Genomic DNA, 115,343 nt, shown 5'->3' on the forward strand with positions numbered 1-115,343 from the left:
CTCTTTACGTGATTTTTCAACCATTTCTTCAATACGTGCTGGATGGATACGTCCATCTTGGATCAGTTTTTCTAGTGTCATTCGAGCAATTTCTCTTCGAATTGGGTCAAAACCTGACAATACTACTGCTTCCGGTGTATCGTCAATGATCAAGTCGATTCCGGTCAATGTTTCCAATGTTCGGATGTTTCGTCCTTCTCTACCGATGATCCGGCCTTTCATTTCGTCATTTGGCAAAGTGACCACAGATACAGTTGTCTCAGAAACCTGATCTGCTGCGCAGCGTTGGATAGCCAATGATAACAAGTTCTTCGCCTTGCGATCTGCTTCTTCTTTCGCGCGTTGTTCAGATTCTTTGACCATGATCGTTAATTCATGGTTCAACTCTTCTTCGGTCGACTTCATGATGACGCCCTTAGCTTCTTCTTTCGTTAAGCCAGCAATTCTTTCTAACTCTGTTTGTTGATCTTCAATCAGTTTTTCAACGTCTTTTTCCCGCTCTTCAATTAATTGCTGTTTTGAGCTAAGTATTTCTTCTTTGCTTTCCAGCGAATGTTCACGTTTTTCCAATGAGTCATCTTTACGATCCAACGTTTGTTCACGCTGGATTAAACGATTTTCTTGAGATTTTAATTCTAATCTGCTTTCTCTCAGCTCACTTTCAACTTCAGAACGATATTTCTGGTTTTCTTCCTTAGCTTCCAACAATGCTTCTTTTTTTAGAGTCTCTGCTTCTTTTCTTGCACTGTCAAGAATGCCTGCCGCCGATGATTGCGCGCCAGCGATTTCTTTTTCGTGACGTGATTTCTCAAAAACATACCCTAAACCAAGACCGACAATTAAACCGATGATAGCGAGGAGAATGCTGAATCCCATAAAATCCACCTCCATACTATCTTTTTCATTTTTATCACATAGCTTTCAACAAACTATTTTAATATTACCTATATGCGCATTCGCACCTGTATATGTAATAACACATATACAACTTTATTCTAATGTTTGTGTCCCAGAGTGTCAACTTTAATTAAGCTTTGCTTGGGTGCTGGATTGTCCTATTTCATACAAAAGTAACCGCTTAATGGCATAAACAGCTCCATTGCAAAAAAACAGAACTATTTTGTTGATCACAAAACAGTCCTGCTTTCGCAAATTATTCTTCTTCTAGAGGTAATTCTTCTTGTTTTTCGTCCTCTACTTCAAGAGGTGCGTCACCGATTCCATAAGCTGCACGGACAAGCTCAGCGATTTCAGCCATCATTTCAGGATGACTTGCCATATAAGCTTTGGCATTTTCTCTCCCTTGGCCGATACGGTCTTCTTTATAGCCGTACCAAGCACCGCTTTTGTCCACGATGTCTTTTTCTACTGCCATATCCAGCAATTCGCCTTCTTGAGAGATTCCTTGTCCATACATAACGTCGACTTCTGCCACTTTGAATGGAGGAGCAACTTTATTTTTCACGACTTTGATTTTTGTACGGTTCCCTACGATATCTGTCCCTTGTTTCAATTGTTCTGCTCTGCGGACTTCTAAACGGATCGTAGAGTAGAATTTCAACGCACGTCCGCCAGGTGTTGTTTCAGGGTTACCGAACATCACGCCGACTTTTTCACGGATTTGGTTGATAAATAATGCGATCGTTTTTGTTTTATTGATCGAACCTGATAGTTTACGAAGTGCTTGAGACATCAAACGAGCTTGCAAACCTACGTGAGTGTCTCCCATTTCTCCGTCGATTTCTGCACGAGGTACTAAAGCTGCGACCGAGTCGATGACTACGATATCGATTGCGCCACTAGACACCAATGCATCAGCGATTTCTAACCCTTGTTCACCAGTATCTGGCTGAGATAAAAGCAGTTCATCAATGTTAACACCTAATTTTTGGGCGTATTGAGGATCCAATGCATGCTCCGCATCGATAAATGCAGCTGTTCCGCCGTTCTTTTGAACTTCTGCGATTGCGTGAAGAGCAACTGTTGTCTTACCTGAACTTTCTGGACCATATACTTCGATAATACGTCCGCGTGGATAGCCACCCACACCTAAAGCAACATCTAACGCTAAAGATCCGCTTGGGATAGTAGAGATTTGTTGATCGATCTTCTCCCCTAATTTCATGATTGAACCTTTACCGTAATTCTTTTCGATTTTCTTTAATGCAGCATCTAAGGCTGCTCTGCGATCATCTGCCAATCGATAATCCTCCTTATATTTCAACTTACAAAGCGTCGTTTCATTACTAATATCATATCGGTTTTGAAGACAAAAATCAAGAAAAACCGAACAAATATTCGCATTTTTTATTTCTTTCTTAATATTGTTCGACGAAGGATGTCAAACCCTTTCATCACAGCACTTTGACGCACCGCTTCCCTGTTTCTTGGGAAGTAAAATTGCTCCGAATCAACATTTCCTTGTTCGTCTGCCAATGCAATCCACACAGTGCCCGCCGGCTGGCCTTCTAAGGTATCTGGCCCAGCCACCCCTGTAAATGATACCCCATAGTCTGTCCCAGCGATCTCACGCGCTTTTAAAGCCATTTGTTCAGCACATTCTCTGCTGACTGTCCCATATTTTTCAAGAAGTTCTCGATCGATCGCTAAAAAGTTGACTTTTGTCTGTTCAGAATAGGTCACGAATCCGCCTGGAAAAACAGAGGAAGCCCCAGGAATCGAACCAATCGCCGCTTGAAAAGCACCAGCTGTCAGACTTTCAGCCGCAGTAACGGTCAATCCTTGTTCTTTCAGCAATTCGACTGTTACTTTTGCCAGCGAATTGTCATCACCATATCCATAGAAGAAGTCGCCAACTTCTTCAAGGATTTTTTCTTCTAAGGCTAATAATGCTTGCTGTCCTGCCTGGCTGTCTTTTGTTTTCACTGTCAATCGCAGCGTCACTTCATTGGGCTTTGCGTACGGAGCAATCGTTGGGTTGATTTGATGATCGATCAGCTCTTTCAATTCAGTTACTAATTGCGATTCGCCGATGCCGTAAAAACGCAAAACTCTAGAAAGCAGTTGTTCTTCTGAAGGAAAGGTTTGCTGCAGCAGCGGACGGGCTTGTTCAATGAACATTGGTTTGAGTTCATTTGGCGGTCCAGGAAGCAGCAGATAAGCGCAGGCATCTGTTTGATAAAAAGTTCCTAAAGCTAAACCCGTGCGATTCGGTAATGGCGTGCCGCCTTCAATGATCTGTGATTGCTGAAGATTGTTTTCTGTCATTTTACGTTTCGTCGTTTCAAAAAATTCCAGAAGTTTTTTATAGCCTTCCGTATTTTGGATTAGTGATTTCCCTAAATGTGCTGCGACTGCTTCTTTCGTCAAATCATCTTCGGTTGGTCCTAATCCGCCGCACAACACGATCAATTCACTGCGGCTCTCTGCCAAGGTCAGCAATTCCTCTAAACGCTGGCGGTTGTCGCCAACAACTGTATGATAATAAACTTCGATTCCTAAATCTGCCAGCTGTTCGGATAAAAAAGTTGCATTTGTATTCGTTACTTGGCCTAGAAGCAGTTCCGTTCCTACTGCTATGATCTCTGCTTTCATTTCTTTCCCTCTTCTCTTTTAGATACGCTTATTTCCATAAAATATTTTATAAAATCAATTTTTTCTGAATCGATGGGTTCAGAAAAAGGAGCTGGACATTTTTCGGCCTGCTCCTTTCTGTCTATATTCTTTATTCAGCTTTCAAGCGGTTTGGCAAGTGTTTTTTTTATTTCTAATTACATTGAACCTTTGAACACTGCACTGTTTTTGGCAAAATAATCGATCCCAGAGTAAATCGTGAAGATCAGACAAGCATAAAGCATGATTTGATCTAATGGAAGTCCCATCAAGTTAAATGGGATATTATTGATCAATAACAAGATGATTGCTAACATCTGAGTTGCTGTTTTGACTTTTCCTGGCCACGCTGCAGCCATTACTTCACCATGTTCTACCAACAGCAGACGCAAACCTGTTACGGCTAACTCGCGGCAGACGATGATCGCTATGACCCAACCTGGTGCTTTTCCTTGGTCCACCAACATAATAAAGGCTGTCATAACAAGCATTTTATCTGCTAAAGGATCGGCAAATTTACCGAAGTTCGTTACTAATCCACGTGAACGGGCAATTTTTCCATCCAGCCAATCAGTAATACTAGCGACTGCAAAAATCACAGCCCCTACTAATTGTGTAACAGCTAAGTCTGTATTTCCCACTGTTACCGTTCCCCAATCTAATGGCAAAACGATCACTAAAATAAAAATAGGGATCATCAATATTCTCAAAACAGTTAATTTATTTGGTAAATTCACATTCTCGCGCCCCTTTCTCGTTTATTTTACGTGACTCTTGCCAAACTTTCCACCAGAAACTCTCTATTTTTGTGAAAAACGAACCATTTTTGCTGTAAAACAGTTTTATGAAGGATAAATAAAAACGAGGCTGCGACATTCGTCAAACAGCCTCATATAAAACGAGCTAAACATTATTGATCATTTTCTGCCGGAGCATATTCAAGCGTCAAGTTGACATTTTTTGTACTAGGATTGTTTTCTCCATTGACTGGAACATCTTCACCATTTGCCTTGATTGCTATATTGTTTGCTGCCCCAATCACGATGGTTGCATTTGGTGTATTCGCAGGCAATTCAGTTGCTTGGCTTTCACCAGCTGCCAAAGTCACTTGATAGACATAAGCATTATTGATCATTACGCCGACCCATACACGATTTGTAGCGGTAAATTCTAGTTTCACTGGATTTTCTGCTTGTTTCACATTCACAGCGATGGCACTTCCAGTATCTTCACCGGCCTCGATCGTCATTTTTGGTTCTTCGCTTGTACTTGTTTCTTCTGTTGTTTCTGATTCTTTTGTTTCTTCGGAAGTTTCACTGGTTTTCTCAGTCGTTTCAGAAGTTACTGAACCATCCACTTGTAAAGAAGAAGCTGTATCGGCAATGATTGGTTCTGAACGTCTGTCTTGCCAAGTCATATATCCAACTACTGTAATGATTGCTAAAGCAACAAAAATCAATAAAATAACAGGTAAACTTGTCCAGAATTTACTTGGTACCGTGTCTTCTTTACGCAGTTCTTTTCTAGAGCCCTGCACTGATTCTGGTTGAGGACGCTTAGGGACAGCTCCTTCTGATAATTCAGTTTTTCCGTCAAAGACATCTACTAGTTTATCACCGTCTTCTCCCACAGCTTGCGCATATTGACGAATAAAGGCGCGAACATAGAACTTACCAGGAAGCTGGTCAAACGCATCTTCTTCGATTGCTTCAAGATAACGTTTTTGGATTTTTGTAATCTGTTGTAATTCATCTAAAGATATTTTTTTGTTTAGACGGGCTTGCCGTAATCTTTCTCCGATGGTTTCAAAAGCCACTCGCACATCTTCTCCAGTCTTTTCTATTCTGACCAACTGCTCTGTGCAGTCAGTATTGTTATTTCCAGTGTAGCATGTTTCCTGAAAATCAGGCTAAAAAATACTTTCCTAAAAATAAATTCAAAAATGTTGAACAACTGTGTCCAACCTCTCTTAGAATACCATAAAAAAATCACGATGAGGATAACATTTTCGCAAGACTAAAACGAAATTTAATACTTTTGAAAAAGAGGTTGTGAAAAAGCTGTCCAGCTCCAAGCATTAAAGAAGAATACACGAAAATAGCTTCTCCTATTTTTGTGGATTTTAAATTAATGCCGCAGGAGCTAGCTTTTGAACACCGTTTACCTAGAGGTTGTTTTCTCAGTGTTCTGATTCGAGCATTAAGACTCTTTGTCCATGGAAAACAGCTTTTCATGTTTTTCATGGACAAAGCTTAATGCCGAGGATCAACTGAGAAAACACCGTTTATAGAGGTTGTGAAAACGATGGGCTGCTTCAAGAAATAAGAACAGCAAAATGGAAATGGCTTCTCACATTTTTGTTTTGTTGGACTTATTTCCGCAGAAGCAATTGTTTGAACACCGTGTATAGAGGTTGTTTTCTCGGTGTTCTGATTTGAGCATTAAGACTCTTTGTCCATGGAAAACAGCTTTTCATGTTTTTCATGAACAAAGCTTAATGCCGAGGATCAACTGAGAAAACACCGTTTATAGAGGTTGTGAAAAAGCTGTCCAGCTCCAAGCATTAAAGAAGAATCCATGAAAATAGCTTCTCCTATTTTTGTGGATTTTGAATTAATGCCGCGAAACTAATGCTCCGAACGTAGTCTTTTATCCTGAGATGAAAAAAGAAAACACAAAAAGAAGCGTCCTTCTCTTTACATTTTCTTTATCAGAAATCATTTTTCAGCATCGGAAATGTTTGCTTGATTCCGATGCTGAAAAACTTATTGTTTGAATTATTTTATCTCTAAATCATTGTTATTTCAAAGTCTGTTAAACTGCCAATTTTATTTGGCTTTTGGTCTCATATAAAATTCGCTGAACGCTTTTCCGTCAATAAATGCTTCGCCAACTTTCACTACATCTTCCAATTTGATAGACTCGATTACTTCTGGAAAATCAAACAATGTTTTTTCACCAAAAAGACTTTGTGTAAACTGGTTTGCGATATACTCGATGGAATTCAATGATTGGAAATATTTACCCAACATTTTTTTCTTCATCAATGAAAAGTTTTCTTCGTTAACTTCTGGATCTTCCGCAAAACCTAACAAGATCTCTTTGACTTTTTGCGCTGCACGTTCCGGCTCTTTCGTATCGCCGCTGAAATCAGCAAAATGGAATTCACGATCAAGGTTAAATTCAAAGCCGAAGCTGTCATCGATGACCCCTTCATTATAAAGAGATAGATAGTTTTTTGAAGTATTGCCTAAAAGCATTTGGAATAACAGGTTCAGTGCTGTTTTATAACGGTATAATTTAAAGCCGTCTGTTGGTAACTCATCTTGTCCTTTGATACCAAGAACAAATTTTGGACGGGAAACAGCCATTTCCACTTCACTTTTCGCAACAATTTGATCATCTTCTGGAAAATATCGTTTGATTTCCTGTGCTGGCTCGAATTCACGGTTTTGATTGTTTCTAATCAATTCCATGATTTTTTCTGGGTCCATTTTTCCTACCACAAACAAAACCATGTTACTTGGCTGATAAAAAGTCCGATAGCATGTATAAAGATCTTCGGCAGTGATTTTATCGATACTTTCCACTGTCCCAGCTATATCGATGTGCAGCGGATGGTTAGGATAAAGATTATTGAGAATGCCGAAAAACAGGCGCCAGTTAGGATCATCTTCATACATCTGGATTTCTTGACCAATGATGCCTTTCTCTTTATCTACTGTTTCTTTGGTAAAGTATGGCGATTGAACGAAATCAAGCAGTGTTTCTAGATTCTTCTCCACTTGGTCAGTCGTAGAAAAAAGATAACTTGTCTTCGTAAAACTTGTAAACGCATTGGCCGAAGCTCCTTGCTGCCCAAAAAGCTGGAAGACATCTCCTTCTTCTTTTTCAAAAAGTTTGTGTTCCAAAAAGTGCGCGATTCCGTCAGGTACTTTCACTTTTTCTGTTTCACCTAATGGGATGAATTCGTTATCGATAGAACCATAATTCGTACTAAATAAACCATATGTTTTATGGTATTCATCTTTTGGCAACAAGTAGACTCTTAGACCATTCGGCAAAATCTCTTGATACAGCGTTTCATTGATCTGCGTATATTCTGTCTTATTCATTTGTGTTTCCTCCATCTAAAAAGAAGATAGCTTGCAACTTGATTTTTTCAGCTACTCTTTGTACATCTTCCACTGTTACATTCTCGATTCGAGACAACCATTCTTCATCTGTCATTTTTGTATAAGGAAGCCAGTTTTCCAAATAAGCTGTTTCGATTGCTGCTTGTGGAGAGTCCAGAGATAAAAGATACTGATTTCTCAGCATAGATTTGGTTTGTGCCATTTCTAATTCAGTTATTTCTCCGTTACGCAAACTTTCCAATTGTTCGTGGACAAGACGTAATACTTTCTCTCTGTTTTTTCCATCGATCCCTGTTTGCACGCTCATATAGCCGCGGAATGTATCCACATTGCTTGAAGCATAATAAGCAAGACTTTCTTTTTCACGGACATTCATAAACAGCTTTGAATGCGGGAAGCCGCCAAACAAACCATTGAAGACTAATAAAGAAAAACGATCAATTTCATCGTAGTAGACATGTGTTTGATAGGCTAAATTCAATTTAGCTTGTATCACGTCGTCTTGTTTTTGGCGTTCTTTGATAATGTTCTCTTCTGGCTGCATGTAAAAGATCTCAGGATGTGCTTCTTTTCTATCGGTAAAAGGCAACCGTCTCAGCGCACGAAAAACTTCCTCTTCCTCGACATCGCCAATCACAAAAATGTCTACCTGATCTTCTGCAATCATTTTTTGATAGTACTCCGCAAGTGAAACTGCTGTGATTTCTTCCAATTCGGCAACTGTCCCAAAACTTGGGATTTTTTGTGCTTCATCTTTGTCAAAATAAAGTTCTTGGATTGCCAAAGAAGCAGCTGTTTGCTTATCTTCATCCAAACTTTCTAAATAAGCAATCATGTTTTCCTTTTCCAAGTCAAAGGTTTGCTGATCGAATTGCCCATCCTTGATGTGAGGATAAAACAAAATCTCTTTCAAAAAATCTGCAGCTTCACTCAACAATGTATCATCATTGATGTATTCGCCGTTAACAAAGCTCATGCCTGCATTCAGCCAGTGCAGACGGCCTTTTTTCCCAACATTGGTACCAAAACTAGCGCCGTAAAGATCGGCTAATTTTGCGCTTAATTGTGTTTGATCGGGGTAATTCAAGCTGTTTGTTTCAAGCAAACTGCTCAATAAAGCACGTTTTGTGATTGTTGAGCGGTCTAATGGTGTCGTAAATCGCAGAAATATACGGATCGTTTTGTATTTTTTTGTTGGCAAAACATGCAGATTTACTCCTTCTGCTAATAATTTAGTCATAGATAAAACTCCTTCTCATTGCTAGTTATATTAGTATATCATAGATAAATCTTATTTTTGTGTGTTAGGAATTCCTTCATGTTTTAAATATTTCAACTTTTTTATAATCTCCGTTATACTAATTTAAAGATAAGAAAAGAAAGGAGAATATTTTTATGATCAAAGAATTTAAAGAGTTTATCATGAAAGGCGATGTCCTTGATTTAGCTGTAGGTGTCGTTATTGGGAGTGCATTTACCGGAATCGTTAACCAAATCGTTCAAGGATTGATTACACCGTTAGTTGGATGGGTCGTTGCTGCGATTACAGGAACAAGTGATTTGGAAGGTGCTCTTTCTATTTTGGATTGGTCCCCTAGAAAAGGTGTGACTTTTGCATTTGGCGATGTGATTAGTGCCATTATTACATTTTTGATTACTGGTTTTGTTTTATTCCTAGTTGTGAAAGCAGCCAACCGCGCCAAAAACTTGCGTCCTTCCAAAGAAGAAGAAGTTGCAGAACCTACACCAACAGCCGAAGAATACTTGAGCGACATCCGTGATTTGCTTGCACAGCAAGTAGCAGAAGATAACGGACGACCAGCAGCACAAGAAGTTGTCGAACCAAAAAAATAACAACCTGAACGTTGTACACAAAAAGGCCGCAGTGAACATACTCTGCGGTCTTCTTATATTGGTTAGATATTTAATTTGCTTCTTTTTTCATATCGATATGCGGGATATCATCTTCTAAATAAACATCAGAAACGGCTTTGAATCCAAATGATCGATAGAATTCCTGCAAGTATTCTTGTGCCCCAATAACGATTGGCTTTCCTGGGTACGTTTCTTCAATAACTTTTATTGTATTTTCAACGATTTTTCGGCCTAAACCATTTTTACGTTGTGATTCTGCCACTAGTACACGACCAAAATGGACAGCATCTCCTTCTTCAAAAATACGTGTATATGCTAAAACATTCCCCGCATCATCTGCAAAATAAGTGTGCAGTGCTTGCGCGTCTACTTCATCGACTTCTTGATACGGACAATTTTGTTCAACGACAAAAACAGCGATCCGCTCAGTCACGATTCGATAAAATTCTGGTACCGTCAACTCTGTGAATTTCTTTACATGATATTCCAAAAATGATTCCCCCGCTTCGATCTTTTTAAAAACAACTATAAAAAAAGAGCTGCGACATCTGTCAGCCAGCCTTTTGATAGTAATGCCTTCATTCTTCCTGCAGCAGTAAACTTTCTAGAAACAAAATAAAACGATCGATTTTCCCTCTAGAAAGAATCTCACTGCCTGAACCATGACACTTTGTTCGTAAATTCCTTAAATTGCTTCCGTTAAAAACTCGATTTCTACTGTTCGAGTAAGAACATCTGAATAACTGTACGATACTCGCTCAAAAGAATTTTCTTCAGGATCCAAATCAACAACGAACACTGAAGGATAAGTTTCTGTCAAAACGCCGCGGCGTTCTGTTTGACGTTTTCTTCCAGTCTGAGCAACCAGCATGATTGGGCTGCCAATGCGACCTTCTAAATCTTTCTTGATTGTAGCTAAAGTTGTTGGCATACAGTTTCACCTCAATAACTATTGTAACACAGTTATTGAAAAATATCAAGTTTACCATAAGGAAAAATAAAATGCAATAAAAATATTTTCACAAACATAGTTGTAAGCTCTTTATTCTTCGTTATACGCTTTCAAATATTTTTTTATCTTCATTTTCGCTCTTCCATAGGCACTCATCACTTGGTTCAAATCCATCGACAGCATCTCTGCCATCGAGACGAAATCCTGTCCGTTTGCGTAGTAATAAAAAATCTGCGACTCTCTTTCAGAGAAATTGATTTTGCTGGATTCAATGGCTTCTTTCAGGAGAAGCTGCTGGACAGCCATTGGTTCCTGGATCGTAAACTCTGCCAAAAAGTCTGGACCTTCTGTTTCGATTTTGTGTTCGATCGACAATTCGTCCTTCTGATCTCGCCGTTTCAGTGCATTTTGTTTTCTCAAAAGTGAATAGATTTGATTGCTCAGCACACGTTTATAATAGCTGCCGAAACTGACTCCTTTGCTTGTTTCATAAGTTTTCAATGCCCGATAAAGAGCGATCCTGGCTTCTTGCTCCCAATCTTCGTGTACATAGTGGCGCACATAATAGATGCTTCTCAAACGCAATAAAAGAGGAAAATACTTTTTATACAAAATAGAGAACGCTTCTTCGTTCCCGTTACGTGCCGCATAAAATAACTTTTCAGACATGACAATTATCCCTCCATAAACTGGTTTATGGAGGAATCTTATCATCTCTTCTTTTATGAGCTAAAAACCTAACGATGTTATTTGTCTTTTTTCATTAAATTGTCCAATTTTTCGGACAGTTTTTGTAATTGTTCATCATTCCACGGAGAATTTCGTCTAAAATCGACAAAATGCATATTTTTAGTATCTTGAGCAATATTTTTTTCGGTTTTTTCGACTGTTTTATATAACTCATAGGCAGAAGTTCGTAAAGCACCTTGCGAAAAAACAACCCATTGTTCTGCTAAATCACTAGTTGCAACAGTTACTTGTGTCAGACGATCATTCAATTCGCCTGCGATTCGTTCGATATAGGTGTCTGCTGTTTCATTTTCTTTGGTAAAAACCACTTCCAGCTGGTATTTTTTATAATTTTGCTGGATACCTGGAACAAGCTGGGCGTCAAAAACAACAATGATTTCCAGTCCTTCATATTTGGCATAGTTCGAGAGACGCTGTAAAAGCGCCTCTCGTGCCTCTTCCAGTTTTTCTTTTTTCTTCAAAAGAACTAATTCCGGCCATGAGCCAATCATATTATAACCGTCGACGATCAATAACTGTTTCTTCATGCTTAATCCCCCTGACGCTGAGAGAAAGCTTGGTACATCAACAATCCGGCAGCAACACCGGCATTTAAGCTTTGTACATGACCAACCATTGGAATCGTCAGCAGTTCATCCATTTCTTTTTTCAATCCTGGACTCATGCCGCGGCCTTCATTACCGATCACAAGTGCAATTGCGCCTTGCGCGTTCCATTTTTGATAATTTGTCCCATTCATATCAGTCCCGAAAATCCAAAAACCGCTTGATTTCAACTGCTGTACAGCTTGAACTAAGTTGGTTACTCGAGCAACCGGCACGTATTCCACAGCGCCAGTAGACGTTTTTGCAACGATTGGTGTGATTCCTACAGCTCGATGTTTGGGAATAATGACGCCATCGACACCGCTTGCATCTGCCGTACGCAAGATCGAACCGAAATTATGCGGATCTTCTAAGCTGTCTAAAATCAAGAAAAAAGGCGTTTCTGTTTTTTTCTTCGCTTCCTCAAGCAGTGTATCTAGTGAAAGATATTCATGAGGCGTGATTGCTAAAACAACCCCTTGATGGACACCATGGTCGCTCATTGTGTCTAGTTTTTGTTTAGGGACCCATTTCACCGGAACAGATTGTTCTTTTGCTTCTTGTTTCAGCTGATCGATTTTTTCGCCGCGTGCATCTTCTTGCAAGAATAATTTATTCCCCCGGCCTTGCTGTAATGCTTCTGTTGCTGCGTGCATGCCAAAAACAAAGTTATTTTCTAGACTGTCTTCTGGTTCAGTCTTCTGTTTTGGACGCTCTTTTCGAGGAAAATCATTTTTCTTTTTATCTTGAAAATTGCGGTTTTTACGGTCATTTTTCTTACCATTTTTTTCTCTATACATTTTTTTCACCTGCTTCCTGGATACACCATTTGATCAATTCTTCCATACGTTCTTTTTTCCCAGTCAAATGCAGATAACCCATCAATGCTTCAAAACCGGTAGCTACGCGATATGTTGTGATATCGGCATTTTTTGCGCTTGTGTGGCTTTTTGAATTACGTCCGCGTCGATAATAAAGAAGCTCATCTTCATTTAAAAGGTCTTCATCTAACATTTTTTTCATCAATTCAGCTTGAGCTTTTGCTGAAACATAGTACGTGGCTGCTCGATGCAGTTTATTTGGTTTGGTTTGACCTTGGCTGACAAGATAGTCGCGAATATAGATCTCGTAGATCGCATCGCCTACATATGCCAATGCAAGGCCATTTAATTGCGTATAATCTCTCATGCTTCTCTTCTCCAACGTGTGCCTTGCGGTGTATCGTCCAACAATATTCCTTGTTCTTTTAATTGATCACGGATTTCGTCACTGCGGGCAAAATCACGATTTTTTCTTGCTTGATTTCGTTCTTCGATCAATTTTTCAATGTCTTCGTCTAATAAATCTTCAGAAACAAATAAAATGCCGAAAATCTCTAGCCAATCTGTGAATAAAGCGGCTCCTTCTTCCAGAACAGCAGCAGAAACTTCTGCTTGGTCCAAATAAAGGTTCAACCATTTTGCAAGTTCATATACCACAGTTATTCCATTAGCTGCATTAAAATCATCATCCATTTCTTGAATGAAGCGAGCTTTTAATTCAGCTAATTCTTGGATTTTTTCTTGGTCATCAGATAAAGAAGCTTGTGCATTCTCTTTTCTGAATTGCAGATTATCGAATGTGTTTCTTAATTTTTGCAAGTTTGCTGCAGCTTCTTTCAACGTTGTTTCGCTGTAACGAATTGGACGGCGATACTGTGTTGTTGCCATAAAGAAACGCAAAACTTGCGGGTCAACTTCTTGGATCATGTCATGGACTGTGACAAAGTTTCCTAGAGATTTACTCATTTTTACATCATCTTCGCCAATCGTCACATAGCCGTTATGCATCCAATAATTGGCGAATTTTTTCCCTGTTTTTGCTTCACTTTGCGCAATCTCATTTTCATGGTGAGGAAATTCCAAGTCTTGGCCGCCGCCATGAATGTCGATTGTTTCACCAAGGTGTTTTGTTGCCATAACAGAGCATTCGATGTGCCAGCCAGGTCGTCCTTGCCCCCAAGGTGATTCCCAAGAGATTTCATCTGGTTTCGCACTTTTCCATAACGCAAAATCTAACGGATCTTCTTTCAGCTGCTGTTCTTCACCTGTACGTTGGCTCGCTCCGACTTCTAGTTCATCAATCGATTGGTCGCTTAATTGACCATAATTTTTGAATTTTCTTGTACGGTAGTAAACATCGCCATTCTTTTCATAAGCATACCCATTTTCAATCAGTACTTGAATAAAAGAAAGGATGTCCGGCATGTGATCCATTACTCGTGGATGAAGAGTTGCTGGTTTGACATTCAGCGCTTTTGTATCTTCTTCAAATGCGTGGATAAAACGGTCGGCGACTTCAGGTGCTGTAACGCCTAATTCTTTTGCGGCACGGATGATTTTGTCGTCCACATCTGTAAAATTAGAAACAAAGTCGACTAGATATCCGCGATATTCAAAATAACGTCGGATAGTATCAAAAGAAATCGTGCTTCTTGCATTTCCGATATGGATGTAATTATAAACGGTTGGTCCGCAGACATACATCCCTACTTTTCCTGCTTCTAAAGGAACAAATTCTTCTTTTTCTCTGGTTAATGTGTTATAGATTTTGATCATTCTGTTCTCCTTACTTTCTCGCCTCTGATACGAACTACTTTTGCTGGGATACCTACTGCCGTTGCTTCATCTGGGATATCGTGCAATACGACGGCACCAGCGCCTATTTTGGCATTTTCGCCAATCACGACTGGACCTAAAATCTGCGCGTTTGCAGAGATCATGGCACCTTTTTTCACTGTCGGATGTCTTTTTCCAGCTTGCTTTCCTGTACCGCCAAGCGTTACACCATGAAATAAAACGACATCTTCCCCAATTTCTGCGGTCTCGCCAATCACGACACCCATACCGTGGTCGATAAAAACACCGCTTGCGATCTGTGCACCGGGATGGATCTCCACACCAGTGAGAAAACGCCAAATTTGTGCGTTGATTTTTGCCAGCAAATAAAACTTATGCTGGTATAGAAAATGTGAGGTCCGATGCCAAAATAACGCGTGTAATCCTGGATAAGTCAACAATACTTCAAGGGTGGATCGGGCTGCGGGATCATTTTCTTTGACTGCTCTGACTGCTCGTTTTAACCAGCTCATCTCCTCTTCCTCCTGATAAAATCATGACAACTTCTTTCTAAACAACTTGTCTTCTGCGCCTAATGCTTCATTTATCATTTCAAATAAAAAAGCGTCTTTAAATAAGTTTCCTTATCAAAAGACGCTTTTCGCGTGGTTCCACTTTTTTTCACAATCAATGATTGCCTCATAAGCAAAAGTAACGCCTGCTCTACGTTTCCAGCTACTTGATTCGCTAGAACCACTCCCAGAAGCACTTCGAAAAAGATCGTCAACGGACTCGCACCAAACGCCGCCTCTCTGTAAACATCTCTTTTTCTACTTTTTCTGATCTTAGTGTTTGTTTAATGCTTGTTCTAAATGCGCTAAAGATTTTTCGCGCCCAAGCAATTCGATTGTATCTGGTAATTCTGGACCGTGCATTTGTCCTGAAACAGCGACACGGATCGGCATAAACAAGTTTTTGCCTTTTATGCCTGTTTCTTTTTGGACTGCTTTGATCGATGCTTTGACTGTTGGTGCATCGACAACTTCCATTTGTTCAAGCTGTACTTTGAAAGCAGCTAAAACGGTTGGAACTGTTTCGCCTGCTAACACTTCTTTGGCTGCATCGTCTAATACAGGATGTTCGTTGAAGAATAATGTTGATAGATCAACGATTTCTGCAGCATAACTCATTTGAGGCTGGTATAGGCTGACGATTTTTTTCACCCATTCGATTGTTTCAGGTGTTGGATCTTTCTCCACACGTCCATCAGCGATCAAATAAGGCAAGCTCATTTCTGTCAATACATCAAGATCCATTTCTTTCATGTAATGATTGTTTACCCATTCCAATTTTTTCGCATCGAATGCTGCTGGTGATTTGCTCAAACGGTTAGGATCAAACATTTTGATGATTTCTTCTTGTGAGAAAATCTCGTCTTCCCCAACTGGAGACCAGCCTAGTAAAGCGATAAAGTTGAACATTGCTTCTGGCAAATAGCCTAATTCGCGGTATTGTTCAATAAATTGAAGAATCGATTCATCCCGTTTGCTTAGTTTTTTCCCAGTTTCAGTGTTGATGATCAATGTCATATGTCCAAATGTTGGAGCTTTCCAGCCAAATGCTTCATAGATCATCAATTGTTTTGGAGTATTCGCGATATGGTCGTCACCACGAAGAACATGAGTGATTTCCATCAAATGGTCGTCCACAGCTGCGGCAAAGTTGTATGTTGGCATGCCGTCGCGTTTTTGGATAACAAAATCGCCGCCGATATTATCTGATTCAAAAGCGATTTCGCCTTTTACCATATCATCAAATTTATATTCTGTATTTCTTGGTACACGGAAACGGATAACTGGTTCCATTCCTTGTGCTTCTTTTTCTGCTTGTTCTTCAGGTGTCAAGTTTGCGCATTTTCCAGCATAGTGAGGCATTTCTCCTCGTGCACGTTGCGCTTCTCTTTCTGCTTCTAATTCATCTTCTGTACAGTAGCATTTGTAAGCACGGTTGCTTGCCAAAAGCTGATCGATCAGCGGTTGGTAGATTTCTTTTCGTTCTGATTGACGGTAAGGTCCATACTTGCCAGGGTTTTCTGGTGATTCATCCCAGTCCATGCCTAACCAAGCTAAGTTCTCAAGCTGGCTTTTTTCTCCGTCTTCAATGTTTCTTTTTTGGTCAGTATCCTCGATTCGAATAATGAAGTCTCCATCATTATGGCGAGCAAATAAATAATTGAACAATGCTGTTCTCGCATTGCCGATATGAAGATGCCCTGTTGGACTTGGTGCATAGCGTACGCGTACTTTCGTCATTTTTTTCCTCTTCTTTCAAACTAGACTTGTGTGGCTAATAGCAAACTATTAGTTCTAAGCAGTAAAATTCATCAAAAATCTTAAAGCTACTCAGCTCAAATTTTACCTTCTCTGAGGGAAATAGTAAAGCCAACTGGCCGAATTTCCGGTCAATTGGCTGATTTCTTTTATTTAATTTGTCTTTTCTGGCTTGTTTGAATCTTTTTTGTTGTCGATTCCGCGTCCTGCATGTGCAGGTTTTGCAAAAATCATTCGTCCAGCGGCTGTCTGCAAGGCACTTGTGACAACGACTTCCAAACGTTCATTCATGTAATGCTGTCCGTCTTCTACAACGACCATTGTTCCATCATCCAGGTAAGCAACCCCTTGTTGACGCTCTGTTCCAGCTTTCACAACTAAAACATTCATGTTCTCGCCTGGGATAACAACTGGTTTGACTGCATTTGCTAATGCGTTGATATTCAAGACTGGTACATTTTGGAATTCTGATACTTTGTTCAAATTGTAATCATTTGTCACGACTACCCCATCAAGAAGTTTTGCTAATTTGATTAATTTGCTGTCTACTTCATTGATATCTTCAAAGTCGCCGTCATACATTTCGACAGAAATTCCTTCTTCTTTCTGCAAAGCATTCAAGATGTCCAGACCTCTGCGCCCGCGAACGCGTTTTAAGCTGTCGCCTGAATCTGCGATGTACTGTAATTCATATAATACAAAATTAGGGATCAGCAAAGTACCTTCTAAAAATCCTGTTTTTGCAATGTCATAAATCCGGCCATCGATAATGACGCTTGTATCTAAAATTTTATATTTATGGAAATTTTCTCCTGATTTCCGTTCTAATACTTGGCTTTCTATTTCTTCTTGCGTTTCTTGCTCGGTTTTTTTGTTCCGAGGTGCAAAGATTCTTTTCCATTCATCGATACGTGTTGTACCCATACGGAAACCTAGATAACCTAGAATAATCATCAAAACGATTGGCAATACGCTGTTCACAAAGGGGATCTCTAAGTTATACAAAGGTGTAGAGATGATTACCCCTAATGTCAGACCAATAATTGCTCCGATTGCTCCGAATAAAAGATACGTAAGACTAAGTTCGCTTAATTTTTGTTCGATTCGTTTGATGCCTGTTTCGATGTATTTTGCCAATAGCAATGATAATAAAAAGAAAATAAGTGCACCAAGCAAGCTATTGGTAAAATTATTGTTCAGCCAGCTGTTCGTATGTTGCCCAAGTGCATGCCAAGCTACTGGTAAAAAAGAAATACCCAAGCTCGCACCGGCAATGATCATCAATAATGTGATGACGCGTTTTTGCATAGGACTTTCCCCCATTCTATTTAGAAAATGTTTGTTCGTTATTTAAATACTTTATTCAAAGTTTCGGAAATCGTTGATACTCCTACGATCTCAATGCCATCTGGCTGTTTCCATCCGCCAAGATTGTTTTTTGGCAAATAGACTTTTGTAAAACCCAATTTTTGTACTTCTTTGACTCTTTGTTCAATATGGCTGACACGACGGATTTCTCCAGTCAGACCGATTTCGCCGATGAAACATTCTGTCGGCAGCGTTCCTTTTTCTTTATAGCTGGAAGCAATGCTGACAGCAATTGCAAGATCGATTGCTGGTTCATTTAATTTTACCCCACCAGCTGCTTTTAGATAAGCATCTTGATTTTGGAGCAGCAAACCCGCTCTTTTTTCTAGTACGGCCATAATCAATGACACTCGGTTAAAATCAAGCCCTGTTGTCGTTCGCTTCGCATTTCCGAACATCGTCGGTGTAACTAGCGCTTGGATCTCCACCAAAATCGGTCTTGTTCCTTCCATTGCCACCACGATGGCAGAACCTGTAGCACCCTCCAAACGTTCTTCTAAAAAAATCTGTGAAGGATTCGCTACTTCTTCCAGCCCATGCGCATGCATCTCAAAAATACCAATTTCATTGGTTGAGCCGAAACGGTTTTTGACAGCGCGTAAAATCCGGAAGCTGTGATGCTTCTCACCTTCAAAATACAACACCGTATCTACCATATGTTCCAGCATTCTTGGTCCCGCAATTGAACCTTCTTTGGTCACGTGTCCTACGATGAAAATGGCGATTCCGTTTGTCTTGGCGATTTTCAGCAGTTCCGCAGTCGTTTCTCTTACTTGACTTACGCTGCCGGCCACACTTGTGATATCTGGTTGTGTCATCGTTTGGATCGAGTCGATAATGACATAATCAGGATGGATCTGTTCGATAGCACGTGAGATTTCCGACATGTCTGTTTCGGCATATAAATAAAACTCGGTGTCGATTTTCCCTAAACGTTCGGCGCGCAATTTGATCTGCTCTGCACTTTCTTCTCCAGAAACATACAACACTTTACCGCCGATCGCGGCTAATTGCTGCGATACTTGTAAAAGAAGGGTCGATTTACCGATACCCGGATCGCCGCCGATCAAGACCATTGAGCCTGGAACGACGCCGCCGCCCAGCACTCGATTCAATTCTTCTAATTTGGTTTTGACCCGTGGTTCTTTCTTCGGCACGACTTCTGCGATTTTTGTTGGTCGTGCTTTTTCACCTGTCAAGCTAGTACGATTTCGACGGTCTGTGGTATCCTGTTCGATTTCTTCGACCATCGTATTCCATTTTCCGCAATTCGGGCAGCGTCCTAGAAATTTTGGAGATACATAACCGCAATTTTGACAGACAAACTGTACTTTTTGTTTTTTCGCCATTGCACTGCCCCTCCTTATGTTGATTTTTTACTTGGTTGTGTTATTGATCGGATGAGCCGAAACCGCCGATTCGTTCACTGGAAGTCTGGTCTTGATCTGCTTTTAAAAACGGTAAGAAGATTCCTTGACCGATCCGTTCACCTTTTTTGATCGTGACATCTTTCAAGCCGAAGTTCACAAATTGGAACATAATATGGCCTTCATTATCTGCATTGTTATAATAATCGCTGTCGATCACGCCGACACCATTTGCTAAGAGCAAGAAACGCTTTAACGGATTGCTTGAACGATTCGCTAATTGCAAGAATTCATCTTCGCCCATATATGATTTGATACCTGTTGGCACTAAAACAGGTTTTAAGATTTTTTCGTTTTCTTCGTTTCTGATCCAATCGATCATTGCCGATATGCCTTCTCTGACTCCTGATTTCCAGATGCTTGGAATCACACGGTCTTCAGCTGCTTCAAAGTCATAGCCCGCTGCGTGATGTGTTGCCCGCTGAGGCAGATTGATTTGCTGATCTTTGTATTTAGAAACAATTTCAAATCCTCGTTTTTTCACTGCTTCTCCTCCTTAATAGTCTACGTATTATTTTATCATACTCACGCAAACAAATTGACTTCTTTGCAAAATCTTCAAAAAATTCTGTTCTATTTATCAAATTATCTTAAAATCGTTGAGCAAACTGACGATTCGAGCATGACTTTTGGGAAGAAAACAAGTAAAATGAGGAAAATCGTTTGTAGAAACCGAATGTTTTTATACTATACACTAAGGAGTCTTTTATGAGAAAAGAAATAACTTCAGCTACCCGAATCATCGTCAAAGTAGGAACGAGTACGCTTGTTCATCCGAATGGAAAGGTCAACCTGACTGCAATCGATCAATTGGCCTTCGTTTTATCTGCTTTGCGCCATGAAGGGAAAGACGTGATCTTAGTTTCTTCAGGAGCGATTGGTGTCGGCATGAATCAAATGAATTTGAACGAACGGCCAGCGACTATTCCTGAACAACAAGCGATTGCGGCAATCGGGCAATCTGAATTAATGAATATCTATAATCATCGTTTTCACGCTTATAGTCAGCAAACAGCGCAAATCTTAATGACAAGAGATGTGATTTCGTTTCCTGAAAGCCGAAAAAACGTAGCAAATACTTTTGAACAATTACTGCTGAAAGGGGTCGTTCCGATCGTCAACGAAAATGATACTGTTTCAATTGAAGAATTAGATCATTTGACTACGTTCGGCGACAATGACCAGCTTTCCGCAATCGTTGCCCAGCTAGTCCAAGCAGACTTGCTCATCATGCTTTCTGATATCGACGGTTTTTACTCAGACAACCCTGTCAGTAACCCAGACGCAGAATTGTACCATACCGTTACTGCAATCGATGAACAAACAATGGCCAAAGCTGGAGGCAAAGGCAGTTCATTCGGTACTGGCGGCATGCAAAGCAAATTGAAAGCTGCGTCCAGAATACTTGATCTAAACAAAGCAATGGTCTTAGCAAATGGACAGCAGCCAGCAATCATTTTTGACATTTTAAAAGGAAAAGAAATCGGTACTTTATTTAAACGCAAGGAGGAAAAAGTATGATTGATTTGACACAACTTGGTAAAGACGCACAAAAAGCAGCGCGCGCTACAGCATTGATGGAAACCGCCGAAAAAAATCAGCTATTGCTGCAAATGGCAGATGCGATCGAAGCGCAGAAAGAAGCAATTTTAGAAGCAAATCAACTAGACATTGATCACGCAAAGCAAAACGAGATCAGCGATACGATGATCGATCGGCTTGCGCTTTCAGATGAACGTATTGCTGAAATGGCAAAAGGCATCCGGAAAGTAGCTCAGCTAGAAGATCCAATCGGAAAAGTCGATCGTATGTGGAAAAATGAAGACAATTTATTGATTGGTCAAAAAAGAGTTCCTTTAGGTGTCATCGGGATTATTTATGAATCGCGGCCAAACGTAACGACAGATGCCGCTGCTTTGGCATTCAAATCCGGAAATGCTGTGATTTTACGCGGCGGCAAAGAAGCATTCTTTTCTAACCAAGCAATTGTCAAAGTCCTTCAAGATACACTAGAAAAAGCAGAAGCTCCTGTTCAAGCTGTCCAATTTATCAATGACACTTCTCATGAAACAGCGGATAAATTGATGAAATTGACAGATTATCTTGATGTTTTGATTCCTAGAGGCGGGGCTTCGCTTATCCAGCGCGTAAAAACAAATGCAACAGTGCCTATTATTGAAACTGGTACAGGAAATAACCATATTTATATCGACAAAGGCGCGCAATTGGAAATGGCCCGATCTATTCTGGTAAATGCCAAAGCTTCCCGCCCCTCTGTCTGCAATGCAGCAGAAACATTGCTTATCCATTCCGAGATTGCGCCCTTCTTTCTGCCAGTATTAGAAAAAGCACTTGTGGACGCTGGCGTTTCTTTACGTGCAGATCTTAGAGCAGCCGAATACCTTGATACAGCATTTCCAGCAACCGAAGAAGAGTGGTCAACGGAATTTCTAGATTTTATTTTAGCTGTCAAAGTCGTTGATTCTATGGACGAAGCAATCGAACATATCAATCAATATGGCACCAAACATTCTGAAGCAATCATCACTGAAAGCTATGAAAACAGCCAACGATTCTTAAATGAAGTTGATGCGGCGGCTGTCTATGTCAATGCGTCCACCCGTTTTACAGACGGTTCAGTGTTTGGTTTTGGTTCAGAAATCGGAATCTCTACTCAAAAATTACATGCCCGCGGTCCAATGGGGTTAAATGAACTGACTTCAACGAAATACATCATTTACGGGGATGGACAGATCCGATCCTAATACGCGCTTTTTTTGAGAACCTGTTTGCTTGCAAAGAAGCAGAACCTTTTGACAAACGAACGATTTTCACTTATTCTATGTGTTCCCCGTGAAACATTTTCTTATATTTCTTCATTATTCAGCAGGATTTCTGCTAGAATAAGGAGAAAGCAAATAAGAAAGCATTCACTTAGTTCGCTTATGTTAGAAAGGTGTTTCCATGATTGAAATCATAACGATATTGATCGTGTATCTCATTTCCTTGAATCTTTCTGCTTTTTTTGGAGTAGGATTGCTGAGCCTCTTTTTTCAATTCAAAAAGAAAAAAGATCAGATGGGCAAAGACAGCTGGAATCGCTACTTTGAAAAAATCGGCCCTCAAGGATTATTGATCCGATTATATATCAGCTATATGTTTGCGTTAAGTATTCTTTCCGCAGCAAACTATTTCGTGTTTTTTGACCATTCTCTTCCTTATTCATTGATGCTATTAGCAGCTGGTATTTTCCATTTGGGTTATAAATACCATTTGAATAAAGATCAGATTAAACAAAAATTCCACTGAAAAAGTAAAAAAGACAAGGATTCTTTGAACCATTTTTATATGGTCCAAGTTCCTTGTCTTTTTGTTTCTTTACTCTTCTTGCTGGATAAAAAAACCATCAAACACTTCGCCATCATAATAACGGAGCAATTCATCAAGAGATAAGTTAGCAGTTTTTTCTTCTTCCGTTCTGTCTTCTGAAGCTTCAAGTAATTGCGAACGATATTCTTGGTACTGCTGGACTAACTGGCTATAAGCTTCTTGTCTGGAGTTGCCGGCTGAATTGAGCGTCGGCAGCTCTTTTAGCAGAAGGCGGTAAACCGGCTTGTTGTCTTCGATTTCGATTGGCAGTTCCACTACTGTCAATCCAACTTCTTCAAATTCTTCTGGGTACATTTTTAACACCTTCTGTCTTTGTATATAAAATATTGTTATACTAAACATATAAACAATTTGGAGGCGGATACATGCTGTTTTTTCTTATTTTATTGTTGATTGCTTGTTTTTTTATTTTAAAAGGGTCTTTGAAACAAAAAATCTTTCCACTGACAGCCATTTCCTTTTTTTACTTCTGTTTGACTTTTTATAGTTGGCAAAGCTTCAATCTGCCTTTAATGGACTGGCGTGTTTGGACAGTTCCATTTGTCTATTCGCCATTAAATAGCATTTTTTCTTTGCTTTACGCCTTAATCATAGCAGACGCGACTTGGTTATTCCAATCTTTAAAGACAAAAAAAAGAATCATACATACCCGAAAAATGAATTGGCTTGATTGGTTTGGTTTGGGAGCAACATTTCTTTTGACCTTTTCCGGCTTTTTATTTTTTGGCAGCAGTCGCTGGGCTATTCGTTATTTTGACAATCTCAAAATCGACCAGATCATTTATACACTTAGTCAGCCGCTGACTGGTACTGATCCTGCTCAAATCAAAGAATTCCTTGTAGATCCGCTGCTTTTCAGCATTCTTGGTACTCTGCTTATGATAACTCTTCTTTACTTTTTCAACACCCATTCTGTTCACTTTAAACAAACAGATTCTCTGAAGAAAAAGAAACATAAAAGATACAGTGCCTTGATTATAGGACTTTTCAGCTGTATTTTTGGTGCGATTCTAGGTGTGAGAGAAATTGGCTATACGGATGTTCGTGCTTTCTTTTTTGAACATACAGAACTCTATGATAATTATTATGTTGATCCTCGAACTGTAGAATTGAAGTTTCCTGAACAAAAAAGAAACCTGATTTATATTTTCTTAGAATCCATGGAAAGTAGTTATGCTTCAACAGAAATGGGCGGCATCAAAGAAAACAATCTGATTCCTAATCTGACACAGTTAGCACAAACAGAAGGTGTCCATTTTTCTAACAGTGACAAATTAGGCGGCATGCTGCCGATTCCTTCTGCTTCACATACTGCTAGTTCAATGGTCGCACAAACTTCTGGATTGCCGCTGCGGACTTCCAGCGGACTCCACGTCAATCACTACGGAGGCTCTGGAGACTATCTTCCTGGTGCCTATTCATTGGGAACGATCCTGAAAAACGCAGGGTATTCCCGCACACTTTTAATGGGTTCTGATGCTGATTTTGCCGCTCGAAGCAACTACTTTACACAACATGGCGAGTACGACATCCGAGATTATAAATGGGCGAAAGAAACTGGCAGAATCCCTGAAGATTATCGTGTTTGGTGGGGATATGAAGATGCAAAATTATTTGAATTTGCAAAAGAAACATTGACTGAACTCGGAGCAAAAGAACAACCTTTCAACTTTACGATGCTTACTGCAGATACGCATTTTGAGGATGGCTTGATGACGGACGAAACACCGATAATCTTTGATGACCAATACAGCAATGTCATTCACTTTTCTGATCAAGAAATTTATTCTCTGCTGCAATGGATCAAGGAACAACCTTTTTATGAAGACACGACGATCATCCTTGTTGGCGACCATTTAACAATGGATGGAGATTTTTTTGAGTCAATTGATCCGAATTATCAACGCACTGTATACAATGTGATTTTAAATAGCGGACTTCAGACCACTCGAACGCAGAATCGTTTATTTAGTGCAGTCGATATGTTTCCCACGACACTTGCCGCTTTAGGTGTTGAGATTCCCGGCGACCGTTTAGGGATTGGCACAAACTTATTTTCTGAACAACCAACAATCATGGAAGAATTTGGATACGAACAGTTTTATACTGAACTTTCTCGTCGTTCTCGTTTTTATGAAAGAAACATTATCCAAGGAACAGACCGAACTGCTGCAGAATAGTTTTCTCGAACAAAAAAGGCTAGGACATCTTGTCCCAGCCTTCTTTTTTATTCAAACTCTTCTTCTGTCATAAAGTAGTTTTGGTTGACTGCAATCAAAATCAAACTGACAGCAACAACGATTCCCGCAAAGTAAAACGGCCAATCCCCACCGAAATGTTCCCCCAGCTTTCCTGCAATATACGGCGCTAAGGCCCCTCCGAAGAAACGGACAAAACTATAACTTGAAGAGGCAACATTTCTTTCCAATCCGGGAATTTCCATAGCAACTGTCGTTAAGAGTGTATTGACAATCCCTTGGAAAAAACCTGCCAAAATAATCCCTATCGGAACAAGGACTGCTATATTGAATCCTATTCCAGTCACTAATAAACAAAGAACAAAACCAATCACTGCTGCTAAAATCGTCTTGTAAGTTGTAAATTTCTTCTCAATAATCGGCGCCACGAAAATCGATGAAATAGCTAACAAAATACCCCAGCCGAAAAAGACAAATCCGACACTCATTTCTGAATAACCCACCAATAAGAATGGGCCATAAGCCAATAGCGTAAAGAAGCCAAAGTTATAAAGCAGTGCGATGATCCCTACTGAACGTAATTTGTGATTGCTCAACGCTTTCGCACTTTCGAATAACCCAACCTTTTTCGCCGGACGTTCTGTTTCAGGTAAAAGAATAACCAACACCAAGAAAGCACACGTCATCAAAACTGCGACACCAAAAAATGGATAGCGCCAAGATTGACTGCCCAGCATACCCCCCACTAAAGGACCAACCGCCATCCCGCCGCCAATTGCTGCTTCGTACATAATAATTGCTTTTTCTGTATTTCCTACTAAGAAACTAACGATCGTGGCTAATGCTGTAGAAACAAAAAAAGCATTCCCGATGCCCCAGCCAGCTCGCCAGCCAATCAGCATACTGATGTTATTAGAAAGTCCGCCTAGAGCAGAAAATATCACAATAAGAACAAGTCCTGATAACAATGTTTTTTTCAAACCAATTCTGCTGGACAGTGCACCTGTAAACAACATTACCGCACCTGTCACTAACATATAACTTGTAAATAAAAGCGTTGTTTGTGCTGGTGTCGCATCAAGCTGTACAGCAATCGTATTTAAGATAGGGTCAACTAATCCGACACCCATAAATGCTACTAAACAAGTAGCTGCGACGATCAAAGCTGCACGCATCCCGCTTTTCAGTTCTTTTTCATTATATTTTATTTCATTTTCCATTTTTTCAACTCCTTTTTCATTACTAATCATACATGAATATTTTTACATGTCAATATTTACATATAAGTTTTGCTTAAAGATATGGTATACTGAAAAAAAGGAGTGAAGCGAATGAACACGTTATCTTATGTTCTTCTATCCGTACTACTAGCCAGTCCAAAATCTGGGTATGAATTAAAACAGCTAATTACTGTTTTTTGGGAAGCCCATCACAGTCAAATCTACACGACACTTGCGAATCTAAACGAAAAAGGATACGTCACTATCCAAGAAACATCCGACAGTACACAAAAAAAAGTGTACGAACTGACCTCAGAAGGACAAGAAATCGTCCATGAATGGATCAAAAAGGAAAGTCCGACCCCAACTCAACGTGACGAATTCTTAGCAAAAATCTATGCGTTTGCTACATTGGATCAAGCCACTGTTCACGGTTTGTTATTTACACGAGAACAGCAATTGACCAAAGTAATGGAAAAAAATCAAGCAAAATTAGCAGCATTAGACTACCGAAGCAAGGAGGATTTCGGCCGCTACGCAGTCATCCAACGAAGAATTTTATTATGCGAGCAAGAAATTAAATGGTGCCAACAAGTCAAAATGGAAATGAACCATTTTTTTGATAACGGACAACCAAAATAAAAAAGACAGGAAATGCTGATTTTTCAGCCATTCCTGTCTTTTATTATTCGCTTTCGCCTGCTGTTTGCGCTGGCTGCGCTTGAATCATCTGTAAAATTTTACGTGAGATTGGTCCTACGATCAACAATTGCAAAGGTAATGCTGCAATCAAGTTCATACGCCATGTTGTTGGATAATGTGCAAGAATATCACTTGTTCCCTGCTCGATAATGATGCCGAATAAAGACATGAATGTCACCATACCCAGAACCATCAAGCAAGAAATCGTCAAAATCATTTGCCATTTCTTTTCTTTATTCACTGGCAATTTGAACGCGATTTTTTTTGCGACCACTCCTACAACGAAAACATCTAAAATAAATGCAACGATAAATCCTGGGATCAGCCCAGTAAATAAAGCAGTTAGTTGTAATGAATCATGCAGCCACAAGTTGTAGACACTCATTCCTAAGACCATCAAGAAACACATCAGCGTTGTAAAAATAATTCCTTCTTTTTTGTTTGTTGGCAAAAAAATCACTCCTTCAATTTTGTCACGAAGATTATCCTAGCACATAAAAAATTTTCTCGTAAGCAAAACTTTTCATTTTCTGAAAATATTTTAGAAAGAAACAAAAAGCGGCTGGGACTTTCGCCTCCAGCCGCTTTGATCTTTTTTATTCCTTTGTTTGTGCAATCGTCAATTGGGGTGCTTTAGTGCTGTACATGCCAATTTCCTGTGCAAATTTTTTCAATAAAGGATTTTCATTGTGTTTTGCGATTGCTTCTTGATCTGCCCATTTTTCTACCATCAAGTAAGTATTTTTTTCTTCTGTTCCTTGATAAAGACCATAAGAGATATTGCCTTCTTCTTGTTTAGAAGAAGCAATCAATGGTGCGATATCTTCTAAGAATTGGGCTTCTTTTTCAGGATTGATATAAAATAATGCGTTTATGATTATCATCGTTTCTCCTATTTGAATGTTGTGATTTTTTCTGGTGCTAGACGGACAGATTCATACCCTGTTTCTACGGCTTTCCCAATTGATAGGATCATCACTGGCACGTATCTTTCTTTATCCATACCAAATGCTTCAGCTAATTGATCTGCTTCAAAACCGCCGATTGGGTTTGTTTCGTAGCCATGCGCACGGGCAACAAGCATGAATTGCATAGCGGCTAAACTTGAATCGATTTTTACAACATCATTCATTTGTTCTTTTGAAAGAGCTTTGTAATGAGGAATGATTGCTGCTAATTGCTGATCGCGAACTTCTTGCGGCATTTTTCCTTCTGCTACAGCTTGGTCATAGATTTCTTCGCCGTATTCATAGTTAAGCATATCGCCGAAAATCATGACCATTGCAGATGAAGTATCATTTTGTCTTGTATTAAAACGGATCAACGGACGTAAGATTTCTTTTGCTTCATCGCTTTCTGCGACAACAAAACGCCATGGCTGCATGTTTACAGAAGATGGAGCTGTTGTTGCTTCTTGGATCATTTCCAGCATTTCTTCGTGAGAGATTTTGTAGTTTTCATCGTATAAACGGACGGATTTTCTGCCAAAGACGATTTCTTCAAATTTTGTTTCTTTTGTCATAATAAAAACTTCTTTCTTTATTTATTCTATTGCTGCTAATTGTGCGTTTAATTTATCTAGAAGAACGAGCAGCTGCGCTAATTCTTCTCGGTTGAATGCTGGAGACAAAATAGTTTCGATGTCGCCATGTTCTCTTTCACAGACATTGATCTCTTGCTGTGCTTTCGGTGTCAATTCAACAAAGACTTCCCGATTGTTTGCAGGATTCCGCTCTCTTTTTACATAGCCTTTTGTTTCCAGCAATTTCAGGTGTCTGGTGATTGCCCCTTGGTCGATCTGCATTTTAGATAACAAAATATTTTGCAAACAAGGACTTTGTTCTTTCAAGATCATCAATATCTCGTATCTTGTCAAACTGAAACCAATCTTTTCTTCAAACAACTGAGCGATTCTTTGATCTGCCAGTTTGATTTGATAAAGAATATGACTTACTTCTTGCAAAGACATTTTTTCGCCTCCTTCAACAATTGACTCGTCAACGATTGACTTGTCAATAATAAACCCGCCATGCCAAAAAAGCAAGTATAAAATGCTATTTTTTTATCCGCCATAAACTTTAAGCCCAACCACGCCTAAGACAATCAAACAAATGAATAGTAAACGAAGCGGATTTTTCGATTCTCCCAAAAAGAAAATGCCGTAGCCAACACTCAATAATGCTCCAAGCCCGGTCCAAACGGCATAAGCTACGCCAAGCGGGATCACTAATGCAGCTTTCCCTAAAATAAAAATCGAGACCATGATGGCCGCTACAGAAAAAAACAGCCATCTTTTCTTTTTGGTCTGCTGGGCTTTTTCTAAAAACAAGACAAAAACCAATTCCATCACACCTGCTATTCCTAAAAAGAACCAAATCATTTTGTTTCCTCCTCTTTTACCGGCGTACTTAACTTCAACCCGACGATTCCTGTCAGCAAAATAACCAAACTAAGCAATTTCATCAAATTGTGGGTCTCATGAAAGACAAAAATCCCCAAAAGACACGTTCCGGCTGTTCCTATCCCCGTAAAAACAGCATAGGTCATCCCTACGCCAAAGTTATCAATGACCGTCTCTAAAAGATACAAACTGAGCAGCAAAAGCCCCACCGTTGCTCCTGTCCAAAAAATATTTGTAAATCCTTCACTTTTTTCTAAAGTAAAGGCCCAGCAGACTTCCAAAAGTCCCGCGATGATCAAACGTAAAAAAGTCATCTTTTTCCCTCCTAAATAAAAAAACGCGAAGAAATAACTTATCAGTGGCCTAAAGTTATTTTTTCGCGTTTTGCCCGGCGGCAATTCTATATTTTTCTTTAGTATAGCACATTCACAAAAAAACGTCCTAGTTTAATATCAAAAGTTATATAACTCAAATAATGAATAAGAATAGAAAACACGGAATTTTTCATTAAAAAACAAAAAATATTTTTTAATTTAAGGTATTATATATATAGGAAGAAAAAATTTGAGAGGATGAGGAGATGAAAAAATTTACATTTGCCACTGTCGTTTTGCTACTAGCTTCCGCTACGTTTCCAAGCACTGCTGCTCTAGCTGAAACAATTTCACAGGCTGAGATTGCTGAAGAAACCAAAGAAACAGACACTTTGGCTCCAATTGAAGATCCCCTGGCAGAAACCGTTCCTTCTGCAACATCAGAAATAACAGATACAGAAGAAACTGTCACAGATGAATCTGCGACCAAGGAATATAAGATTCCTTCAATCACTGGGGAACCCGAAATGAGCTATATCCCTTATAGAAACGGCTTTTCAGCCCCAGAGAAAATCATTGTTTCTTTGACAGATAAATCGCAAGAAGAAGCGCTGCAAGGAGAAGTTTCTTTCCATTCCTACATAGACGCTTCTGGTATCACAGAGCGTTATTCTGCAAATTTTCCAGTACCGTCTGCAGATGATCAAGCGATCCATTTAGCTGTTTATCAAGGAGATACTGAAGAAGAAAAACAGCAGATCCAAACAAATCTTGCCTATTATGCAGCGAAACAAATCAAAACGTACCAGTCAGGTCTTGAGCATCTGGATACTATACTTTCAGTTGACGATTCGTTTTTCCAAACAGGATCATCCAAAGAGGCATTTAGTGAACTAGCAACTTATTTTTACCCTGAGATTACACCAGATATCACTATTACTTCTGTTGAAGAAATCGAATCGTTTATTCAAACCGAGAACGAAATCGGACGTTTGGATTCTCCTTTGTCTCCTGAAAGCAATGCACTGTTTTCGGGAAATGGCGTAGTGACTAAAAAGGCTGAGACCTCAGCAGGCGAAACGTTCTTTTTTATTGAAACGTCAGATCAAACCGGCTGGATAAGCGCAATAGAAACCATTGAACCAGTAATCACAGAGATCGATCCAATACAAGGAAAAGCTCTTTCTGACGATATAAAAGTTTATGAACAGTTGACAGACTTTTGGAAAGGCCAATCTTCAGGACGCATGTTGTCACCAGACAGTGTGCTGCAAGCAGAGAAACAAATCGATTTTCCAAATGAAACACTTTATTTTGTCACGCTAGATGGTCAATCTTTAGGATATATTTCTAAAACAGAATTGCAGTTCGAAAATCAGCCAGTTGATGAAGAAGAAACAACCGAATCGGTACCAGAAACTTCAGAGTCACCTGCCGAAAAAACAGAAGAAACGCAGCCAGAAGCAGAAATCACTGCCAGAAGTGCGCAGACACCAGCTATTTCTTATTCTACACATGTGAAAAACCGCGGCTGGCTGCCATTTGTCTCAAACGGACTTTCTGGAACGACTGGGCAAAATCTGCAAGTAGAAGGATTCAGAATCAATTTACAACTTCCCTCTAATTTAACTGGTTCGATCCAATATACTTCTTTTGTTCAAGGAACTGGTTGGCAAAACTGGACTTCAAATGGCCAAATTTCAGGAACAACTGGGCAGAATCGCCGCATCGAAGGAATCAATTTGCGGCTGACAGGAGCGATTTCAAATCGGTATTCTATTTCTTATCGTGTCCATGTCCAAAACCTTGGCTGGCTTCCTTGGACAAGTAATGGGAATCAAGCAGGCAGCTTAGGGTTTGGTTACCAAATCGAAGCCATTGAAGTCCGTCTGTCTGACCGTAACAAAGAATCTCCTCCTTTTGGCAATGCCTATGTTGAAAAGGAGCCCTCTGTTTTAGCTACGCCCCACGTGACAAATCGCGGCTGGCTTAGTGAAACAGACGGCGTGAGACAAGTTGGAACAGTTGGACAGCGTTTAAGCTTGCAAGCTTTACGTTTAAGACTTACCGAAAATACCATCGGCGGTAATATCAGCTATCAATCACATCTATCAGGTACTGGCTGGGAATCACGCTGGGCAAATGAAGGTGAACAAACGGGTACGACTGGACAAAACCGACCAATCGAAGCAATCCGGATTCGTTTGACTGGCACTATCAGTACACGTTACGATGTTTATTACCGTGCGCATTCTCAAGAATTTGGCTGGCTAGGCTGGGCAAGAAATGGGCAAGAAGCAGGTACACAAGGATATGCGTATCGCATTGAAGCAATTCAAGTCGTTTTAGTTCCCCGAGGCGGTGCTGCACCTGGGTCTACGGCGAATGCATTCCGATTAGCACCACCAGCATTGACATTGGCAGGACATGTTTCCAATGTAGGATGGACTAGCAGACGCGGGATTGCACCAGTTATCAATTTTGCAAATCAAAATCGACAGTTTGAAGCGATCCAAGCACGTTTTGAAAACAATCGTCATGGTGGTTCCATTGTTTATGATTCGCATGTGACAAATACAGGTTGGACGAATGCTGTACGTGACGGGGCAACCTCTGGAACAACTGGGCAAAACCGTTCACTCCAAGCTTTTTCTTTCCAATTAACAGGTGGTATAGCAAACGATTATACGATTTATTATCGTGCATTCGTTCGTTCACGCGGCTGGTTAGGATGGGCTGAAAACGGGCAGCGTGCAGGCTCTGTCCAATTGAATTTGCCTGTGGAAGCAATCCAAGTTTCTATTTTGCCAAAAGATAGACGGCCTAGCGGATTCCAAGCCAACCAGTTGCCATTGATCGGTCAAGTGAATACCAGCACACCAGAAGGCCGTTTCGTCAACTCGATTGCGCCAGCTGCTCGTCGTGTTTCTTCTGCTCATGGTTTGTTTGCTTCTGTGATGATGGCTCAAGCAATCCTTGAAAGCGGCTATGGAACAAGCGTCTTAGCTAGCAGAGCCAATAATTTCTTTGGTGTCAAATTTACTCCAGGTGCAGATGATGGTCGTTTCGAGTATATCTGGCATGTCTCAAATGAAGTCATCAACGGCATCACTGTACCAGTCAATTCGCGGTTCCGCGTTTATCGAACCTTTGATGAGTCGATGCTGGATAATGCAGTCAAATTACGTTATGGTCCGAATTGGGATCCATTATTTTACTCGGGTGCTTGGCGTGTCAATGCGCGAACATTCCGAGATGCAACAAGAGCGTTGACAGGCAGATATGCCACTGATCCGCTTTATGATGTTAAATTAAATAATATCATCGAACGTTGGGCACTGTATCAATTCGATTGATACCAGCACGAAGCCCCCGCAGTTTAAAACTGCGGGGGCTTTTTTGATGTTAGAGAAGAGTCTTAACGCTCAAGTCATATCGCTTTGCTCACAACCTCTACTTCATTTCTGCCAATTCAAAGACCACTTTATCGCCATTTTTCAAAACAATATCTTTGGCTCCTTTTGTCGCCATTTCTCCATTGATCGTAAAGGTCCAATATTTACTTGCTTGCTGATCTTGCTTTTGACCGTCGATTTCAGTAATAAAACCATCGTCTGCTTTGATTGCAAAGTTTTGTTCCATGACTTCATATAGCGAGTCGCCATCTTTGAATTTGACTGTTTGATTTGCTGTTTCTTTGCCATCTGCTTTGATTATGACTTGAGCAGAATGCTGAACGATTTGCTCGCTGGATGTTTGCTCAGTGTTCTTATTTGTTTCACTTTGACAGCCTGCAAAAACAGATAAACTCATCAATGCCGCTGCTACTAATAGTGCTTTTTTCATTTTTTCTTTCCCCTTTTTTATAATCCGCATTTCAATTGGACTTTGCAATTTGTACATGTGCTGCAGCCGCCGATTTCTTCAATTGTTCCTTCATGGCAAATCGGGCAAAGTTCAACTTCGGAAACTTCATTTTCTTGACTTGCTTTTTCGATTAGCTCTGTTTCAACTACTTGTGACATCGTGTTTTCTTCTGCTTCAAGTGTCAATACTTGCGAGTCGCGGCTGCCATCGACATAAACAGTGCCGCCTTTTGCTCCCCCACGATAAAGTGATTCATAAATTGCTGCGACTTGTTTCACTTGGTACCCTTTTGGCGCATTGACCGTTTTTGAAATCGAGCTGTCGATCCAACGTTGAATCGTACATTGAACATCCACATGTGCTTCAGGTGCTAGATCCATTGCTGAAACAAAAAATTCTGGCAGCTGTTGTTTATTTGCTTGAGGATTTTCAGCCAAATATTCTTCCACGATCTCAGCATTGACTTCAATAAATTTACCCAGACGTCCGCTGCGGAAATAAGAAAAGGAAAAATAAGGTTCTAAACCTGTCGCAACTCCTGCCATTGTCCCAGTTGATCCAGTTGGTGCGACTGTCAGCAAATGAGAATTTCGGATGCCGTATTTTAATATATCTTGACGAATTTTTTCAGGCATTTTTTGCATATAGCCTGAATGGATAAAGGCTTCACGCAGTTTTTGAGTCTCCGCTTCTGTTTCTCCTGTCAAGAATGGGAAACTGCCTTTTTCTTTCGCTAATTCAATAGATGTTTGATACGCAGTAACTGCGATTGTCTCAAAAATCTGATCAATCAGCTGATTGCCTTCTTCTGATCCATAAGTTTTTTCGCAATAAATCAACAAATCAGCCAGTCCCATAACACCTAACCCGATGCGTCGTTCTCCTTTTGCTTGTTTTTCATTTTTATCAAAGAAGTAAGGTGTCGCATCAATAACATTGTCTTGGAAACGTACGCTTGCTTGTACTGTTTCAGCGAGTTTTTCAAAATCAACACACTTGTTCTTTTTATCTGCCATATTTGCTAAATTGATTGCAGCTAAATTACATACTGCATAAGGTGTCAAAGGCTGTTCGCCGCAAGGATTTGTCGCTACGACTTTTTGTCCGTAGGCTGCCGCATTTGTCATCTCATTTGCATTATCGATAAAGAAGATTCCTGGTTCTGCAGAATAGGTTGCGCAAAAAGTAATCAGTTCCCAAAGATCTCGTGCTTTGATTGTTTGGTATACTTTGACTTTTCGACCAGTTCTTTCCCATTCTCGAACGTCACCGATTTCTGCCCAGTTTTTATCATAATCAGCCATTTCCTCTTCAGAATACTCTTCAATTGCTGGGAAACGCAAGCTGTACTCTTGGTCTTTTTCGACAGCTTCCATGAATTCTTTGGTCAAACATACTGAAATATTGGCACCTGTTAAAAATTCGCTGTTGTTTACTTCATAGTGGCCGCCAAGTGCTGTTTTTTGGGCCAGTTCTTTTAAATAGCTGTTTTCTTTAAGTGCAAGCGTATCTTTTTCATCAAGGATTTTTTCGTATAATTCTTTTTCTGCAGGTGCGAGTGGGACAAAATTCAATTTTTCTTGCGCAAATCGTTGGATTGTTGAATTTGGATTTGTTTTTATCAAATGTTGGAGAACAGCAGGGTTTTGGATTTTTGAAATAATAAATTCAAAAATATCTGGATGCCAGTCTGCCATCATGATCATTTGCGCCCCGCGCCGACTACCGCCTTGTTCAACTAAGTTCGTCAGATTCGCTAAGTCATTCAACCATGAAACAGCACCAGAAGATTTGCCGTTCACGCCATGGACAATGGCTGAACGAGGGCGCAAAGTCGATCCGTTTGTTCCTACACCGCCGCCGCGGCTCATGATTTCCATCACTTCTTGACGATGTTGTGCCAAACCGCCTCTTGAATCATGGATAAAAGGCATCACAAAACAATTGAAGTATGTGACTTCGGAAGCTGTTCCTGCGCCATACAGAACTCTGCCGGCAGGAATCAGATTTTGTTCTGCTAAATGTTGATAAAATGTTTGGAAAAGTTCTTCTTGATTGCCTGTTTGGTCATTTTTTGCAATCCCGTTTGCTACACGTTTGGCAATTTGTTCGAAGTATAGTTCCATTGGTTTTTCAACTTCGATCCGCTCTCTTTTTACACGTCCAGATTCGGCTTCTTTTGGATCAGTTAATGCGCTTCTGAACTCTTCTTCTACTTCGATTTCTAGCTGACTGCCTTCTATTTTTCGGACGATTCCGATACCTCTTGCAGGATATTTAGGATCAGCTTGCGTGGTTAAAACAACAAGGTCTCCTGTTGAAATCGTCTCGCCTTTCGGATCTTTGAATGCGTAACGATCCAACATGATAAGACGAGAAATGCCCTCAAATGTTTGAGTCATTTCTTCTGTGATTGGATAAACGCCTGGGAAAAGAAGGATCTCCTTATTTAATTTGTCTATTGTTTCTGCAGGTAAACTGGTTACCATTTCCTCACTCCTCGCAAAAGATAAAACACCATATATTGTATTCGCAATTAATTATCACACTATATATAGTTCATTTCAACGTTGAAATAATTTATTTTTGTGGTAAAATGAGAATGTTTCTCAATTAAACAAAACAAAAAAGCCGGCTGTTGGGCCGGTTTTTTTATCGTTTAAAAATTTGTTATTGCTTGGAGCTGATCGGTTCATTCACAGCCTCTACTTAAACGGTGTTCGCAGCATTGCTTCTACGGAATTAGGCCTAACAAATCAAAAATATGAGAAGCTATTTCTAATTTGTCATTCTTAATTCTTGAAGCAGACCATGCTGCTTACAACCTCTACCTAAACGGTGTTCACAACCTCTACATTTGCTCTTTACTTTTCAATGGTTCTTCGTAGGTCGTTCCATCATAGCAAAATCTTGTTTCAATGGTTGGCTCTTGGTCTTCCGCATACAGATATTGACTAAATGGAAAGTCGATACTTTCCCCTGATTTTGTTTCGTCACCTGAAATCTCATAGCTCATTTTTTCATTTACGTCTTGCTGGCGTAATGAATCCAATACTGCATCTACGATTTCTTGATCACTTTTTGGGTCTTTTACTAGTTTTTTATAATCTCTTAGAAATTTTTCTTGTCCTTCAAATAATTCCATTAACATATTTCTTCACCTCATCATAATTGATTTATTTTTTATTCATGCTGCTGTTTTTCCAAAATACTTTCCACTGTTTCTCGAATATCTTTCAGATAATTTGGCAAATAGAGCGGAATCTCTTCAAACACATTGCTTTGGTTCGCATAAGCTTTCGGATCTAAAAATCCTATTTCTTCTGTGGCGACTTCAAACAATAATTGATTTGGTTCTCTAAAGTAAAGAGATTCAAAAAATTCTCTATTTTTAATACCAGAATTATTGAAATTTTTCAGATTGAGTCTCTTGTCTACTGCTTCCAACTCTTCCATGCCTTTTACCCCAAAAGCGACATGATGGACGCCGCCAATCCCTTGTTCCGCAATTGGATTTTCCACGTCTTGGATGATGTGGACTTCTTGATAAAATTTTTCGTCTTGGTTCTCGAGAATCGTCACTTCATTTTTTGTTTCAAAAAACGGGGTCACTGATTTTCTTTGCCAGCCAAAATTCAATAGTTCTCTTTCTGTTGCTTCCGCAAATTGCACGCGTAGTTGGATCGCATCGATTCCGATAATGGCATGTTCTGTTGGTATCCCTTCACTTGTATAAGGGAAATAATCATTCGGGTCCTCAAAATCTCTAAGTGGTGTCAATGCCATTTGTGTGTTATCTGGCGCTTCAAAACGCAACATTGGACGCCCTTCAAAAGTTTCGATCCCATAGTGGCAAATATCGTGTTTTTCCAATTGTTCCGCCCAGAAGCCTAATGATTCAACAGTTGGTACTTTCATCACTGTACGTTCGATTGCATTTGTACCAAATTTGTTATCTTCACCGTCTCTTAGTTCAAAAAACGTTATTTCAGTGCCGACTCTCTGCGCAGCATCAGAAAAGAAAAGATGATACATCGAATGATCGTCTTGATTGATTGTTTTCATTAGTAATTTTAGCCCTAATACATTATGATAAAAGTCAAATGTAGGTTTAATATAGCGATTTAAAATGGAGATATGATGGATACGTCCAGTCATAGTACATCTATCCTTTCTACATAAAATCAAATTTTTTGGAGGTTGCTTATGGAATCATTTTTTCAAAAAGGGAAAGATCCAGATACACTTGTCGTTGCTTTTCACGGTACTGGAGGAAACGAATATCAATTATTGACAACGATTGCCAAGTTATTCCCTAATGCAAGTATACTAAGTTTTCTCGGAGATGTTGGCGTAGGCGCTCAAAGAAGATTTTTCGCCCCTCTTGTCAATCAAAAAGCAGACCGTGAAGATTTCAATCAGCATGTCGAAAATTTCATTGAAAATGTTTGGCCATCTGTTGAGAAAAGCAGTAAAAAAATCGTCTTTATCGGCTATTCAAATGGCGCGAACTTCTTGTTAGGACTATTAGAAAAAGCACCAAATATCGCAGATGACTTTATTCTCCTTCATCCAATCGATCTAGGGTACCAATTCGATGCTGCTTCAGATGCCAATGTTATCTTAACAACAGGTTCTCAAGACACTATCAGTCTCCCTGGCGATGTTTTGAAGCTGACAAAACAGTTGGAAGCTGTCTTTCCTTCTGTAGAATTGCTGATTGCAGACGGCAGCCACCAAGTAACATCAGAAGAAATCAACGAAATCCATCAATTTCTTCAACAATAAGAAAAATGACGCCAAGAGAGCACGCGAGCAAGTCGCTCAGCTCCTTGGCGTTTTTTCAGATCTTGCATAAAAGTTTTTTGATCATAAAATCTATGTTTATTGTCAAAAAACAAAATTTTTATTTCAAATAATGACAGCCTTTACTTCCTTGTGTGCCAAGGCTAGAGTGAGTATAACAAAGGGAAAAAATAACGTCAAATATAAGAGGTTGTGAGCAAAGCGTTTTGATCCGAGCACCAAGTAGGTACTGTTCGACATCGAATCACTTCGTTCTTCGTGTTTCACAGCATTAAGACTCTTTTCAACTCAACGGAGAAACAGCTTCTCATTTTTTTTCGTTGAAAAGCTTAACGCCGAGGAACAACTGAGAAAATACCGTTTAGAGAGAGGTCGTGAACAAGCTGGTCAGCTCCAAGTGCCAAGCAGGTACTGTTCCACATCGCATCACTTCATTCTTCGTGTTTCACAGCAATTAAAAAAATCCCAGAAAACAGATTAGGGGGGAAACCTGTTTTCTGGGTTTTTTTGACGATAGTTATTGTTTTCTAAAATCGGGGAAGAATCATTCACACTTTTCAATCAGCGGATTAGTCAATGATTGTGTATTTTGTATCTGCTAAAGCGTCTTTTAATTCGCTGACAGAAGCATCTCCCACGACTTTTGCTGTTTTGCTTTCCAAATCTACCATTGCTTCGGTCACATTTGTTAGACCTTCAAATTTTTCTTTGACTGCTACAGCACAGCCATCACATTTCATGTTTTCGATTTTCACTGTTTGTTCCATTCTACTCTCTCCAATTCTTTCGATATTTTTATAATGATTGTTTAAAAATATGCTTTGTTTTTTTGTTCATGCAGCTGGTCACAAGAAACAGTTTGCTTTATTTACTGTCTAGTTTCAACCCTTTCAAACGCAAGGCATTCAGTAAAACAGAAACAGAACTAAAGCTCATTGCTGCGCCAGCTAACATCGGATTCAATAATGGGCCGCCGAACAAATATAAGATTCCCATTGCAACAGGGATACCTAATGTATTGTATGCAAATGCCCAGAATAGATTTTGTTTGATGTTTCTGATGGTCAAACGGCTCAATTGGATTGCTTTTGGCACGTCCATCAAATCACTTCTCATCAATACGATGTCTGCGGATTCCATAGCGATGTCTGTTCCTGAACCAATAGCGATACCAATATCTGCTTGTGCTAAAGCTGGTGCGTCGTTGATTCCATCACCGACCATTGCTACTTTTTTTCCTTCATTTTGAAGTTTAGACACTTCACTTGCTTTATCTTCTGGCAGAACTTCACTTAACACGCGGTCGATTCCGACTTGTTTAGCAATTGCTTCTGCTGTTCGCTTGTTATCTCCAGTAATCATCGCTACTTCGATGCCCATTTCATGAAGACGTTCGATTGCTTTTTTACTTGTTTCTTTAATCGTATCTGCTACTGCAATGATCCCGACAAGCGTATTGTTTCGAGAAACATACATTGGTGTCTTTCCTTCTTCAGCTAAACGATCAGAGACTTGTTCAAAAGTTGTAAAAGCAACGAACTGGCTTTCCATCAATTTTTTGTTTCCAAGATGGAATCGGTCACCATCGATTTCAACGCTGATCCCATGACCTGGAATTGCTTGGAAGTTATTTATAGGAAGAGATTTCAGACCTCTTTCTCCCCCTTCACGAACGATTGCTTCGCCTAGTGGATGTTCTGAATCTTCTTCTGCAGATTTTGCAATTTGTAAAAGCAGTTCTTCTTCTATACCATTTGTAACGATATCTGTCACTTTTGGTTTGCCTTCTGTGATTGTTCCTGTTTTGTCAAAGACGATTGTTTGGATTTTATGTGTAATTTCTAAGGCATCACCGCTTTTGATCAAAATACCATTTTCTGCGCCTTTTCCTGTTCCCACCATGATGGCTGTTGGTGTAGCTAACCCTAACGCACAGGGACAAGCAATGACTAAAACAGAAATTGTGATCGTTAAAGCGAATACCCAAGATTCTTGACCTAAAAAGAACCAAACTAAACCAGAAAGAATAGCCAAAACAATCACGATCGGCACAAATATCCCAGAGACCATATCTGCCATTTTAGCGATTGGTGCTTTTGAACCTTGCGCATCTTCTACGAGTTTGATGATTTGTGATAAAGCAGTATCTTTACCGATTTTTGTTGCTTTGAAACGGATAGAACCATTTTTATTTACACTAGCACCAATAACATTGTCGCCGACTTTTTTCTCTACAGGCATGCTTTCACCTGTCAGCATCGATTCATCGATTGAGGTACTTCCTTCAATCACCACACCGTCAACAGGGATTTTTTCGCCAGGACGAACAACGATCACATCATCGACTTGGACAGATTCGATAGGAATATCAATGATTTCTGTACCGCGAACGACTTTTGCTGTTTTTGGCGCTAAGCCCATCAATTTTTTGATAGCTTCAGATGTTTTCCCTTTTGACACGACTTCAAAGTATTTACCCAATGTGATCAATGTTAGGATCGTTGCTGCTGATTCATAATAAAGATTCATTGCAAATTCGGCATCGCCCATGTAAATCAAAACCGTCCCATAAAGACTGTATAGAAACGCTGCGCTGGTTCCTAAAGCAACTAAAGAGTCCATGTTTGGATGACCTTTAAATAATGTACGAAAGCCAACCGTGAAGAAAGGTGTACCTAAATACAAGACTGGCAGCAATAAAATAAGCTGAGTCGTTGAAAATGCAACTGGACTGCTCATTGGATCAAGAAATCCTGGCAGAGGCAAACCAATCATATGGCCCATTGCTATATATAAAAGCGGAACAGTGAAAACCGCTGAGATCCAAAATCTTTGCCACATGTTTTTGATTTGTTTTTCTTTTGCTTTTTGTTTGTCTTCTGCTGCGGATGTACTTTCTTCAGGAAGAAGTGCTGCATAGCCAGCATCAGAAACAGCTGTCATTATATCTGAAACAGAAACACTTGCACCTGCTAGATTGACATTCATTTTTTCTGTCGCTAGGTTGACATTGACATTGCCCGCACCTACTAGTTTGCTGACTGTTTTTTCAATCGTCTGCGCACAAGATGCACAGGTCATTCCTTCGATCAAGAATGTTTCTGAATCAGCTGGTTTTTCAGTGTCTATTGCTTTATATCCAGAATTTTCGACTGCATTTTCAATGTCTTCGGCAGTCACTTGCGATGGATCATATTCGATATTCAATTTTTCTGTTGCCAGATTTACTGCGGCATTGCCGACACCTGTTAATTTTTTTGCTGCTTTTTCAACAGTCATCGCACAGGATGCACAGGTCATACCTTCTATATCAAAAGTTTTCTTTTCCACGTTTCCCCCTGCTTTCTTATTTAAGCTTTCAATCGTCCCTGTTTCGTTTACACTTGAAAACGAACGCAGGATCATCTTACACCCACCGTTTACATTTGTCAACACAAAAACCTAAAAAACATTTCTTTGCGTAAAAAATAGCATAATCCTGCAATTTGCTCAAAAGAAAAAACCAAGCTGCTTGTTATTCTAGACAGCTTGGTTTTTTCATACATTAATTTAATTGTGTTTGATCTCGTTTTTTTCTTGGTTATTCTTTGATTTTTAATGTCATCGCATTAAGTGCAACAACGATTGTACTCAAGGACATCAAGATTGCGCCCACTGCTGGGTTCAGTACAAAGCCGATTGGTGCTAGCAAACCTGCTGCTAAAGGAATAGCAACGATATTGTAGCCAGCTCCCCACCATAGATTTTGGACCATTTTTCTGCGTGTTTGTTTTGCAAGATCCAAGAAATGCAAAATGTCTTCTGGATTGCTGTTTGTTAGGACCACGTCTGCTGAATCAATAGCCACATCTGTCCCGGCACCGATTGCCATACCGATTGTTGCTCGAGCCAAACTTGGCGCATCATTGATCCCGTCGCCGACCATCATGACTTTTTTCCCTTTGTTTAAATATTCTTGAACGATTTCTTCTTTATTTTCAGGTAAAAGTCCGCCGTAATATTCATCTAATCCAAGATATTTAGCCACTGATTCTGCTGCTTTTGGATTATCACCAGTTAACATAACTGGTGTGATTCCACGTTCTTTCAACGCGGCAATAAAACTTTTTGCTTCTGGTTTGATTTCGTCACCTAACGCTAACATAGCTGCCAAACCATTATCAATGATCAAAAAGCTGATTGTGTTTCCTTGGTTTTGGTAGTTTGTCAAAATCGATGAATCAAAAGACAAACCTAAACGTTGTACTTCTTTTTCGTTGACGATCTTGACGTCTTTTCCTTCTACTTGTGCTTCTAGACCAACCCCAGAAAGGCTCTTCATGTCATGAGCTTCGTAATAGTCGATATTTTTTTCTTTTAAATAATCCATGATCCCGATAGCTAACGGGTGGTTCGCATTTGCTTCTAATGCGCCGATATATTTCAATGCCTCTTCTTGTGACAAGTTATCTGTTAAAACTTCTACGCCAGTAACAGTGAATTTTCCTTCTGTTAATGTACCAGTTTTATCAAGCATCACATAATCCATTTCATGAGCACTTTCTAAAGCTGTTCGGTTTTTCAATAACAAACCATTTTTGGCAGCGATCGAAGTCGAACGAGCAACAACTAACGGAATAGCTAAACCTAGCGCATGTGGACAAGCAATAACGAAAACTGTCACCATTCGATCAAGTGCGGTTGTCAAATCGGCTGCGATCCACCAAATAACAAAGGCTAGAATCCCGATAGTTAATGCAATATAGAATAACCATTTTGCTACTGTATCAGAGAGACTTTCAAGTTTTGATTTTTCACTTTGTGCTTTGCGCACCATTTCCATCACTTTAGCGAGGTAGCTGCTTTCGCCAGTTCCTGTAACGGTAATCTCAATTGTTCCTTGCCCATTCACAGAGCCGCCGATAACTTTATCATCTACGTCTTTCATAACGCCTTTTGATTCTCCGGTAACCGCCGATTCATCAACTGTTGTACTTCCTTTTACGATCGTTCCGTCTGTAGGCATTTTATCCCCAGAACGAACAACTAAACGGTCGCCTTCTCTAACATCTTGTAAAGAAATCGTTTCTTCCGTACCATCACTATTCAGCCTTTTCACTGTATCAGGAAGCAATTCTGCTAGTTTTTGCAGCGCATTGCCAGCATTTGAAACAGCGTCCATCTCAATCCAATGACCTAACAGCATGATAACGATCAATGTGGCTAGTTCCCAGAAGAAGTCCATCACATGTTCATGCGGGTGCAGCAAATTCATAACAAAAGCATAAACACTATAGATATATGCGACAGAGATTCCCATCGCAATCAATGTCATCATGGCTGGGCTTTTTTGTTGAAGTTCCATTTTCGCACCACTTAAGAATGGTTGACCGCCATAAAAGAATAAGAATGTACCAATTGCTAAAATCACCCATTCAGAACCTGGGAATGTAAATTGAAATGGAAGCTCGACGCCCATCATTGGAGACATCAAGATGATTGGAATAGATAAAATCAATGAGAGCCAGAATTTTTGCTTAAAGTTTCCCATGTGCATCGAATGATCCATGCCGCCGTGGTCGTGCCCGCCATGCCCCATATCATGTCCCATATGACTATGATCCATTTTGCTGTGATCCATATGTTCATGATCCATTTGACTGTGATCCATTCTGCTGTGATCCATCTCGTCGTGATCCATTTGACTGTGGTCCATTTTGCTGTGATCCATCTCGTCGTGATTCATTTGACTATGGTCCATATGTTCATGATCCATTTTTTTACTCATTTTTTTCCTCCCCTTCTAACTAAAATATACGCTTAAGTCTATTCTAGGTGGCTATTTTTCATTTGTACAACAGAGTGCACTAAAAGGAGCCAAATAAACTATTTTGCGTTATTTGTTATTTCAGGGTTAGTTTACAATTGTAAACGAAATAAGTCAAGCACGGCTGCTTATGCTTTTTATAATTTATTTTCTTTTTCTTATGAAATAGTTCTTTCCAATTTTAGACGTCCGCAGATACCGTCCTCTTGCGGCAATGCTGAATTGTGGATTTTTAGTGCGCCATATTTTGGCTTTGATATCGATTGGTTTTTCTCCATTTAAACGGATACGATAAATATTTCCTGGTAATTCTCCAAAGTCTACTTTTCCATCGGATTGACTAGTTGCTGCTATTGTTTTTTCTTTATTCAAAGGAGTTCCTTTTCGATTCAATAAAAGAAATGTCTGTCCTGCTCTTGGAGTCTGCCCATCCATCCAATAGAATTTCAGTCTGTATAAACGTTTTGTACTTCGATAGTACACGATTTTCCGCCATAACCAATAGAAGAACAAAATCAAAAAAACAGCTAGTAAAATCCCGAATATCAGCAATCGAATATTGTGGTGATTTTTGGTATTTTGAATCTTCTCTGTCATTTCTTCTACATATGGGACGCGGTAACCAGTTACCAATAAACGATGCGAATTTATCATATACGGTGTACAAGTCAAAAGTGTGACCAAATCTCTTCCTTCTTGGATAGCAAGACTCTCGACTTCCTCGGGTAATATCACTTGGATCTGATCCACTTTATACGCCAGTTTCTCTCCCATTACCTCAAGAAAAAATTGATCTCCTTTTTCTAATTTATCCAACTCTGTAAAAATCATTTTGTCTGGCAAGCCTGTATGTCCTGTGATTACAGAATGCGTACTTTCTCCGCCAACTGGATAAGAAGTTCCTTGCAGCAAAGTTGTTCCTTTTTCTAAAAGTACGTCATTGGTTTCATTGAAAATTGGTAAACTGACACGTATTTTTGGAATATATAACGCTCCTAGTAAACGCTCTTCAAAATATTCTGCGGGATAATCACCTCTGCCGGCTCTTTGATCAAAAAGATCTTCCATCAAACCAATCCCAACGATATTGTTTGCTTGTTTTCGTTTTTCATTTTCTGCTGCCATGTCTTCCAATGCTTGTTCTCTATTTATTTGGTTCTGTTCTGCTATCTCTCTTTGATGTCTTTCCATCATTTTTTGACTTAAATAATTATTTAAGGAGTCAACAAAAAAAGGATACGAAAAAACACCGACACCTGTTGCAAACAGCAAGACGATCAGTATATTGATGATAAGATTCGTTCGTTGTTTTTTTGATTCTTTTTGTTGTGATTTTACCATTTTGCTCACTTCCTCGTTTTTCTATGTAGAAAAATTTTTAAAAACAGGCTGAAACAGTTTTAAATAACTGATTCAGCCCATTTCGCACTATTTGTCGATTACGCTTCTACGCGATTTTTATAATTTTTGTACCAAACTAGGGCTCCCAGCATAAGTCCAATACCGATGGCTAAGAAAATCAAAATACCACTGCCCCCTGTCGCTGGCAAAAGTCCTCTTGGCGTATTAGCTACTGTTGTTCTTAAGCTCGTTTTACCATATTGGCCATGAGTGATGACAAATTCTATATCTCCAGATTTGACATATCCCAATGGTGCTTTCGTCTCCTCTAAAGTGTAGGTTCCATCTACAAAACCTTTGATGTTGAAGAATCCACCCGCACCAGAAACTATCGTAGTATTGTCAGTTTGAGTAGGTGACCAAGTACCAGTAAAGATGTAATCGTCTTCTTCTTTTGTAAAAGTAGCATATTTCCATTGTCCTTCTTCATTTCTATTTTTCACTACGAACTCAGCACCAGCCAACCCTGATTGCGTGTGTGCATCTGTTTTGATAAATTGATGTCCCCCAGTTACAACTCCTGGTCCTGGGATAAGTGTTGTGTTTTCCCCAAGTGTCAAGTTTGCTTTATTATCAAAGATAGCATCTGGATCAATGTTTCCTGTTAAAGTCATTGAGTAATTGATAGTGATAGGACTTCCGGCAAAATTCTGGATTCCTTGAGAAGTATCAAAGGTAATTTCAAATCCTGCTGTTGTTCCTTCAATTGTATAATCTTGACCTAAGTTCAGCCCTGCAGGTAGAGTAATCGAATTCGATACGAGTTCTAAGCCTGCACTTGGAATATCTTCTACGATGAAATCACTAAAATAAGCAATATCTTGGGGAACGTGAATCGTGATTGCGTAGTCGATCACATCGCCAATATTTACGTTATCGTATTCAACTCCACCAATGGTTATTTTTTCAAATGTAGAAGTAATCTCTTTTGTATCTACTTTTGTCACATTTTTAGGATATAGATGGATATCTGTGTTCAATGTTTCTCCTGAATAAATCGGCATCGCTAGAACGATCGGGACAGCTTTTTCACGAACTTCGATTGGTGTACCTGTTTCTAAAAATAGATAGACAGCGTCTTTACTTTCTGCTTTCAAAGGTAAGTTTTCAAATGTCAGCTCACCGTTTTCTCCCGTTGTACCTGAATCCAGTGAGGTTGCATAATTTGGCACGGCGTTCGTTGAATCAGCGACGATTGCATCTATTGCGTCCTGCTGTGTGCTGTTGTTTATCAGTCTGTGGTATTCTTCTGTAACATCATAGACTGTAAATTCGACACCAGAAAGTGGTTCTCCGCCAAAATCCGCCATGATATTCCCTGTATTTTTTGTCAATCCCGGCATTTCATCAAAAGCACGCTTATGTAGCGTAACATTCACGTTTCCTTCCGTTGGCGGCGAAATGTTTTGGGCCTCTACTTCATTTCCCGTACCCAATAATCCTAAGAGAAAGGGTAATACCATCAAACTAGCTGCTATAAAATTAAATATCCTTTTCGCTCTCATCTCTTTTCCTCCTGAATTTTTTAATTTGCGGCTAAAGAAATTTCTTTAGCCGCAACTATTTTCCGACACATTTTATTCTTTTTTTGACTGTGCTTTCAGCAACTCTTTGCGTCTGTACCATATAGCTGCGGCAATCAATACGAGCAGCGCGCCAAGTAGAGACATAAGTGTTTTTTCTGCTCCTGTTTTTGGCAGTAAAAGGCGTTTTGGCCACGAAGGTTCTGCTGGCGTTTGTGTGAAAGTTGGTCCTTCTGGCGTTGCTGCTGGTTTTTCTGATAGCCGGTAGTTATAAACACGCGGTTGAACTTTGGCATACGCAGAAGCAGGCACATCTCCGTTTTCTAGTTCTTCCATTTGCTGACCATTGACTGTTACGTACAACGGATTGCCATTTTCATCCTCCCAAGTATCGGGGATAATTACAGGAATACTTTCTTTTTCAATCTGATAGCCTTCAACTGTCTGGACTTCTTCAAAGAAATATTCTCCTGATGGCAGCAATCTTCCGCCAGTTGTCACAAGTCCATTTTTATCAGAAACAAATCTGCTGATTCTTGGGTCATTTAAAGGGTCCTCATTTTCTAAAGTGACCCAACTATTTTGCAAATCACTGGCTGGGTTTAGATCAAGATAATATTTTTGTCCATCAATGATTCGATACAGAACGAAAATCGCACCTTCTAGCGGAACACCGAGTTCAGTGGATTCTGGATTTTCTTTCCCATATTTAAAGAAGTAAGGATCACGAAGATAACCGATGTTTTTTGGATAAATATGGATTTCTTTCAGCTCTTCTGCATCATTTGTTGGATTCATGATCGGGAGCGTAACGATTATCGGCATAGCGACTTTTTCAAAATCGATATTGAATTCTATTGCATCATTCTCTACTCTGTTTTCAAATATCAGGTAGACTGCAAAATTGCCGTTTTTCATCCGAGGCACACGTATGCGCGCAATTCCCCGAGCGTCGCCTTCATTGCTTGTCATTACAGTATCTACTTCTTGGATTTTCCCACTCTGGATCAATCTTTGCGCATTGCTTCGTGTAGAATATTCTTTGATTACTTCTTCAGCAGATTGTTTCGTTACTTCTTCATAGAAAAAATCAGTCATATCGTAAACGCTGAATTCTGCGCCGTTCAGCGGAGTAGGACCGGTAACGATGTCAAAGTCTTCTTCTAGTTCTAATCCAGTATTGTGATAAATAACATCTTTTTCATTGATATCCCGAATGATCCGTTTATGGAGAAACAAATCGATCATTTCTGCTTGTGTATCTGCTTGGATCGTCAATCCAAATGCACTAACCATTGGCAGCAAAAGTAAAAGAGAGAGGACGAATCCTTTAATCTTCTTCATCATTTACTTCGCCCCCTTTCGATTACGGTAGACATAGTAAGCAGTCGTTATGATCGCAAATACGATAAAAGCTGCAGCTGTAAACATTGACGATTTTCGACCTGGACCACCAGTTGCCGGCAATTGACCTTTTGGTTTGTTGAGGATGTTTAATCCATAGGTGATTTTTGTTTCACCGACATTTTTTTTAGAAACAGATACGTAAGGAGATACAGGATCATCTAATAGTTCGATATCACCGTTGATATCTACAGTGAATTTTATTGAGTCTATCAACCCAATATAATTCGATGGAACAGCAGTTTCTCTTAATTCATAAGTTTTTCCTATTTGAAATTTTTCGGCCGTTGTAAAAATAAATTCTAACTCTCCGGCTTTATTCGTTGTTCCTGATGCGATTTTTGAACTTGAACTATCATAAGTCCAAATTTCAAAGCCAACATTTGGGACCGGCAGATTAGAATGCTCATCTAGTTTTAGAATTTCAAGTTCCAAAGCCTTGGTGTGGTTATTGATGGATACTTTAAAACCATTTTCAAGTACACCAACTTGATTCACACTTAAACCTGTGATTTCGATTAAGAATTTTGGTTCATTAGAATCTGGGTCTTGTTTAACAACGACTTCCCAAGATTCTGGCTGTATCACACCCCCATGATCAACAATTTCAGTCAAAGTGTAACTACCTACACCGAGTTCAGTGAAAATTTCAGAGCTGGTAGAAGAAACATGGATCTCCTCATCGTATTTTCCGATTTGCTCAGAAGAATCTAATTCTAATTGGAATTTAGCCGTAAATTCAGCTGGTAATGCTTCGCCGTTTAATTTTTTATCAATCATTAATTCTGTCGTTAAAACAATCACTTCATGGGTAGCCTCCCCAGATTGTTGATTGTGCCCGGGATAATTGTCTTCATCAGAATTAAATCTTTGTGTACCAAAATCTTCAATATACGTCACTGCATCAGGATTTTCTGTCGTAACCAATCCTGCTTGTGCGATTAAACCAGTTTTGTAATCTATACCGTCAATTCCTGGGTAATCAACATGCTCTGGCTCAAAATCTCCAAAATTTATTTCAGGTTCAATAATAAGCAACTGGTCCAAGTTTGTATCCCATTCAAAATTCCCTTCCCAACCTTTTTCGATTTCAGCCTGACTCATTGCTTTTCCATTCAGCAAAATCGTTTCCTCAGTGTCTGGTCCAGTAATAGGAATCAGTTTTACATCTACATAAGGAGTATCCAGCCTCTCATATTTAGTTCTTTCACCTGTATCTTCATCCTCTTTTCCAACTATAGTAAACGGTTGTGTCCCTTCGATACCTGGAATGATGATTCCAGAGATATCGCTGATATTCGTAGGCACAACATCCGCACCAACAAAATGATCCTTTGCTTTGACGAGGATAGTAGTACTCCATGTATAATGGACATCTGAACCTGAATCTGGATCATTACTCTCTAATTCAATATTTGTTACATTGAAAGTTTGTCCATCCTGAGAGAATATCGGACCAGCTTCAGCATTTTCAGGTATAGAAACTATTTCAAAATATTCACTCAAAGTATCTGTAAGCTGAATGTTTGCGATTTTCATCTTGCTGATTAAAGCTTTAATCATTTTCTGGAACATGAGTTTGATTTTTTCGTGGTCATCTTCGTATACTTCGTAAAAATAATTAAACTCGTCATTTATCACCGAACCCTTCCAGCCCATTAAATCTGATTTGCCTTGCTGTACAACAAAAGTATCATCCCTATTAAACCTATTCGTTTGACCAAAATAGTTACTAACCTCACCCGAATCATTAATTGTGGTACCTGTGGCAAATATTAGGAAACCCTGATTTGTACTCCCCATGGAAGTAAGTAGTTTATCAGCATATTCCATCCCAGGTCTCCCTGTTTTTGATCCGCCGGCTATTTTAGTAATATTTTCAACCTGAGTTTCAACTTGAGTTTTGTCGCTTTCCGTATCAACACTTAACCATTGATCTATTGATTTAAATGACACATTGATAGGTCTTCCTGGTCCATAGATTACTTCCTCCACTTTTCCAATCGAATCTCCCGATGGATAAGTAAAATTTCCAGTCATTGGTAGTATAGCGATTCTTATTCCTTCAGAGAGAGCACCAAACTCAGCTGCTAAAAGTTCCATCGCCTTGCTAATTCCTGCTGCTCTGGTTCCCCCATTACTAGAGCCGCTGCCGTCTACTAGGAAAACGATATCCGCCGCACCGTGAATCAACGGAGCATCTGCATCCAATTCAAACGTAATCTCATACAGGCGTTGATCCCAAGCTTCTTGCGGAGTTAGGGGTACACCATTCCCATCTTTTGTCGCTAGTTGCGCACGTTTAGCAGCATCGATTGGCGGCAGATCTGACGAACCAGTAGTTTTCCTCGTGATAGGATTTGGTAAACTCGCAGGTTCTATTGCAGTTTTTTCTGTTTCTTCCGTCGCTGTTTCTCCTTCAACGACTCCACCTTCTCTACCAATCTCTGTGTCTACTGCCTGCGATTCCTCCGCTACGTCTACTTCCTCGTCTGGTTGAATCTGTGCAGTCACTTGATGAGGTCCTTGTTGTTCTATTGTTAAAATATTTTCTGCCTGAACTTTTTCATAGACTTGTTGGTTCTCTGTAACGCTTTGAGATTCTGCTTCCTCTTCTACAGATAAATTCTCTACCTCAACAACGGTCTCAACTTCCCGTATCACCGTGCGCTGTTCATCCATTTGTACTTCTACCACTAATTCAGTTACTTCTTTTGGCATTTCGACTGTCAATGCGCCTGTTGATTCTGCTGAGAATTCTTTTTCTGCGTACCAGCCGTTCTCCTCCATTAATTCCGAGCCGTTCATATTTTTGACCGTACCAACACCGTTAGCTACTTGTTCTAGTCTTAGTTTTACTAAGCGTTGTACTTCATCATTTGTACTAGTATCTTGGTATTTTTGGTAATCGATTTTCCACTCGATTGCTGTTTCTTTTTCCACATAAGAAACTTCTACTTTTCCATAAGATGCATCTTCAAAAATAACTTGTTGTGTCTCTGTAACAGCTTCTACTTGGTTTGGAAAAATAGTTGCAAATACGTGGAAATAGGGAAAAACGATTGCTAAGATAGCCAAAAAAGGCCAGATTTTCTGTCTTTTTTTCATACTATCCATTGATGATCCACTTCCTTTCTTTTGGATTCTGCATGCTGTTTTGCACTTTGATTTTTGTTATTACGTGTGCTGTAAATAAAACGCTCTCATCTCATTCCAATTTTCAAACTCTTCTTTTTCGTTGTTGTTATAACTTTCTCTCTTCCTCACGATCGTAACAACTTAATCTATTTCTCACAAATAATTAAAAAATTCATTATTTTTTAATTTTATAACATCCATAAAAACGGGAACCCTTTATAAACACCGCATAAATCAAATTAATAAAAAACCTTTTTTATTTATTATTTTCTTTTTTTATCAAAAAAAAGAAGCGGAGTTCGCAAAAATGATTACAAAAAGAGCGAAAATCACATAACATTTAATGAATATTTTTCCTCTTCTTTTATGAATAAATTGTTTTAACGAATAAACAACAATAGATATTTCATATTATTTTATGGAAACGTTTGATAAAGCTTTGTTGTTTTCTTATACTTAACTTGTGAAATTATTTCGAAAGAGGTGAGCATTTTGTTAGCAACTATTTTTTTAACAAAAAAAGAGCAAAAAAAAATAGCTGTTTTTTCTTATTTGAATCAATTGGATGATGGAGAATACTCAATAAAATTTATCAGCGATGAACTCGGTTATGTATACAGCACGACACAAAATCTATTGTCAGAAATGGCCATGGATCTTTCTGCTATCAATCCAGAGATGCACTTGTTCAATCCGCAAGGCCAAATCATTTGTCCGATTCAAGAGGTTCCTTACGATCGATACTTTGCCACTTTGGTTCGCAAGGGTATACCTTATCAATGCCTGATTTATTTATTAGAACATCCCTCTGAAAATATGGAAGCTTTTTGTCTCTCTCACTATGTCAGTGTTGCTTCTTGCATGCGTCACCTTCAGCCGCTAGCAAATTACATCCAGCAATTTGGTATTTCTTTCAATCGCAGCAAACTCTCTTTTAAAGGCGATGAACGTTTAATTCGAATCACATTGTTTAATTTTATCTGGGCGGTTTCTAGGGGAACAGATGACTTGTTTCAGCATTTTCAAACAGGAGAACTAGCAACAACTCTCAAAACGCTAAGTCATGAGATCCCGCTTGGACAGGATTATGTAGGAGAAAAAGAGATTTTATTATTTATGGAAATTTCTTATTTACGGATCAAACATGGTTTTTATGTACAAGATGATGCAAAATATCAAGATATCTTTTCAAAAAAAAGCTTATTTCCATTGGGCGCGCTAAAAAACATTTTACCTGTACCAGATGAACAACTGCATGCAGAATATCATTTTTTGCTGTTCATGCAGTATTACGCTCCAACTTACACAGGGAAGGATGATCCTCGATTGCCAGAGATCCAGCAACGTTTAACAAAAAAAAATCCTTTATCTACAATGCTTCTCAGCTTTGAAAAATTCTGGGAAAAGTCGATTATCCAAGGAGACGCAAAAATGTTAGGCAAAAATCCTGATATCCATGGGAATTTGCATAACATATTGCTTTGTCATTATATTTTTCCTCAACGTATACCAACTTTATTTAGTCTGTTAAATTATTTCCGTCATAGTTCATCTGTTCATTTTGACCCTCTTCATGAACAAATCAACCAGTTTTTTTCTCGATTCAGCAAACGAAGTGGTTTTGAGTGGCTCCAGAGTTGTCAAAGTTGTATGGTTGATCTATTTACTTGGTTGACCCTAGAATATTTTGAGTCAGCAGGGCAGCAGCAGCCATTGATTGTTTCGCTCATCATGGAATCCAATCAGCTCTTTCGCCAAGAAATCAATAATCGTTTAAAAGATCTTTCTTTTGTTCGATTAGTGTCTTTTTCTCCTTACGACATAGAACACTATGATTTTTTGATTTGTTCTTCCGCTTTACTATTACCTGAAAAGAACGAATTGCCCCATTTTGTCTTCAACTTCTTTACGAAAAATACAGATTATCTTGCATTATACCGAACACTTAGAAAACATCATCAAGAAAAAAACAATACTTATCAGCGCCAACCAGAAAAAGTCGAGACATCACCTATACTCTAAAATAGTTATCGACAAAAAAACTGGCAATGAAGACTGCGCAGGCATCTTCATTGCCAGTTTTTGTTCAGTAATTTAAGCAGTCAACCGGAGTTATCTTCTTCAAATCACCGCTATAAATCATTTTTCCGCCCATCATCAAAAGCATTTGCGGTTTGACCAGGTTTCTAGAGATATCATATTTTACTACCCCGCTTGATTGTAAAAGATAGTAGACGAATTCCGAACATAGAAACCGATTCTCACTGATATAAGGAATAGAAAAAAGATGTAAAAACAAACCTGCATAATTATATTGGTACTGCGTCTCATTTGCAGCTATTTCATCGATTTTTGTTTTGATGATTATGTACTGTTCTTCCGAAACGGCTATTTCGATTACTTTTCCAGGCAATACTTTTGTCATTCCGTATACACCTGTATGGATCGTTTCTTTTTTAAATGAGGCGAGAAACGGATTTCTAGGATGTTTGCGCCCAAAACTATACATTATTTCTAAGTTCACATCTAAAGAAATCGCTGCGTGTGTATGAATGCCTCTCACGTTCGGTACCACAATAACCTTGTGCTGCATAAATCATATCTCCAAACACAACATTTCGATACTCTGTCCTTAGATAATCCAGTTGCTCATAATCTGACAATCCATCTTGCTTATATTTATTGATATAGTCTTCGATACTCCATTTTTTTGAAGAATTATTTAAATCAATAATATCGTCAATGTTTTTGGAAGAACTAACATAATAAGGGAGAGGCAGTGCATACTTTTTAGCAATAGAGTAACGGTGTTGTCCATCAAGAATTTCCATATTACTGTTTACGATGATCGGTCGCAAAATACCTATTTTCTTTATAGATTGTTCTAGTTTCAAATTTGTATCAATCTTGCGGTTACCTTTAACTAATTTAAATTGGTTATACTCACTTGCTAAGTAAATTTTTCCATGAATTCCGTCCACTTTCTAACTCCCCACCTTTAATAAGATTGTATTTCTATTTGTCATAACCACTATCTTGTCATTTTTATTGATTCTATATTGAATTGCTGCCTTATTATTTTCTTCTAATCCATAATTATACGCTTTCAAAAATTCTTCCAAAATGATTTCCCTATTTATATTTCCATTGATTACATTGATTTTCTTTTTTATTCCATTCGTGAGTCTCTCGAAGGAAAAATTTTCCAAAGTATAGAGATTAAAAAAAGTAAAAAAAACATATTGACCACTTTTTATCTTCGTCTCAGCAAGAAACAAAGTATAATCTGTCAACAACGTACGAAACATTTCATAATTATAAAAACAAAAATTTCCATTTTTGATAGCTGCAGTTGTTTTTGAATTAACCGATAAATAGCCTTCAGCTGCGCTTGCCAATGAAGAAATAGGGATTTTTGGATAAGTAATGGCAAGTTCTTTCAATCGTAGATATGCTTGGTTATTATCCACGCAATACTTATCTATGAAATTCATTATTGTCCAAGATTTAGATGTAGAATTTAATGTAATTACATCTTCAATATCTAACCCTACACTCACTCTATATGGTATATAAAGTTTTAATTTTTTTGCAATTACAAATCGATGTTGACCATCTATGATTTCAAATTTACCATTAACTTCGATTGGTATTAAAATTCCACTTTTTTTAATTGATTTTTCTAGATTAATGTTTTTTTTCAGGCAACGATGTCCTCTTAATTTTCTGAATTTATCATATTCCTTTGTAATATAAATCTTTCCTACTGAATCGCTCATCATATCTCCCCTAATAAGCTTAAAAAGCTTTATTCCAATTATTTATCAATACATTTAATCTTATACCGTAATCGCTTACTTTTACGACAACATCGTAACTATATTTTCACAAAAAGCAAAAAGTAGTTTCTAGTTTTTAAAGAAAACATGATACACACAGTTTTATTTTTTATATCTAACTTGCTTTTTAATCTAAAAAGCAAGTTACTAGCAGGTTTTCTTTCTAATAATCGACTCAATACCTCTTTAAAATAAAAAAACAACGTAATCTTTGATAAATAATTCATTATTAAATTTTTCTCTATTTTAAAAAAATCATCTTTATATATTTTTCTAATAATTGCGTACTTAAAAAGAATCAGAAACGACATCCAGATATAATGCGGTTCCGATTCTTTTTATCTTTAGAAATAAAATTCAAAAACTACTTATTGTATCTCCCCTTGTCTCTCCTGCTCGATCTGGATTTTTTCGAACATCTTGAAAAATGGATAATAGATCGCCAAAGAAACTGCAAAACACACAAAAACCATCACACAGGCTACCCAGTTCCAATTTGACGTAATCAATGCTCCAAGTGGTGCTGGGATAGAAAAAGGCGGCTTGACCATCATTCTCGGCATCCAGCCTAAAATCGTTACAATATAGATTAAAATCGTATTTACAATAGGCACCAAAATGAAAGGAATTGCCAGCAACGGATTCATAACGATAGGTGTCCCAAAAATCATCGGCTCATTGATATTAAAGATTCCTGGTAAAATCGATAACTTGCCCAGCTGTTTCAAATAACTGGATTTTGAGAAAAGGAAAAGAACGACCAGTGCCAATGTTGCCCCTGTTCCTCCCATTTGCGCATACCATTGATAAAATTGCTCCGTAAAAATATTTGGCAAATCAAATGCACTCGTTCCGTTTTGAAACAATTCAGCATTTTCAATGATTGCCTGATCCCAAAATGGCCGAATAATCGGTCCCATTACGGCATGCCCATGGATTCCTAATGCCCAAAACAAACAAATCAAGAACTGTGTCAAAATCCCTCCCAACAAATTATTTCCTGTTAAGAAAACTTTTAATGGCGAGATTGCCAAGCTCAATAAATCATTTAAATTGAAATCCCAGAAATGACGCGGTACCCAAAACACCAAAATCACCAATAATGTAGGCAGAAGCGCTGCAAATGATTCTCCCACTACCGGCGGCACTCCATCTGGCATTTTGATCTCCAGATTTTTTTCTTTCGTAAACCTGTAGATCTCTACAGAAATCAATGCCCCGACAATCGCTCCAAACAACCCTTGAGCACCAAGTGGAGCAATAGGTATATAACGCCCACTTGCCACTGCATCTCCTAGTGCATCAACACCTTCTTGCAAATTGACTGGCACGACCATCAACAATGTCGCTAACATGGACAGAAAACCGCTAGTGATTTTATCTAATTTGTACGTATTTCCTAAAAAAGAGCCAATAGTAAAAGAAGCATATAAGGACATCAAACCTACTGTAAAACGAAAAGGTACATCTAAAATCTGCAAGTACGGAGCAACAAGTTCTGTATACCCAGGAATCGGCAAATTAAGCAAAATCGTAAAAAAAGAACCCACGATCGTTAACGGAAAAATAGAGATTAGTCCATTTCTAATTGCCTGCAAGTGCCGCTGGTTCCCGATTGCATTCGCCAGCGGCAGCAGTTTCATTGCTAATTTATCAAGTGTACTTACCATAAAAAAACCTCCTTTTAATCGAATCCATTATTCTCGATCACTTTTTTGAACCATTGTCCTGATTTCTTGATTGTTTTTTCGCCAGTTTCTACATCTAACCGATAAAAGCCATAGCGGTTTTTATACGCATTTCCCCAAGACCAGCAGTCAATAAATGTCCACATGTGATAACCTAAGCAGTTGCTGCCTTCATCCATTGCTTTTCTCAAATAAGTTAAATGTTCCTTCAAAAAATCAATGCGGTAATCGTCTTGCACGATTCCATCTTTTAAAAATCGTTCTTCCTCTTGGATACCAATCCCATTTTCTGAAACAAACCAATCAATGTTTCCATATTCATGTTGGATTTTCTTTGCAATATCATAGATCCCTTCTGGAAAAATCTCGATTCCTCTCGATGTATTCATCCGTCGCCCCGGCATTTCATATTCATCAAAAAACCACTCTGGTGAAAACACCCCTTCAGGATTAGGTACGCATTCTTTTGCTTTTACTCTGCGAGGCCGATAATAATTAATGCCTAAAATGTCGATTTTGGTCGCTGCGATCAGTGCTAAGTCTTCTTGTTTTATGTCTGGCATCTGATTGTATTTTTTTAGTACCTCGCTCAACTTGTCTGGATACTTCCCTTTTAAAAGAGCGTCGTTGACACTTTTGGTATAAAACAAATCCGCCATTTCTGCTGCGTATAAATCTGCTGGATTCTGGCTACGAGGATAAACAGGAATCACATCCAAAATAATCCCGATTTCCCCTTTCAAATCCATTTCTCTGTAGGTTTGGACTGCTTCGCAATGCGCTAAAATGATGTGATGCAAAACAGAAGCCGCACGCTTGAAATCCACCACATAAGGATAATGACGATCATGCAGATACCCCGCTTCAGCTGGGATCATCGGCTCGTTAAACGTAAACCAATATTTCACTCGATCACCAAATAATTCAAAACAAATTTTTGCATAACGTTTATATGCTTCGATCACTTCTCTGTTTTCAAATCCCCCTTTCTCTTGAAGAGCCATTGGCAAATCAAAGTGATAGAGGTTGATAAACGGCTCAACCCCTTTTTCGATCATGGTATCGATCACATTATTATAAAAATCCACAGCTTCTGGATTTATTTTCCCCACTCCATCTGGGATCAAACGAGCCCAAGAAATGGAGGTTCGCAGTGAATTAAAAGAAAGATCACTCATCTTTTGGATATCTTGACGATAATCTTGATAGAATCTCGATGTTTTCTCGGTCGTTATGCCTTCATAAAATCGATGATTGAACTTTTTTGATGCATAATCCCAGATATTCTCACCTTTTTGATCCCCTTCTTCACGTCCTTCTGATTGCGTTGCGCTTGTTGCTGCTCCCCAAAAAAATGTATCAGGAAATTGTGTATTCATATTCATTCCTCCATTGCTGTTGAACTATAAATAATCCATCTATCAAAACACATTGAAGATTGCGCTTTCATAAATTATAATCAGAGTATAACAATGATTATAATGTTTCGTCAGACGTTTTTTGTTCTTTGTCATGTATGTCGTTTCTGGTCACATGTCCCAAATTTGTCACAGCTCGTAACACAAGGAGGCTATTATGTTATTTCTAGATTACATTCCCGATTTAAATCCATTGGAATACGAGATTTATCATTACGTTTCAAATAATCTAAAACTTGTTTCTTATATGAGGATCCGCGAATTAGCGAACGAAACTCATACCAGTACTGCCAGCATTTTACGTTTTTGCCATAAATTCGAATGTCATGGTTTTTCAGAATTTAAAGTCAAGCTTCAACTATATGCTGATTCTCTTAACCAAGCCAAGATTACCGACTTTGACGAAACACAATATATCCATTTTCTAGAGCGAGTCAGCGAACCATTCTTAACGAAGAAAATTGAAAAAGCAGTTGAACTTTTAGCCGAGAAAAAGCTCGTCCTTTTCATTGGCTCAGGCTCTTCTGAACCCATAGCTGCGTATGGTTCATTGTATTTTACAAACCTTTCTCAAACTGCCTTGCGAATTGAGGACCCTTCCAATTATCCGATCGAATGGTTTCCTGATGAGATTTTGGCACATACATGCGTGATTGCTTTATCTGTGACGGGCGAAACAAAAGAAATCATTCATTACATCAAACGTTTAAATACGAAAAAATGTACGATTCTCTCCATTACCAACAGTGACAGCTCAACGATCAGCCAAATGTCTGACCTTAATATTCCTTATACGATCAACCGAGAAACGATTTATAAAACAAGTGATAACCATGACAAAACGATTGAATTGACTTCTCAGCTTCCTGCACTTTTTTTGATTGAAAAAATCGGAAAAAAACTTCGGCTCCAAAGAAATATTTGATCCTCCATTGCTTTAGACCATACAAAAAAACCGTAAAAATCAATCCATCGATTTTTACGGTCTTCGTTTCTCTAGAGATTTTATTTTATGATCCGCCTACCATTTCGCCGGCAGGATCTTGAAAAATTTGAACTTCTGATTCTTCGGCCGTTTCTTCTAATTCTTCATCTTCCACAAATAAATGGATATTTTTCTTGCCATAAACATACGTTGTTGTAAAACCAACAAGAATGCTGATAACAATTCCGATCATAAATGTGGGAATCGCGCTTGGTGTGATCGAAATGAACCCAATAACACTTGCAGGTCCCATCGCTACAGCTAGAACATGGAACAACCCAATAAATACACAAGCTGCAGCCGAGGCAATCATGCCGCAGATGAAAGGAAACTTCAACTTAAGATTCACACCAAAAATCGCTGGTTCTGTGATTCCAAGCATAGCTGAGATACCTGCTGATGTCGCCAATCCTTTTTGTTTTTTACTTTTTGTCAGTAATAAAACCGCAAATGTAGCAGCACCTTGGGCAACATTCGCCATAGAAGCCACTGGGAAAATGAATGAACCGCCTGTCCTAGCAACATCTGCTAACAAAGTCGTTTCGATTGCTGGAAAACTTTGATGTAATCCTGTAATAACGATCGGCGAATAAAAGAAACCAAAAATCCCTAATCCTACAGCGCCCGTGGTTTCATACAACCAAACCAGACCATTTGTTAACCCATCAGAAACTTCCCGCATCACTGGACCAACCACTGTGAATGTCAAGAAACCAGTAATGATGATGGCAAGCATTGGTGTAAAAGTAAAATCAAATGCGTTGGGGATTCGTTTGTGGAAAAATTTTTCCAAAGTCGCCAAGATCCATGCGACTGCTAAAACCGGTAAAACAGAGCCTTGATAGCCGGCTTGCGCAACATTCAGACCAAAAAGATTCCAATATGTCATGCTGCCTTCTGCAATCGTATTTGCTACATCATAGCCCGTTACTAAATCAGGCATGACCATCGCCATTCCAATAGCAGCTCCTAAATAAGGATTTCCGCCAAAGCGTTTTGTAGCAGAAAAACCAACTAAAATCGGTAAGAAGAAGAATGGTGCAGCGGAAAGTAAATTGATAATAGCAGCGAAATCTGTTACACCCGGATACATTTCTACAACAGATTGAGGACCAAACAGATGCTGTGCTGTCAAAACGTTATTGATAGCCATTAATAGACCACCTGCGACAAGAGCAGGAACAATTGGTACAAAAATATCAGACAATACCTTTACAAAAGCCATAAACGGGTTCGTTTTCTTACCTTTTGATGCCACTGCTTTCAAATCAGAAGTTGAAGCTTCTTTAACATTCGTCAATTTGACCAATTCATGGTACACATTATTGACATCTCCTGCGCCGATAATGATTTGAAATTGATTATTTGCTTCAAATGTTCCTTTGACTGCCTCGATTTTGTCTAATGCTTTTTGATTCACTTTACTTGGATCTTTTAACACTAAGCGCAATCGCGTGGCACAGTGAGCAGCCGCTTGGATGTTTCCTTTACCTAGAGCTTTATTTATTTCCTCTGCAACTTTTCTGTAGTCCATACCCTTTCCTCCTAAATAATCAGATAATAAGAATGTAACCGCTTTTCAAAAACAGTATGACACGCTTAACGAAAAATGTCAAACGTTTATCAATTTAAAAATAATAATAATTAAACAATCCGTAAAAAAGGAATTAAATGGTTTTAAAAAATGATAAACGTTTGACAATAATGCTGTCCTATTTTAGTATAAAATCAGAAATACATTTACAAGGAGACCGATTATGCCATTAAAAACTACGTGGACAAAAGAAGAACGTTACCGCCCTTATGAAAAATGGAGTCCAAATCATTTGCGTTCGCTAGAAAAAGCAGCTGAACGTTCATTTTGGCGGCTTGGTTATCATATCCAACCCCAAACTGGATTATTAAATGATCCAAACGGCTTTTCTTACTTTGATCACAAATGGCATCTTTTTTATCAAGCCTATCCCATGGGGCCCATCCATGGATTGAAATCCTGGTACCATTTAACTTCTGAAAATCTGATTGATTGGAAAAATGAAGGAATCAAATTATTCCCTGACAGCAAATACGATAGTCATGGGGTCTATTCCGGCTCTGCGCTGGCATTTAAAGATCAATTATTTCTTAGTTATACTGGAAATGTTCGTGATGAAAATTGGGAACGTCATGCTTACCAGCTAGGCGCTTGGATGGATAAAAACGGGGTGATATCTAAACAAAAAGAGCCATTGATCCATCAGCCGCCAAAAGGTTATACTGCAGAATTCCGGGATCCGCAAATCTTACCTTTTGAAGAGGGATACCTCATGATCATCGGCGCCCAAAATAAAGAAATGGAAGGCAAGATCCTTACCTATTTCAGCAAAGATTTATCGAATTGGGAGTGTTTAGGTGAATTGGCTTTTGCAGAGGAAAAAATGGGCTTTATGGTTGAATGTCCCAATCTTCTATTTACTGAAAATCGTGCTCTCTTGTTATTTTGCCCGCAAGGTTTAGATCAAACTGTTTGTCCGTATGAAAATATCTATCCTAATATGTATGTGATTGGTGAATGTTATGATAAAGAAAAGAACACTTTGATAGACCCCTCTCCTTTGAAAAATCTCGATGAAGGCTTCGATGTTTATGCTACACAAGCCTTCCATGCGCCAGATGGACGTTTATTAGCTATCAGCTGGTTGGGACTTCCTGAGATCAGCTATCCAACAGATCAAGAAGGCTGGGCGCATTGTCTAAGTCTTGTCAAAGAACTAACAATCAAAGATAACCGTCTCTACCAGACACCAGCAGCGGAAACTAAAGAGTTGCGTACAGGTAAAGCTGTTTCTCTAGAAAAAGAACTGAAAGATTTTTATGACTCAGTAGATAATCAATATGAACTAAACATTACTTTTTCCGAAAAAGCTTCTGGAACACTTACTTTATTTGCAGAAGAAGGAAAAAACAACGGTCTCGTGATCAGCTTCGATACACATCGTGGTACAATGAAAATTGACCGCAGCCAAGCTGGCATCCCATTTGCTGAAGCATTTGGTTTGACCAGAGAATTCACTATAGACGCGAAACCGTTGACGCTGCAAATTTTCGTCGATCGTTCCGTTGTCGAGATTTTTATCAATCATGGGGAGCAGACTGCTTCATTACGAGCCTTTCCTACTAAAAAACAGACTGGAATCGTTATGGACAGTGACAAGACTCCTGAAGTGAACCTATGGCAGTTGCGTAAAATGGACAAAAAAGGATGAAAAGAATATGGCTGTCAAATTAACAGATGTCGCAAAAAAAGCTGGCGTCTCACCTACAACCGTCTCTCGCGTCATCAATAACTATGGCTCATTAAGCCAAAAAACAATCGATAAAGTACACGCTGCAATGAAAGAATTAAATTATCAGCCGAATTCACTTGCCCGTTCCTTACAAGGTAAAAATACGCAATTAATCGGTTTGATTTTTCCCACAGTAGCAAATCCTTTTTTCGGCGAACTCGTTGAACACTTGGAAAGCCGTTTATTTGAACTTGGTTATCGCTCTATTTTGTGCGACAGTGCCAACAACAAAGAAAAAGAACGCAATTACATCAATATGCTTGCTGCAAACAAAGTGGACGGTATCATTGCGGGCGCTCATAATCTTGGAATATCAGAATATGAAAATATCGAATTGCCTATCGTTTCATTCGACCGTTATCTTGCAGACGGAATCCCGATCGTAGGCAGTGATAATTTTCAAGGAGGTTATGCAGCTGCTGAATCGTTGTATTTGAGAGGCGCTCGAAAAATCGCGATTTTGACAGGTTCTCATGAGTCAAATTCTCCGACAAATCAAAGACTAAACGGCTATCTGCATTTCCTTAAAGAAAAAGAAATCGAACCACAGATCTTTCAGTTTCATTCTGCAAACCAATCGACCGCATTAAAAAATTTAGAAATCAAACGAATTTTAGAAAACGAAACGATTGATGGTCTCTTTTGCACAGACGATCTAACGGCGATCCTTGCTTATAATCAAGCCCAGGAATTAAACATCAAGATTCCAGAAAAGTTGAAACTCATCGGCTATGACGGCACAAGATTCATCCAAAATTATTTCCCGCAGCTTTCAACGATCGCTCAACCAATGGAAGACTATGCGGACATCTTGATCGATCTTTTGCTGCAGCGAATCAAAGACCCAGAAAAAACATTGGAAAACCACTATTTTTTACCAATAAAAATCGTTCAGGGACATACAATTTGATCCAATTTCCTTGTTCAACAAAACCCATATAAACCAAATACCCGCACAACAGAAAACATTGTTGTGCGGGTGTTTTTTGTAAGCTTTGAATGCCGGAAATAACTATCATTTTATATTTAAGGTACAAAGTTCATCCATTTTTCTTTGTCATTTTCTGGATGACTAACAAAGTTGAACAAATCTGGATTCTGTTCATATTGATAATAGATTGGCTCTTTTGGTTTGATACCGAGCTCTGTATATTCTCTTGGCTTTTTGACGATTAATTCGGCAGAAGTATAATGATCATTTTTCTTCCAAATCAACTTGTTTCCGTCCTCAAAAGCAGGCAGAAAAGCAAACCCTCGCTGTTTTTTCAGTCCAGTATAATCGAATGCATAATCTCTTACACACCAAGCCCCGAAGCGCATGCTTTTCTCTATTGAGGCGTTGATTGTACAATGGCCCCAACCTGGCGGAACAATGACGATATCTCCTGTTTCTGCTTCGACAGCATAACATTTGCCAGCAGTTTTTTCGATACTTTCCTGCATATAAATCAATGCCTGCCCTTCTAAAATCTCGTATACTTCTGGTGTAGACATCTGACTTATTTGTGATATTGCATGAACATGGCCTTGGCTTTTGATTGGTTCATTTCCTAGTTTACCCGCGGCATACTCCACTAGCCCGTATAACAGTCCTCTTTGACATAAATCAAGCTGATCTTTCTTCTTTCCCACATCCATCGCAATCGTATAAATGATTTCAGGTCCTGAGACATTTTCATTCAGCAAACTGTGGCGGATATCTTCTAAATATCTATTTTTTGCTTCAGTTGGTCCAAACATATCCTCACTGTAAATAAAGCATTTATTTTTTTGGTCAAAAAATACATCCAACTCATCTTTTTTCATAAGCTCTCTCTTATAGTCCTCGAATAAAAGCTTGGATCACCGCAGCTTTTTTATCAGGATTTCCCTGATTGACAAGTCGGTATTCCTTTATCTGTTCTGGAACGATAAAGGTTTCTCCATAGTTGACATTGAAGGGTTCAAATTCCCCATCCATACTTTCTACAGTGATTTTTTCTCCTTCTACCAAGTTCAGCATATTGACACTATCCATCGTTTGAACTTCCACAGCATCTGAGAACCAATATCTTCGTGTTTCAATTAATTCCAGTTCGTTCAAGCCAGTCTTTTCGATAATAGTATTGTCGGTCTCTTCAATCAATTCGGTTGGATTGATCAAGTTCTCTTTTACCCATTTTGTGTCGTAATCGATTTGGACATTTTTTTCTCCATGTTCCAAATGGACAGGTCGTGGTATCCCATCTAAGCCAACACGTTCCCAATCCCATAATTTAAAAGTAAAGATATATGGTGTTTGGCTGATTTCTAAGACTACCGTTTCTGGACCGCCGCAATGGATCGTCCCTGAAGGAATAGAATAATGGTCATGTTTTTTTACTGGAAAACAATTGATATATTTTTCGTCTGGAAAGCGAAAATCGCCATTTTCTGCTTTTTTAAGATCCGCAAATAATTCGTCTTTACTTACACCTTCTTTGACCCCTAAATAAATCGTTGATTGCTCTTTTGCATCTAATATATAATAACTTTCATTTTGCGTATAATTCATTCCAAATTTTTCTTGGATATATTCAACCATTGGATGAACTTGTAAACTTAGATTTCCGCCCCCCACTGTGTCTAAATAATCAAAACGGATCGGAAATTCTTTACCAAAACGAGTACGTACTTTCTTGCCCAATAATTCATCTGGAAATTGATGGACAGCGTTGATGGCGGGAATCTCGATTACAGTATCGCCAAAACGCAAAAGCAAACTGTTTTCTTCTGGAACACCATCAAATGCCCAGCCATAATTTTCTGCGGAAGGATCTAAGTTGAACTTTTCTTTCATCCATTGGCCGCCCCAAACACTTGCATCAAAATATGGAACTAGGCGAAACGGCTGGGAAACAACTTCTGCTAGCGCTTGACGATAATCTTTTCCTGACACCATTTTTGGTTCGCCTTTTTTATTGGTATCTAAAAGATAATCAATCTTTTCATATAATTTTTGCTTTAAGCGATCTGCCATTCGCCATTCAAAAAAGTACCCTCGTTTGAACTTTCTCAGTGCATCTTCTTTCTCATTTGCTCCCTGCCAGTTTGGCATACCTTTTCTAAAACGCAGCTGAATTTCCCATCTTGCTAAATCTGCATAGACTAATGTGTTGGGGTTTTCCACTAAAAGAGAGGCGCCTGTTCCATATACAACCACATTTTGGTTTGTATTCGATAATTTTTCCTGGATTTTTTTTAATTCATAAACAGGGAAAAAATCAGCTAATTCTGCATGAGACATAACACCGAAAACTCGATCATCAGTTAGTGTCTGCTGAATCATTTTCGTCACTGTTTCTGCATCATAAGCATAGTCATCTGATCGAATCAGCAAATAATCATGACATTCTTTTCTAAGAGCCTCCTCGATTTCATCAAGATCAACTCCTGGATAACACTCGATTACTATCCGATTTTTCGTAATCTCTGTGTTGCTTTTTTGTAATTGACCCAAAATTGCTTTGTAGCCTTCCCAGCTGTCTGAAAAATGCTTGATCGTTATTTCCGGTTTTAAATTATAAGTCATGTTGCTTCTCCTTTTTTGTCATATTGTTATAACATTAAATCAGAAAAACTCTTCCTCATCCTCTTCTTCTGTCAGCATATCCACAATGCTCTCTTTTCCCGTCAGGATCGCATCTTTAGCCAGTGCTTCGCTGGTCTTGTTTTCTCGAGATAAAAGGGTCTCTAAAACGAGTGCCAGATTCATACCTGAATACATCTTAAAAAGCAGCTTTTCAGAAACAGCAAGATCTAATACATTCGCTCCTGGCGATCCAGATGGTATGTCGCTGATGATGATCCATTCCTCTGTTTGCATTGCTTCATTTATTCTTTTTTTGACAGTTTCTCGAAATTTTTCTATCCCATCTGCGTCAAGTTCCACAGCATAAAAGTTCTCTTGTTCTCCAGCAATGAATTCTGCTGCTTTTTTCATCCCTTCTGCAAGACCAGAATGGCTGACTAGTAAAACACTGATTTTCATTTCATCATCCCTTTTCCAAATTTAAAAGAATTGTGCGATTCCTACACCAATGAAAGAAACTAAGAAGTATAAGCCAATCAGTTTCAGTGGTGAGACACTTTTTTTAGCCATCAAAAACCAAGAAAAAATAACTAATAATAACGGAAGCAGACTAGGAAAAATCCCGTCAATCAATCCTTGGACATCGATCGAAGCTTCACTCATATTTATGACGATCGGCAAATCCAATTTCACGTAGCTAGCAGCAACCCCGCCAATTACGATCACTCCGAGAACAGAAAATGCTTGAGTAATCTGCTGCGCTTTTTTACCAACAAATACATCAACGGATTCCGCACCTAATTCATATCCTTTAAAAAACAAAAATCGTGTTCCTGCTATGATAATAACGTTGAAAGAAATAATGTAAAAAATCGGACCAAGAATATTTCCGCCAGCGCCCAGCCCCATTCCGATAGATAACAAGATCGGGATCAACATCCCCGGAATCATCGAATCACCAATACCAGCTACAGGCCCCATCAAACCAACTTTCAATCCATTGATGAATCCATCATCGATTTCTTCTGCTCCTAATGCTCTTTGTTCCTCTAATCCGCACACAACCCCGTTGATCAACGCACCTACTTGAGGCTCTGTATTGTAAAAAGCAGAATGTCTTTTAAGTAGTGCTTTCTTTTCTTCAGGATGATTTTTGTACAACTTTTCTGCAATAGGCTCCATTGAATATGCAAAACCAAAAGCAGCTAGGAATTCAAAACTCATTGCGACCAGATTGTACATCATCCATCTCACATATGCTTTATTGAGTGTTTTTTTGTCTAACAATTGATAGGTCTGTTTTTCCATTTAAAATTCCTCCTCTTCATATCCGCCATCCGCTGTCATTGCTTCACCGCCATTGTTATTTGAAATTGCTTGATAATAGATATACGCAACTACACCAGCCACCACTGCCAAAGCAATCATATTCAATTTCAAAAAAACGACACAAATGAAACCGAATACAAAAAATAACAATAAAATATTTTCTTTCACAACAGCTGTCAGAAGCATCACGATCCCGATTGCCGGCAGCGCGCCTCCAAGAACACTCATGACATCGATCAAATATTGAGGCATGCTTGCTAACATTTGAGAAGCAAAAGAAGAGCCAAAGTAAACAACCAAGAAGCATGGGACAGCTCGTAAGGCAAAGTTAAAGATTTGCGGTCCTGCGACTGTATTTATAAAGAAACCTCTATTATCATTTTCTTCAATCGCCTTTTCTGCTCTGTGATTCCAAAAAGAGTTTGCTACTTGATAAAAATTGAAGACGATTGTTCCAATCACTCCGATCGTTGTTGCCATCGTCACTGCTACTTCTGTGGAAGAACGTGATAAAATCGCCAACGCAATCGCTGGATATGCAACAAAATTCAAATCAGCCGGCATTTGCCCCCCAGGTGTGACCAATGCAATATATACCGCTTGTACTGCGATACCAATAATAATTCCTTGTTTTACATCTCCTAAGATCATACCGACTAAAAAACCTGAAACTAACGGCCTCGTCAACGTATACCAGCCGCCTGTGACTCCGAAAAGCCACGGTGTGCTCAAAGCCCCTAAATAACATAGGATCGCAATCATTGATGCTTGAAAAAATAACATAATTTCTCCTCCTATTCTAATAAACCACTGCTATTACACTTCTTTGCTGACTTCTTTCCATGATGTTCCTTTTGAATCTGGTACTAACTTAAACTCAATATCCATACCTAGAGAATCTAATTTTTCAAAAGCCTTGATTTCTTCGGGTGTCACTGCTGCATTCGGACCGATTTTTTTCGCATTTTCCCGTGCACTCATTGGACCAACATTCAGCTGTGGACAAAGAGAGATAAAGTCTGCACCGCTTTCATAAAGTTTCACGAGTGTTTCTGGTGTCTTTACGATCAAGAAATAGCTTTTCTTGCTTTTTGCGATATCTTCCCATTTCTGAACCGTTTTATCCACCGTCATAACAAACCCTTTTAGCGGTTTTGGTACAGCTGCTTTTAATACTTTAGATAGGACTGGGTTATTTGCTGAAGGATCATCTACCGCAATCACGCCATCACATTTTCTTTCACTCATCCATCTTGTTACTACTTGTCCATGAATAATCCGATCGTCTACTCTAATAAATGATATTGCCATTTTCGCCAGCTCCTCTATTGTTATTATGTTATGACATTAAAGCCAATATTTGTTATTTATAAAAAAACTAAACATTATATCTGTTTCTCTACAGTAATTCTCTTTTCTGATAAAAAATAGTGTGTTTCTTTTTACCAGAAAAGTTTACTGTATCGTCTTATTTAATTCAGTTCGACATAGTAGCGATATTTATCGCCAATGTAATAACAGTCACTGATTTCTTTAAACCGTCCATCTCTTTCTGCAGTCATTCTGACACGTTTCAAGATAGGCGTTCCTTTTTCGATATCTAGAACTGCTTGTAATTCTGGAGTTGCAGCAATTGCTTCCACATATTCACGACTATCATTGATAAGAATTCCGAATGTTTTCAAATAATCATAAAAAGAATCGTAATAGTCCTTACTATCCAACGAAAAATCATGGATATACGGGATATGCGTCACGAAATACGCAAAAGCTTCCCCTTCAGACGTTCCGCGAATCCTGCGCAACTGCAAGACTTTTGACCCTTTTTCAATCGATAATTGTTTGGCCATCTTGTCTGTCGCTGAAATCAAATCTACTTTCGCATAAAGCGTTTTAGCTTGTTTCCCCAATTCTTCCATTTCTTTGGTAAAACTTCGGACCATCGTATAATGTTGTTTTTCATCCGAGTGATCATTTGCTAATACAAATGTTCCTTTTGCGCGTTCACGATAGAGATAACCTGCACGTACCAGTTCGTCGATTGCTTTACGAATCGTGATTCGACTAACGTTATAAATCTCGCACAATTCAAGCTCAGCAGGTATTTTTTCTCCTTCTCCCCATTCGCCAGATGATATCTTGAATCGCAGATCTTCTGATATTTGGCTGTATAAAGGAGAACTTCCGCTGTCTTTGAAAAGTTGTTTTTTCATTTTTTCACCTCCATCGTTGTATTATTGTTATAACAATAATACAAGAAAGCGTTTTAAAAAGCAATAAGAAAAAAGAAATTTCTATAAAAAGAAGATAATGATCGATTTTCTAATGAACAACAGGCTCCTCATTCTGTCTTTTCATCGCCTCGTCATAGAATTCGCCGACCAGGTCTTTATAACTTTCAGGCAATGCTTCCCATGAGACCAAACGAACTTTTTCGACATAACTTCCTTTATGTTTCACCATTGCATGACTTTTTTCGTTGTCTGTTGCGCCGTGTTCCAATGACAGCCATATGCCATGTCCAAATTCATCATTGGCTACCCAATATTCATTCTCCATAGATTCTTGCGTAACTGGCAGTACAGTATAACCGGTTTTGGTTTCTAAAAAAGGATTGATTCGATCAAAAAAAGGACTTTGGTATTTATATGTATTGAAAAATAAACCTATCAGCAGCAAAAAAGCAAAAGCTAGACTTCCCCAAAATAAAAAAGGATTGCCTTTCTTTTTTTCTTTAGACAACTTCTCTTGATCTAAAGATTTCTCTACAAAAGAACAATCCAATATCTCTCCTAACTCCAGCAATAATTCGACATCAGGTAATGTACGTCCGGTTTCCCAGCTGGAGATCGTTTTATCTGATACGCCAAGTTTTTCTGCCAAAGACTTTTGTGTCATTTTTTTAGTCAATCGCTGCTCTTTGATTTTCTCGCCTATCCTCACCAAAACTTGCCTCCTCTTAGATTCTACACTTCCTAGAGCTCCTCTACAGATTCCAGATTTCCATTTGTTTCCGACACTATTAGTATAAAGTATGCCAAAACAAACAACAATTCTAAAAATACAGGTGGTGACTTCTTTGACCAAATTTTTGTTTAAGTTCTCTGTTCTTTTTCTCTTATTCATGCTTTTATTTGGAAATCTTCTAGCAGCTGTGAAAGAGGATTCCACGCTGAAAATCAACCAAGTTTTTTCTCATACAAATAATTATTCTCCTCTTCGATTACCTATGATTTTCACTAAAGAAAAAGAATATGTGGATTTCTTGAACATACTTTCAGCTGTAGAAAATGAAACCAACATTTCTTTCATGAAGCGTACAACAAATGAAACTTATTCTATCCGGCAAACTGCCGACTTTCGTTTTCTTCCGAAACTAGAAATCTTTCTTTATTATCCAAACTTAAAGACAGCATCAACATACTCGCCGCACCTAACAAATGCACAGTTGAAAACACTGGATATTCTTCATTCTGTTAAAAATCGCGACTATGAAGGTGACTTTTTCGTACGTACAAAAAACGAAAAAAACTATGTCGATTTTGTTTCTCGGCTGCGTGATCGTTTCAATAGTACATTTCACACAGATTATTCAATGGATGATTTCGCTGATTTTGACAATCAACAACATTTTTCTCTAGGACTTGATAAAGATATCTTCAACATATCAAGCTATCTTATTTTTGGTATATTCTTTTTATTTTCGATTTTATTTTTTTTGCTTTTCTCTTATACAAAAGACATCAAATTATTGAGAGAAAATGGTTTTTCCATCCAAAATGTTTTGGGTTTCCTACTAGGCAAGCGGTGGTTTCTTGTATTATTCATCAGCTTCCTATGTCTGACTGGTATTTCCGCTAGTTATTCTAAAGGTGTTTTGTTTCCATTTCTTTTATCAGCTTTCACATTGTTTTTTTCTTTATGGTTATTTTCTCTTTTTATTATTTTCATGATTCTCAATATACATTGGTTTTTAAATAGTACGATTCTTGGCCAAAAAAGATACTTGGGTATTTTTATTCTTCGCTTTCTTTTCTGTTCTTCCTTGATTTTAACCAGCAGTGAGACATTGCAGATCATCTATTCTAACTTTTTACCTAATGTTGATTACCAAATTCCTGTGCAATTAAAAAACGAAAGGTACCAAACCTTTTATCCGTTAGCCATTGGCAAAAACCAAGTAGATTTTATTTATTCCAACAAACTTGATCAATTAATAGATGATGTTCTATATAAACCGCTCAATGAAAAAGACAGCGTTCTGGTCAATGTTTCAGATTATCTGATTGAAGAAAATGAAGAATTCGGCAGAGGCATCCATATCAATCCGAATTATCTCAAAAAGTTTCCGATACTCGATGAAAACGGAAAGAAAGTCCAAATCTCGGAAGAAGAAAAAACGCGCATCTTACTTATACCAGAAAGATTCAATTCATCCGAGAATCAAAAACGTTTGAAAAAAATAAAAGATTATTACTTAGACAAAACAATACAATTTTCAAATGAAGGAAACCTATTTCTTTTTATCCAAAATGATCAACCTATTTACACATTCATGCCGAATCAGCCCTACATCAATGATTATCCCTTACTTATCGTTCAAACACTTGCCAACAGCGACTATTGGGACAGAAACATCATTGACGGTTCTCTTTATCCACCTTTAAAAATTCGAACAGATCATTTACCAGAAGATTTTATCCAACGTTTATTACAAGAAAACCAACTAGCAGATAACTTACCATTTTTAGCTGATTATTTTGATACTGAAGCAACTCAAGTCAAAAGAATGACTGGTTCTTTTATGTACTTGCTGTCTATGACTGCTTTTACATTGCTCGGCTTTTTCATTATCAGTTTTCTAACTGCCAACTTTTATTTTGATTTCAACCATAGAAAACTACTGCTGCTGCGAATCAACGGCTTTTCTTTTATTGCTGCATATAAAGAATATGTATTTGCGTTATTTTTACAATTTTTAGGAACCATTCTTTTCTTACAACTGATTGGCGATTTTACTAACAGGCTTCTGGTTACATCTTTCATGATTTTGTTACTAGATTTCATCACTTCTACTCTTTTTATTTCTATTCTTGAACAAAAAAGACCTAAGTAATTTTTAAGGAGAAAAACCATGACAGAAAAATTAATCTCGATAACAGATGCCGAAAAAACAATCCAAAACAAGACACTTTTCTCAATAAGTGATTTTTCAATCAACAAAGGCGAAATCGGCATTATCACTGGAAAAAGCGGCGCTGGAAAAACCACACTTTTAACTATCTTAGGATTGGGCGACACCTTTACAAAAGGCAGATATCTGCTTTTCAATCAGAAGGCAGAACATTACTCTGCCAAACAAAAATTATTATTAAAAAGACAAAGAATCTCGTTCCTATTTCAAGATTATGGACTCATAGAATACGAAACAATCGGCTTCAACCTAGAAATTGGGCTAAAATATGTCAAATTATCCAAACGTGAAAAAACGTTATTGATGCGACAAGCACTAGAACAAGTCCATTTAGACAAAAAATTAAATACGCCCATTTCTTCCTTATCTGGCGGTGAAAAACAAAGAGTCGCTCTAGCAAGGATCATCTTGAAACCCTCTGATTTGATTCTCGCAGATGAACCCACAGGATCTCTCGATACACAAAATAGAGACCATATTGCTAGACTTTTGGTGGGATTGACACAAATGGGAAAGACCTTGATCATGGCAACGCATGACCCTGAATTAGTCAAGTTGGGGGATAAGCAGTTGGAGATTTGAAGTTCATAGCAAAAAAACGGAGACTCATTTCACGAGGCTCCGTTCTGTTTTATCATTCTTCTAAATCTGTGTATTTTTTATTTGAATCCTTGCTTTTTGAAACAGGATATTTCAAATTATTTTTGATCAACTTTTCTTCAATGATTTGATCGATATCCAAGTCCAAATTATCAGCCAGCATGTGGCAATAAATCAATACATCGGCTAATTCTTCTTTGATATGCTCGATTTCTTGATTGCCTTCTTCTGCTGTTTTCCATTGATAAATCTCTAAAAGTTCTGAAGCTTCTAGAGAAATCGATAGGGCCAAGTCTTTTTCATTATGGAATTGACGCCAATTTCGTTCATCTCTGAATTGGTTGATTTTGACCATCGTGGCGTTTTCTTTATTTTTCATATCTTAAGTTCACCTTTTCCAGCCTTTAGCAGTGCATTTCTAAGTTCTTCATCTACAGCATAAATATAAAGGTTACCCTACGTCAACAAAAGTTTAATTTTGTGGCAGAAATATATTTTTTCATCAGAATGATTCTTAATCACTTTTCTCCCGAAATACTCCACCTATTTTGAATATATTCCATTAAGAAAACATAACCTAATAAAAGGATGCATATACTAACGACCAAAGAAACAGTTAATTCCACGCCACTGCCTGTATTGATGCGAAAAGTTGAGGCATTTGTATTAAATAGGGTTGGATAAATAGATAACAATATATCTTTTAGATCATATTTCCCTAGTGGCGGGAGCGCTAAGTTATATGCTCCAAGAAGAAAAACAGTAAGTATTGGTTTTTTTGTGACAACTGTGAAGTAAAAGCAAAAAATAAAGCAGATGCTTGAAGCAAAGAATACCATTATTATTTGTAGTGGCGCTAGATGTAAATAAGAAATTTGATTAATCAACGTCATATCTGCGTTAATTGATCCATCTATTTGGATAAAAGCGGGAGAAAAAGATTGAAGTAAAAGAAATGTACCAATTGCTGCACTGAGAAAAAGAAGAAGACTAAGTAAACTTGCTAAAATTTTGTTCAAGTTAGCTTTCTTTATAGATTTCAACTCTATTCTAGTTTTGAGAGTTTGATATTTTATATCTGCATTTGCTACGACTATACCGTATATCCCAGCAATAAAGGGGAAAAGAACAAAAAATGAAGAGGAAAGCAGCTGATTAATACCATTTTGTGGATTCATCGCAGCTAAACTTGAATGATAAGCTATATAGTAATGTTTAAGTGGATTTTCAATCAGTTCTATATTGTTTTGAAAAGAAACACCGAAACTATCTCTTAATAATTGGTTGATATCTTCACCATTTCTAAGCGCTTCATCTGCATACATGGTAAAATCTCTTAAGTTGTTATTTACTAACATAAATTGGGAAAAGAACACCATAAGAGATAAGAAAATAGTGATTGCTAAAAAATTGTAGAATATCTTGGACTTTCTCTGATTATAAAATTCAAATAACATCTACCTTCCCTCCAAAAATTCTATTGTATTTTTCTTCTCAATCGATAGAAAAGTTCGATATAGTACGATAAATTCCACCAGTAAAAAGAATAAAAAGATAAGCACATCTGTCACTTGAAAAGAGTAGGCAGCTACATAGATGAAAAAGACAAGATATTGCAGCCCAGAAAAAAGAAACATACTCTTATACGTTTTGAAAAAAGAAGCACCATTTAATCGCCAAATAACAAATTTTTGTTTGTGAAGACGAAAATAATTTAGCGTGGAATAGGAAATCAAAACGATAACCAACAAAATGGTAACCGACAATTCAACGATTCTTTGCCTGATATCTAAAGAATAAATCATTTGTTGTTCTACTTTTCTTAATTGATTCATTGGTATTAAAAAAGGAAAGTTATCTTCTAGACCAGCTTCTTTCAACAAGGGAAGATATCTATTATAGGTTTCTTTCGGCGAGCCATTTAACGGGATCTTTAGAGGTTCAGAAAAACTATCTCCTGTAAGAAAATCCCTTTGAAAAATCGGGGTGTTATTCAACGTCATTATATGAATAATATTTGGTTCAGTAATTGTATAAGATGTTTCTTGGTCAAAAGCAAAGATTTCTTGTTCATTTTGAATGGTATAAAACAAAATATGATCTTCTTTTACAGTTTGTGCATCAAGAAATGTTTCATTCAAAAACCAAGCACGAATTTCAGCAAAATATGTCATCATTCTTTCCGGAATGAGTATAATCTGTCGCTCTTCTTCTTTATCGATTTGAATAGGTTGATTCGTTATACTAATGATCGGATATTTGTCTAAATAATTGGTATTCACATAAATGGAACGATGAATCATTTCAATTTCTTCTTCAAAAAAAGGCCTTGTATCAACCTCAATTGCTCCATCTACCAACAATTGCTCGAGAAGAGGTTCTTTATCCAACCCTCTCATAGTTGAAGAAAAGTCCATCAATGTAGATTCGTTCCCTCCAAAATTCGGATAAAAAACAGCGTAATTTTCTAACTTCTCATTTTCCATTTTTGGCGAAATAAGGGCATGAGTAAATTCAGCTAATGGGAGGAGTTGGATGACACTAAAAAGTAAAAGTACTAGTTTTGCAAAATAAACGGTATAAAAAAGATTTTTTCCAAGTGTTTGATGGTTCAATTGTTTGTTCAATGAGAAATACTTTAGCAATCCCGCAACAGAGTATGAAATAAGCAGACTAAAAATAAAGAAAAGTAGTTGCATTAGCACAAATAAATAGTTCATCGAATGCAATATAAAAAGTGAAGCTATCAGGTTATTCAAGAAAAACAGAACTAATAACTCTTTTAATAACAATGTATGAACGATTTTTCTGCTTGAAAATCCATTTAGTCGATAGATGGTAATTCGTCCATTATTCTCTAGCAACCATAAGAGTAGGGAAAGTATGTAAAAAATCATAAAGAGCACTAGCGATAGGGTTTCTAGTGGAGGTGATAAATTAAGTGCTAGGTCAATATTTTCATACTGGAAATCTTCTATTTTGTATTCTGTTTCAAATAAATGATTGTAGTTGTCAGTTAATTTCGATAAGAATACATTCAATATTTCTTTGTCTTTTGTTTCAACAAAAAATCTAGCTGGATTCAAATTTTCAGCCATTTGAATTGGCAAAATAAAAAAATCTTCATTATTCTGAAGTCCATTTTCTATATGTTTTGCATCAGGATATTTCTCTACATTTGTGGCAAAATAATTTTTCTCATTGATCAATTGCGGAGATACTTGAAAATTTTTTAACAGAGATGTATCCCTTTGTTCTGAAACGAAAAATTTGTGTTCCCCTCCCACATTCTCAAAAGACAGGTTTCCTGTTTCAGCAAACTCGCTATCTCTTACCCCGAATGACGAAATTCTTGCCATATAGTTTACATTTAATTCTTTAGAAACTGATTCCAGCAGTTCAAGAATCATTCTTTCTTGCTGATTCGATACAATAAATTCAGGAAACTTGAATTCTGTAAAAAAATCTTCTGTATTTGTTTTTCTATGGAAATCCCTCACTCTTTCAATATTCTGAATCGTTGATGCAACCGAAAGACTAAACAAGAAAGACAGTAACAAAACAATTCTTTTTAGTATTTTATTAGTCACTTGCAGAGCTCCTTGTCGTTTGTGTGTGTATTACCCTCTCATCATCTGCTCAACAACCTACAATTAAATTTTAACCAGAAAACAGAATAAAAATCAAACTAATTATGTATTTAATGCATAAATATGAGCAAATAGTGATAAACCAACAAAAACATAACCATAAAAAACACTTTCTAAAGTAGAAAGTGCCATGAAATAATTGTACACAACTTGGTTTATTAATAAAATTCTGCTCTCCACCTCATTATATTAATAACACAAAAAAACACACCTTCCAAAATGAAAGGTGTGTTTTGCTCGAACGATAAAAAATTAACGTTTTGAGAACTGTGATGCTTTACGAGCTTTCTTAAGACCTGGTTTCTTACGTTCAACCATACGTGCGTCACGAGTAAGTAAGCCAGCACGTTTAAGTGCTAAACGGAAATCCTTATATATCAACGTTTACAATGGTTTTTCTCACCATCTTTTATACTTTAGAATACAGTCTTAAATTCTTCAATTTACCTCAAATTTTCAAAATCCAGACCCAAAAATAAAATAGATTTTAGCCACATGTATCAAGGGATTAGATAACATTTCAAAAATAAAATAGACCCAATTTATTAAAATATGAAAAAAATTTCTATGTTCGTGGGTAAAATAAAAAAGCCTAAAATTAAGGCTTTTTTATTTTTACCTCTAAATCAAGTTTTCTGCCATTAACTCTGCTTGTGTAATCACTAAATCAATGGTTTCTAAATCCGTCTTAAAATTATTTTTTCTCAAAAAACGTTTAATTTCAACTCTCATTCGGGCTTTCTCAGAACTACGCTTTGTCCAATCAATTGTCATATTTTCTTCAATAGTTTTAGCTATACCTACTGCAATATCTTTTAGAACTTGCTCGTCTTCATCAGAATTTTTAGAGATAACATCATAAAAAGCTTTTTCCTCAACTGTCAAGCCTAATTCTTCGCCTTCTTCTTTCATTGTTTTCATGTCTTTTGCCAATTCAATTAACTCACGAATGGCAATTTCAGAAGTAATTCCTCTAGTATTGTATTTATTTATGGATTTTTTCAATAGGTCAGAGTATTTTTCTGCTTGAACAACATTCGTTTTTTGAATAGACTTTATTTTTCCTGCTAATAAATTTTCGAGTAATTGTAAAGCAAGATTCTTCTGTGGCATTTCTTTAATTTCTTCTAAAAACTTGTCAGACAAAATAGACAATTCAGCTTTTTCTAATCCTAGAGAATCGTAAATATCCACAATATCTTCCGTTACAACGGACTTAGAAATTAATTGCTTCAATTCTTCATCGATTTGTTGAGGAGATTTTACTCCATCTACAAAGTTTAATTTAATTAAATATACTTTTACAGCTTTAAAAAAGGCAATTTCAGCGTTGTATTGTTGGACTTCTTCCTCTGTCACACACAAAGCATACGCTCGAGTGATTTCCGTTACTAAATCTTTAAATCTCTTAACATCTTCGACATCATCTAATCCTAAAATATAGTTTGCAGCATTTGCAATAACTTGTAATTTTTTTGTATAATCTGTTGAATTGAAATCAGAATAATCAAATTTATCTAAAATCGTATTGGTAATCAAATCATATTTTTCTTTGACTAAATTCACAGCGACTTGGGTATCAATACCTGCTTGCTTTTGGTCATTTGGTGTATATTCTTGTAGAGCATTTTTCAAATTCGGTGCAATACCAATGTAATCGACAATCAATCCACCTGTTTTGTCTTTAAATACACGATTTACACGAGCGATTGCTTGCATTAAATTATGCCCTTGCATTGGTTTATCAATATACATGGTATTCATGCTAGGAACATCAAAACCTGTCAGCCACATATCTCGAACAATAACAATTTGAAGTTCATCAGAATCATCTTTCATTCGCTTCGCTAATTTATCACGTCTTGTCTTATTCCCAATAAAAGGTTGCCAATAATCTGGGTCACTACTTGAACCTGTCATTACAATCTTAATTTTCCCTTTATCATCATCATCAGAATGCCAATCAGGACGAAGTTTAATTATTTCTTGGTATAAATCAATCGCAATTCTTCTAGACATTGTAACAATCATTGATTTACCGAAAGAAGCCTCTTGTCTTGTTTCAAAGTGTTTCACAAAATCTTGAGCCAATTTTTCTAATCGAGGTTGTGAACCTGTGATAGCTTCTATCCGACTCCATTTTGCTTTTGTTTTTGAAGCGACATCATCTTCTTGACCTTCCACAATGTCTTCTACTAAATCGTCTATATCTAATCCATCAGGAAGTGATACAGGGATGATTCGGCTTTCATAATAGATTTTTACTGTAGCTCCATCTTCTACCGCTTGGGTCATATCGTATACGTCTATATAATCCCCAAACACAGCTTTTGTGGACTTGTCTGCACTAGAAATAGGTGTTCCTGTAAAACCAATGTAGGAAGCGTTAGGTAACGCATCTCGTAAGTATTTAGCATACCCGTATTTGATTGAGCCATCTTTTGCATTAACATCAGCACTAAAACCATATTGAGAACGATGAGCTTCATCTGCCATTACAATAACGTTTCGTCTATCAGTCAATACATCCATTTGATTGCCTTCTTTAGGTGCAAACTTTTGCATGGTACTAAAAACGATGCCACCTGCATTGACAGACAGTAATTCTTTTAACTCATCCCCATCATTGGCTTGTTTTGGTGTTTGACGTAATAAATCACTCGACTGACTAAATGTTAAAAACAATTGGTCATCTAAATCATTTCTATCCGTTAAAACTACGACAGTTGGATTATCTAATTCTTGCACCAATTTCCCAGTATAAAAAACCATTGATAGACTTTTACCTGAGCCTTGAGTGTGCCAAACAACCCCAATTTTATTATCTCCTTCAGTGCTAACCGCACGTTTTGCTTCTTCTACTGCACGATTCACTGCATGATATTGATGATAAGCCGCTAAAATCTTAATCGTTTTATCCCCATCAGTTTTAAACAAGATAAAATGATGCAATAAATCAAGTAGTACTTCTGGATTGCACATCCCCTTGATTAGCACTTCTAATTGACTACTAGCTGTTCCGTGTTCCACTTTTCCATCAATCGTTCGCCAAACCATGAAACGTTCTTCATTACTTGATAAAGTTCCCACTTTTGCTTGCACACCATCACTGGCAACCATGAATTCATTAAACGTAAGTAATGAAGGGATTTCTTGTTTATATGTTTGTAATTGGTTATAAGCGTCTGAAATACCCACGGCTTCATCCGTAGCATTCTTCAATTCAAACAGCACAATAGGTAATCCATTGACAAAGAGAATAATATCCGTTCTTTTTCGTTGATTGTCTTCTTCCACGATAAATTGATTGACTGCTAAAAAATCATTGTTTCTTGGCTCATTAAAATCAAATAATAAAACGCGTTTTGTAACATTGCGATTACCTTCTCGTGTAGGAATTTCAATTCCATCCGTAATGTATCTATGAAAAGTCTGATTATTGACTGCCATGTCGGGATGTTTATGGACAGTAATTGTCTTTATTGCATCATTAATCACTGCCATTGATACATCAGGATTAATTGTTACAAGAGCTTCTTTCAAACGGTCTATCAAAACAACTTCTTTGTAATCTTTCCGTTTAGACATCCCACTATCTTCTAATTCTTTAGCAGAAACAGAAGTATAGCCCACTTCTTCTAACCAACGTAAAGCAACTGACTCTAAATCATTTTCATTGAAATGGTATTCTTCAGCCAAAAATTACACCTCCTCATCTTCTGGTAGTTCTATTTCACCTGATAGTAGTTTGGGTAGTAATGCATCTCTCATTTCTTCAAGATTCTCGATTTGATTCCTTAAATTCATAATTTGCTCACTTATCCCTGAACAAATTTCACCATATTGATTAATTAAATCAACTGCACCAACAAATTTAAACCCCATTGCTATACTTGGTTTTATACGTTGTCTACTGCCTGTTGACCCAGTAGCATTATTAACTAAGAACCTATTAAATGCGGTTGACTTGCATAAAAAATAAGTATAAGTTTGTAGATTAATATTTTTACAATCTAATGCTATAAACTCTGGTGAGCAAACATTTAAATAACTTTTATTTAGTTCTGTTAACCATACTCTTTCAAAATTTGGATTCATTTTTGAAAATAACACTGTAAAATCTGTTATTTTTGTTTTATTACTTTTAATAGTATTTACATTCTCTATAACAGGAAACTTTTTAGAATCAAAATTAGGAATGCTAAAATGATTTACTTTTTCCACTTCGGTTTTATTTGGATTAAATGTTTCTTTTATCTGAACAACTAAATCTGACAGTTTTATTATTTCCCATCCTTCAGGAATTTCACCTAATTCACTATCAACCATCTTTCCACCACTTGATTTATATGGATTTCCATTTTCATCTGGAAATTCAAAATCAACAAACCATCGGTTGAACAATGTGGATGCTAGTTCTTCAAGATTAGAAATAATTTGACTATTTAATTCAATTTTGGAATCAAGCTGTTTTATAAACTCTACTATTTTAATCTGATATTTTATATCTGGCACCTTAATTTTTAGCTTTGATAATTCGGAAAATGTAATTTGAGGAAAAGTACCTGACCTACTTTCGGCTATTCCCTGAAGATAATTTATTATTGGTTTAGATGTTAAATAGTAATAAAGATATTCATTTAAAATAGTATTACTTATACACCTTAAAACCATCAACTTTGTTGATACAACATATTTATCCTCGTCGATACCATTAACTAAACAATATCGACCATTCTTAGGACGGATTTCGCTATACAAAATATCGCCATTCTTAATACTTTTTTTTGCTTGGCCCGGAAGTTTGCTAACTTCCATATAGTCTTGTTTTATAATCTTTCCTTTCTCAATATCACTCGTATTTAAGAAGATTATTTTTTTCGAAGTAATTTTTTTTGTTTCTGAAACGCTAACCAATATATCCTCTATTTTTAAAACCTTATAATTCATACCCAATGCCTCCAAGTGCTTTTCGGATATCTTCTTCTAATTGATGAGATTGGGTAAATTGTTCAGATAATAACGTAGTCAATCGCTCCATCTTTTCTTCAAACGGCTCAGAATCTTCTATTTCATCTTCTAAACCGACATAACGACCGGGAGTTAAAATATAGTCTTGTTTCTTAACTGTATCTATTGAAACTGATGAACAAAATCCTGCTACATCAACATATTCTTTGTCATTTGTTCCTTTCCATGCGTGATAAACATCTGCCACTTTTTTAATATCTTCTACACTAAACTCTTTTGTTGTTCTATCAACCATAAATCCTTCATTTCTAGCATCAATAAATAAAATTTCACCTTGATGATTTCGTTCATTTTTCTTGGCTTTAGATTTTGACACAAACCATAAACATGCAGGGATTTGTGTAGAATAAAACATTTGGTTTGGTAAAGTCACAATACATTCCACTAAATCATTTTCAATTAGATTTTTACGAATTTCAAACTCATTTTTTGTCGATGTAGACATACTTCCATTTGCTAATACAAAACCTGCCGTTCCCTCGGGTGCTAATTTAGATACCATATGTTGAATCCAAGCATAGTTTGCATTTCCTGAAGGTGGTGTACCATATTTCCAACGAGAATCTTCTTGTAATTTTTGTTGCCCCCAGTCGCTGATATTAAACGGAGGATTAGCTAAAATATAGTCCGCTCTTAACCCTTTGTGCAAATCCTTGTGAAAAGTGTCCGCATTGTGTGTACCAATGTTTCCATCAATCCCTCTGATTGCAAGATTCATTTTACATAATTGCCATGTGGTCGGATTAGACTCCTGTCCATAAATTGAAATATCTCCAATTTTCCCTTGATGTTTTTCTACGAATTTTTCTGATTGTATAAACATGCCTCCTGAACCACAACAAGGGTCATAAATACGTCCCTTATAAGGTTCTAACATTTCAACTAGTAGTGAAACTACTGAACGTGGCGTATAAAATTCTCCACTACCTTTTCCTTCCGCACTTGCAAACTTCCCAAGAAAATATTCATAAACTCTACCTAGAGAATCAGTTTTTCGATTTTCTGAATCTCCTACTTTAATATTTGTAATTAAATCAACCGTTTCCCCTAATCTCGTTTTGTCTAATTGAGGTCTTGAATAATTTTTAGGTAATACATTTTTCAAAGATGAATTCTCTTTTTCTATAGCAATCATCGCTTCATCAATCGTTTCGCCAATTTTTGGCGTTTTGGCATCACGATTGATTTTTTCCCATCTTGCTTTAACAGGTACCCAAAAAATATTATCAGCTAAATATTCATCCTTATCCTCAGGGTCTGCATACTCATCTTTGGTTAGTTCTTCATACTTTTCTTCAAAGCTATCTGAAACATATTTTAAAAATATTAATCCTAAAACAACATTTTTATACTCTGAAGCATCCATGCTTCCTCTTAATTTATCTGCGGCTGCCCACAGTTTATCTTCAATTTTAAGTTCTGCTGAAACCATCAATACTTCCTCCTGTTTAAATCCTACTAACAAAATAAAAAACAAGAATAAATGATTCATAAAGAATTTAAAAAGTAAAACTAATACAGTAATAATAATTGCCATTACAACTAAAAAACTTCCTATTTTTGTTAGACAACCTTCTTTCTCTGGCTCTGGTTCTACTACATCTTGGATAATTATTTTTACACCATCTTTTAAAGACATAAAACTCAATCCTTTCTCTTCTTTTGTGAGATGAACGAAACGTTCGTTTAAGACCAACAAAAAAAAGCTGATACTTCTGAAAAGAAAACATCAGAGTTATCAACTGTTCTATGTATTTATATTTTTTTAGGCTCTATCGGTAACAAACGAACGTTTGTTACCGGCAATAATTATATCAAATTATATATAATAGTGAAACCCATCATCTAGATAAACGATACTTCCTTTTCACATTATATACTGTTTTAATACAAACATCACATTTTTCTGCAATCTCCCTTTGAGTTAAAGTCGTTTCAGTATAAAGTTTTTTTATTTTGTTGACAGTTTTGACATCCAATCCTTTGTTTCCTAGTTTCACTCCATTTTCCTTTAAAACTGCTAATGCTTCTTTTGTTCGTTCAGATATATAATCGGCTTCCAGCTCTGCAATCGCTGATAATATAGTAAAAATAACCTTCCCCATCGGTGTCGATGTATCAATATTTTCTTTAATACTAATTAAATTGATACCTTTTTCTTGCAGTTCACTCATGATGTTTACTAACTGCTTAGTAGAACGACCTAGCCTATCAATTTTATAAACCACTAGGGTATCACCTTTTTCAAGAGATTCTAACGCTTTATTCAATTCTTTTCGATTTTCTTTCCGACCACTGATTTGTTCTATAAAATAAGAATCAATATTATAGCGAATAAATGCTTCTTTTTGAACTTCTACCCCTAGATTTTGATTATTTTTGCTTGTCCTAATGTATCCAATAATTTTATTTGACATCTTACAAAAACCTCCCCTCTTTCTTTAGTTTAATCGCTTCTTTTCTATACAAAAACACCCTAGTATCACATAAAAAATGGATACTAGAGCAAATTAGGACTTTTCTATCATATAGAAGGAATACAATTATCTATTATTGAATCTATTTATATGACAATGATAATTCGTCAAGGTACATTTATTATTACATCAAAAATAACAATTGTCCAGAAAATCAATCCCCCTTTACTTTTCTATTATTTCTCTTTAAACACTTTATTTTTCTACCAAAAATGCTTTATTAAAGAAATATTCATGTGCTATAAAATTGATTTCTAAAAGGTACTTGCTATAATATGCACCAAATTAAATAACAATCCAAAAGGAGGTCATGGATAATGACAAATGGAACAAGTCAAGGACTATTCGTAGTTATCGCAATTATTATTTTTGGTATTTTTGTAGGTATTAGCTATTTACTATTTAGAGATACTTTAAAACCTAGTTTATCAGGAATATTTACGGATAGTTTAGAACAGGCTGATGAAAACTTAACAGGTATTACTAACCAAAAATATTTAATTTACTCAAATCTAAATGGCGATAGTGTTGTTGGTTTAAATTCAAAGGCATACAATTCTGATGGCAGTATTAAGAAGAATTTCAAAACCATTACTTTACCTAATATCATTAGAGAGAAAGATTTAGTAACCATAGACTTTATAAATTCACGAGGAAAATTTAAAGGGGTTGAAAAAATAGTAGGAAATACTAATTTAACTACAGTTACATCAGTGACTAATGATACTCCGAACCTTGTATAATTAGATTTAAGTCAAACTAAAGTAACTAATTTAGGAGTTCAATATTTTTTAAGTGATAATAAAACAGTTAAAAAATTAACATTAGGTAAAGAATTTAATAAATTTGGATATGGTGCTTTTCAAAATTCTGCATTAGAAGAATTAGTTTTAACAAATACAACTCCTATTTCTGATATTCAATATATTGCAACAGCCCCTAGAAAACAACTAACAGTGAAAGCCCCTAAAGAGTTAGAAAGTCAAATAAAACCATATGAAAGTAGTTTGAAAGAAGTTATTTATTATTAAATCAAACCGTCAGGAACAACTCCTGATGTTTTTTTCTATTCCCTACCTTTTCATTGTCAACAAATTTTACACACAACATTCAAATTTCCACTCTCTATTTTTTGATGCTATAATTTTTTATGGGAGTAGTGAAAAAGGATAGTTATGAGATGGATACTTACGAGAAGTAACTATTTTTTTATTAAAAAGTAGACCCCTCCATAACCCCTTCATCTTCAATCTTCCTACCCTTCATAACCCCTTGGATTTGAGTCAAGACCTCGGACACGATTTGCGAGAGTTTTTTTCGAGATTCCGGCGGGCGAGTATCTCATCGTTTCGACCAGCCGTCAAACCAAAACCGTTTGACCGCTGATCGAAGCGATGAAGTTGAAGCCCTGTGGAAATCTCGCAAAAAAAATGTAGGTGGCAGCTAGGAACTATGCCTGCAATGCCAACTCCTCCATCTGATTTGGTGTTAAATAATTAATACTGCTATGGATTCGCTTGCGATTGTAAAATCCTTCAATGTATTGAAATAACGCTAAATGAGCGGCTTCAAAGTTTTCATACGCTTTTGATGGATAGACTTCTTCTTTTTTGAGTGATGCGTGAAATGATTCGATACCGGCATTATCGTAGGGACAGCCCTTACGACTGAAGGAGTGCCGGATGTTTAATTCTTTCAGCTTTACCTCGTAGGCTTCGCTGGTGTACTGAGAACCCAAATCTGAGTGGATGACTAGGTTCTCGGAGGGTATGTGGTTTAAGAGCGCATGGTCAAGGGTTTCGATGACCAATTCTTTGGTCATCTGCTTGCCAAACTTCCAACCGATGATTTTCTTTGTGTGGAGGTCTTGGATAGTGGAGAGGTAGGTCCAGCCATCTTTTAGGGTATGAATATAGGTGATATCTGTCACCCATTTTTGATTGATCGACGTAGTGGTGAAATCTTGGTTTAACAGGTTTTTGCGTCCTTCACTTTTAACTTTCGCTTGCTTGCCAGGCTTGTATTTTTTGAGGGTGATTGAACGTAAGCCCAACTTTCTCATCAGTTTTTGTACTCGCTTTAGGGACAAGGTTTCGCCGCGGCCAACAAGAATCTTATGAATTTTGGGCGCACCATAGATACCCTTGTTTTCAAAGTAAATCCCCGAAATCAAGCGGCTTAGGCGTTCGTTTTCTGATTGGCGTTTGGAAGGCTTCTTTTTCTTCCAGTCATAGTAGCTGGATTTTGGTGTTTCCAAAACGGTACACATCTGTTTTACGTCATGATCATTTGCATTTGATTGAATAAATTCGAAGACATCACTCGTTTTTACTTTTGAGCGAATATGGTTAAAGCCTTTTTTAGGATGGTGTTTTCCTCCTGCATGCGGGCCATTTCCTTTTTCATTGCTAGGATTTCTGCCTCAGTCATGCCGGTTGCTTCATTCTTTGTATGAAGCTTCTTCCAGCGATAAATCGTTTGTGTAGCGATACCATATTGCTCTGCCAGTTCCTCGACCGATTGGCCAGACTGGTTTAAATCTAAAATCATCTTCTTAAAGTCTTCATCAAATTTTTTCTTGGCTTTTGCCATCTTGGACACGTCCTTTTCTTAGTAGTTAAATTCTACCAAATCGTGTCCATGAAATCATCTTAACATCACCTTCATGAACCCTACATAAAGATAATTTTAGAGTTCCTAGATGAGAACTATTTGCGAACTTTTGCGAGAACTTTTTTAAAACTCTATCATTTTTGAAGGAATTTTTGAAAAATTCAATGGAAACCTCCGTGAATTTTTTTAAACAGCAGCTTCATGAAAAATTTTTTAACTATGTCACTTGGACAAGACTACTGAAATGAGTGTATAAATGGAATGGATACTTACGAGAATAAAATACGTTGATGGATAGTTTTGAAAACAATCAATCAAAGAAAATAAACCCAAAAAATCATTGGAGGGAGTGGACTTGAAAAAATATATTGTCAACAAAAGAGCAATAGATAATGATGAATTACTACAACTAATTATTGCGTCTAACGGAATTTATGAATCTACCTTGGAAAAACTACTACAATGCAACAGAACTAGCCTAGAAGCTCGTTTAAAAACACTTGAAAAGCATAAATGGATTTCTAAAAGGAAGCTATCTAAACACTTCTATTTCGCTAAAAAGTTTGATTTAGACAATTTAAATCAACTAGACTTGCAAGCTGATGCCTTACAAAAAATGTTAACATTAGGCTTCAAAACAAGTAGCGTATCAATCACTACGAATCAGCAAAAACAAGTGAAGGCTTCATTTCACAGTGCTGTAAAGAAAATATATACGCATAAAAATTTTAGTCAAAAACCCCAAGCTTTTCAATTATTTCAGCAATGCATATCTAACGAAAACAAAGAATTATTTTCAAATTTTATCAATTACCATCATGTTGAAATACCTATTCAATTTTCGAGTATTTATGATGAGAATCAACTAATTTATACTAAATCTTTAGATTCTTTAGATATTATTGCAATTCCTACCATGCAACAATTACCTGCTATCAAAAAGAGATTGAAAGATTTTAGTAGGTATCGAGTGAAGAACAACACCACATTTATAAGAGATGATATCTTAATCTATATTCAAAGTTACGATAGTTTCTTTTTCTATACGAAAAATGACCAGCAACAATGGAATTTATATCAAATCGACAGTCTATTTGAATTCATTTTTTACTTGGCTAATCATTTTAAGTCTTCTAAACAACTGACTTTTTCAAATGACAAAGAAGAATATAAGGCATTAGAAACACTCTATATAAAAAGCAGTGAAAATAGAAAACAATATAATACAATAGCTAAAAAGAAAGCAAAAAAAGAAGCACAGTCTTAATTGATTGTGCTTTCATGATTTTTACTACTATTTTCTAAGTAAGTTTTTGCTATAGTTTCTAAATTTTTAAAATCCAAACATCTAGCAGATACTCTATCATCAGGAAATTGGTATTTTCGTTCATATAATTTTATTGCCATTTCTTCAATTCTTAATTCTCTAATTTTTTCTATTTGCTTATTTAATAAATCTATATATCTAGATTTTTCAATCTCACTATCAAAATCTCTATACGTATCCATTTTAGAGTTTTCAATTTTTTCAATTAATTCTTTAGGTACTGGAAACATATAATTTAAATTGATGACACAATATAAATCACCTACACCACCAGTTTTTTCATTATCTGGTTTAAAAACCTTTATAAAGTCAGCACTGTTACGCAATCGTAAATGTCTTTCTTGTGGATGAGATACTTGAGTAACATAGACTAAATTATCCAATTCAAACAGTGGAGAAAAAAACGGCTTCAGTAGTTTCCTCCCTCTTACATCATAGTATTCAGAATTTGGAATTCTTGGTTCTTCTACTCTTAAAAAATCCAAATAGTTTTTATCAACTTTAATCCATTCCAACATACTTATATTCTCCCTATAAAAATAGACCTACGAAATTGTAGGTCTAACTATTAAAACAGTTTTGGTAGGCTCTGTAACCTCTATTAAAACAGTTTTGGTAGGCTCTGTAACCTCTATTAAAACAGTTTTGGTAGGCTCTGTAACCTCTATTAACTACTTACATAATATCATAGAATTATATTGACTACAAGTAGTCAGACCTAAAAAATATACCCCTACTACAGAATTATCCTTACCTAGATACCTTAAAAGCCACCCTAGATATTATTGAAAAGGATTAAAATTATCTAAACTAGATTGAAGTTCTTCTTCTTCAATTCCTATGTATCGAAGAGTTACACTTTGGGAACTATGATTTAAAATCTTCATTAGGCTCGATAAATCCTTTGTTTTTTTATAATAACTATATCCAAACGTTTTTCTTAATGTGTGCGTCCCAATGTAATCCAAACCTAGCGATTCAGCAGTCTTTTGCATAATCTTATAGAATTGATGACTAGCTAAAGGTTTCATATTATTCCTAGGAGACGGAAATAACCACTTACTTTCTCCATCGTGTTCCTCGTTTAGGTATTTAATGATTTGATTGGTCAATTGCATCAAATTAAGTGTTCTCTTTTTTCCTGTTTTTTTCTCTACAATATCAGTTTTTAATTTCCCTTTCACATCATCAACTTTCAGATTCAATATATCTGATATTCTTAATCCTGTAAAAATCCCAAACACGAAAATTGTATAATCTCTTTGTCCATGTTTATTTTTTAGTAATTCTGAAGCAAACTGGTTCAAGACTTCTTTATCCTTAATCGGTTTTACATTAATCATTTTTTGTGGCATTTTTATTCCTCCATGACAAATTATTTATGGATACTTTCTATCTTTCATAATATAAATCTATCCATCTTCACTAAATGACAATCTTAGGTGTTGATAGAATAGGTTTTCCGATGGATAGAAATGTAAGAAGTATCCATTTGAGGTCCTTTATAGCATCATTAATAAAGGAGGGCAAATTTGTAGAGCATTCTAGATATCCTTCCTGAAACGAGGTATAATCGCTGCACACTTCTGAAGAATTGGAGCGATTATATTGGCTAGAGTAGACAAATATATCAAGAAAAATGGAGAAACTGCTTATAAATTCAGAATTTTCCTTGGCTTAGATTATAATGGAAAACAAAAGTATATTAAAAAGTCTGGATTTTCAACAAAAAAACAAGCATTAGAAAAATTAGCAGAAATCGAAGGGAAAATAGAATCTGAACAAAAATACATTCAAATCTCATTTCAAGATATGTATAACGAATGGATAATCGATTACAAAGATTCCGTCCGATTGGTAACATACAACAGAACAATTGATTTGTTTCGATTAAAAATATTACCTGTTTTTGGTAAAAAATATGTTGATGAAATAACTACTGAATATTGTCAGCAAATACTCAATAAGTGGGCAAAGGAGTATTATAAATACAAAGCTTTAAAGGGTTATACTCAGCAAATTCTCGATTTAGCAATTAAAAAAGATTTAATTCAAAAAAATCCTATGCGATTATGCACAATGCCAAAGATAAATAAATCTCGAATGAATATTGCTAATACTGTCGAATTAACAAGTGATAATACCGAAAATTACTATGATAAGAATGAATTGAATAATTTTTTGGATGTATTGGAGCAGAACTATGATTATATGTGGTTTACAGCTTTTCGATTATTGGCTTTTACGGGAATGAGGAAAGGCGAACTGATGGCTTTAAGATGGTCTGATATACGTGCTGACAGTATTATCGTAAATAAATCAATGACGATGATTAAACGCATTGCTTACGTATCAGACACTAAAAATGAACAAAGCAATAGAGTAATTAGCATCGACCCTACGACTTCTAATATTTTAAAAACTTGGAAAGAGAAACAACAGGCACGCTATATTAATGTTAAGGACAATCATTTAGTATTTACAAGAGATATTCCATTAAAGAATGAAAAAGACCAACCATTCGACCCAGATTACCTTAATAGATGTATGAAAACAATAACCAAAGAAAATAAAGAAATAAGAGAAATTACAATTCACGGATTTAGACATACTCATTGTTCTCTATTATTTGAAGCAGGAGCAACGCTCAAAGAAGTTCAAGACCGATTAGGACACGCTAATAGTGATATAACTTTAAAGATTTATACTCATGTCACAACTGAAGCTAAAAGAGAAACAGCAAATAAACTTGCTTTATACTTAGATAGCTAAGAAGCTAGTTCATACGAATTAGCTTCTTTTTTAGTTCAACAAAAATAAATTTTCTATTCACCTATTAAAGACTTTCTATACATTCTAAACCAACAAAAGATACATAAAACACAGTGTTTTACGTCCCAAAGGTAAAAATCACAATTCGATAACAATTTTATACTTTCGCATTACCTAACACTGCTAAAAACATAGTAAACATTAGAATTAAATAAAATTTAAAAATAACAGATTTTTCCAAGTCTCGAAAACAGTTTATATAGAAAAGGGTCTGTAAAATAGACCCATTTTTTAGAAATTTAGCTAAAAAAAGACACCATCCAAACGGATGATGCCTTGAAATCCTTGATGTAATAAGGATTAACGTTTTGAAAATTGACTTGCTTTTCTTGCCTTTTTTAACCCTGGTTTTTTACGTTCAACCATACGTGCGTCACGAGTAAGCAAGCCAGCGCGTTTAAGAGCTAAACGGAAATCTGGGTCTACTTGTAACAATGCACGAGCGATACCATGACGGATAGCTCCTGATTGTCCAGCGTATCCTCCACCATTTACGTTAACAAATACGTCATAAGCGCCTTTTGTTTCAGTAACACCAAATGGTTGGTTGATAACTTCGCGCAAGTCAGCATGCGGAATGTATTCTTCAACATCTTTTTTGTTTACAGTAATTTTACCAGTTCCTGGTACTAGACGTACGCGGGCAACTGCATTTTTACGACGGCCTGTGCCGATATATTGAACTTGTGCCAATGAAATTCCCTCCTATTAGATTAAGTTTGTGATGTCTAAAACTTCTGGTTGTTGAGCTGCATGTGGATGTTCTGCTCCACCGTATACATTCAATTTAGTAAATTGTTTGCGGCCTAAAGTTGTTTTAGGAAGCATACCTTTTACAGAAGTTTCGATCAAACGACGAGAATTTTTAGCACGCAATTCGCCAGCTGAGATTGATTTCAATCCGCCTGGGAAGTTGCTGTGACGGTAATAAATTTTGTCAGTCGCTTTTTTACCTGTTAATTTTACTTGGTCAGCGTTGATTACGATTACGAAATCACCAGTGTCCACATGTGGTGTGAAAGTTGGTTTATTTTTACCACGTAGTACAGATGCAACGATTGTTGATAGACGTCCTAGTGGAACATCTGTCGCGTCTACTACATACCATTTACGTTCTACTTCGCCTGATTTGGCCATATATGTTGTACGCACGTTTGTTTCCTCCAATTTAAGTTCTGATGTTTGACATTCACTTCGAGTTTCCGGGGCTCTTTGTGGGGCAAACAATACCATTTAACATATTAACTGCTAATACCGACAATGTCAACGTTTTTCTGCGATTCCCAATGATAAAAAACAGATTTTACAATAATTTTTTGATTTATATGGTGCGGCTTTCATAAATAAAAGCAGATAAAAAAACGAGGGGAAAGAAAATTCCCCTCGTTGCGCATTCTATTTGCATCAGAAAACTATTTAAAATAACACAAAACAATAAAACACTCTTCTGTTTGTCATTTTATACAGTTTATTTCAAAAAACTAAGCATCGATTCCTGGTGCTTGATCCAAATGTGCTTGAATCATCCAGATGCGTTTTTCTGTGTCTGTTTTGAACCCGATAAAGATATCTTGAGTTGGATCGTCACCTTCTTCGCCAGAAACTTCGATTCCTTTTTGATAAAGGTCAGCTAAATAGCGGTAACCTTCAACAAGGATTGCTAAACGTTCTGGGATTTTGCGGTCCCAACGTCCGATTTCATCAGGGATTTTTGTGTTGTCCGCAAATTCACGCAATGTTGAATAAGGTGAACCATCCAAAGTAATCAAACGTTCAGAAATCACGTCTAATTGGTCATTCAAATCATCCATGAACTCGTCCATCATAGGATGTAATGTAAGGAAACCTGGTCCGCGCATATACCAATGTGTCTGGTGAACAACGACTGACATTTGGCTTAAATCTGCTACTAATTGGTTCAATACTTCTTTTGTTTGTGGATATTTCATTCTGTATGCCTCCTAACTTTTCTTTACAATTAAAATCATAGTAGACTTCAGAAGAAAAGTACACCGAAAACCTTTATTTGAGAATGATTTTCATCCTCCTGTTTTTAATCCGCGTGTTATTCCGGATTCGCTAATTTTTTACGAAGCTCTGCAAGTTGTTGGTAATTTTCGGCCATTTGTTTTTGCGTTTGTACAAAAAGCGGATAAATCTGCTGATAAAGCTGATGGTTATCTTCTTGTACAGCAACCTGTTTTGTTTCTTCAAATAAAAAATGCGCTTCTTGGAATTCATGGATTTTGCCCAGACTTTGCCAGCCTAAAATAACTGAACCAAGGGCAGAAGCTTCATTGTTTTTTGGAAAAACCAATGGACGTCCCAAAATGTCGGCCATGACTTGGCGGAAAACTTCCGAATTAGCAAAACCGCCTGTTCCTCGCAATTCTGTTATCTTTTCAGCAATAACCCCTGTCCCTGCCAAAATCCTTCTTAAGTTGAAACAAATCCCTTCCACGACTGCCCGAATCATTTCTTTCTCTGTATGATTCCGGCGCAATCCCACAAAACTTCCTGAAGCCTCTGCTTGCCACAGCGGCGCGCGTTCTCCTAATAAATAAGGTTGAAATAACAGTCCATGTGAGCCTGGTGGAACTTCTTCAATCAACGAAAAGATTTGCTGGTAGTCGGCTGGCGCATCGGAGTGAGCAAAAAAAGTCTGCCTTGCCCATTCAAAGATTCCCGCACCATTGCTAGTCGCTCCGCCAACAACCCAGTGTTCTTTATCCAAAACATAACAAAATGTTTCCATGTTTGGGTGCAGATAGGGTTCCTTCGTGATGTAGCGCAACGCTCCGCTTGTCCCGACAGTCAAAGCTCCTTTACCTTCACCAAACGCGCCTAGACCTAGATTCGATAGCGGACCATCTGCGCCGCCTAGTACAAAAGGCGTATTTATTGGCAATTTCATCTGTTCTGCATAGCCAGCTTCTAGACCTGTGAATAACTGTGTAGAAGGATAGATTTTCGGTAATTTATTTGGTGAAAGGTTGATGTAATCTAACGCTGCTTTTTCCCATTCAAAGGTATGGATATTGAAATAACCCGTGCCAGATGCATTTCCGTAATCACAGGCTAAAATGTCGAAGAAACGTTGAAAAATCAACTCTTTGATCCCGACAAAATAAGCTGCTTTTTCAAAAAGTTCTGGGTTTTCCGCTTGCAACCATTTGATTTTTGTCAATGGTGTCATTGGATGGATCGGCGTTCCTGTCAGCTGATAGATTTCTTTTCCTAGAGGCAGCTGTTTCAAGTTTTCTGCTTCACCAGCGGCACGATTATCCGCCCATGTGATCATTTTTGTCAGTGGTACTTTCTGGTCATCGAGCAAAATCAAGCTGTGCATCGCAGAAGAAAAAGAAACAAAGTCAATCACCGTTTTTTCCGGCAACTGCTGAACAACTTCTCTTATCACATTTATTACACCTTGGAAAATCAGTTCCTGATCTTGTTCGGCCATTCCTTCTGTTTCTTGGATCAATGGATATTTAAAATAACAAGAAGCAAGAGCTTTCCCATTGTCAGAAAATGCTGCAGCTTTGGTTTGTGTCGTTCCGATGTCGACACCGATTGAAACGTTCATAGGTCACCTCTGTAAATTTGTAAAAAAATAAGCGCTCTGATTGCGTAAGTATTGTTAGAAAGGAGAATTATATGCTTATTTTCTATTTTGTCTTGGGATGTATCGTTGGTTCGTTTTTCTGCTTAACCGCGCGGCGGCTGCCATTGCGCCAATCGATCCTTTTCCCACGTTCTCATTGTATGTATTGTCAGCAAACACTTGCTTGGACAGAGCTGATCCCAGTGCTTTCGATCCTCTTGCAAAAATCCAAGTGTAAGCATTGTCATTATACTCTATCTAAGAGTTATTTGTTAGCGGAAATTAGCAGTGGTCTGTTGTTTGTTTATTTTTTCCATATTCGAAAAGACCCAGATCTATTGACTTTCATCTGGATCTTTTCTGCTTTTTTGTTAAGTTTGTCGGATTGTTTCTATTATCAAGTGGAATCCAGCATCTTGTTTTCTTCCTGGGTACTTTTGTGGTCTGGCTGGCTGCTTTCCCAGTCATTCCACTGGCAAACTGTTATTCTTATGTCTGTCAGTACTATTTTTCTTTTAAAATATGCTCATTCATATTTCGGCGACGGCGACACATTGCTATTACTCTGTTGGAGCGCCGGGATACCTGTAACAGATTTATTTCGGTTATTGTTTTTTGCAAGTATTGCCGGATTAACTGTTTTTGCGCTATACGCCTTTCTTCAGCGGAGACCGCTGGAAAAACTGCCATTTGTCCCTTTTTTAAGTTTAGGATTGCTGGCAGTTCTCTGAAGCTAGTTATTTTTCCAATTTCTCTCGATAAAATCTGCTCTGCCTGATCCTTTTTTGTAGCGTTCATAGTGCTGCTGATTCTTTTTATAAAAGTCTTGATGATATTCTTCTGCTGGATAAAATGCTTGTGCGGGCTCGATTTTTGTCACGATTGGTTTATCGAATCTGCCGCTGTCTTGCAGTTCTTGTTTTGACTTTTCAGCCGCTTCTTTTTCTTCTGGTGTTCGATAATAGATTACTGGACGATAAGAATCTCCACGGTCAGCGAATTGCCCCAAAGCATCTGTTGGATCTGTCTGCCGCCAATAAATGTCCACTAATTCTTTATAAGAAATAACATCTGGATCATACTCGATTTCTACGGCTTCTGTGTGACCTGTAGTCCCCGTCGTTACTTCTTCATATGTTGGATTTGGTACGTGTCCGCCTGTGTAACCTGATGTCACAGAATAGATACCTGGTGTTGTTTCAAATGGCTGGACCATACACCAGAAACAGCCGCCTGCAAAAATCGCTGAATCTTTTGCCATACTCAATCTCCTCCTTTTTCTTCATCATACTTCGCATTTTGCAAACTGGATAATGATTTGCTTGTGAGATTAATGAAGAAGTGTTGCCATTTTAATAACTTATTTATCTGGAAAGGTTATTTCCAATACAAAGAATCCATGACATAATAAAAGAAAAGTGGAACAAATGACGAGGAGCATACTTGGATGGCAGAAAAAGAGCTTTTAACTATCGGAGAAATCTCAAAAATGAAAGATATCAGTATCAAAGCATTACGCTATTATCATGAGGAAGGAATATTGATACCAGCTTACGTTGATCCTGCAAACGGCTATCGATTTTATACAGCAGATCAGTTGTTTTTCCTTGATTTGATAAAGATATGCAGAGAAAACCATGTGCGTATCAAAGAGATCAAAGAACTATTTGACCAGAAAAGCGATCAAAGCATCAAAACATTCTTAACAAAAAAAGAAGCAGATATCCATGAAGAAATCCGTGAGCTTCAAAACAGATTAACAGTTATTAGTGCATTAAATCGCACGATGGAAGAAGATAATTCCAATTATGAAGAGGTTACCTCTCGATTCTTCGATGAACGTTATCTTCTGCAACTTCCAGCTAGCGGCGACGAAATAGAGGAAATCAAATTATTTGATCATTTGGATAAATTGGTTCAACAATTTGGTATGAAAACGACTTTTCGTTATGGTTTAGTCCATACTTTTGACCAATTGGGTGTCGAGAAAAAAATTGCAGTCTTTTGTGAAGTAACTCAGGAAGACTACTTAAATAATCCTGAATGCGGCTATTTAAAAATTTTGCCAAAAGGAATGTACCTCGTTAAAAACTGTGAAGAAAAAGAAACAAGTTCTGAACGTAAAAAACTTTTGTCCGATCATTCAAAAACTGCCGCAAAAGAACCCATCTATTCTTTTTATTTGGTCAAAGATATCTTTCAAGTCAAAAATCCACCGATCCAGCTGCAAATTTCGCAAAAACCAACTGGAATATGAATGTACAGATCTACGCCCCCGGATTCTATTACTATTTTGACAGCGCATACTAAGGTTGGTATAATATATGTAAGAGGAGTTGCGCTAACAACTCCCCAACAGCACCGATTAAGACGGTGGCAGATATAACTTGATATTTCAAAAAGAAATAGCTGGTCCTCTGCTAAAGTGACGGCTATTTCTTTTTGCGTTGATTTGCTTCCTCCATTGCTTGATAGAGCTTCACGACTGCGGTCAAAAACTCAAGTAGAGCTTTTCCGCTGGACGCGATCACTACGATCAATGCAATGATTTCTGCAAAGGGCAAAAGGCGTCTCCTTTCTTCAGATTTTGGAAGTACGTTCATACGCACCACCTCACTTTCAATTAGATAGCCACCGTCTTTACTTTACTGTCGTGATTATTCTAGCACACATCAAAGCTCCGTTTCCTTGACTTTTCAAAGAAAACGGAGCTTATTTTATACTGGAATTTTGCTGTTTCATTTTATCCAAAACTTTTGATAAATATTTGGGTAAGTTTTCTTAAAGGATTTAAAATAACAAACTGGCCCAATTGTCGATTTTACATTTTGTTATTTTATGTTTTTTGGATAACATACTCATAGATAAAGTTATTATTGGTCATTTTTTCATCACCTAAATCAAAAATCTGCTCGTTTTCTCCTCTTCGTACAAAGCCCATGTGCTCATAAAATCCATAATTACTCATAGTATCCGTGTAGACATAGATTTTTTGAGCATTTTTTTCTTTTTGATAGGCAAGAAATTCATTCAAAAGTTTTTTCCCGATTTGTTTGCCGCGCGCTTTTTCAGACAGGGCAAAAAATTCGAGACATCCTTGAAATTCTGCTTCTTTTCCAGCAATCAATCCTGAGTAGGCTTGATTGGTCTTTTGAATGAAATCCATAAATACATGTTGTTCCTCTTTTTCCAAAGACAAGATTTCCATAACTTCTGGTGAATAGTCATCTAGAAGCATTTTATAGTTCCGTTCCTCACCTTCTCTTGAACCAAAAATAACTCCTACGACTTCCCCATCTACTACAGCCGCTTTTCCAAACGTACTTTGGTTAAGGATTGGGCTGATAAACATTAATGTGATTCCAGCTTCGACGATTCGCTCATCTGAGATAAATTGATCTGCATGCCAAGCTTCTGCGGTGATTTCTTTGATTTTTTTCAGATCTTCTTTTCTAACATCTCTGATTTCTAGTGTCATTTTTATCTCTCCTTTTCTTTTTCTATCTACAGTTTAAAGTCTCCACTGCGGGGTAGGGTCAAGAAAAAGTGATAATTTCTAGAGAATAAAGTTGCTAAATAAACTTATGACGAATAATCTCTTACTATTTTTGTGTTTTCTTTTTTTCAAGTTCATGATAACTGTCTATAAAAGTCAACATGCTAGGAATAACTATATAAGCTTCTGCGCTTTGTTCAAACGATACAATTGGTTCAATAATGTCTTCACAATCTAAATAACCATTCATCAGCAATTTCCAACACGTATCCTCGATCCGCTTTCGATCCCATCGAGGATAGTCAGGATTAGGCTCGCTGGATGCACGGGCAAAGACGATTTTTGCGTTGTTGAAATGCGCTTCTCTTCCTAAGTTGAAACCCGCTGCAAATGGTTTTGCAAAAGCAACATATGAAATAATCCCGCCATATGCAATCCCGCGAAGTGAAGCTTCCAATGCTTGCGCACTCCCGCTAGTTTCAATCACAGAATCCACACCAAGTTTTCCAGTCAATTCTTTCAATCGAAAACCAGTATCTTCCTTCAGAGGATTGATGGTGACATCTGCGCCGTATTTTTCAGCGAGCTCTCGTCTGCGGGGAATTGGGTCAATCCCTATCACCAAACTTGCTCCTGCTTTTTTTGCAAGCTGGATAGCGATTTGTCCAATAGCGCCCAAACCAAATACTGCCACATAATCACCCGCTCGGACTTTTGCTTCTCGCAAACCGCTTAATGCAAATTGAGCCGGATCATAACAAACAGCGTTCTTCCATTGTGAAATATGATCTAACTTTCGCAATTTGTAATTATCAATGCCTGATGCAATCAGTGTTTCTTGAATGGGTCCATAGGTACATACAATGTCATCTTTTTGATAATCTTTGACATCTTCACCTACTTCTTCGATTTTTCCGACAATCATATTTCCTAACTGGAATTCCCCAAAAACGATGCCTCTTTCGCTTTCTTTTTTTCTTGGCATAAATAAACGCCATTCTTCTGAAAATTCTTCGTCGATAAATGGACTGGCACCACGAAAATCGACCACTTCGGTTCCATGTTTAGGTGAAGCAAAGATGACATTGATTTTCACTTCATTTTTTTCGATAGAACGATCTTCATACTCTTTAAATCCTGCTACTCTTGGTTCTAATGCTACAAGTTTCTTCATTTTTTATCCTCCATTTTTATCCTTTGACGCCGCCTTCTACAAGATCTCCTTTGATGAACCTTTCTGACAACGCATACATAACAATAACTGGTAGAGCAGTAACGAGTGAAGCAGCCATCATCCTTCCCCAGATATAATCTGGTGTGCTGAAAAGTGTATTTAAGCCAATTGGCAAAGTAAATTTATCTGAGGACGACAAAAGGATTGATGCAAACAAATAATCGTTCCAAGCAACCATAAAACAATAAACAAATACAGAAATGATTCCCGATATAGATAACGGTATAATGATTCGGATAATGATTTGAACCCGGTTTAATCCATCAATCATAGCCGCTTCTTCGATATCTTTTGGAAGTGTATCAAAATAGCTCCGTAACATAAAAATCGCTGTCGGCAAAGTTTGAACGATCATCGTAATCACTAATGCTGTATTCGTGTCGTAAAGACCAAGACTTGAGATGATCCTGAATAATGGAACAACAATCAGGATTCCTGAAAACATATAGACAGTGTAAAAACTTGCATTGATTTTTGAACGTGCTTTAAAATTCAATTTTGATAAAGCATACGCTCCGCTGATACCGATCAACACTGAAAATAAGGCGGAAGACAGCGATACAGCAAAACTATTTTTAAAATACATGAGGAATGGGAAAATATCGGCGTTGAAAATCGCCTGATAATGTTCGAAAGTCCATTCTTTAGGCAAGATCGTCTGATTAACTGCGATTGCTTCTTGCGGGCTTTTGAAAGAAGTCATCAACATGATCCAAAAAGGAAAAAGATTAATAATCAAAAACAAGATGACAGCGGCATAAAATGCTGTTTTCTTTCCTATTTTTCTTGGTTTCTGTCGTTCTTTTAATTTCATTTATTCAGATTCACCCGCTTTCTAGAGAATAAAATCACTACTGCAATGATGACAAATAGAAGTATAGAGATTGCTGCTGCTTTGCCAAGGTCATTGTGAGCAAAAGCTGTTTGATAAAGGTACACACCCAATATGTTCACTCGATTTGTAAGCAAAAAGACATCCGTGAACATATAGAACATCCAGATCGAACGCAAGATAATTACTGTAGCCAGAACGGGTTTGATTGCTGGGAGTGTGACAATCAAAAACTTCTGCCAAGCATTTGCACCATCCATTTCTGCTGCTTCATATAACGATTTATCGACTGTTTGCAAAATAGCCAAAAACGATAAAAATGCGTAAGGATAGTAACGCCAAACAGCAAATAATACGACTAAAAAGAAACTAGCAGTCGGCTGGTCAAACCAAAGCGGTGCCTCATTGAATAAATGAAGCCTATCTACCAACACATTGTTGACAATTCCAAAACTGTTATTAAACATATATTTCCAAGCAAAAATCAAAGAAATAGAAGGCGTGACATAGCTTAAAAGAATAAGCGAGCGGACAGTTTTTCTAAACCTAAATTTCCGATTGAACATTATTGCCGCGGCCAATCCTAAAATCGTGCTTCCTGCAACAACTAAAAAAGTGTATGCAAATGTCAGTCCCAGTGAACGATAGAATTCACTATCCTTTAAAATATCTAAATAATTATCTAGTCCTATGAAAATCGATTCCAAATTAGGATTTAGCGGAATATCGTAAAAGCTGATCTGGATATTTGAAAGCATCGGCAGCAATACCAACACCGTCAGAAGAATCATGCTGGGCGCCAATAATCCAAGTGCTAATTTAAAATCAGATTGTTTTCTTGATTGATTCATTGAAACCTCCTTGCTCACAACAATCTTTCAGAAATAGTTAATTTCCTTCTGTATTTTTTTGAGCGTTTTCCAATACTTTTTCTACTGTCTCATTGCCTACAGTTACACTATTAACTGCTTTTCCGATGACTCCAGCACTTGTGATATCACCCATTTTTGTGAAATTTTTCTCTCCGACTAATCCAAATACCTGCACTTCATCAAACGCTTCGGCGATTTCTTTTGGCAACTCACCAAATGCTTGGATAACTTCATTTTCTTGATAAGTCGGCGAGTCAACTACTTTTTTATTCACTGGTTGTGCACCACCTGGCGACATCAAGATCCATTTTTCCATATTTTCTGGACGAGATAAAAACTCTGCAAATTTTTCTGCGGCTGCCTTTTTCGTTTCTTCTATACCAGATGTGATCGTCAATCCTGAAACCGTGCCATAAACTGCTGCGTCTTTTTTGGTTGGGATCGCAAATCCAATGGAATCAGCTTTCTCCGCTTCATAAACAGCAGGCAAGATATAAGTCGAATAAATAGCCATTGGTACGGTCCCGTTCATAAATGCATCTTTAATTTCTGTTACATCGTTTGATCCTGGCATCGTAAATTCCGACAATTTTTGATAATAGGTCAATGCTTCTCTCATTTCTGGTGTATCAATCGTCACATTTCCATCTTCATCTAATACGTTAGCGTTGTTTGACAAAGCGAATTGAGAGAATGCTTGTTCACTCATCGTTCCTTCTGCCGTTGGAATCGCTATACCAAATTTTCTGTTTTCTCTATCAGTGAAATGTTCAGCGATCTTTAAAATGTCCTCCCAATTTTGCGGTTCAGAAAACCCAGCCTCTGACAACTTTTCTTTGTCGTACCAAATCCCTTGCACCCATCCGCTGATTGGCGCTGCGATGTAACTTTTTCCATCTTCAGAACGTACAAGACTTTTTGCACCCTCATAGTAATTTTCTTCACCGGCAGATTCAATGACCGATTGTACAGCTTCCTGATCAATCAATTCGTCTTTATCCATCACTTTTGCAAAGTCTTGACTTACCTCCATTACTTCAGGCAGCTCTCGTGAACGTGCCAATGTGACAACTTTTGTATTGAATGCGGATTCTTCAACAGGAACTTGACTTACTTTGATATCTGGATTTTCCTTTTCAAATGCTGCTACGATTTCATTAATAACGGAAAGTCGGTCTTGTTCCACAGAAGAGTGCATGAAGCGAATAGTCGTTTGTTCCTCTGCTTCGCTCGAATTTCCTCTTCCACACGCGGAGAATAGCAGAGTTGCAGTTGCTAGCGATGTAACGGCGATGAATGTTTTTAATTTCATTTTTCCACCTCTTTTTTTATTTTCAACCACAAGTATTGGTATGGCTGTAGCTGCACTTCATTTCGACATTCAAATTTTCTTTTGTTGAATAAATCCCAATACTCCGCATCTGGTAATTTGTAAACAGATAGCTCATTTGAAAAATTATAAATAGCTAAAACTTGTTCTTCTTCTATTTTTCTAATAAAAGCTACGATTTGATTATTGGATTCTTGAACAATCATTTCCGCATCTGGATGGAACGCTTTGACCGTTTTGCGTGTACCCACGATTTCACTCAATCCGTGATAAACCATTTTTCTCAATGGCGTATTTTCAAGTTCTTCTCTGATTTCATCAAGTTCATATTTTTTCCGGTTGATACTTCGATTCTCCCCAGTTTTTTCAACGCCGTCATAATCATTTCTGCTTCCTAAAATACTTTGGATATAAATAGCAGGAATTCCAGGAACCGCTACCAAAAGTGCATGTGCCAATAAAAATCGTTGTTTTCGCAGCTCATCTTCGTCTTTTTTAGCACTCAGAGCATCAAGGTACGTAACATTGATTTCATAAGGACTAGTCGTGCCATCTGGATTCTTTTTATAATTGACCAAGGCACCTTCTTTTTTCAACTCTTCAACTAAATTCTGAATCTCTGTTTCTGGAACAATACCCCTGATTGGATTTAATCCGATACCATCATGGGAAGCTAAAAAGTTAAAGAAAGTTGTACCTTCTTTCGTATGTTCAAGCGAACTTGCCCAGTTTTTTAAATAAGTCGTATTTCCAGTGTGGATAGCATAAAGTACTAACGGGGGTAGTGGAAATTGATAAACCATTTGTGCTTCATTACTTCCATCACCGAAATAGCTGATATTGTCTTTATGAGGAACATTGGTCTCAGTAATCAAAATAGTGCCTGGCGCAGCTTCATCTACTACTTTTCGAAACACTTGGATGATTTTATGCGTTTCCGGTAAATGGATACACGAAGTTCCTAATGTTTTCCACAAGAAACCGACAGCATCCAGACGTATAAACTCCGCTCCTTTTTCTAAGTAAAACAATAAGATATCAATCATTCGAAGTAACACTTCTGGATTTTTGAAATTCACGTCTACTTGATCTGCGCTGAAAGTCGTCCAAATGTTTTTTTCTTCTCCATTTTTATCTTCAAATTTCGTCAATAAAGGACTGGTTCTTGGACGTGTTACTTTGCTTAAATCTATCGTTGGATCTAAATCAATAAAGAAATCTTTATACTCTGGATTTAAAGCCAAATATTCCTGAAACCAGATACTTTTAGCAGATAAATGATTGCAAACAAAATCAAACATGAGGCGTGCCTCTTTAAACATTTCTAGGTCTTCCCACGTGCCATTCTCTTCATCTATTTTTTGATAATCTACTACGGAAAAACCATCGTCTGATGTATAAGGAAAAAATGGTAAAAAGTGGACGATGTTGAATAGTTCTGATAAATACTTTTGATAAAAATGACGGAATGAAACCAGATTTGCTTGCCCTTCTTCTGAAAATTGATCAGCATATGTAATCAAAAACAAATCTTGTTCGTCCCAATGCTGTTTGGCTGATTTTATTGCAAGTTTTTTGTGCTTCGTTACACGTTGTTTGATTTTCTCTGATAATTCTATACTGAGTTCTTTGTTGCGGTAAATCTCAATTAAGAGCTGTTCATACATATATCAAACATCCTTTCTTTTTTTGGGAGCGTTCCCAGCAACTAAATAATATTACAGAAAGCGCTTACTGTCAATGATATTTTTAACAATCTTTATATAGCAACAAAAACAAAAAGAATAGACAAACGAAGTCCTATATTGTACTATTTAATTGTTGTAATAGCGCTCCCAAAATGGAGGATAATGAAAAATGAAGCCAACTATTTATGATATTGCAAAAAAAGCAAATGTCTCAAAATCAACTGTTTCCCGTGTGCTGAATAATCAACCGAATATATCATCGAAAGCCAAAGATAGCGTGCTTAAAGCCATTGAAGAATTGGATTATGCACCAAGTAAAATAGCCAGAGGATTAACTGGCAGTGGATTTGATGCGATTTTAGCCGTTAGCCATCGTACTTCCGATACGACGTATGGCAATCCGTTTTTTTCTGATGTCATTCAAGCAATTTCAGGTATTTCTGAAAAAAATCATTTTGATTTGATTTTACAAACAGCTCGCACACCTGAAGAAGAATTGGAAAAATGCAAAAAGAAAATCCAAGAAAAGATGATTAGAGGAATCATTATTTTGAGCTCTTCTATGGATGAGAGTCTGCTTTCTGAATTAGACCAATATGGGATACCAATTGTTGTAATTGGGAAAGTAGATCAAAAATATGAACATATCTACTCTATTGATACGGATAATTTCCAAGACAGCTATGATTTAGTCAAAGTGATGATTGAAAAGGGCCATACAAAAATTGCTTGTCTTCATGCACCTACGGAAGTCCATGTTGCTAGTGATCGATTAAATGGTTATCGCCAATGTTTATTTGACCATCATCTAGATCTTCGCAACGAATGGATCATTAATGGCGGTTTCCGCTTAGAAGACAGTCTTGATGCAGTAGAAAAATTGTTGAGCCTTCCCGAAAAACCAACGGCGATTTTTACTACAGATGCCTTGAAATCATTAAGTGTGTATAAAATATTGGATCAGAACCAGCAATATATCCCGAATGATCTTTCGATTGCTGGATTCAGTGACTATACACTTTCTTCGCTTTTTTCTCCACAACTTTCCCGTATTGATGTGCCGACAAACCGATTAGGAGAAGCGGCAACCGAGCTGCTTTTTCAGCTTATCTATAAAATGCCGGTAGAAGACCAAAAAATACTGGTTCCAACAGAACTAACTTTAACTGACTCTATTTCTGTGAATCACGGATAAGTATAGTATCCCAATATCTGTTTCATAAATAATTAAAAAAGCCAAAACACCTCAGCAAAAGCTAGGTGTTTTGGCTTTTTTATATTAATGTTTTGACAACTTCATATTACTTATTCGTGTTTTACTTGATTAGTCACGCCAGCCCAAATCTGGTGCGATGTCTTTTACGATTGTTTCTAGTAAATGGATATTGTATTCTACACCCAATGTATTTGGTATTGTTACAAGAACTGTATCTGCTTCTTGGATTGCTTCGTCTTCAGCCAATTCTTTGACCAATTTTTCAGGTTCTCCTACAAATGTTTTACCAAAGATTGTTGGATTTTGATGATAAGCAAGATAGCCTACTTGATCTTGTCCGCCATCATTACCAAACAGGCGGCGATCCAAGTCAGTTGTGATTGGCTGGATGGAGCGAGTCACAAGTGTTCTTGGCTCAAAATCATGCCCTGCTTGTTTCCACGCTTCTTTATAGGCACGCAATTGATTTGCTTGCTGTACATGGAATGGCTCGTCTGATTCATAGTTTACCAATGTTGAAGATTGCAGATTCATTCCGTTTTGTGCAGCCCAGATCGCTGTTTGTTGTGATCCAGCACCCCACCAGATACGTTGACGCAAACCTTCTGAATAAGGCTCGATACGTAATTTACCTGGACCTTGCGGGAACATTGGTTGCGGATTTGGTTCTGCAAAAGCTTTTCCTTCAATCAATGATAAAAATTCAAGGGTACGTTCACGTGTGATGTCTTGGATTTCTTCTTCGCTATAATCGTAGCCGAAATATTGCCAGCCGTTCAATACTTGCTCTGGTGAACCACGGCCCACGCCCAATTGCACTCTTCCTTGTGTGATGATGTCTGTCAATCCAGCATTTTCTGCCATGTAATAGGGATTTTCATAACGCATATCGATCAACCCTGTACCGATTTCGATCTTGCTTGTTTTTGCACCGATTGCTGAAAGCAATGGGAATGGCGAACCAATTTGATTGGCAAAATGATGGACACGATAATATGCACCATCTACTCCGATTTTTTCTGCTTCAACAGCTAATTCGATGGATTGCAGATACGCATCTGCTGCTGTTTTTACCATTGATCCTTGGTCCATCCAATGACCAAAACTTAAAAAGCCGATTTTTTTCAAGATAATGCCTCCTTTAGCTTTATCTACTATAGATGTTTTTTTGTTCTAAGACGTCCTGATTCTACTACGTTTTTTCTAATATGGCGAGCAATTATACTCGCAAAAGACGGTTGTTTGTCTTAAAGAAAAATAGCCCGGAAAAACAATCATTTTTCATAAAATTTATCCGCAAAAATGACGAAAAAAGGCAAAATAAAAAACACCTCCGCCAAACAAAATTTGCTTGGCAGAGGTGCTTGATCAGCGCTCTGATTAACGTTTGTTTTCGTTCATTGCATCTTCAGCAGCCATTTGTGCTTCGATGTCAGAAATGCTGTAGACATTTTCGCTTGCTACGCCGACTTCTTTTGGTTCCATGTCACGGTAACGTTGCATACCTGTACCTGCAGGGATGATTTTACCGATGATAACATTTTCTTTCAAACCAAGAAGCGGATCTTTCTTACCGCGGATCGCAGCGTCTGTTAGGACACGTGTTGTTTCCTGGAAGGAAGCGGCAGACAAGAAGCTGTTTGTTTCCAAGGACGCTTTTGTAATACCTAGCAATACTGGACGAGATGTTGCAGGAACGCCGCCAGCGACTAATGTATTGTAGTTTTGGTCTTTGAAATCAGCAATGTCTAGTAATGTACCAGGAAGGATATTTGTATCACCTGGGTCCATTACGCGAACTTTACGCAACATTTGACGAACCATTACTTCGATATGTTTGTCTCCGATTTCTACCCCTTGCATACGGTATACGCGTTGTACTTCACGCAATAGATAGTTTTCGACAGATAATACATCACGAACTTGTAATAATTGTTTAGGATCGATTGAACCTTCTGTCAATGGTGCACCACGATGGATCATATCGCCTTCAGCGACTTTCATACGTGCTGTGTAAGGAACAGTATACGTACGTGTATCTGTTTTCCCTTTGATTGTTACTTCTTTTGTACGTGTCGAAGGATCTTCAGAGATATCAATCACATCACCTGTAACTTCAGTGATGACCGCTTGCCCTTTCGGATTACGTGCTTCAAAGATTTCTTGGACACGAGGAAGACCTTGAGTGATATCGTCTCCAGCAACCCCGCCGGTATGGAAAGTACGCATTGTCAACTGAGTACCAGGTTCACCGATTGATTGAGCAGCGATTGTACCAACTGCTTCACCAACTTCAACGTCAGAACCAGTTGCAAGGTTACGTCCATAACAATGTTTACATACACCATGTTTTGTATTACATGTGAAGACAGAACGGATCGTTACTGTTTCGACACCTGCATCAACGATTTGTTTTGCAAGATCTTCAGAAATCAATTGATCGTTGCCGATGATCATTTCACCAGTAGAAGGATTGAAGACTGATTTACGTGTGTAACGGCCAATCAAACGTTCTTCTAATGATTCAATGATCTCGTTTCCTTCACGAATTGCTTTGATCTCTAAACCACGGTCTGTACCGCAATCTTCTTCACGAATGATGACATCTTGGGCAACGTCAACCAAACGACGTGTCAAGTAACCGGAATCGGCTGTCTTCAAGGCTGTATCGGTCATACCTTTACGAGCTCCGTGAGTAGAGATAAACATTTCCAAGACGGATAGTCCTTCACGGAAGTTTGAGATGATCGGCAATTCCATGATTTGTCCATTCGGCGCAGCCATCAACCCACGCATACCAGCAAGCTGAGTAAAGTTGGAGATGTTACCACGGGCTCCAGAATCGGACATCATGAAGATTGGGTTTTTCGCATCTAGACTTTCCATCAGTTTTTGTTGGATTTCGTCTTTCGCTGCGTTCCAAACACCGATAACACGCTCATAACGTTCTTCGTCTGTGATCAAACCACGACGGAATTGTTTCGTGATTGTTTCGACTTGTTTATGTGCTGTTTCGATGATTGCTTGTTTTTCATTCAGAACACTGATATCCGCGATACCAACAGTGATACCGGCATGTGTTGAATGTTTGTATCCTAAGTCTTTCATGCGGTCAAGCATTTTAGATGTTTCAGTAACTTTGAAACGTTTGAATACTTCAGCGATGATGTTTCCTAGGTTTTTCTTCTTGAATGGCAATACTAACGGTTGTTCTTTGATATGAGTTGGAATATCTGTTCCAGCTTCAACAAAGTACTTGTCTGGTGTTTGAACAGTCAAGTTGAAGTCCGTTGGTTCGTTCAAGTATGGGAATTCTTGCGGCATGATTTCATTGAAAATGATCTTACCGACAGTTGTGATCATTGTACGTTCTTTTTGCCAATCAGTGAATGGTTTGTCACCTAGAGAATTAGGGTTCACACCAATACGTGAATGTAAATGAACGTAGCCGTTGCGCCATGCGATAACAGCTTCATTTTGATCACGGAAGACCATACCTTCGCCTTCGCGTCCTTCTTCTTCCATTGTTAGGTAGTAGTTACCTAGAACCATATCTTGGGAAGGAGTTACGACTGGTTTACCGTCTTTTGGATTCAAGATGTTTTGTGCAGCAAGCATCAACATACGTGCTTCAGCTTGTGCTTCTTCATTCAATGGTACATGGACCGCCATTTGGTCTCCATCGAAATCGGCATTATAAGCTTCACATACAAGTGGATGCAAACGGATTGCACGACCTTGTACTAAAACTGGTTCAAATGCTTGGATACCTAATCTGTGAAGCGTAGGTGCCCGGTTAAGAAGAACTGGGTGTTCTTTGATTACGTCTTCCAAAACATCCCAAACTTCGTCTTCTTGACGTTCGATTTTACGTTTTGCGTTCTTGATATTTGAAGCAAGTTCGCGTTGTACCAATTCGCGCATTACGAATGGTTTGAACAATTCGATTGCCATTTCTTTTGGCAGACCACATTGATACATTTTCAAGAATGGTCCAACAACGATAACGGAACGACCAGAGTAGTCAACACGTTTACCCAGCAAGTTTTGACGGAAACGACCTTGTTTCCCTTTCAACATGTGAGAAAGTGATTTTAATGGGCGGTTACCTGGTCCAGTTACTGGACGGCCGCGACGACCATTATCGATCAATGCGTCAACTGCTTCTTGCAGCATACGTTTTTCGTTTTGTACGATGATTCCAGGAGCGTTCAAGTCTAACAAGCGTTTCAAACGGTTGTTACGGTTGATAACACGACGATACAAGTCATTCAAGTCACTTGTTGCAAAACGTCCGCCTTCTAATTGGACCATTGGGCGCAAATCAGGAGGGATAACTGGAATAACATCCATGACCATCCAGCTTGGTTCGTTTCCTGAAGCACGGAAAGCTTCCAAGATGTCTAAACGACGGATAGCACGTGTACGTTTTTGTCCTTGTGCTGTTTTCAATTCTTCTTTCAATTCAGCTGCTTCTGCATCTAAATCTACGTTATCCAATAATTGTTTGATAGCTTCGGCACCCATTGCTGCATGGAATTCTTGGCCGTATTGGTCACGTTTTTCGCGGTATTCGCGTTCAGTCAATAATTGTTTTTTCTCTAAGCTTGTGTTACCTGGTTCAATGACCACATATGAAGCAAAATAAATGATTTCTTCTAGCGCGCGAGGGCTCATGTCTAATACAAGACCCATACGAGAAGGAATACCTTTAAAGTACCAGATATGTGAAACAGGTGCTGCTAATTCGATGTGACCCATACGTTCACGACGAACTTTTGAACGAGTAACTTCAACGCCGCATCGGTCACAAACGATGCCTTTATAGCGAATACGTTTATATTTTCCGCAGGCACATTCCCAGTCTTTTGTTGGACCAAAAATACGCTCACAGAATAACCCTTCACGTTCAGGTTTCAGTGTACGATAGTTAATCGTCTCAGGTTTTTTTACTTCGCCATAAGACCAGCTTCTGATTTTTTCGGGAGAAGCCAAACCTATTTGCATACTTTCGAATTTATTTACATCGATCAAAAGGGGTTCCCTCCATTTCGTTTAATGGCAAAACCGCAAGACGGCTGATCTGTGCCGTCTCGCAGATGTATAGACTGGATTAGTCTAGGTTATCTTCTGCAGTTTCAAAATTTTGGATAACGTCCTCTTTGTTATCTTCGATTTGTTCCGCCGCTTTTTTCTCTAATTCTTTTGCTGATTGTTTTTCAGCGAATTTTGTCAATGCGTCGACAGTGATTAAATCATCATCTTCGTCATCCATGTCGCGAAGCTCGATTTCTGCTTCTTCGATATCCAAGACACGCATATCTAAACCAAGTGATTGTAATTCTTTTACTAAAACTCGGAATGATTCAGGCACGCCTGGTTTTGGAATTGGTTCACCTTTGACGATGGCTTCGTATGTTTTCACACGTCCAACAACGTCATCTGATTTGTAAGTCAAGATTTCTTGCAATGTGTAAGCAGCTCCGTACGCTTCAAGAGCCCAAACTTCCATCTCACCGAAACGTTGTCCACCAAATTGAGCTTTACCACCCAATGGCTGTTGTGTAACAAGTGAGTAAGGTCCGATTGAACGGGCATGCAATTTATCATCGACCATGTGGGCAAGTTTGATCATGTACATTACCCCAACAGATACGCGTCCGTCAAATGGTTCACCTGTACGTCCGTCATAAAGAACTGTTTTCGCATCGCTTGCCATACCAGCTTCACGTACAGTTGCCCATACGTCTTCATCGTTCGCACCATCAAATACAGGTGTTGCTACGTGGATACCTAGTTGGCGTGCAGCCATACCCAAGTGTAATTCCAGTACTTGTCCGATGTTCATACGAGACGGCACCCCTAATGGATTCAACATGATGTCGATTGGTGTTCCGTCTGGTAAGAATGGCATATCTTCTTCCGGCATGATTCGGGAAACGACCCCTTTGTTTCCGTGACGTCCAGCCATTTTATCGCCTTCGTGGATCTTACGTTTTTGGACGATGTAAACACGAACTAACATGTTTACGCCTGGTGATAATTCGTCCCCAGCTTCGCGAGTAAAGATTTTCACGTCATGGACGATTCCGCCGCCGCCATGCGGTACACGTAGAGATGTATCGCGGACTTCGCGGGCTTTTTCACCAAAGATCGCATGCAATAGACGTTCTTCTGCAGATAATTCAGTTACCCCTTTTGGTGTGACTTTACCGACAAGCAAGTCGCCGTCTTGTACTTCCGCACCAATTCGGATGATACCCATTTCATCTAGATCTTTCAATGCGTCTTCGCCGACATTCGGGATTTCGCGAGTGATTTCTTCTGGTCCTAATTTTGTATCACGTGCTTCTGATTCATATTCTTCAATATGGATAGATGTATACACGTCATCTTTGACTAAACGACGGCTCATGATGATTGCATCTTCATAGTTATAACCTTCCCATGTCATGAAACCAACTAAAACGTTTTGACCTAAAGCCATTTCGCCTTGTTCCATTGATGGTCCGTCTGCTAATGTATCGCCTTTTTCAACTTTTTCGCCTAATGTAACGATTGGACGTTGGTTGTAACTTGTTCCTGAGTTTGAACGACGGAATTTTGTTACGCTGTATTTGTCCAAAGCACCGTTGTCACGGCGTACACGGATTTCGGCAGCGTCGACATATTCAACGACACCGTCATGTTTACATAACAACGCAGCACCTGAGTCATGCGCTGATTTATATTCCATTCCAGTTCCTACCCATGGCGCTTGAGGGTTGATCAATGGCACAGCTTGACGCTGCATGTTGGCACCCATCAAGGCACGGTTGGAGTCATCGTTTTCCAAGAAAGGAATACATGCTGTCGCAACGGCAACTACTTGTTTAGGTGAAACGTCCATATAGTCAACTTTGTCGATAGAAACTTCCAAGTTTTCACTTTGGGCACGAGCCATAACAACATCTTCAGCAAATGTTCCGTCTTCATTCAACAAACTGTTTGCTTGGGCAACGATGTAATGGTCTTCGATGTCGGCAGTCAAGTAATCGATTTGATCAGTAACACGGCCAGTTTCGCGATCTACACGACGGTAAGGTGTTTCGATAAATCCAAATTTATTGACTTTCGCATAACTTGATAAACTATTGATCAGCCCGATATTTGGTCCTTCAGGCGTTTCAATCGGACACATACGGCCATAGTGAGAATAGTGAACGTCTCGAACTTCATAGCCGGCACGGTCACGTGTCAATCCACCAGGTCCTAAGGCTGATAGACGACGTTTGTGCGTCAATTCGCCAAGAGGGTTTGTTTGGTCCATGAACTGTGACAACTGAGAAGAACCAAAGAATTCTTTGATACTTGCTACCACAGGACGGATATTGATCAACTGCTGAGGAGTCAATGTTTCTGTATCTTGGATCGACATTCTTTCACGAACCACACGTTCCATACGAGCTAGCCCGATACGGAATTGGTTTTGTAAAAGTTCGCCGACTGAACGGATACGGCGGTTACCCAAGTGGTCGATGTCATCCACATTGCCGATTCCTTCTAATAAGTTCAAGAAATAACTCATTGAAGCAATGATATCTGCTGGACGGATCGTTTTCACAGAAGTATCCAAATAACCGTTGCCGATCACGTTTACTTCACGTTCTGGATCTTTTGGTGAAAATACTTTGATTACTTGGACTGTCATTGGATCTGTTACTACACCATCTTCTGAAGGATAGTAAGTGACTGAATTCAAGCCGTTTTCAATGTATGGAGCCAAAGTTTCCATTACTTGGTGTGTTAAAACTGTTCCTTTTTCAACGATGATTTCGCCTGTTTCAGGGTCAACCAATGTTTCTGCTAAAGTAAGGTTTAACAAACGTGTTTTCAAATCTAATTTTTTGTTGACTTTGTAACGACCAACATTTGCTAAGTCGTAACGTTTTGGATCAAAGAAACGTGCATTCAGCAAGTTTCTTGAGCTGTCTGCAGTTTTTGGTTCGCCTGGACGAAGACGTTCGTAAACATCTTTCAATCCTTCTTCTGTACGTGAGTCATTTGCATTTTTGTGCAAATCTTTCTCAATCGTATTGCGCAATGTTTCGCCGTCGCCGAAGATTTCGAAAATCGTATCATCAGAACCAAAACCTAACGCACGAACCAAAACAGTCAATGGGATTTTACGTGTGCGGTCGATACGTACATAGGAAATATCTTTCGCATCTGTTTCCATTTCTAACCACGCACCGCGGTTAGGGATAACAGTTGATCCAAATCCTTCTTTTCCGTTTTTGTCTACTTTACCATGGAAATAAACACCTGGAGAACGAACCAATTGAGAAACGATAACACGTTCCGCACCATTGATGATAAATGTTCCTTGTTCTGTCATTAATGGGAAGTCGCCGAAGAAGACTTCTTGTGCTTTGATCTCTCCAGTTTCACGGTTTGTCAAACGCAAAGTCACATGTAATGGTGCAGAATAGTTTGCGTCATGCGCACGTGCTTCTGCTACAGTATACTTTGGTTCTTTCAATTCATAGTCTACAAATTCCAAAGACAAATTGCCGTTGAAATCGTCAATTGGCAAGATATCTTCAAACATCTCTCTTAATCCTTCATCTAAGAACCATTGGTAAGAGTCTGTTTGAATTTCAATCAAATTTGGTAATTCCAGCACTTCACTGATGCGTGCAAAACTTCTACGTTCGCGGTGTTTTCCGTATTTTACTACGTGTCCAGCCAAGCTCTTCACCCCTCTAAAATGTCATTCAAAAAGACTACCCGATCAATCGTTACAAAATAATTACAAATATTATAATTAGGTAACAACAGACATTTTTTGCGGCTTTTAGGCAAAAAAAAACCAAAAATAGAACGTTCTCTTGAAACTTTACTTTCGTGAGCTTCTACTTTTGTGTTCTTATTTCAAAGCCGAAACGGACAATATTTCGTTTCTGCCTTCTCTTCATCAGATAGTTTTTGCAACTTCATATAATACACGTTTTTACTATATAAGTCAACCCATTTTCGCCCTTTCTTTTCAGGCTGCTTCCAACAATTTATTTTCAGAATTTTCAACTTGTTGTTGACAGGAAAAACACAATTCGCTATACTTCTACTTAATTCAATTTGTGGAGGAAATTTATTATGAGAACAATACAGCTTACACCCACACAACTGAATAACTTTTACTTTAGCTACTTTAGATAGGTTTGTATTCATTCATGATGGATACAAACGTTAAACAACTTGTTTGTATCTATGATGGCTAAAGAACTTTGTAATGCGACAGAGGGCCACGTAGACGATTACGCTAAGTGGCTGAGGAAAAGCATACAAAGAATCTTATATTTGTATCTTAAACTTCGAATTATCCAATCCATTTAGACGTATCATATCGTCTGAATGGATTTTTTTGTTTTTCAAAACTAAGGAGGAAAAAAAGATGAAGAAAAAATTATT

The 115,343-nt window shown here is 37.9% G+C and carries 97 protein-coding genes, 2 pseudogenes and 1 other annotated feature (2 of these 100 cut by a window edge); of the genes and pseudogenes, 21 read left to right on the plus strand and 78 right to left on the minus strand.

The genetic code is table 11. The features are described from left to right. From rny to yfmF, 7 genes are all read right to left on the minus strand, one after another. On the minus strand, positions 1-876 hold the 5' portion of the coding sequence (rny, locus tag IGI64_RS11635) for a ribonuclease Y (RefSeq protein WP_034862209.1). It extends 681 nt beyond the left edge of the window; 876 of the gene's 1,557 nt are visible here — the first part of the coding sequence; its start codon is at positions 874-876; its stop codon lies off the left edge, out of view. Between the two features lie 277 nt (positions 877-1,153). Further along, positions 1,154-2,200, minus strand: a complete 1,047-nt coding sequence (gene recA / locus IGI64_RS11640; protein ID WP_034862211.1) for a recombinase RecA — start codon at positions 2,198-2,200, stop codon at positions 1,154-1,156. Positions 2,201-2,307: 107 nt separating this feature from the next. Further along, positions 2,308-3,555, minus strand: coding sequence for a competence/damage-inducible protein A (locus tag IGI64_RS11645; protein WP_429940630.1), 1,248 nt, complete (start codon positions 3,553-3,555; stop codon positions 2,308-2,310). 176 nt (positions 3,556-3,731) lie between these two features. Beyond that, positions 3,732-4,310, minus strand: a complete 579-nt coding sequence (gene pgsA / locus IGI64_RS11650; RefSeq protein ID WP_034862213.1) for a CDP-diacylglycerol--glycerol-3-phosphate 3-phosphatidyltransferase — start codon at positions 4,308-4,310, stop codon at positions 3,732-3,734. 173 nt (positions 4,311-4,483) lie between these two features. Next, positions 4,484-5,389 carry a RodZ domain-containing protein gene (locus IGI64_RS11655; RefSeq protein WP_034862215.1) on the minus strand — a complete coding sequence of 302 codons (906 nt, stop codon included), beginning with the start codon at positions 5,387-5,389 and terminating at the stop codon, positions 4,484-4,486. Between the two features lie 1,012 nt (positions 5,390-6,401). Beyond that, complete coding sequence (gene yfmH / locus IGI64_RS11660; protein WP_429940633.1) at positions 6,402-7,688, minus strand: EF-P 5-aminopentanol modification-associated protein YfmH; 1,287 nt, start codon at positions 7,686-7,688, stop codon at positions 6,402-6,404. Further along, positions 7,681-8,949 carry an EF-P 5-aminopentanol modification-associated protein YfmF gene (gene yfmF / locus IGI64_RS11665; RefSeq protein WP_429940634.1) on the minus strand — a complete coding sequence of 423 codons (1,269 nt, stop codon included), beginning with the start codon at positions 8,947-8,949 and terminating at the stop codon, positions 7,681-7,683. The genes yfmH and yfmF overlap by 8 nt, the downstream gene beginning before the upstream one ends. A 155-nt stretch (positions 8,950-9,104) precedes the next feature. Here yfmF and mscL point away from each other — a divergent pair, with 155 nt between their 5' ends. Beyond that, positions 9,105-9,563, plus strand: coding sequence for a large conductance mechanosensitive channel protein MscL (gene mscL, locus IGI64_RS11670; RefSeq protein ID WP_016624336.1), 459 nt, complete (start codon positions 9,105-9,107; stop codon positions 9,561-9,563). 70 nt (positions 9,564-9,633) lie between these two features. On the opposite strand, the gene IGI64_RS11675 is transcribed toward mscL, so the two are convergent. From IGI64_RS11675 to IGI64_RS11730, 12 genes are all read right to left on the minus strand, one after another. Further along, positions 9,634-10,074: a GNAT family N-acetyltransferase gene (locus IGI64_RS11675; protein WP_429940636.1), complete on the minus strand. Its 441-nt coding sequence runs from the start codon at positions 10,072-10,074 to the stop codon at positions 9,634-9,636. A 195-nt stretch (positions 10,075-10,269) separates the two neighbouring features. Then, the gene (locus tag IGI64_RS11680) at positions 10,270-10,515 is read right to left on the minus strand and encodes a Veg family protein (protein ID WP_016624338.1); all 246 of its coding nucleotides are present in this window, start codon (positions 10,513-10,515) and stop codon (positions 10,270-10,272) included. Between the two features lie 111 nt (positions 10,516-10,626). Next, positions 10,627-11,205, minus strand: coding sequence for an RNA polymerase sigma factor (locus tag IGI64_RS11685; RefSeq protein ID WP_429940637.1), 579 nt, complete (start codon positions 11,203-11,205; stop codon positions 10,627-10,629). A gap of 77 nt (positions 11,206-11,282) precedes the next feature. Further along, positions 11,283-11,813 (minus strand): NYN domain-containing protein, encoded by a 531-nt coding sequence (locus IGI64_RS11690; RefSeq protein WP_429940638.1) that lies wholly within the window; start codon positions 11,811-11,813, stop codon positions 11,283-11,285. A 2-nt stretch (positions 11,814-11,815) separates the two neighbouring features. Beyond that, the gene (rlmB, locus tag IGI64_RS11695; RefSeq protein WP_429940639.1) at positions 11,816-12,670 is read right to left on the minus strand and encodes a 23S rRNA (guanosine(2251)-2'-O)-methyltransferase RlmB; all 855 of its coding nucleotides are present in this window, start codon (positions 12,668-12,670) and stop codon (positions 11,816-11,818) included. Continuing rightward, the gene (locus IGI64_RS11700) at positions 12,663-13,058 is read right to left on the minus strand and encodes a Mini-ribonuclease 3 (protein WP_016624342.1); all 396 of its coding nucleotides are present in this window, start codon (positions 13,056-13,058) and stop codon (positions 12,663-12,665) included. Before IGI64_RS11700 ends, rlmB begins: the two co-directional genes overlap by 8 nt. Further along, on the minus strand, positions 13,055-14,467 hold the full coding sequence (cysS, locus tag IGI64_RS11705; RefSeq protein WP_016624343.1) for a cysteine--tRNA ligase: 1,413 nt from the start codon (positions 14,465-14,467) through the stop codon (positions 13,055-13,057). Before cysS ends, IGI64_RS11700 begins: the two co-directional genes overlap by 4 nt. Beyond that, positions 14,464-15,000 carry a serine O-acetyltransferase EpsC gene (gene epsC / locus IGI64_RS11710; protein ID WP_016624344.1) on the minus strand — a complete coding sequence of 179 codons (537 nt, stop codon included), beginning with the start codon at positions 14,998-15,000 and terminating at the stop codon, positions 14,464-14,466. Before epsC ends, cysS begins: the two co-directional genes overlap by 4 nt. A gap of 114 nt (positions 15,001-15,114) precedes the next feature. Continuing rightward, positions 15,115-15,323: a binding site (T-box leader), on the minus strand. Next, positions 15,313-16,779 carry a glutamate--tRNA ligase gene (gene gltX / locus IGI64_RS11715; RefSeq protein WP_429940640.1) on the minus strand — a complete coding sequence of 489 codons (1,467 nt, stop codon included), beginning with the start codon at positions 16,777-16,779 and terminating at the stop codon, positions 15,313-15,315. Its footprint overlaps the feature before it by 11 nt. A gap of 171 nt (positions 16,780-16,950) precedes the next feature. Continuing rightward, positions 16,951-18,105, minus strand: coding sequence for a PIN/TRAM domain-containing protein (locus IGI64_RS11720; protein ID WP_034862226.1), 1,155 nt, complete (start codon positions 18,103-18,105; stop codon positions 16,951-16,953). 38 nt (positions 18,106-18,143) lie between these two features. Next, on the minus strand, positions 18,144-19,514 hold the full coding sequence (radA, locus tag IGI64_RS11725; protein ID WP_429940641.1) for a DNA repair protein RadA: 1,371 nt from the start codon (positions 19,512-19,514) through the stop codon (positions 18,144-18,146). A gap of 40 nt (positions 19,515-19,554) precedes the next feature. Beyond that, on the minus strand, positions 19,555-20,076 hold the full coding sequence (locus IGI64_RS11730; RefSeq protein WP_016624349.1) for a dUTP diphosphatase: 522 nt from the start codon (positions 20,074-20,076) through the stop codon (positions 19,555-19,557). A 224-nt stretch (positions 20,077-20,300) separates the two neighbouring features. On the opposite strand from IGI64_RS11730, the gene proB reads away from it, so the two are divergent. The 3 genes from proB to IGI64_RS11745 all read left to right on the plus strand — a co-directional run bounded on the left by proB (position 20,301) and on the right by IGI64_RS11745 (position 22,901). After that, a complete protein-coding gene (gene proB / locus IGI64_RS11735; RefSeq protein ID WP_429940642.1) occupies positions 20,301-21,113 on the plus strand; it encodes a glutamate 5-kinase in 813 nt (270 codons plus the stop codon). Then, a complete protein-coding gene (locus tag IGI64_RS11740; RefSeq protein WP_429940643.1) occupies positions 21,110-22,357 on the plus strand; it encodes a glutamate-5-semialdehyde dehydrogenase in 1,248 nt (415 codons plus the stop codon). Before proB ends, IGI64_RS11740 begins: the two co-directional genes overlap by 4 nt. A 199-nt stretch (positions 22,358-22,556) precedes the next feature. Then, the gene (locus IGI64_RS11745; RefSeq protein ID WP_429940644.1) at positions 22,557-22,901 is read left to right on the plus strand and encodes a hypothetical protein; all 345 of its coding nucleotides are present in this window, start codon (positions 22,557-22,559) and stop codon (positions 22,899-22,901) included. 69 nt (positions 22,902-22,970) lie between these two features. Here IGI64_RS11745 and IGI64_RS11750 read toward each other — a convergent pair whose 3' ends face one another. Next, entirely contained in the window at positions 22,971-23,276 is a 306-nt protein-coding gene (locus IGI64_RS11750) for a hypothetical protein (RefSeq protein WP_034862228.1), read from the minus strand. A gap of 71 nt (positions 23,277-23,347) precedes the next feature. On the opposite strand from IGI64_RS11750, the gene IGI64_RS11755 reads away from it, so the two are divergent. Then, entirely contained in the window at positions 23,348-25,162 is a 1,815-nt protein-coding gene (locus tag IGI64_RS11755; protein ID WP_429940645.1) for an LTA synthase family protein, read from the plus strand. A 47-nt stretch (positions 25,163-25,209) separates the two neighbouring features. Here the strand turns inward: IGI64_RS11755 and IGI64_RS11760 are convergent, their stop codons facing one another. After that, on the minus strand, positions 25,210-26,400 hold the full coding sequence (locus tag IGI64_RS11760; RefSeq protein ID WP_034862230.1) for an MFS transporter: 1,191 nt from the start codon (positions 26,398-26,400) through the stop codon (positions 25,210-25,212). Positions 26,401-26,511: 111 nt separating this feature from the next. Between IGI64_RS11760 and IGI64_RS11765 the strand changes: the two genes are divergently transcribed. Beyond that, a complete protein-coding gene (locus tag IGI64_RS11765) occupies positions 26,512-27,042 on the plus strand; it encodes a PadR family transcriptional regulator (protein ID WP_429940646.1) in 531 nt (176 codons plus the stop codon). A gap of 43 nt (positions 27,043-27,085) precedes the next feature. Here IGI64_RS11765 and IGI64_RS11770 read toward each other — a convergent pair whose 3' ends face one another. From IGI64_RS11770 to IGI64_RS11795, 6 genes are all read right to left on the minus strand, one after another. After that, positions 27,086-27,553 carry a DUF2798 domain-containing protein gene (locus IGI64_RS11770; RefSeq protein WP_034862232.1) on the minus strand — a complete coding sequence of 156 codons (468 nt, stop codon included), beginning with the start codon at positions 27,551-27,553 and terminating at the stop codon, positions 27,086-27,088. Positions 27,554-27,698: 145 nt separating this feature from the next. After that, positions 27,699-27,986, minus strand: a complete 288-nt coding sequence (locus IGI64_RS11775; RefSeq protein WP_016624360.1) for a putative quinol monooxygenase — start codon at positions 27,984-27,986, stop codon at positions 27,699-27,701. A gap of 8 nt (positions 27,987-27,994) precedes the next feature. Next, on the minus strand, positions 27,995-28,624 hold the full coding sequence (locus tag IGI64_RS11780) for a nitroreductase family protein (RefSeq protein ID WP_016624361.1): 630 nt from the start codon (positions 28,622-28,624) through the stop codon (positions 27,995-27,997). Positions 28,625-28,645: 21 nt separating this feature from the next. Beyond that, on the minus strand, positions 28,646-29,071 hold the full coding sequence (locus tag IGI64_RS11785; RefSeq protein ID WP_429940647.1) for a MarR family winged helix-turn-helix transcriptional regulator: 426 nt from the start codon (positions 29,069-29,071) through the stop codon (positions 28,646-28,648). A gap of 93 nt (positions 29,072-29,164) precedes the next feature. After that, the gene (locus IGI64_RS11790) at positions 29,165-29,482 is read right to left on the minus strand and encodes a DMT family transporter (protein ID WP_429940648.1); all 318 of its coding nucleotides are present in this window, start codon (positions 29,480-29,482) and stop codon (positions 29,165-29,167) included. Further along, positions 29,479-29,817, minus strand: a complete 339-nt coding sequence (locus tag IGI64_RS11795) for a DMT family transporter (protein WP_429940649.1) — start codon at positions 29,815-29,817, stop codon at positions 29,479-29,481. Before IGI64_RS11795 ends, IGI64_RS11790 begins: the two co-directional genes overlap by 4 nt. Positions 29,818-30,083: 266 nt before the next feature. Between IGI64_RS11795 and IGI64_RS11800 the strand changes: the two genes are divergently transcribed. Further along, a complete protein-coding gene (locus IGI64_RS11800) occupies positions 30,084-33,173 on the plus strand; it encodes a glucosaminidase domain-containing protein (protein ID WP_429940650.1) in 3,090 nt (1,029 codons plus the stop codon). 97 nt (positions 33,174-33,270) lie between these two features. On the opposite strand, the gene IGI64_RS11805 is transcribed toward IGI64_RS11800, so the two are convergent. The 4 genes from IGI64_RS11805 to IGI64_RS11820 form a co-directional block, all read right to left on the minus strand. Beyond that, positions 33,271-33,663 (minus strand): DUF4430 domain-containing protein, encoded by a 393-nt coding sequence (locus tag IGI64_RS11805; protein ID WP_429940651.1) that lies wholly within the window; start codon positions 33,661-33,663, stop codon positions 33,271-33,273. Between the two features lie 17 nt (positions 33,664-33,680). After that, positions 33,681-36,173: a vitamin B12-dependent ribonucleotide reductase gene (locus tag IGI64_RS11810; protein WP_429940652.1), complete on the minus strand. Its 2,493-nt coding sequence runs from the start codon at positions 36,171-36,173 to the stop codon at positions 33,681-33,683. Between the two features lie 362 nt (positions 36,174-36,535). Continuing rightward, positions 36,536-36,835: a hypothetical protein gene (locus tag IGI64_RS11815; protein WP_016624368.1), complete on the minus strand. Its 300-nt coding sequence runs from the start codon at positions 36,833-36,835 to the stop codon at positions 36,536-36,538. A 32-nt stretch (positions 36,836-36,867) separates the two neighbouring features. After that, positions 36,868-37,842, minus strand: coding sequence for a VOC family protein (locus IGI64_RS11820; RefSeq protein ID WP_429940653.1), 975 nt, complete (start codon positions 37,840-37,842; stop codon positions 36,868-36,870). A 48-nt stretch (positions 37,843-37,890) separates the two neighbouring features. On the opposite strand from IGI64_RS11820, the gene IGI64_RS11825 reads away from it, so the two are divergent. Beyond that, on the plus strand, positions 37,891-38,472 hold the full coding sequence (locus IGI64_RS11825) for an alpha/beta hydrolase (RefSeq protein ID WP_016624370.1): 582 nt from the start codon (positions 37,891-37,893) through the stop codon (positions 38,470-38,472). A gap of 587 nt (positions 38,473-39,059) precedes the next feature. Here the strand turns inward: IGI64_RS11825 and IGI64_RS11830 are convergent. The 7 genes from IGI64_RS11830 to IGI64_RS11860 form a co-directional block, all read right to left on the minus strand. Further along, positions 39,060-39,257, minus strand: a complete 198-nt coding sequence (locus IGI64_RS11830) for a heavy-metal-associated domain-containing protein (RefSeq protein WP_429940654.1) — start codon at positions 39,255-39,257, stop codon at positions 39,060-39,062. Between the two features lie 97 nt (positions 39,258-39,354). Beyond that, positions 39,355-41,820, minus strand: a complete 2,466-nt coding sequence (locus IGI64_RS11835; protein WP_429940782.1) for a heavy metal translocating P-type ATPase — start codon at positions 41,818-41,820, stop codon at positions 39,355-39,357. Positions 41,821-42,070: 250 nt separating this feature from the next. Next, a complete protein-coding gene (locus IGI64_RS11840) occupies positions 42,071-44,200 on the minus strand; it encodes a heavy metal translocating P-type ATPase (RefSeq protein ID WP_429940783.1) in 2,130 nt (709 codons plus the stop codon). A 240-nt stretch (positions 44,201-44,440) separates the two neighbouring features. Continuing rightward, positions 44,441-45,637: a class C sortase gene (locus IGI64_RS11845; protein ID WP_429940656.1), complete on the minus strand. Its 1,197-nt coding sequence runs from the start codon at positions 45,635-45,637 to the stop codon at positions 44,441-44,443. A gap of 98 nt (positions 45,638-45,735) precedes the next feature. Then, entirely contained in the window at positions 45,736-47,202 is a 1,467-nt protein-coding gene (locus IGI64_RS11850; RefSeq protein WP_429940657.1) for a SpaH/EbpB family LPXTG-anchored major pilin, read from the minus strand. A gap of 72 nt (positions 47,203-47,274) precedes the next feature. Beyond that, positions 47,275-48,567: a pilin N-terminal domain-containing protein gene (locus tag IGI64_RS11855; RefSeq protein ID WP_429940658.1), complete on the minus strand. Its 1,293-nt coding sequence runs from the start codon at positions 48,565-48,567 to the stop codon at positions 47,275-47,277. After that, the gene (locus IGI64_RS11860) at positions 48,568-51,741 is read right to left on the minus strand and encodes a SpaA isopeptide-forming pilin-related protein (protein WP_429940659.1); all 3,174 of its coding nucleotides are present in this window, start codon (positions 51,739-51,741) and stop codon (positions 48,568-48,570) included. It lies immediately after the preceding gene. 513 nt (positions 51,742-52,254) lie between these two features. Between IGI64_RS11860 and IGI64_RS11865 the strand changes: the two genes are divergently transcribed. Then, positions 52,255-53,784 (plus strand): helix-turn-helix domain-containing protein, encoded by a 1,530-nt coding sequence (locus IGI64_RS11865; protein ID WP_429940660.1) that lies wholly within the window; start codon positions 52,255-52,257, stop codon positions 53,782-53,784. A gap of 64 nt (positions 53,785-53,848) precedes the next feature. Here IGI64_RS11865 and IGI64_RS11870 read toward each other — a convergent pair whose 3' ends face one another. From IGI64_RS11870 to IGI64_RS11890, 5 genes are all read right to left on the minus strand, one after another. After that, the gene (locus IGI64_RS11870; protein ID WP_429940661.1) at positions 53,849-54,355 is read right to left on the minus strand and encodes a hypothetical protein; all 507 of its coding nucleotides are present in this window, start codon (positions 54,353-54,355) and stop codon (positions 53,849-53,851) included. Next, a complete protein-coding gene (locus tag IGI64_RS11875; RefSeq protein WP_429940662.1) occupies positions 54,264-54,743 on the minus strand; it encodes a ParB N-terminal domain-containing protein in 480 nt (159 codons plus the stop codon). Before IGI64_RS11875 ends, IGI64_RS11870 begins: the two co-directional genes overlap by 92 nt. A 3-nt stretch (positions 54,744-54,746) precedes the next feature. Further along, entirely contained in the window at positions 54,747-55,541 is a 795-nt protein-coding gene (locus IGI64_RS11880; RefSeq protein WP_429940663.1) for a ParB N-terminal domain-containing protein, read from the minus strand. A gap of 428 nt (positions 55,542-55,969) precedes the next feature. Then, entirely contained in the window at positions 55,970-57,271 is a 1,302-nt protein-coding gene (locus IGI64_RS11885; RefSeq protein WP_429940664.1) for a PTS sugar transporter subunit IIC, read from the minus strand. Between the two features lie 14 nt (positions 57,272-57,285). Beyond that, positions 57,286-58,674 (minus strand): glycoside hydrolase family 1 protein, encoded by a 1,389-nt coding sequence (locus IGI64_RS11890; protein ID WP_429940665.1) that lies wholly within the window; start codon positions 58,672-58,674, stop codon positions 57,286-57,288. A gap of 190 nt (positions 58,675-58,864) precedes the next feature. Here IGI64_RS11890 and IGI64_RS11895 point away from each other — a divergent pair, with 190 nt between their 5' ends. After that, on the plus strand, positions 58,865-59,632 hold the full coding sequence (locus tag IGI64_RS11895) for a MurR/RpiR family transcriptional regulator (protein WP_016624389.1): 768 nt from the start codon (positions 58,865-58,867) through the stop codon (positions 59,630-59,632). 136 nt (positions 59,633-59,768) lie between these two features. Here IGI64_RS11895 and IGI64_RS11900 read toward each other — a convergent pair. Then, positions 59,769-61,226 (minus strand): annotated as a pseudogene (locus IGI64_RS11900) (sucrose-specific PTS transporter subunit IIBC); the annotation flags it as partial. Positions 61,227-61,449: 223 nt separating this feature from the next. On the opposite strand from IGI64_RS11900, the gene IGI64_RS11905 reads away from it, so the two are divergent. Beyond that, positions 61,450-62,937 carry a sucrose-6-phosphate hydrolase gene (locus IGI64_RS11905; protein WP_429940666.1) on the plus strand — a complete coding sequence of 496 codons (1,488 nt, stop codon included), beginning with the start codon at positions 61,450-61,452 and terminating at the stop codon, positions 62,935-62,937. A 7-nt stretch (positions 62,938-62,944) separates the two neighbouring features. Beyond that, entirely contained in the window at positions 62,945-63,928 is a 984-nt protein-coding gene (locus IGI64_RS11910) for a LacI family DNA-binding transcriptional regulator (RefSeq protein WP_429940667.1), read from the plus strand. 116 nt (positions 63,929-64,044) lie between these two features. Here IGI64_RS11910 and IGI64_RS11915 read toward each other — a convergent pair whose 3' ends face one another. The 8 genes from IGI64_RS11915 to IGI64_RS11950 form a co-directional block, all read right to left on the minus strand. Then, positions 64,045-64,824 (minus strand): glucose-6-phosphate isomerase family protein, encoded by a 780-nt coding sequence (locus tag IGI64_RS11915; protein ID WP_429940668.1) that lies wholly within the window; start codon positions 64,822-64,824, stop codon positions 64,045-64,047. 10 nt (positions 64,825-64,834) lie between these two features. Then, entirely contained in the window at positions 64,835-66,568 is a 1,734-nt protein-coding gene (locus IGI64_RS11920; protein ID WP_429940669.1) for a class I mannose-6-phosphate isomerase, read from the minus strand. 39 nt (positions 66,569-66,607) lie between these two features. Continuing rightward, positions 66,608-67,027 carry a PTS sugar transporter subunit IIA gene (locus IGI64_RS11925; protein ID WP_429940670.1) on the minus strand — a complete coding sequence of 140 codons (420 nt, stop codon included), beginning with the start codon at positions 67,025-67,027 and terminating at the stop codon, positions 66,608-66,610. Positions 67,028-67,048: 21 nt separating this feature from the next. Next, positions 67,049-67,876, minus strand: coding sequence for a PTS system mannose/fructose/sorbose family transporter subunit IID (locus IGI64_RS11930; protein ID WP_016624396.1), 828 nt, complete (start codon positions 67,874-67,876; stop codon positions 67,049-67,051). Next, on the minus strand, positions 67,877-68,680 hold the full coding sequence (locus IGI64_RS11935; RefSeq protein ID WP_429940671.1) for a PTS mannose/fructose/sorbose/N-acetylgalactosamine transporter subunit IIC: 804 nt from the start codon (positions 68,678-68,680) through the stop codon (positions 67,877-67,879). It abuts the gene before it with no gap. A gap of 33 nt (positions 68,681-68,713) precedes the next feature. Continuing rightward, the gene (locus IGI64_RS11940) at positions 68,714-69,208 is read right to left on the minus strand and encodes a PTS system mannose/fructose/N-acetylgalactosamine-transporter subunit IIB (protein ID WP_429940672.1); all 495 of its coding nucleotides are present in this window, start codon (positions 69,206-69,208) and stop codon (positions 68,714-68,716) included. A 161-nt stretch (positions 69,209-69,369) separates the two neighbouring features. Continuing rightward, positions 69,370-70,110 (minus strand): GntR family transcriptional regulator, encoded by a 741-nt coding sequence (locus IGI64_RS11945; protein ID WP_016624399.1) that lies wholly within the window; start codon positions 70,108-70,110, stop codon positions 69,370-69,372. A gap of 109 nt (positions 70,111-70,219) precedes the next feature. Next, complete coding sequence (locus IGI64_RS11950; RefSeq protein WP_429940673.1) at positions 70,220-70,840, minus strand: helix-turn-helix transcriptional regulator; 621 nt, start codon at positions 70,838-70,840, stop codon at positions 70,220-70,222. 136 nt (positions 70,841-70,976) lie between these two features. Here IGI64_RS11950 and IGI64_RS11955 point away from each other — a divergent pair, with 136 nt between their 5' ends. Continuing rightward, positions 70,977-73,013: a hypothetical protein gene (locus IGI64_RS11955; protein ID WP_429940674.1), complete on the plus strand. Its 2,037-nt coding sequence runs from the start codon at positions 70,977-70,979 to the stop codon at positions 73,011-73,013. An 18-nt stretch (positions 73,014-73,031) separates the two neighbouring features. Then, positions 73,032-73,673, plus strand: a complete 642-nt coding sequence (locus IGI64_RS11960) for an ATP-binding cassette domain-containing protein (protein ID WP_429940675.1) — start codon at positions 73,032-73,034, stop codon at positions 73,671-73,673. 52 nt (positions 73,674-73,725) lie between these two features. Here the strand turns inward: IGI64_RS11960 and IGI64_RS11965 are convergent, their stop codons facing one another. The 8 genes and pseudogenes from IGI64_RS11965 to IGI64_RS12000 form a co-directional block, all read right to left on the minus strand. Beyond that, entirely contained in the window at positions 73,726-74,070 is a 345-nt protein-coding gene (locus IGI64_RS11965; RefSeq protein WP_429940676.1) for a nucleotide pyrophosphohydrolase, read from the minus strand. 139 nt (positions 74,071-74,209) lie between these two features. Next, a complete protein-coding gene (locus IGI64_RS11970; protein ID WP_429940677.1) occupies positions 74,210-75,148 on the minus strand; it encodes a hypothetical protein in 939 nt (312 codons plus the stop codon). Beyond that, complete coding sequence (locus tag IGI64_RS11975; RefSeq protein WP_429940678.1) at positions 75,149-77,281, minus strand: DUF1430 domain-containing protein; 2,133 nt, start codon at positions 77,279-77,281, stop codon at positions 75,149-75,151. 312 nt (positions 77,282-77,593) lie between these two features. Beyond that, positions 77,594-77,710: pseudogene (gene rpsI, locus IGI64_RS11980) on the minus strand (30S ribosomal protein S9); the annotation flags it as partial. 252 nt (positions 77,711-77,962) lie between these two features. After that, a complete protein-coding gene (locus IGI64_RS11985; RefSeq protein WP_319497353.1) occupies positions 77,963-81,040 on the minus strand; it encodes a type I restriction endonuclease subunit R in 3,078 nt (1,025 codons plus the stop codon). Positions 81,041-81,043: 3 nt separating this feature from the next. Further along, positions 81,044-82,291 (minus strand): restriction endonuclease subunit S, encoded by a 1,248-nt coding sequence (locus IGI64_RS11990; RefSeq protein WP_319497354.1) that lies wholly within the window; start codon positions 82,289-82,291, stop codon positions 81,044-81,046. Beyond that, positions 82,281-83,804, minus strand: a complete 1,524-nt coding sequence (locus IGI64_RS11995; RefSeq protein ID WP_319497355.1) for a type I restriction-modification system subunit M — start codon at positions 83,802-83,804, stop codon at positions 82,281-82,283. Before IGI64_RS11995 ends, IGI64_RS11990 begins: the two co-directional genes overlap by 11 nt. 409 nt (positions 83,805-84,213) lie before the next feature. Beyond that, entirely contained in the window at positions 84,214-84,789 is a 576-nt protein-coding gene (locus IGI64_RS12000; protein WP_429940679.1) for a recombinase family protein, read from the minus strand. A 377-nt stretch (positions 84,790-85,166) separates the two neighbouring features. Between IGI64_RS12000 and IGI64_RS12005 the strand changes: the two genes are divergently transcribed. Further along, positions 85,167-85,592 (plus strand): hypothetical protein, encoded by a 426-nt coding sequence (locus tag IGI64_RS12005; RefSeq protein WP_429940680.1) that lies wholly within the window; start codon positions 85,167-85,169, stop codon positions 85,590-85,592. A gap of 707 nt (positions 85,593-86,299) precedes the next feature. On the opposite strand, the gene IGI64_RS12010 is transcribed toward IGI64_RS12005, so the two are convergent. Beyond that, positions 86,300-87,441 (minus strand): IS3 family transposase gene (locus tag IGI64_RS12010; protein WP_430596444.1). Its coding sequence is split into 2 segments (ribosomal slippage): positions 86,300-87,213 and positions 87,213-87,441, totalling 1,143 coding nucleotides; the frame shifts between segments, so codons are not numbered across the junction. 376 nt (positions 87,442-87,817) lie between these two features. On the opposite strand from IGI64_RS12010, the gene IGI64_RS12015 reads away from it, so the two are divergent. Next, positions 87,818-88,729 (plus strand): hypothetical protein, encoded by a 912-nt coding sequence (locus IGI64_RS12015; RefSeq protein ID WP_429940681.1) that lies wholly within the window; start codon positions 87,818-87,820, stop codon positions 88,727-88,729. Here the strand turns inward: IGI64_RS12015 and IGI64_RS12020 are convergent. Together IGI64_RS12020 and IGI64_RS12025 are read right to left on the minus strand one after the other, a co-directional pair. Next, positions 88,726-89,307, minus strand: a complete 582-nt coding sequence (locus IGI64_RS12020) for a type III toxin-antitoxin system ToxN/AbiQ family toxin (RefSeq protein WP_104888632.1) — start codon at positions 89,305-89,307, stop codon at positions 88,726-88,728. The genes IGI64_RS12015 and IGI64_RS12020 overlap by 4 nt on opposite strands. A 264-nt stretch (positions 89,308-89,571) precedes the next feature. Continuing rightward, positions 89,572-90,144, minus strand: coding sequence for a site-specific integrase (locus IGI64_RS12025; protein WP_129154403.1), 573 nt, complete (start codon positions 90,142-90,144; stop codon positions 89,572-89,574). Positions 90,145-90,397: 253 nt separating this feature from the next. Here IGI64_RS12025 and IGI64_RS12030 point away from each other — a divergent pair, with 253 nt between their 5' ends. After that, a complete protein-coding gene (locus tag IGI64_RS12030; RefSeq protein WP_429940682.1) occupies positions 90,398-91,561 on the plus strand; it encodes a tyrosine-type recombinase/integrase in 1,164 nt (387 codons plus the stop codon). Between the two features lie 360 nt (positions 91,562-91,921). On the opposite strand, the gene rpsI (IGI64_RS12035) is transcribed toward IGI64_RS12030, so the two are convergent. From rpsI (IGI64_RS12035) to IGI64_RS12050, 4 genes are all read right to left on the minus strand, one after another. Beyond that, the gene (gene rpsI / locus IGI64_RS12035) at positions 91,922-92,314 is read right to left on the minus strand and encodes a 30S ribosomal protein S9 (RefSeq protein ID WP_016624418.1); all 393 of its coding nucleotides are present in this window, start codon (positions 92,312-92,314) and stop codon (positions 91,922-91,924) included. A gap of 15 nt (positions 92,315-92,329) precedes the next feature. Next, positions 92,330-92,758, minus strand: coding sequence for a 50S ribosomal protein L13 (gene rplM, locus IGI64_RS12040; protein WP_429940784.1), 429 nt, complete (start codon positions 92,756-92,758; stop codon positions 92,330-92,332). Between the two features lie 344 nt (positions 92,759-93,102). Beyond that, positions 93,103-93,570, minus strand: a complete 468-nt coding sequence (locus IGI64_RS12045; RefSeq protein WP_016624421.1) for a Dps family protein — start codon at positions 93,568-93,570, stop codon at positions 93,103-93,105. A 116-nt stretch (positions 93,571-93,686) separates the two neighbouring features. Beyond that, the gene (locus tag IGI64_RS12050) at positions 93,687-95,207 is read right to left on the minus strand and encodes a gluconokinase (RefSeq protein WP_429940683.1); all 1,521 of its coding nucleotides are present in this window, start codon (positions 95,205-95,207) and stop codon (positions 93,687-93,689) included. A 71-nt stretch (positions 95,208-95,278) separates the two neighbouring features. Between IGI64_RS12050 and IGI64_RS12055 the strand changes: the two genes are divergently transcribed. After that, a complete protein-coding gene (locus tag IGI64_RS12055; protein ID WP_429940685.1) occupies positions 95,279-95,956 on the plus strand; it encodes a prepilin peptidase in 678 nt (225 codons plus the stop codon). Positions 95,957-95,958: 2 nt separating this feature from the next. On the opposite strand, the gene msrA is transcribed toward IGI64_RS12055, so the two are convergent. Further along, the gene (gene msrA, locus IGI64_RS12060) at positions 95,959-96,486 is read right to left on the minus strand and encodes a peptide-methionine (S)-S-oxide reductase MsrA (RefSeq protein ID WP_429940686.1); all 528 of its coding nucleotides are present in this window, start codon (positions 96,484-96,486) and stop codon (positions 95,959-95,961) included. 186 nt (positions 96,487-96,672) lie between these two features. Here msrA and IGI64_RS12065 point away from each other — a divergent pair, with 186 nt between their 5' ends. Further along, positions 96,673-97,482, plus strand: a complete 810-nt coding sequence (locus tag IGI64_RS12065; RefSeq protein WP_429940688.1) for a MerR family transcriptional regulator — start codon at positions 96,673-96,675, stop codon at positions 97,480-97,482. 175 nt (positions 97,483-97,657) lie between these two features. Here the strand turns inward: IGI64_RS12065 and IGI64_RS12070 are convergent, their stop codons facing one another. The 7 genes from IGI64_RS12070 to IGI64_RS12100 all read right to left on the minus strand — a co-directional run bounded on the left by IGI64_RS12070 (position 97,658) and on the right by IGI64_RS12100 (position 104,656). Continuing rightward, positions 97,658-97,828, minus strand: coding sequence for a hypothetical protein (locus IGI64_RS12070; protein WP_016624426.1), 171 nt, complete (start codon positions 97,826-97,828; stop codon positions 97,658-97,660). Between the two features lie 233 nt (positions 97,829-98,061). Beyond that, the gene (locus IGI64_RS12075; protein WP_429940689.1) at positions 98,062-98,703 is read right to left on the minus strand and encodes a GNAT family N-acetyltransferase; all 642 of its coding nucleotides are present in this window, start codon (positions 98,701-98,703) and stop codon (positions 98,062-98,064) included. A 124-nt stretch (positions 98,704-98,827) separates the two neighbouring features. After that, the gene (locus tag IGI64_RS12080; RefSeq protein ID WP_429940690.1) at positions 98,828-99,895 is read right to left on the minus strand and encodes a zinc-dependent alcohol dehydrogenase; all 1,068 of its coding nucleotides are present in this window, start codon (positions 99,893-99,895) and stop codon (positions 98,828-98,830) included. 16 nt (positions 99,896-99,911) lie between these two features. Next, positions 99,912-100,769: a carbohydrate ABC transporter permease gene (locus IGI64_RS12085; RefSeq protein ID WP_429940691.1), complete on the minus strand. Its 858-nt coding sequence runs from the start codon at positions 100,767-100,769 to the stop codon at positions 99,912-99,914. Continuing rightward, entirely contained in the window at positions 100,766-101,638 is an 873-nt protein-coding gene (locus tag IGI64_RS12090; protein WP_429940692.1) for a carbohydrate ABC transporter permease, read from the minus strand. Before IGI64_RS12090 ends, IGI64_RS12085 begins: the two co-directional genes overlap by 4 nt. 37 nt (positions 101,639-101,675) lie before the next feature. Beyond that, entirely contained in the window at positions 101,676-102,971 is a 1,296-nt protein-coding gene (locus tag IGI64_RS12095; protein ID WP_034862273.1) for an ABC transporter substrate-binding protein, read from the minus strand. Further along, complete coding sequence (locus IGI64_RS12100) at positions 102,968-104,656, minus strand: alpha-amylase family glycosyl hydrolase (RefSeq protein ID WP_429940693.1); 1,689 nt, start codon at positions 104,654-104,656, stop codon at positions 102,968-102,970. The genes IGI64_RS12095 and IGI64_RS12100 overlap by 4 nt, the downstream gene beginning before the upstream one ends. Positions 104,657-104,846: 190 nt before the next feature. On the opposite strand from IGI64_RS12100, the gene IGI64_RS12105 reads away from it, so the two are divergent. Continuing rightward, positions 104,847-105,872 carry a LacI family DNA-binding transcriptional regulator gene (locus IGI64_RS12105; RefSeq protein ID WP_429940694.1) on the plus strand — a complete coding sequence of 342 codons (1,026 nt, stop codon included), beginning with the start codon at positions 104,847-104,849 and terminating at the stop codon, positions 105,870-105,872. 129 nt (positions 105,873-106,001) lie between these two features. On the opposite strand, the gene IGI64_RS12110 is transcribed toward IGI64_RS12105, so the two are convergent. The 3 genes from IGI64_RS12110 to rpoB all read right to left on the minus strand — a co-directional run bounded on the left by IGI64_RS12110 (position 106,002) and on the right by rpoB (position 114,624). After that, positions 106,002-107,021 carry an LLM class flavin-dependent oxidoreductase gene (locus IGI64_RS12110; RefSeq protein WP_429940695.1) on the minus strand — a complete coding sequence of 340 codons (1,020 nt, stop codon included), beginning with the start codon at positions 107,019-107,021 and terminating at the stop codon, positions 106,002-106,004. Positions 107,022-107,273: 252 nt separating this feature from the next. Beyond that, positions 107,274-110,927 (minus strand): DNA-directed RNA polymerase subunit beta', encoded by a 3,654-nt coding sequence (gene rpoC, locus IGI64_RS12115; protein ID WP_034862279.1) that lies wholly within the window; start codon positions 110,925-110,927, stop codon positions 107,274-107,276. 79 nt (positions 110,928-111,006) lie between these two features. Further along, positions 111,007-114,624, minus strand: a complete 3,618-nt coding sequence (rpoB, locus tag IGI64_RS12120) for a DNA-directed RNA polymerase subunit beta (protein ID WP_429940697.1) — start codon at positions 114,622-114,624, stop codon at positions 111,007-111,009. Between the two features lie 702 nt (positions 114,625-115,326). Between rpoB and IGI64_RS12125 the strand changes: the two genes are divergently transcribed. Then, positions 115,327-115,343, plus strand: partial view of an ABC transporter substrate binding protein gene (locus tag IGI64_RS12125; protein ID WP_429940698.1) — the 5' portion only. 952 nt of this gene lie beyond the right edge of the window; the window shows 17 of its 969 coding nt (coding positions 1-17); the start codon lies at positions 115,327-115,329; its stop codon lies beyond the right edge, outside the window.

The organism is Enterococcus sp. DIV0210g (assembly GCF_050559705.1).
Taxonomy (GTDB): Bacteria; Bacillota; Bacilli; order Lactobacillales; family Enterococcaceae; genus Enterococcus_B; species Enterococcus_B faecalis_A.

Coding starts and splice junctions, on each gene's coding strand:
- IGI64_RS11645 (WP_429940630.1), bottom strand. CDS start 3,555: ATGAAAGCAGAGATCATAGCAGTAGGAACGGAACTGCTTCTAGGCCAA.
- yfmH (WP_429940633.1), bottom strand. CDS start 7,688: ATGAATAAGACAGAATATACGCAGATCAATGAAACGCTGTATCAAGAG.
- yfmF (WP_429940634.1), bottom strand. CDS start 8,949: ATGACTAAATTATTAGCAGAAGGAGTAAATCTGCATGTTTTGCCAACA.
- mscL (WP_016624336.1), top strand. CDS start 9,105: ATGATCAAAGAATTTAAAGAGTTTATCATGAAAGGCGATGTCCTTGAT.
- IGI64_RS11680 (WP_016624338.1), bottom strand. CDS start 10,515: ATGCCAACAACTTTAGCTACAATCAAGAAAGATTTAGAAGGTCGCATT.
- IGI64_RS11685 (WP_429940637.1), bottom strand. CDS start 11,205: ATGTCTGAAAAGTTATTTTATGCGGCACGTAACGGGAACGAAGAAGCG.
- IGI64_RS11690 (WP_429940638.1), bottom strand. CDS start 11,813: ATGAAGAAACAGTTATTGATCGTCGACGGTTATAATATGATTGGCTCA.
- rlmB (WP_429940639.1), bottom strand. CDS start 12,670: ATGTATAGAGAAAAAAATGGTAAGAAAAATGACCGTAAAAACCGCAAT.
- IGI64_RS11700 (WP_016624342.1), bottom strand. CDS start 13,058: ATGAGAGATTATACGCAATTAAATGGCCTTGCATTGGCATATGTAGGC.
- cysS (WP_016624343.1), bottom strand. CDS start 14,467: ATGATCAAAATCTATAACACATTAACCAGAGAAAAAGAAGAATTTGTT.
- epsC (WP_016624344.1), bottom strand. CDS start 15,000: ATGAGCTGGTTAAAACGAGCAGTCAGAGCAGTCAAAGAAAATGATCCC.
- gltX (WP_429940640.1), bottom strand. CDS start 16,779: ATGACGAAAGTACGCGTACGCTATGCACCAAGTCCAACAGGGCATCTT.
- IGI64_RS11720 (WP_034862226.1), bottom strand. CDS start 18,105: ATGCAAAAACGCGTCATCACATTATTGATGATCATTGCCGGTGCGAGC.
- radA (WP_429940641.1), bottom strand. CDS start 19,514: ATGGCGAAAAAACAAAAAGTACAGTTTGTCTGTCAAAATTGCGGTTAT.
- proB (WP_429940642.1), top strand. CDS start 20,301: ATGAGAAAAGAAATAACTTCAGCTACCCGAATCATCGTCAAAGTAGGA.
- IGI64_RS11740 (WP_429940643.1), top strand. CDS start 21,110: ATGATTGATTTGACACAACTTGGTAAAGACGCACAAAAAGCAGCGCGC.
- IGI64_RS11745 (WP_429940644.1), top strand. CDS start 22,557: ATGATTGAAATCATAACGATATTGATCGTGTATCTCATTTCCTTGAAT.
- IGI64_RS11750 (WP_034862228.1), bottom strand. CDS start 23,276: ATGTACCCAGAAGAATTTGAAGAAGTTGGATTGACAGTAGTGGAACTG.
- IGI64_RS11755 (WP_429940645.1), top strand. CDS start 23,348: ATGCTGTTTTTTCTTATTTTATTGTTGATTGCTTGTTTTTTTATTTTA.
- IGI64_RS11760 (WP_034862230.1), bottom strand. CDS start 26,400: ATGGAAAATGAAATAAAATATAATGAAAAAGAACTGAAAAGCGGGATG.
- IGI64_RS11765 (WP_429940646.1), top strand. CDS start 26,512: ATGAACACGTTATCTTATGTTCTTCTATCCGTACTACTAGCCAGTCCA.
- IGI64_RS11775 (WP_016624360.1), bottom strand. CDS start 27,986: ATGATAATCATAAACGCATTATTTTATATCAATCCTGAAAAAGAAGCC.
- IGI64_RS11780 (WP_016624361.1), bottom strand. CDS start 28,624: ATGACAAAAGAAACAAAATTTGAAGAAATCGTCTTTGGCAGAAAATCC.
- IGI64_RS11785 (WP_429940647.1), bottom strand. CDS start 29,071: ATGTCTTTGCAAGAAGTAAGTCATATTCTTTATCAAATCAAACTGGCA.
- IGI64_RS11790 (WP_429940648.1), bottom strand. CDS start 29,482: ATGATTTGGTTCTTTTTAGGAATAGCAGGTGTGATGGAATTGGTTTTT.
- IGI64_RS11795 (WP_429940649.1), bottom strand. CDS start 29,817: ATGACTTTTTTACGTTTGATCATCGCGGGACTTTTGGAAGTCTGCTGG.
- IGI64_RS11800 (WP_429940650.1), top strand. CDS start 30,084: ATGAAAAAATTTACATTTGCCACTGTCGTTTTGCTACTAGCTTCCGCT.
- IGI64_RS11805 (WP_429940651.1), bottom strand. CDS start 33,663: ATGAAAAAAGCACTATTAGTAGCAGCGGCATTGATGAGTTTATCTGTT.
- IGI64_RS11810 (WP_429940652.1), bottom strand. CDS start 36,173: ATGGTAACCAGTTTACCTGCAGAAACAATAGACAAATTAAATAAGGAG.
- IGI64_RS11815 (WP_016624368.1), bottom strand. CDS start 36,835: ATGTTAATGGAATTATTTGAAGGACAAGAAAAATTTCTAAGAGATTAT.
- IGI64_RS11820 (WP_429940653.1), bottom strand. CDS start 37,842: ATGACTGGACGTATCCATCATATCTCCATTTTAAATCGCTATATTAAA.
- IGI64_RS11825 (WP_016624370.1), top strand. CDS start 37,891: ATGGAATCATTTTTTCAAAAAGGGAAAGATCCAGATACACTTGTCGTT.
- IGI64_RS11830 (WP_429940654.1), bottom strand. CDS start 39,257: ATGGAACAAACAGTGAAAATCGAAAACATGAAATGTGATGGCTGTGCT.
- IGI64_RS11840 (WP_429940783.1), bottom strand. CDS start 44,200: ATGGATCACAGCAAAATGGACCACAGTCAAATGGATCACGACGAGATG.
- IGI64_RS11845 (WP_429940656.1), bottom strand. CDS start 45,637: ATGGTAAAATCACAACAAAAAGAATCAAAAAAACAACGAACGAATCTT.
- IGI64_RS11850 (WP_429940657.1), bottom strand. CDS start 47,202: ATGAGAGCGAAAAGGATATTTAATTTTATAGCAGCTAGTTTGATGGTA.
- IGI64_RS11855 (WP_429940658.1), bottom strand. CDS start 48,567: ATGATGAAGAAGATTAAAGGATTCGTCCTCTCTCTTTTACTTTTGCTG.
- IGI64_RS11860 (WP_429940659.1), bottom strand. CDS start 51,741: ATGGATAGTATGAAAAAAAGACAGAAAATCTGGCCTTTTTTGGCTATC.
- IGI64_RS11870 (WP_429940661.1), bottom strand. CDS start 54,355: ATGCAGCACAAGGTTATTGTGGTACCGAACGTGAGAGGCATTCATACA.
- IGI64_RS11880 (WP_429940663.1), bottom strand. CDS start 55,541: ATGAGCGATTCAGTAGGAAAGATTTATATTACAAAGGAATATGATAAA.
- IGI64_RS11885 (WP_429940664.1), bottom strand. CDS start 57,271: ATGGTAAGTACACTTGATAAATTAGCAATGAAACTGCTGCCGCTGGCG.
- IGI64_RS11890 (WP_429940665.1), bottom strand. CDS start 58,674: ATGAATATGAATACACAATTTCCTGATACATTTTTTTGGGGAGCAGCA.
- IGI64_RS11895 (WP_016624389.1), top strand. CDS start 58,865: ATGTTATTTCTAGATTACATTCCCGATTTAAATCCATTGGAATACGAG.
- IGI64_RS11905 (WP_429940666.1), top strand. CDS start 61,450: ATGCCATTAAAAACTACGTGGACAAAAGAAGAACGTTACCGCCCTTAT.
- IGI64_RS11910 (WP_429940667.1), top strand. CDS start 62,945: ATGGCTGTCAAATTAACAGATGTCGCAAAAAAAGCTGGCGTCTCACCT.
- IGI64_RS11915 (WP_429940668.1), bottom strand. CDS start 64,824: ATGAAAAAAGATGAGTTGGATGTATTTTTTGACCAAAAAAATAAATGC.
- IGI64_RS11920 (WP_429940669.1), bottom strand. CDS start 66,568: ATGACTTATAATTTAAAACCGGAAATAACGATCAAGCATTTTTCAGAC.
- IGI64_RS11925 (WP_429940670.1), bottom strand. CDS start 67,027: ATGAAAATCAGTGTTTTACTAGTCAGCCATTCTGGTCTTGCAGAAGGG.
- IGI64_RS11930 (WP_016624396.1), bottom strand. CDS start 67,876: ATGGAAAAACAGACCTATCAATTGTTAGACAAAAAAACACTCAATAAA.
- IGI64_RS11935 (WP_429940671.1), bottom strand. CDS start 68,680: ATGTTATTTTTTCAAGCATCAATGATTGCGATCCTATGTTATTTAGGG.
- IGI64_RS11940 (WP_429940672.1), bottom strand. CDS start 69,208: ATGGCAATATCATTTATTAGAGTAGACGATCGGATTATTCATGGACAA.
- IGI64_RS11945 (WP_016624399.1), bottom strand. CDS start 70,110: ATGAAAAAACAACTTTTCAAAGACAGCGGAAGTTCTCCTTTATACAGC.
- IGI64_RS11960 (WP_429940675.1), top strand. CDS start 73,032: ATGACAGAAAAATTAATCTCGATAACAGATGCCGAAAAAACAATCCAA.
- IGI64_RS11965 (WP_429940676.1), bottom strand. CDS start 74,070: ATGAAAAATAAAGAAAACGCCACGATGGTCAAAATCAACCAATTCAGA.
- IGI64_RS11970 (WP_429940677.1), bottom strand. CDS start 75,148: ATGTTATTTGAATTTTATAATCAGAGAAAGTCCAAGATATTCTACAAT.
- IGI64_RS11990 (WP_319497354.1), bottom strand. CDS start 82,291: ATGAATTATAAGGTTTTAAAAATAGAGGATATATTGGTTAGCGTTTCA.
- IGI64_RS11995 (WP_319497355.1), bottom strand. CDS start 83,804: ATGGTTTCAGCAGAACTTAAAATTGAAGATAAACTGTGGGCAGCCGCA.
- IGI64_RS12000 (WP_429940679.1), bottom strand. CDS start 84,789: ATGTCAAATAAAATTATTGGATACATTAGGACAAGCAAAAATAATCAA.
- IGI64_RS12005 (WP_429940680.1), top strand. CDS start 85,167: ATGACAAATGGAACAAGTCAAGGACTATTCGTAGTTATCGCAATTATT.
- IGI64_RS12020 (WP_104888632.1), bottom strand. CDS start 89,307: ATGTTGGAATGGATTAAAGTTGATAAAAACTATTTGGATTTTTTAAGA.
- IGI64_RS12025 (WP_129154403.1), bottom strand. CDS start 90,144: ATGCCACAAAAAATGATTAATGTAAAACCGATTAAGGATAAAGAAGTC.
- rplM (WP_429940784.1), bottom strand. CDS start 92,758: ATGGCCAAATCAGGCGAAGTAGAACGTAAATGGTATGTAGTAGACGCG.
- IGI64_RS12045 (WP_016624421.1), bottom strand. CDS start 93,570: ATGAAATATCCACAAACAAAAGAAGTATTGAACCAATTAGTAGCAGAT.
- IGI64_RS12050 (WP_429940683.1), bottom strand. CDS start 95,207: ATGAACGTTTCAATCGGTGTCGACATCGGAACGACACAAACCAAAGCT.
- IGI64_RS12055 (WP_429940685.1), top strand. CDS start 95,279: ATGCTTATTTTCTATTTTGTCTTGGGATGTATCGTTGGTTCGTTTTTC.
- msrA (WP_429940686.1), bottom strand. CDS start 96,486: ATGGCAAAAGATTCAGCGATTTTTGCAGGCGGCTGTTTCTGGTGTATG.
- IGI64_RS12065 (WP_429940688.1), top strand. CDS start 96,673: ATGGCAGAAAAAGAGCTTTTAACTATCGGAGAAATCTCAAAAATGAAA.
- IGI64_RS12070 (WP_016624426.1), bottom strand. CDS start 97,828: ATGAACGTACTTCCAAAATCTGAAGAAAGGAGACGCCTTTTGCCCTTT.
- IGI64_RS12075 (WP_429940689.1), bottom strand. CDS start 98,703: ATGACACTAGAAATCAGAGATGTTAGAAAAGAAGATCTGAAAAAAATC.
- IGI64_RS12080 (WP_429940690.1), bottom strand. CDS start 99,895: ATGAAGAAACTTGTAGCATTAGAACCAAGAGTAGCAGGATTTAAAGAG.
- IGI64_RS12085 (WP_429940691.1), bottom strand. CDS start 100,769: ATGAAATTAAAAGAACGACAGAAACCAAGAAAAATAGGAAAGAAAACA.
- IGI64_RS12090 (WP_429940692.1), bottom strand. CDS start 101,638: ATGAATCAATCAAGAAAACAATCTGATTTTAAATTAGCACTTGGATTA.
- IGI64_RS12095 (WP_034862273.1), bottom strand. CDS start 102,971: ATGAAATTAAAAACATTCATCGCCGTTACATCGCTAGCAACTGCAACT.
- IGI64_RS12100 (WP_429940693.1), bottom strand. CDS start 104,656: ATGTATGAACAGCTCTTAATTGAGATTTACCGCAACAAAGAACTCAGT.
- IGI64_RS12105 (WP_429940694.1), top strand. CDS start 104,847: ATGAAGCCAACTATTTATGATATTGCAAAAAAAGCAAATGTCTCAAAA.